The organism is Pseudomonas sp. UBT, from assembly GCF_050915955.1.
GTDB classification, from domain to species: domain Bacteria; phylum Pseudomonadota; class Gammaproteobacteria; order Pseudomonadales; family Pseudomonadaceae; genus Aquipseudomonas; species Aquipseudomonas antarctica_A.
On record NZ_CP168079.1, the window covers coordinates 2,175,112 to 2,285,949 of the forward strand.

109 protein-coding genes (2 of these 109 cut by a window edge) are annotated in these 110,838 nt (G+C 60.4%); 62 read left to right on the forward strand and 47 right to left on the reverse strand.

Annotated elements, in window-relative coordinates; genetic code table 11:
- Positions 1–918: the 3' portion of a glycine cleavage system aminomethyltransferase GcvT gene (gene gcvT, locus ACDZ94_RS09915; RefSeq protein WP_432751394.1), read on the forward strand. The gene continues 165 nt to the left of window position 1, outside the view; 918 of the gene's 1,083 nt are visible here — the last part of the coding sequence; the start codon falls outside the window, past its left edge; the stop codon is at positions 916–918.
- Positions 919–970: 52 nt separating this feature from the next.
- Entirely contained in the window at positions 971–1,354 is a 384-nt protein-coding gene (gene gcvH / locus ACDZ94_RS09920) for a glycine cleavage system protein GcvH (protein ID WP_432751395.1), read from the forward strand.
- A 145-nt stretch (positions 1,355–1,499) separates the two neighbouring features.
- On the opposite strand, the gene ACDZ94_RS09925 is transcribed toward gcvH, so the two are convergent.
- From ACDZ94_RS09925 to ACDZ94_RS09950, 6 genes are all read right to left on the reverse strand, one after another.
- Positions 1,500–2,642 carry a DegT/DnrJ/EryC1/StrS family aminotransferase gene (locus ACDZ94_RS09925; RefSeq protein WP_064454632.1) on the reverse strand — a complete coding sequence of 381 codons (1,143 nt, stop codon included), beginning with the start codon at positions 2,640–2,642 and terminating at the stop codon, positions 1,500–1,502.
- Between the two features lie 162 nt (positions 2,643–2,804).
- On the reverse strand, positions 2,805–3,119 hold the full coding sequence (locus tag ACDZ94_RS09930; protein ID WP_064454631.1) for a DUF2388 domain-containing protein: 315 nt from the start codon (positions 3,117–3,119) through the stop codon (positions 2,805–2,807).
- Positions 3,120–3,188: 69 nt separating this feature from the next.
- Entirely contained in the window at positions 3,189–3,635 is a 447-nt protein-coding gene (locus ACDZ94_RS09935) for an NfeD family protein (protein WP_064454630.1), read from the reverse strand.
- A 10-nt stretch (positions 3,636–3,645) separates the two neighbouring features.
- Positions 3,646–4,566 carry an SPFH domain-containing protein gene (locus tag ACDZ94_RS09940; RefSeq protein WP_053258568.1) on the reverse strand — a complete coding sequence of 307 codons (921 nt, stop codon included), beginning with the start codon at positions 4,564–4,566 and terminating at the stop codon, positions 3,646–3,648.
- A gap of 77 nt (positions 4,567–4,643) precedes the next feature.
- Entirely contained in the window at positions 4,644–6,335 is a 1,692-nt protein-coding gene (locus tag ACDZ94_RS09945) for a GspE/PulE family protein (protein WP_432751396.1), read from the reverse strand.
- A gap of 83 nt (positions 6,336–6,418) precedes the next feature.
- Entirely contained in the window at positions 6,419–6,757 is a 339-nt protein-coding gene (locus ACDZ94_RS09950; protein WP_221295868.1) for a hypothetical protein, read from the reverse strand.
- 127 nt (positions 6,758–6,884) lie between these two features.
- On the opposite strand from ACDZ94_RS09950, the gene ACDZ94_RS09955 reads away from it, so the two are divergent.
- Positions 6,885–7,355, forward strand: a complete 471-nt coding sequence (locus ACDZ94_RS09955) for an Lrp/AsnC family transcriptional regulator (RefSeq protein ID WP_003195279.1) — start codon at positions 6,885–6,887, stop codon at positions 7,353–7,355.
- 90 nt (positions 7,356–7,445) lie between these two features.
- Here the strand turns inward: ACDZ94_RS09955 and ACDZ94_RS09960 are convergent, their stop codons facing one another.
- Entirely contained in the window at positions 7,446–8,813 is a 1,368-nt protein-coding gene (locus ACDZ94_RS09960; protein ID WP_064454627.1) for an inorganic triphosphatase, read from the reverse strand.
- Between the two features lie 158 nt (positions 8,814–8,971).
- Here ACDZ94_RS09960 and argE point away from each other — a divergent pair, with 158 nt between their 5' ends.
- Complete coding sequence (argE, locus tag ACDZ94_RS09965) at positions 8,972–10,120, forward strand: acetylornithine deacetylase (protein WP_064454626.1); 1,149 nt, start codon at positions 8,972–8,974, stop codon at positions 10,118–10,120.
- A 133-nt stretch (positions 10,121–10,253) separates the two neighbouring features.
- A complete protein-coding gene (argA, locus tag ACDZ94_RS09970; RefSeq protein WP_064454625.1) occupies positions 10,254–11,552 on the forward strand; it encodes an amino-acid N-acetyltransferase in 1,299 nt (432 codons plus the stop codon).
- 131 nt (positions 11,553–11,683) lie between these two features.
- Here the strand turns inward: argA and tauA are convergent, their stop codons facing one another.
- Positions 11,684–12,670, reverse strand: coding sequence for a taurine ABC transporter substrate-binding protein (gene tauA / locus ACDZ94_RS09975; RefSeq protein ID WP_432751397.1), 987 nt, complete (start codon positions 12,668–12,670; stop codon positions 11,684–11,686).
- A gap of 370 nt (positions 12,671–13,040) precedes the next feature.
- On the opposite strand from tauA, the gene ACDZ94_RS09980 reads away from it, so the two are divergent.
- The 8 genes from ACDZ94_RS09980 to ACDZ94_RS10015 all read left to right on the forward strand — a co-directional run bounded on the left by ACDZ94_RS09980 (position 13,041) and on the right by ACDZ94_RS10015 (position 20,288).
- A complete protein-coding gene (locus ACDZ94_RS09980; RefSeq protein WP_064454623.1) occupies positions 13,041–14,384 on the forward strand; it encodes an OprD family porin in 1,344 nt (447 codons plus the stop codon).
- 274 nt (positions 14,385–14,658) lie between these two features.
- Positions 14,659–15,297 (forward strand): peroxiredoxin, encoded by a 639-nt coding sequence (locus tag ACDZ94_RS09985; protein ID WP_064454622.1) that lies wholly within the window; start codon positions 14,659–14,661, stop codon positions 15,295–15,297.
- A 315-nt stretch (positions 15,298–15,612) separates the two neighbouring features.
- Positions 15,613–16,206 (forward strand): NADPH-dependent FMN reductase, encoded by a 594-nt coding sequence (gene ssuE, locus ACDZ94_RS09990; RefSeq protein ID WP_053258559.1) that lies wholly within the window; start codon positions 15,613–15,615, stop codon positions 16,204–16,206.
- A gap of 94 nt (positions 16,207–16,300) precedes the next feature.
- The gene (locus ACDZ94_RS09995; protein WP_064454621.1) at positions 16,301–17,269 is read left to right on the forward strand and encodes a sulfonate ABC transporter substrate-binding protein; all 969 of its coding nucleotides are present in this window, start codon (positions 16,301–16,303) and stop codon (positions 17,267–17,269) included.
- A 25-nt stretch (positions 17,270–17,294) separates the two neighbouring features.
- A complete protein-coding gene (gene ssuD, locus ACDZ94_RS10000) occupies positions 17,295–18,443 on the forward strand; it encodes an FMNH2-dependent alkanesulfonate monooxygenase (RefSeq protein ID WP_064454620.1) in 1,149 nt (382 codons plus the stop codon).
- A 9-nt stretch (positions 18,444–18,452) separates the two neighbouring features.
- Complete coding sequence (ssuC, locus tag ACDZ94_RS10005; RefSeq protein WP_432751398.1) at positions 18,453–19,241, forward strand: aliphatic sulfonate ABC transporter permease SsuC; 789 nt, start codon at positions 18,453–18,455, stop codon at positions 19,239–19,241.
- Positions 19,238–20,044 (forward strand): aliphatic sulfonates ABC transporter ATP-binding protein, encoded by an 807-nt coding sequence (gene ssuB / locus ACDZ94_RS10010; protein WP_064454618.1) that lies wholly within the window; start codon positions 19,238–19,240, stop codon positions 20,042–20,044. The genes ssuC and ssuB overlap by 4 nt, the downstream gene beginning before the upstream one ends.
- Before the next feature lie 28 nt (positions 20,045–20,072).
- Entirely contained in the window at positions 20,073–20,288 is a 216-nt protein-coding gene (locus ACDZ94_RS10015) for a TOBE domain-containing protein (RefSeq protein WP_003213899.1), read from the forward strand.
- 126 nt (positions 20,289–20,414) lie between these two features.
- Here the strand turns inward: ACDZ94_RS10015 and ACDZ94_RS10020 are convergent, their stop codons facing one another.
- Together ACDZ94_RS10020 and ACDZ94_RS10025 are read right to left on the reverse strand one after the other, a co-directional pair.
- The gene (locus tag ACDZ94_RS10020) at positions 20,415–21,056 is read right to left on the reverse strand and encodes a TetR/AcrR family transcriptional regulator (RefSeq protein ID WP_221295864.1); all 642 of its coding nucleotides are present in this window, start codon (positions 21,054–21,056) and stop codon (positions 20,415–20,417) included.
- 229 nt (positions 21,057–21,285) lie between these two features.
- Positions 21,286–22,662 carry a glutamine synthetase family protein gene (locus ACDZ94_RS10025; RefSeq protein ID WP_003213894.1) on the reverse strand — a complete coding sequence of 459 codons (1,377 nt, stop codon included), beginning with the start codon at positions 22,660–22,662 and terminating at the stop codon, positions 21,286–21,288.
- A gap of 278 nt (positions 22,663–22,940) precedes the next feature.
- Here ACDZ94_RS10025 and ACDZ94_RS10030 point away from each other — a divergent pair, with 278 nt between their 5' ends.
- The 8 genes from ACDZ94_RS10030 (at position 22,941) to ACDZ94_RS10065 (ending at position 32,099) form a co-directional block, all read left to right on the forward strand.
- Complete coding sequence (locus ACDZ94_RS10030; protein ID WP_064454616.1) at positions 22,941–23,720, forward strand: gamma-glutamyl-gamma-aminobutyrate hydrolase family protein; 780 nt, start codon at positions 22,941–22,943, stop codon at positions 23,718–23,720.
- A 39-nt stretch (positions 23,721–23,759) separates the two neighbouring features.
- Complete coding sequence (locus ACDZ94_RS10035; RefSeq protein WP_064454615.1) at positions 23,760–25,118, forward strand: glutamine synthetase family protein; 1,359 nt, start codon at positions 23,760–23,762, stop codon at positions 25,116–25,118.
- A gap of 58 nt (positions 25,119–25,176) precedes the next feature.
- Positions 25,177–26,541 carry an aspartate aminotransferase family protein gene (locus ACDZ94_RS10040; RefSeq protein WP_064454614.1) on the forward strand — a complete coding sequence of 455 codons (1,365 nt, stop codon included), beginning with the start codon at positions 25,177–25,179 and terminating at the stop codon, positions 26,539–26,541.
- Positions 26,542–26,749: 208 nt separating this feature from the next.
- Positions 26,750–27,844 (forward strand): polyamine ABC transporter substrate-binding protein, encoded by a 1,095-nt coding sequence (locus tag ACDZ94_RS10045; RefSeq protein WP_432751494.1) that lies wholly within the window; start codon positions 26,750–26,752, stop codon positions 27,842–27,844.
- Between the two features lie 147 nt (positions 27,845–27,991).
- The gene (locus ACDZ94_RS10050; protein WP_064454613.1) at positions 27,992–29,086 is read left to right on the forward strand and encodes a polyamine ABC transporter substrate-binding protein; all 1,095 of its coding nucleotides are present in this window, start codon (positions 27,992–27,994) and stop codon (positions 29,084–29,086) included.
- Positions 29,087–29,158: 72 nt separating this feature from the next.
- On the forward strand, positions 29,159–30,301 hold the full coding sequence (locus ACDZ94_RS10055; RefSeq protein ID WP_003195240.1) for an ABC transporter ATP-binding protein: 1,143 nt from the start codon (positions 29,159–29,161) through the stop codon (positions 30,299–30,301).
- On the forward strand, positions 30,298–31,218 hold the full coding sequence (locus ACDZ94_RS10060; protein ID WP_064454612.1) for an ABC transporter permease subunit: 921 nt from the start codon (positions 30,298–30,300) through the stop codon (positions 31,216–31,218). The genes ACDZ94_RS10055 and ACDZ94_RS10060 overlap by 4 nt, the downstream gene beginning before the upstream one ends.
- Positions 31,215–32,099, forward strand: a complete 885-nt coding sequence (locus ACDZ94_RS10065) for an ABC transporter permease subunit (RefSeq protein WP_003176774.1) — start codon at positions 31,215–31,217, stop codon at positions 32,097–32,099. Before ACDZ94_RS10060 ends, ACDZ94_RS10065 begins: the two co-directional genes overlap by 4 nt.
- 140 nt (positions 32,100–32,239) lie before the next feature.
- Here the strand turns inward: ACDZ94_RS10065 and ACDZ94_RS10070 are convergent, their stop codons facing one another.
- Positions 32,240–32,881, reverse strand: a complete 642-nt coding sequence (locus ACDZ94_RS10070; protein WP_064454611.1) for an HD domain-containing protein — start codon at positions 32,879–32,881, stop codon at positions 32,240–32,242.
- Positions 32,882–33,140: 259 nt separating this feature from the next.
- On the opposite strand from ACDZ94_RS10070, the gene ACDZ94_RS10075 reads away from it, so the two are divergent.
- Complete coding sequence (locus ACDZ94_RS10075) at positions 33,141–34,106, forward strand: GlxA family transcriptional regulator (protein WP_432751399.1); 966 nt, start codon at positions 33,141–33,143, stop codon at positions 34,104–34,106.
- Here ACDZ94_RS10075 and ACDZ94_RS10080 read toward each other — a convergent pair.
- A complete protein-coding gene (locus tag ACDZ94_RS10080) occupies positions 34,084–34,437 on the reverse strand; it encodes a carboxymuconolactone decarboxylase family protein (RefSeq protein ID WP_034110071.1) in 354 nt (117 codons plus the stop codon). The genes ACDZ94_RS10075 and ACDZ94_RS10080 overlap by 23 nt on opposite strands.
- Positions 34,438–34,536: 99 nt before the next feature.
- Here ACDZ94_RS10080 and ACDZ94_RS10085 point away from each other — a divergent pair, with 99 nt between their 5' ends.
- Entirely contained in the window at positions 34,537–35,439 is a 903-nt protein-coding gene (locus ACDZ94_RS10085) for an AraC family transcriptional regulator (protein WP_259763335.1), read from the forward strand.
- Positions 35,440–35,569: 130 nt separating this feature from the next.
- On the opposite strand, the gene ACDZ94_RS10090 is transcribed toward ACDZ94_RS10085, so the two are convergent.
- Positions 35,570–37,927 carry a penicillin acylase family protein gene (locus ACDZ94_RS10090; protein ID WP_407016354.1) on the reverse strand — a complete coding sequence of 786 codons (2,358 nt, stop codon included), beginning with the start codon at positions 37,925–37,927 and terminating at the stop codon, positions 35,570–35,572.
- 170 nt (positions 37,928–38,097) lie between these two features.
- Between ACDZ94_RS10090 and ACDZ94_RS10095 the strand changes: the two genes are divergently transcribed.
- A complete protein-coding gene (locus ACDZ94_RS10095) occupies positions 38,098–39,204 on the forward strand; it encodes a GNAT family N-acetyltransferase (protein WP_262666514.1) in 1,107 nt (368 codons plus the stop codon).
- Positions 39,201–40,079, forward strand: coding sequence for a hypothetical protein (locus ACDZ94_RS10100; RefSeq protein WP_432751400.1), 879 nt, complete (start codon positions 39,201–39,203; stop codon positions 40,077–40,079). Before ACDZ94_RS10095 ends, ACDZ94_RS10100 begins: the two co-directional genes overlap by 4 nt.
- Here ACDZ94_RS10100 and ACDZ94_RS10105 read toward each other — a convergent pair.
- The 4 genes from ACDZ94_RS10105 to ACDZ94_RS10120 all read right to left on the reverse strand — a co-directional run bounded on the left by ACDZ94_RS10105 (position 40,057) and on the right by ACDZ94_RS10120 (position 42,709).
- A complete protein-coding gene (locus ACDZ94_RS10105; RefSeq protein WP_432751401.1) occupies positions 40,057–41,274 on the reverse strand; it encodes a DegT/DnrJ/EryC1/StrS family aminotransferase in 1,218 nt (405 codons plus the stop codon). The two genes, ACDZ94_RS10100 and ACDZ94_RS10105, sit on opposite strands and share 23 nt — an antisense overlap.
- Positions 41,271–41,684: a DMT family transporter gene (locus tag ACDZ94_RS10110; RefSeq protein ID WP_064454605.1), complete on the reverse strand. Its 414-nt coding sequence runs from the start codon at positions 41,682–41,684 to the stop codon at positions 41,271–41,273. Before ACDZ94_RS10110 ends, ACDZ94_RS10105 begins: the two co-directional genes overlap by 4 nt.
- Positions 41,684–42,040, reverse strand: a complete 357-nt coding sequence (locus ACDZ94_RS10115) for an EamA family transporter (RefSeq protein WP_064454604.1) — start codon at positions 42,038–42,040, stop codon at positions 41,684–41,686. Before ACDZ94_RS10115 ends, ACDZ94_RS10110 begins: the two co-directional genes overlap by 1 nt.
- Positions 42,041–42,130: 90 nt before the next feature.
- Positions 42,131–42,709, reverse strand: a complete 579-nt coding sequence (locus tag ACDZ94_RS10120) for a DUF6436 domain-containing protein (protein ID WP_432751402.1) — start codon at positions 42,707–42,709, stop codon at positions 42,131–42,133.
- Positions 42,710–42,808: 99 nt separating this feature from the next.
- On the opposite strand from ACDZ94_RS10120, the gene ACDZ94_RS10125 reads away from it, so the two are divergent.
- Positions 42,809–43,750: an alpha/beta hydrolase gene (locus tag ACDZ94_RS10125; RefSeq protein WP_432751403.1), complete on the forward strand. Its 942-nt coding sequence runs from the start codon at positions 42,809–42,811 to the stop codon at positions 43,748–43,750.
- A gap of 16 nt (positions 43,751–43,766) precedes the next feature.
- Here ACDZ94_RS10125 and ACDZ94_RS10130 read toward each other — a convergent pair whose 3' ends face one another.
- Positions 43,767–44,519, reverse strand: a complete 753-nt coding sequence (locus ACDZ94_RS10130; protein WP_432751404.1) for a DUF2059 domain-containing protein — start codon at positions 44,517–44,519, stop codon at positions 43,767–43,769.
- A gap of 131 nt (positions 44,520–44,650) precedes the next feature.
- On the opposite strand from ACDZ94_RS10130, the gene ACDZ94_RS10135 reads away from it, so the two are divergent.
- Together ACDZ94_RS10135 and ACDZ94_RS10140 are read left to right on the forward strand one after the other, a co-directional pair.
- Positions 44,651–45,283, forward strand: a complete 633-nt coding sequence (locus ACDZ94_RS10135) for a 2OG-Fe(II) oxygenase (RefSeq protein ID WP_064454600.1) — start codon at positions 44,651–44,653, stop codon at positions 45,281–45,283.
- Positions 45,284–45,285: 2 nt separating this feature from the next.
- Entirely contained in the window at positions 45,286–45,789 is a 504-nt protein-coding gene (locus tag ACDZ94_RS10140; RefSeq protein ID WP_432751405.1) for a DUF523 domain-containing protein, read from the forward strand.
- Positions 45,790–45,838: 49 nt separating this feature from the next.
- Here the strand turns inward: ACDZ94_RS10140 and ACDZ94_RS10145 are convergent, their stop codons facing one another.
- The gene (locus ACDZ94_RS10145; RefSeq protein ID WP_064454598.1) at positions 45,839–46,324 is read right to left on the reverse strand and encodes a transporter substrate-binding domain-containing protein; all 486 of its coding nucleotides are present in this window, start codon (positions 46,322–46,324) and stop codon (positions 45,839–45,841) included.
- Positions 46,325–46,458: 134 nt separating this feature from the next.
- On the opposite strand from ACDZ94_RS10145, the gene ACDZ94_RS10150 reads away from it, so the two are divergent.
- On the forward strand, positions 46,459–46,899 hold the full coding sequence (locus ACDZ94_RS10150; RefSeq protein WP_017139512.1) for a DUF4399 domain-containing protein: 441 nt from the start codon (positions 46,459–46,461) through the stop codon (positions 46,897–46,899).
- A gap of 64 nt (positions 46,900–46,963) precedes the next feature.
- On the opposite strand, the gene serA is transcribed toward ACDZ94_RS10150, so the two are convergent.
- On the reverse strand, positions 46,964–48,193 hold the full coding sequence (gene serA / locus ACDZ94_RS10155) for a phosphoglycerate dehydrogenase (protein ID WP_010167810.1): 1,230 nt from the start codon (positions 48,191–48,193) through the stop codon (positions 46,964–46,966).
- 225 nt (positions 48,194–48,418) lie between these two features.
- On the opposite strand from serA, the gene ACDZ94_RS10160 reads away from it, so the two are divergent.
- The 4 genes from ACDZ94_RS10160 to ACDZ94_RS10175 all read left to right on the forward strand — a co-directional run bounded on the left by ACDZ94_RS10160 (position 48,419) and on the right by ACDZ94_RS10175 (position 52,705).
- A complete protein-coding gene (locus ACDZ94_RS10160; RefSeq protein WP_064454597.1) occupies positions 48,419–49,813 on the forward strand; it encodes an FAD-binding oxidoreductase in 1,395 nt (464 codons plus the stop codon).
- A 22-nt stretch (positions 49,814–49,835) separates the two neighbouring features.
- The gene (locus ACDZ94_RS10165) at positions 49,836–50,501 is read left to right on the forward strand and encodes a fumarylacetoacetate hydrolase family protein (protein WP_064454596.1); all 666 of its coding nucleotides are present in this window, start codon (positions 49,836–49,838) and stop codon (positions 50,499–50,501) included.
- Positions 50,502–50,752: 251 nt separating this feature from the next.
- Complete coding sequence (locus ACDZ94_RS10170; RefSeq protein ID WP_432751406.1) at positions 50,753–51,676, forward strand: SdiA-regulated domain-containing protein; 924 nt, start codon at positions 50,753–50,755, stop codon at positions 51,674–51,676.
- 120 nt (positions 51,677–51,796) lie between these two features.
- Positions 51,797–52,705, forward strand: a complete 909-nt coding sequence (locus ACDZ94_RS10175) for an SdiA-regulated domain-containing protein (protein WP_432751407.1) — start codon at positions 51,797–51,799, stop codon at positions 52,703–52,705.
- A 317-nt stretch (positions 52,706–53,022) separates the two neighbouring features.
- Here ACDZ94_RS10175 and rpiA read toward each other — a convergent pair whose 3' ends face one another.
- The gene (rpiA, locus tag ACDZ94_RS10180; protein ID WP_064454593.1) at positions 53,023–53,694 is read right to left on the reverse strand and encodes a ribose-5-phosphate isomerase RpiA; all 672 of its coding nucleotides are present in this window, start codon (positions 53,692–53,694) and stop codon (positions 53,023–53,025) included.
- Between the two features lie 137 nt (positions 53,695–53,831).
- Between rpiA and ilvA the strand changes: the two genes are divergently transcribed.
- Genes ilvA through ACDZ94_RS10200 form a run of 4 tightly spaced genes read left to right on the forward strand, consistent with a single transcriptional unit; the run spans position 53,832 to position 57,524 of the window.
- Positions 53,832–55,346, forward strand: coding sequence for a threonine ammonia-lyase, biosynthetic (ilvA, locus tag ACDZ94_RS10185; RefSeq protein WP_053258525.1), 1,515 nt, complete (start codon positions 53,832–53,834; stop codon positions 55,344–55,346).
- A gap of 40 nt (positions 55,347–55,386) precedes the next feature.
- A complete protein-coding gene (locus ACDZ94_RS10190; RefSeq protein ID WP_064454592.1) occupies positions 55,387–55,800 on the forward strand; it encodes a DUF2269 family protein in 414 nt (137 codons plus the stop codon).
- Positions 55,801–55,809: 9 nt separating this feature from the next.
- The gene (locus tag ACDZ94_RS10195; RefSeq protein WP_064454591.1) at positions 55,810–57,060 is read left to right on the forward strand and encodes an SDR family oxidoreductase; all 1,251 of its coding nucleotides are present in this window, start codon (positions 55,810–55,812) and stop codon (positions 57,058–57,060) included.
- Positions 57,057–57,524 (forward strand): DUF2269 family protein, encoded by a 468-nt coding sequence (locus ACDZ94_RS10200; RefSeq protein WP_432751408.1) that lies wholly within the window; start codon positions 57,057–57,059, stop codon positions 57,522–57,524. Before ACDZ94_RS10195 ends, ACDZ94_RS10200 begins: the two co-directional genes overlap by 4 nt.
- A gap of 114 nt (positions 57,525–57,638) precedes the next feature.
- Here ACDZ94_RS10200 and ACDZ94_RS10205 read toward each other — a convergent pair whose 3' ends face one another.
- A complete protein-coding gene (locus tag ACDZ94_RS10205) occupies positions 57,639–58,295 on the reverse strand; it encodes an HAD family hydrolase (protein ID WP_064454589.1) in 657 nt (218 codons plus the stop codon).
- A 143-nt stretch (positions 58,296–58,438) separates the two neighbouring features.
- On the opposite strand from ACDZ94_RS10205, the gene ACDZ94_RS10210 reads away from it, so the two are divergent.
- Positions 58,439–58,918, forward strand: a complete 480-nt coding sequence (locus ACDZ94_RS10210) for an RNA pyrophosphohydrolase (protein ID WP_003176750.1) — start codon at positions 58,439–58,441, stop codon at positions 58,916–58,918.
- A 22-nt stretch (positions 58,919–58,940) separates the two neighbouring features.
- A complete protein-coding gene (ptsP, locus tag ACDZ94_RS10215) occupies positions 58,941–61,220 on the forward strand; it encodes a phosphoenolpyruvate--protein phosphotransferase (RefSeq protein ID WP_064454588.1) in 2,280 nt (759 codons plus the stop codon).
- A gap of 100 nt (positions 61,221–61,320) precedes the next feature.
- Here the strand turns inward: ptsP and ACDZ94_RS10220 are convergent, their stop codons facing one another.
- Positions 61,321–62,067 carry an NRDE family protein gene (locus ACDZ94_RS10220; RefSeq protein ID WP_432751409.1) on the reverse strand — a complete coding sequence of 249 codons (747 nt, stop codon included), beginning with the start codon at positions 62,065–62,067 and terminating at the stop codon, positions 61,321–61,323.
- Positions 62,068–62,279: 212 nt separating this feature from the next.
- Between ACDZ94_RS10220 and lgt the strand changes: the two genes are divergently transcribed.
- Positions 62,280–63,092: a prolipoprotein diacylglyceryl transferase gene (gene lgt, locus ACDZ94_RS10225; protein ID WP_064454586.1), complete on the forward strand. Its 813-nt coding sequence runs from the start codon at positions 62,280–62,282 to the stop codon at positions 63,090–63,092.
- Positions 63,093–63,157: 65 nt separating this feature from the next.
- Positions 63,158–63,991 carry a thymidylate synthase gene (locus tag ACDZ94_RS10230; protein ID WP_053258517.1) on the forward strand — a complete coding sequence of 278 codons (834 nt, stop codon included), beginning with the start codon at positions 63,158–63,160 and terminating at the stop codon, positions 63,989–63,991.
- Positions 63,992–64,126: 135 nt separating this feature from the next.
- On the opposite strand, the gene cadR is transcribed toward ACDZ94_RS10230, so the two are convergent.
- Positions 64,127–64,576: a Cd(II)/Pb(II)-responsive transcriptional regulator gene (gene cadR / locus ACDZ94_RS10235; RefSeq protein ID WP_064454585.1), complete on the reverse strand. Its 450-nt coding sequence runs from the start codon at positions 64,574–64,576 to the stop codon at positions 64,127–64,129.
- 85 nt (positions 64,577–64,661) lie between these two features.
- Here cadR and ACDZ94_RS10240 point away from each other — a divergent pair, with 85 nt between their 5' ends.
- From ACDZ94_RS10240 to ACDZ94_RS10270, 7 genes are all read left to right on the forward strand, one after another.
- Positions 64,662–66,950 (forward strand): heavy metal translocating P-type ATPase, encoded by a 2,289-nt coding sequence (locus ACDZ94_RS10240; RefSeq protein WP_432751410.1) that lies wholly within the window; start codon positions 64,662–64,664, stop codon positions 66,948–66,950.
- A 16-nt stretch (positions 66,951–66,966) separates the two neighbouring features.
- A complete protein-coding gene (locus ACDZ94_RS10245; RefSeq protein ID WP_064454583.1) occupies positions 66,967–67,830 on the forward strand; it encodes a LysR family transcriptional regulator in 864 nt (287 codons plus the stop codon).
- Positions 67,831–68,078: 248 nt separating this feature from the next.
- Complete coding sequence (locus ACDZ94_RS10250) at positions 68,079–69,143, forward strand: putative 2-aminoethylphosphonate ABC transporter ATP-binding protein (RefSeq protein ID WP_064454582.1); 1,065 nt, start codon at positions 68,079–68,081, stop codon at positions 69,141–69,143.
- Position 69,144: 1 nt separating this feature from the next.
- On the forward strand, positions 69,145–70,869 hold the full coding sequence (locus ACDZ94_RS10255; protein WP_432751411.1) for a putative 2-aminoethylphosphonate ABC transporter permease subunit: 1,725 nt from the start codon (positions 69,145–69,147) through the stop codon (positions 70,867–70,869).
- A 19-nt stretch (positions 70,870–70,888) separates the two neighbouring features.
- Positions 70,889–71,914: a putative 2-aminoethylphosphonate ABC transporter substrate-binding protein gene (locus ACDZ94_RS10260; protein ID WP_064454580.1), complete on the forward strand. Its 1,026-nt coding sequence runs from the start codon at positions 70,889–70,891 to the stop codon at positions 71,912–71,914.
- A gap of 118 nt (positions 71,915–72,032) precedes the next feature.
- Positions 72,033–73,166, forward strand: a complete 1,134-nt coding sequence (locus ACDZ94_RS10265) for a TIGR03364 family FAD-dependent oxidoreductase (protein WP_432751412.1) — start codon at positions 72,033–72,035, stop codon at positions 73,164–73,166.
- Positions 73,166–73,720: a phosphonate degradation HD-domain oxygenase gene (locus ACDZ94_RS10270; RefSeq protein ID WP_432751495.1), complete on the forward strand. Its 555-nt coding sequence runs from the start codon at positions 73,166–73,168 to the stop codon at positions 73,718–73,720. Before ACDZ94_RS10265 ends, ACDZ94_RS10270 begins: the two co-directional genes overlap by 1 nt.
- Here the strand turns inward: ACDZ94_RS10270 and ACDZ94_RS10275 are convergent.
- Both ACDZ94_RS10275 and ACDZ94_RS10280 read right to left on the reverse strand, forming a co-directional pair.
- Positions 73,717–75,084 carry a DUF3482 domain-containing protein gene (locus ACDZ94_RS10275; protein ID WP_432751413.1) on the reverse strand — a complete coding sequence of 456 codons (1,368 nt, stop codon included), beginning with the start codon at positions 75,082–75,084 and terminating at the stop codon, positions 73,717–73,719. The two genes, ACDZ94_RS10270 and ACDZ94_RS10275, sit on opposite strands and share 4 nt — an antisense overlap.
- Entirely contained in the window at positions 75,077–76,456 is a 1,380-nt protein-coding gene (locus ACDZ94_RS10280; protein WP_432751414.1) for a DUF2868 domain-containing protein, read from the reverse strand. The genes ACDZ94_RS10275 and ACDZ94_RS10280 overlap by 8 nt, the downstream gene beginning before the upstream one ends.
- Before the next feature lie 97 nt (positions 76,457–76,553).
- Between ACDZ94_RS10280 and ACDZ94_RS10285 the strand changes: the two genes are divergently transcribed.
- Positions 76,554–77,072 carry a dihydrofolate reductase gene (locus ACDZ94_RS10285; RefSeq protein WP_432751415.1) on the forward strand — a complete coding sequence of 173 codons (519 nt, stop codon included), beginning with the start codon at positions 76,554–76,556 and terminating at the stop codon, positions 77,070–77,072.
- Between the two features lie 75 nt (positions 77,073–77,147).
- On the opposite strand, the gene ACDZ94_RS10290 is transcribed toward ACDZ94_RS10285, so the two are convergent.
- Positions 77,148–78,536, reverse strand: coding sequence for an L-cystine transporter (locus ACDZ94_RS10290; RefSeq protein WP_432751416.1), 1,389 nt, complete (start codon positions 78,534–78,536; stop codon positions 77,148–77,150).
- 241 nt (positions 78,537–78,777) lie between these two features.
- Here ACDZ94_RS10290 and ACDZ94_RS10295 point away from each other — a divergent pair, with 241 nt between their 5' ends.
- Positions 78,778–79,836 carry a hypothetical protein gene (locus ACDZ94_RS10295; protein WP_064454574.1) on the forward strand — a complete coding sequence of 353 codons (1,059 nt, stop codon included), beginning with the start codon at positions 78,778–78,780 and terminating at the stop codon, positions 79,834–79,836.
- Between the two features lie 394 nt (positions 79,837–80,230).
- On the opposite strand, the gene ilvD is transcribed toward ACDZ94_RS10295, so the two are convergent.
- The 3 genes from ilvD to ACDZ94_RS10310 form a co-directional block, all read right to left on the reverse strand.
- Positions 80,231–82,072 carry a dihydroxy-acid dehydratase gene (gene ilvD / locus ACDZ94_RS10300; RefSeq protein ID WP_064454573.1) on the reverse strand — a complete coding sequence of 614 codons (1,842 nt, stop codon included), beginning with the start codon at positions 82,070–82,072 and terminating at the stop codon, positions 80,231–80,233.
- 250 nt (positions 82,073–82,322) lie between these two features.
- Positions 82,323–83,522, reverse strand: coding sequence for an MFS transporter (locus ACDZ94_RS10305; RefSeq protein ID WP_407016343.1), 1,200 nt, complete (start codon positions 83,520–83,522; stop codon positions 82,323–82,325).
- A gap of 242 nt (positions 83,523–83,764) precedes the next feature.
- The gene (locus ACDZ94_RS10310) at positions 83,765–84,961 is read right to left on the reverse strand and encodes a class I SAM-dependent rRNA methyltransferase (RefSeq protein ID WP_003213799.1); all 1,197 of its coding nucleotides are present in this window, start codon (positions 84,959–84,961) and stop codon (positions 83,765–83,767) included.
- A gap of 296 nt (positions 84,962–85,257) precedes the next feature.
- Here ACDZ94_RS10310 and ACDZ94_RS10315 point away from each other — a divergent pair, with 296 nt between their 5' ends.
- Positions 85,258–86,070, forward strand: coding sequence for an HDOD domain-containing protein (locus ACDZ94_RS10315; protein ID WP_208604480.1), 813 nt, complete (start codon positions 85,258–85,260; stop codon positions 86,068–86,070).
- 21 nt (positions 86,071–86,091) lie between these two features.
- Entirely contained in the window at positions 86,092–86,904 is an 813-nt protein-coding gene (mutM, locus tag ACDZ94_RS10320) for a bifunctional DNA-formamidopyrimidine glycosylase/DNA-(apurinic or apyrimidinic site) lyase (protein WP_064454569.1), read from the forward strand.
- Between the two features lie 122 nt (positions 86,905–87,026).
- On the opposite strand, the gene ACDZ94_RS10325 is transcribed toward mutM, so the two are convergent.
- The 5 genes from ACDZ94_RS10325 to ACDZ94_RS10345 form a co-directional block, all read right to left on the reverse strand.
- Positions 87,027–87,278: a YfhL family 4Fe-4S dicluster ferredoxin gene (locus tag ACDZ94_RS10325; RefSeq protein ID WP_003195146.1), complete on the reverse strand. Its 252-nt coding sequence runs from the start codon at positions 87,276–87,278 to the stop codon at positions 87,027–87,029.
- Between the two features lie 171 nt (positions 87,279–87,449).
- The gene (coaD, locus tag ACDZ94_RS10330; RefSeq protein ID WP_003176711.1) at positions 87,450–87,929 is read right to left on the reverse strand and encodes a pantetheine-phosphate adenylyltransferase; all 480 of its coding nucleotides are present in this window, start codon (positions 87,927–87,929) and stop codon (positions 87,450–87,452) included.
- 114 nt (positions 87,930–88,043) lie between these two features.
- Positions 88,044–89,639, reverse strand: a complete 1,596-nt coding sequence (locus ACDZ94_RS10335) for a GMC family oxidoreductase N-terminal domain-containing protein (RefSeq protein ID WP_432751417.1) — start codon at positions 89,637–89,639, stop codon at positions 88,044–88,046.
- Positions 89,640–89,801: 162 nt separating this feature from the next.
- On the reverse strand, positions 89,802–90,347 hold the full coding sequence (locus ACDZ94_RS10340) for a hypothetical protein (RefSeq protein ID WP_053258498.1): 546 nt from the start codon (positions 90,345–90,347) through the stop codon (positions 89,802–89,804).
- 27 nt (positions 90,348–90,374) lie between these two features.
- Positions 90,375–91,802: a coniferyl aldehyde dehydrogenase gene (locus ACDZ94_RS10345; RefSeq protein ID WP_432751418.1), complete on the reverse strand. Its 1,428-nt coding sequence runs from the start codon at positions 91,800–91,802 to the stop codon at positions 90,375–90,377.
- A 146-nt stretch (positions 91,803–91,948) separates the two neighbouring features.
- On the opposite strand from ACDZ94_RS10345, the gene ACDZ94_RS10350 reads away from it, so the two are divergent.
- Positions 91,949–92,620, forward strand: coding sequence for a TetR/AcrR family transcriptional regulator (locus ACDZ94_RS10350; RefSeq protein WP_064454566.1), 672 nt, complete (start codon positions 91,949–91,951; stop codon positions 92,618–92,620).
- A 32-nt stretch (positions 92,621–92,652) separates the two neighbouring features.
- Positions 92,653–93,507 (forward strand): sulfurtransferase, encoded by an 855-nt coding sequence (locus ACDZ94_RS10355; RefSeq protein ID WP_064454565.1) that lies wholly within the window; start codon positions 92,653–92,655, stop codon positions 93,505–93,507.
- A 115-nt stretch (positions 93,508–93,622) separates the two neighbouring features.
- Here the strand turns inward: ACDZ94_RS10355 and ACDZ94_RS10360 are convergent, their stop codons facing one another.
- The 4 genes from ACDZ94_RS10360 to ACDZ94_RS10375 are packed head-to-tail and all read right to left on the reverse strand — an operon-like array spanning position 93,623 to position 98,137.
- Positions 93,623–94,621, reverse strand: coding sequence for a hydrolase (locus tag ACDZ94_RS10360; protein WP_259763339.1), 999 nt, complete (start codon positions 94,619–94,621; stop codon positions 93,623–93,625).
- A gap of 60 nt (positions 94,622–94,681) precedes the next feature.
- On the reverse strand, positions 94,682–95,299 hold the full coding sequence (gene rsmD, locus ACDZ94_RS10365) for a 16S rRNA (guanine(966)-N(2))-methyltransferase RsmD (RefSeq protein WP_064454563.1): 618 nt from the start codon (positions 95,297–95,299) through the stop codon (positions 94,682–94,684).
- A complete protein-coding gene (locus ACDZ94_RS10370; protein ID WP_064454562.1) occupies positions 95,299–96,789 on the reverse strand; it encodes a M16 family metallopeptidase in 1,491 nt (496 codons plus the stop codon). Before ACDZ94_RS10370 ends, rsmD begins: the two co-directional genes overlap by 1 nt.
- On the reverse strand, positions 96,782–98,137 hold the full coding sequence (locus tag ACDZ94_RS10375) for a M16 family metallopeptidase (RefSeq protein ID WP_128591872.1): 1,356 nt from the start codon (positions 98,135–98,137) through the stop codon (positions 96,782–96,784). Before ACDZ94_RS10375 ends, ACDZ94_RS10370 begins: the two co-directional genes overlap by 8 nt.
- Positions 98,138–98,475: 338 nt before the next feature.
- On the opposite strand from ACDZ94_RS10375, the gene ftsY reads away from it, so the two are divergent.
- The 4 genes from ftsY (at position 98,476) to rpoH (ending at position 102,571) form a co-directional block, all read left to right on the forward strand.
- Positions 98,476–99,900: a signal recognition particle-docking protein FtsY gene (gene ftsY, locus ACDZ94_RS10380; RefSeq protein WP_407016338.1), complete on the forward strand. Its 1,425-nt coding sequence runs from the start codon at positions 98,476–98,478 to the stop codon at positions 99,898–99,900.
- The gene (ftsE, locus tag ACDZ94_RS10385; protein ID WP_003213784.1) at positions 99,897–100,568 is read left to right on the forward strand and encodes a cell division ATP-binding protein FtsE; all 672 of its coding nucleotides are present in this window, start codon (positions 99,897–99,899) and stop codon (positions 100,566–100,568) included. The genes ftsY and ftsE overlap by 4 nt, the downstream gene beginning before the upstream one ends.
- On the forward strand, positions 100,565–101,587 hold the full coding sequence (ftsX, locus tag ACDZ94_RS10390) for a permease-like cell division protein FtsX (protein WP_407016337.1): 1,023 nt from the start codon (positions 100,565–100,567) through the stop codon (positions 101,585–101,587). Before ftsE ends, ftsX begins: the two co-directional genes overlap by 4 nt.
- Positions 101,588–101,716: 129 nt before the next feature.
- A complete protein-coding gene (rpoH, locus tag ACDZ94_RS10395) occupies positions 101,717–102,571 on the forward strand; it encodes an RNA polymerase sigma factor RpoH (protein WP_003176698.1) in 855 nt (284 codons plus the stop codon).
- A 192-nt stretch (positions 102,572–102,763) separates the two neighbouring features.
- Here the strand turns inward: rpoH and mtgA are convergent, their stop codons facing one another.
- Positions 102,764–103,486, reverse strand: coding sequence for a monofunctional biosynthetic peptidoglycan transglycosylase (gene mtgA, locus ACDZ94_RS10400; RefSeq protein ID WP_432751419.1), 723 nt, complete (start codon positions 103,484–103,486; stop codon positions 102,764–102,766).
- Positions 103,487–103,560: 74 nt separating this feature from the next.
- On the opposite strand from mtgA, the gene ACDZ94_RS10405 reads away from it, so the two are divergent.
- The 4 genes from ACDZ94_RS10405 (at position 103,561) to trmB (ending at position 105,810) form a co-directional block, all read left to right on the forward strand.
- Positions 103,561–103,935, forward strand: coding sequence for a DUF423 domain-containing protein (locus ACDZ94_RS10405; protein ID WP_064454557.1), 375 nt, complete (start codon positions 103,561–103,563; stop codon positions 103,933–103,935).
- A 79-nt stretch (positions 103,936–104,014) separates the two neighbouring features.
- Positions 104,015–104,215 (forward strand): sulfur carrier protein ThiS, encoded by a 201-nt coding sequence (gene thiS, locus ACDZ94_RS10410; RefSeq protein ID WP_053258809.1) that lies wholly within the window; start codon positions 104,015–104,017, stop codon positions 104,213–104,215.
- 65 nt (positions 104,216–104,280) lie between these two features.
- Entirely contained in the window at positions 104,281–105,075 is a 795-nt protein-coding gene (locus ACDZ94_RS10415; RefSeq protein WP_064454556.1) for a thiazole synthase, read from the forward strand.
- Between the two features lie 9 nt (positions 105,076–105,084).
- Positions 105,085–105,810 (forward strand): tRNA (guanosine(46)-N7)-methyltransferase TrmB, encoded by a 726-nt coding sequence (gene trmB, locus ACDZ94_RS10420; RefSeq protein WP_064454555.1) that lies wholly within the window; start codon positions 105,085–105,087, stop codon positions 105,808–105,810.
- A gap of 145 nt (positions 105,811–105,955) precedes the next feature.
- Here the strand turns inward: trmB and ACDZ94_RS10425 are convergent, their stop codons facing one another.
- The 7 genes from ACDZ94_RS10425 to ACDZ94_RS10455 all read right to left on the reverse strand — a co-directional run.
- The gene (locus ACDZ94_RS10425; RefSeq protein WP_064454554.1) at positions 105,956–106,279 is read right to left on the reverse strand and encodes a DUF3392 domain-containing protein; all 324 of its coding nucleotides are present in this window, start codon (positions 106,277–106,279) and stop codon (positions 105,956–105,958) included.
- A 17-nt stretch (positions 106,280–106,296) separates the two neighbouring features.
- Positions 106,297–107,499: a radical SAM family heme chaperone HemW gene (gene hemW, locus ACDZ94_RS10430; RefSeq protein ID WP_432751420.1), complete on the reverse strand. Its 1,203-nt coding sequence runs from the start codon at positions 107,497–107,499 to the stop codon at positions 106,297–106,299.
- A complete protein-coding gene (gene rdgB / locus ACDZ94_RS10435; protein WP_064454552.1) occupies positions 107,496–108,092 on the reverse strand; it encodes an RdgB/HAM1 family non-canonical purine NTP pyrophosphatase in 597 nt (198 codons plus the stop codon). The genes hemW and rdgB overlap by 4 nt, the downstream gene beginning before the upstream one ends.
- Entirely contained in the window at positions 108,089–108,523 is a 435-nt protein-coding gene (locus tag ACDZ94_RS10440; RefSeq protein ID WP_064454551.1) for a DUF4426 domain-containing protein, read from the reverse strand. The genes rdgB and ACDZ94_RS10440 overlap by 4 nt, the downstream gene beginning before the upstream one ends.
- A gap of 21 nt (positions 108,524–108,544) precedes the next feature.
- Complete coding sequence (metW, locus tag ACDZ94_RS10445; RefSeq protein ID WP_003213768.1) at positions 108,545–109,165, reverse strand: methionine biosynthesis protein MetW; 621 nt, start codon at positions 109,163–109,165, stop codon at positions 108,545–108,547.
- Between the two features lie 7 nt (positions 109,166–109,172).
- The gene (gene metX / locus ACDZ94_RS10450; RefSeq protein ID WP_432751421.1) at positions 109,173–110,312 is read right to left on the reverse strand and encodes a homoserine O-succinyltransferase MetX; all 1,140 of its coding nucleotides are present in this window, start codon (positions 110,310–110,312) and stop codon (positions 109,173–109,175) included.
- A 191-nt stretch (positions 110,313–110,503) separates the two neighbouring features.
- Positions 110,504–110,838 carry the 3' portion of a YggT family protein gene (locus ACDZ94_RS10455; protein WP_053258481.1) on the reverse strand. 253 nt of this gene lie beyond the right edge of the window, so the window shows 335 of its 588 coding nt (coding positions 254–588); its start codon lies off the right edge, out of view — the gene reads right to left on this strand; the stop codon is at positions 110,504–110,506.

Below are 110,838 nucleotides of genomic sequence, written 5' to 3' on the forward strand. Positions count from 1 at the left end.
GATGTCGCAGGCCTTCAGGCCAAGGAATGGCTCCAGCACCTGCTGGCCAATGATGTCGATCGTTTGCATGGCTGCGGCCGTGCGCTTTACAGCGCCATGCTCAATGAGCAGGGCGGCGTGGTGGACGACATGATCGTCTACCGCACCGAGACGGGCTACCGGCTGGTGGTCAACGCCGCCACCCGTGACCAGGATATGGCCTGGATGCAGGCACAGTTGGGCAACTACTCGGTGCAACTGCATGAGCGGTCCGAGTTGGCGATGCTTGCCATTCAAGGGCCGCATGCCCGGCAGAAAATCGCCGAGTTGGTCACCCAGTCTCGCGGCACGCTGATCCATCAGCTTAAGCCGTTTGAAGGCCAGGTCGACGGCGATTGGTTTATCGCCCGCACGGGTTATACCGGTGAAGATGGCCTGGAAATTGTCCTGCCTGCCGCCCAGGCACCGGGTTTTTTCAACGATCTGGTCGGTGCCGGTATTTCACCCATTGGCCTTGGCGCCCGCGATACCCTGCGCCTGGAAGCCGGCATGAATCTGTATGGCCAGGATATTCACCAGGATGTTTCGCCCCTGGCGGCCAATATGGCCTGGAGTATTGCCTGGGAGCCTGCCGATCGCCAATTCATCGGCCGTGCCGCCCTCGAGGCGGAAAAGGCAGGCGGAGTGCGATTCAAATTGGTCGGGCTGGTGCTGGAGGAGCGTGGGGTTTTACGTGCTCACCAAGTGGTTCGTATCGCCAATGTTGGCGAAGGAGAGATCACCAGTGGTAGTTTCTCTCCTACGCTGAGCAAATCCATTGCGCTGGCGCGTGTGCCGACGGCCACTGCCGATCGGGCCGAAGTGGAAATCCGCGGTAAGTGGTACCCGGTTCGAGTGGTCAAACCGACCTTCGTGCGCCATGGCAAAACCTTGATCTAACTATTTCCGGCAGGCCAAAGGCCGCTGACATTTCATCTTGAGGACACAGACTATGAGCGATATCCCTGCCGACCTGCGTTTTGCCGAAAGTCACGAATGGGCCCGTCTGGAAGCTGACGGCACTGTGACCGTCGGGATCTCCGACCATGCCCAGGAAGCGTTGGGTGATGTGGTGTTCGTTGAGCTGACCGAAGTCGGCAGCGTGTTTGAGGCGACTCAGCAGGCGGGTGTGGTTGAATCGGTGAAAGCCGCTTCGGATATCTACTCGCCGATTGCTGGCGAAGTGATCGCGGTGAACGATGCCTTGAGCGGCGAGCCTGAGCTGTTGAACTCCGACCCGTACAGCGCCTGGATCTTCAAACTCAAGCCAAGCAACCCGGCTGATCTGGAAAAACTGCTGGATGCCGCCGGCTACAAAGCCGCCATCGGCGAGTAAACGCGAGCAGTTTGAACAGCACAAATCAATGTGGGAGCTGGCTTGCCTGCGATGCAGACGCCTCGGTGTAGCGGTTACACCGTGGTGATGCCATCGCAGGCAAGCCAGCTCCCACAGTTGATTGCGGATAGCTGGCAGTTTGTTTTCAGCTCGCTTTCAGTACCGCTTTAACCGCAGCGACCGACCGCTCCACGTCCGCTTCTGTCATCGCCGTGAACATCGGCAACGACACGATCAAACGCCCAACACGCTCCGACACCGGGAACATGCCTTCCTTGAACCCCTGCGCCCGATAAAGGCTCAGCAGGTGGATCGGCGGGTAGTGATAGCCAATGCCGACGCCGTGGGCCTGCATTTGCTCCATGAAGGTCGCGCGCGCGGGCAGGCCATCCTGACGCTCCGGCAGTACCAGCTGGAACAGGTGCCAGTTGCTGTTTTCGAAATCCGCCGGCGGAAGTTGCGCGCCGTACGTCTCTTCAAAGTCACTGCCGAAGCACTTGAAGTAGTGCCGTGCCAGGTTCTGGCGATGGGCAGTGATCTTCTCGATATGGGCAAACTGCCCCAGGCCGATGGCTGCGGCAATGTCGGTCATGTTGAACTTGCCGCCCAACACATCTACGTCCAGGCCGTCGAAGCCGGTACGGGTAACGCCCTGCAGGCGATATTTTTCTGCCAGGCGCGCTTCCTCGGCGTTGTTCAACACCAGGCAACCCCCTTCGGAAGACGTGATGTTCTTGTTCGCCTGGAAGCTGAACGACACGAAGTCGCCCGTAGCGCCGATACGCTTGCCATTCCAGCTGGAACCCAACGCCTGGGCGGCGTCTTCAACGATACGCAGGTTGTACTTGTTGGCCAGTGCATACAGCATCGGCATATCCAGGGGCAGGCCCGCCAGGTACACCGGGATGATCGCCTTGGTACGTGGGGTGATCGCTGCTTCCACCTGGGCCAGGTCGATATTGCGGGTGACCGGGTCGATATCGGCAAATACCGGCGTGGCGCCCACTTCCAGAATGACGTTGGCGGTGGCGACCCAGGAGATCGGAGTGGTGATGACTTCATCCCCAGGGCCGATCCCGGCGATGCGCAGGGCAATCTCCATGGTGCAGGTGCCGGAGTTGAAGGTGCGTACCGGACGGCCGCCAAAGTATTCCGACAGTTGTGCTTCGAACGCCTGCACTTTTGGCCCGCTGGTGATCCAGCCTGAGCGCAGTACGTCGCCGACCGCCGAGATGGTGGCTTCATCAATGGTAGGTTTGGAAAACGGCAGAAAGGGCTGTTGGCTCATAACGACGAAGGCATCCGTTTCAGATAGGCGATAAGTAATAGACGTATCAGTACCGCATAGTTGCACGGTTCGACTGAATATAGCCTGTCATGCGTGAATGAATCGTCATGTTACGGACAAAAAAATGCCGCTTGGGAAAGCGGCATTCTTTATAGGGCGCTGTTACTCGGTCACAGCGTTTTTCGCGAGGATAGCGTTGGCCAAATCCATATCGGTGGCCTTGAGGCCAGGGTTGTCAGCGCGCACTTTTTGCATGGCGGCTTCCAGGTACGGGCCGCGGATGCCGCCGTCGCTGGCAACAAAGCTGCCTGCGTCGTCTTGGGCGGCGACCACCAGCTTGTGGTCCTTGAAGGTCAGGTACGTCGAGCCGGTAGTGGCGCCCGATGAGATGACGTTGCGCCAGAAACTGTCGGCCATGGCTGAACCGACAGGAAGGGAAAGCACAGCGAGGGTTGCGACAGCATATTTGAGACGCATGATGGGTGACTCCGACTGGGTTATCTGAACAGTTTGATTGTAGTTAGCCCAACCGAGTTCCATCACTGACTAAACAGTTTCGACCTGTAAAACCACGCCTTCCTGACCAATGACACGTACTTGAGCGCCTACGGGGCTGTCCGGACCAGTCACTATCCACACGCCATCGCCGACTTTTATCTTGCCCCGGCCATCGACGATCGCCTGATGCACCAAAAATGTGCGACCGATCAACTCCGAGCCGCGCATGTTCAGCCCCGGCTGGTCGCTGACCTTGGCGCTGCTGCGCTGGCGTTTCCACCAATACACGGCTGTCAGGATCGACAAAACAGCGAATAGCAGCAGCTGCCACTCCAGCCCAAGCGGTGGGACCAGAAACTTGATCACGCCTACGGCAGCGGCGGCAATCCCCATCCACAGCAGGTAGCCACCGGCGCCGAATACTTCAAGAATCAACAGCACTGTACCCAGTGCCAACCAATCCCAGAACGACAGATGCTGCAGGAAATCCCACATGGCGACTGCCTCAGCCTTTCTTGTTGTCGAAGGTTGCCTTGACGATTTCGCCGATGCCACCGACTGCGCCAATCACCTGGCTGGCTTCCAACGGCATCAGGATGACTTTGCTGTTGTTGGCCGAAGCCAGCTTGCCCAAGGCATCAATGTATTTTTGCGCAACGAAGTAGTTAACCGCCTGCACGTTCCCCGAAGCGATTGCCTCGGAAACCACTTGTGTGGCGCGGGCTTCGGCTTCGGCCTGACGCTCGCGGGCTTCGGACTCCAGGAAAGCCGCCTGACGGCTACCCTCGGCCTCAAGGATCTGCGCCTGCTTCTTGCCTTCGGCAGTCAGGATCGCCGATGCGCGCAGGCCTTCGGCCTCCAGAATCTGCGCACGCTTGATCCGCTCGGCTTTCATCTGGCCGGACATGGCGGCCATCAGGTCGGCAGGCGGGCTGATGTCCTTGATCTCGATCCGGGTAATCTTGATGCCCCACGGTGCCGTGGCTTCATCCACGGTACGCAGCAGTTTCTCGTTGATGCCGTCACGCTGGCTCAACATCGCATCCAGTTCCATGGAGCCGAGCACGGTGCGGATATTGGTTTGCAGCAAGTTACGGATAGCATGCTCGAGGTTGTTGACCTCGTAGGCGGCCTGGGCCGTGTTGACCACCTGGAAGAAGCACACGGCGTCGATCTGCACGGTGGCGTTATCGGCGGTGATGACTTCCTGAGGCGGGATATCCAGCACGCTTTCCATCACGTTCATCTTGCGACCAATACGGTCCATGATCGGAATGATGATGTTGAGGCCGGGTTTGAGGGTGTTGGTGTAGCGACCGAAGCGCTCGACGGTCCATTGGTAGCCCTGGGGCACCACTTTAAAACCCATGAACAGGATGGCTACGGCCAAACCCACGAATAGAAGCAGTACGGTTCCGATCTGCATAGCGATTCCCTATCTGATGGTGTCAGTGAAACGATGTGCGACCGAGTGTAACGGTCTGGTCACGGATAAGAACGGTTTCACGGCGCAACAACCCAATCATTTGTATCTGAATCCCCAGGCGTTACCCGCAATACTTCTGCCAGGGTTGTCAGCCCTGCGTTCACTTTATCGATACCGGCCATTCGCAGGCTGCGCATGCCTTGCCCGAGTGATGCACGGCGTAGAGCCTGCACATCGGCGCCGGGGGTGATCAGCGCCTTGAGCGTCTCGTCCATCACCATGATTTCGTAGAGCCCGGCTCGGCCTCGATAACCGCTGTCACGACACTCCCCGCAGCCGGTAGCTTCGTGGACAGGTTCCTGCGTATTCACCGCGCGTTTACAGTGAGGGCACAAAAGCCTTACCAAACGCTGTGCCATCACCCCTATCAGCGTAGCTTTGATCAAATAATGAGCAATACCCAGTTCCTGCAAACGACTGACGGCGCTGGGAGCATCGTTGGTGTGGAGGGTCGATAGCACCAGATGCCCGGTCAGTGCGGCCTGGATCGCCATCTCTGCCGTTTCCTGGTCGCGAATCTCACCGATCATGATGATGTCCGGGTCTTGGCGCAGCAGTGCGCGGATACCGCTGGCGAAGGTCAGGTCGATGTTGTGTTGCACTTGCATCTGGTTGAAGGCGGGCTCAATCATTTCGATCGGATCTTCCACCGTGCACAGGTTGACCTCGCGGGTCGCCAGTTGCTTGAGCGTGGTGTAGAGGGTACTGGTCTTGCCAGAGCCGGTAGGCCCGGTAACCAGGATGATGCCGTTGGCCTGACGGGTCATGGCGTGCCAACGTTGTTGGTCCTCGACGGATAAACCCAACTGGTCAAAAGCCTTGATCAGCACCTGTGGGTCGAAAATACGCATCACCAGTTTTTCGCCAAACGCGGTCGGCAGGGTTGAAAGGCGCAGTTCCACCTCGACGCCCTCCGGGCTTTTGGTCTTGACCCGGCCGTCCTGGGGTTTGCGCTTCTGCGCGACATTCATCCGGCCCAGGCTTTTCAGGCGGCTGACCACCGCCATCGTGACCTGAGGCGGAAATTGATACACGTCGTGCAACAGCCCGTCGATGCGAAAGCGCACCCGGCCCTGGTCGCGACAAGGTTCGATATGGATATCGCTGGCCCGTTGGCCGAAGGCGTACTGCAACAGCCAGTCGACGATATTGACGATATGCGCGTCATTGGCATCTGGCTCCTGCTCGCTGGCGCCGAGGTTGAGCAGTTCGAAATTGCCGGCCACCGCCACCTTTTGATCAGCGCCGCTGACGGACTGGGCCAGCCGGTAGAACTCGCCAATGCAGCGTTGAATGTCCTTGGGGTTGGCGACCACGCGCTTGATCGAGCGTTTCAGCACCTGCGCCAGCCCAGCTTCCCATCCGCTGACATGGGGCTGGGCGCTGGCGACGGTGACGGTTTGCGCATCCACGGCCACCGCAAGGATCGCGTGGCGCTGCGCGAAGGCGTGGGACATCAAGGGCACTACCGTCGCCACGTCGATCTTGAGCGGGTCTATGCGCAAATAAGGCTGCCCGACATGCTGGGCCAGCCATTGGGTCAGTGTTTCCAGGCAAAGCCCTTCAGCTGCGATGCATTCAAGAGGGTGCAGTGAGGAAGGCGTCGTCGATAACCTGTGCGCCACATCCGCCGTAATCAGCTGTTGCTCGACCAACGCGGGCAGCAATTGATGCAGTTCCAATCGGTGATCGTGCAAGGCAGCGGGCATGGACATTTCCTGGGCAGTGTCGGGCGTAATTCCAGGCTAGCCAGTCTCTGAACATCCACACTCCCAGTGTGTATTGCAGGCTTTTACAGACTGGCTGCCGTCACCGCCTGAGGCCGCAGGGAGTCGGCCCGCCACACTTCCAGCGAGCACACGCTGATCAGGTTTCTAATCTTTTCACCGATCACCTGGGCGCGATGCCAGCTCAAACCGTCCATCACGATGTCAATGCTCAGCAGGTCGTCTTCCCGGTTCACATTGACCTGGTGCGGCGTCAGGAACTGCAATGCGAAGTAGTTGAGCACCCGGCACAGCACATCCGGTTCGGCCTCGGCGACGATCTGATAATGCGCCTGGCAATGGGCGCTGTTGACGGCCCACGCATCGACGCGGGCAGAGGGCGGTGTGGTTTCGACGACGTGCATGCTGACTCTCCAGATTCGACTGGAGAAATTTTTACATTCGCTACGGGAGATTTCTTATCTAAGATGGAGCTGATTTGCGATTTATTGAATAAATAAATTCGAGATAAGCGTCATAACAGGTATTTCTATGCACAGTGAGTTGGACGCCTACGACCGCCGTATCCTGGCCCTGTTGCAAGAGGACGCTTCACTGTCCAGCGCGCAGATCGCCGAGCAGGTGGGCCTGTCGCAGTCGCCGTGCTGGCGGCGTATTCAACGGCTCAAGGAAGAAGGCGTGATTCGCGGGCAGGTGACGCTGCTCGACCGCAAGAAGATCGGTCTCAACACGCAGATTTTTGCCGAGGTAAAACTCAACGCCCACGGCCGATCCAACTTCACAGAGTTCACCGAAGCGATTCGTGGGTTTCCGGAAGTGTTGGAGTGTTACGTGCTGATGGGGGCGGTGGATTTTCTGCTGCGCATCGTCACCTCTGACATCGAGGCGTACGAGCGGTTTTTCTTCGAGAAGCTGTCGATGGTGCCGGGGATTCAGGAGGTCAACTCGATCGTGGCTTTATCCGAGATCAAGTCCACTACCAGCCTGCCTGTATTGCGCTGACAGGGCCTGCCTCATCGCGGGCAAGCCCGCTCCCACAGGGACTTATGTACACAGTCCAATGTGGGAGCGGGCTTGCCCGCGATTGCGGTATTACAGGCGCAGCAACGTTTTCCAGGCACGGTTCTGATACACCGCAATTGCCTGATGCATGCGCGCATCCAGCGATTCGTCGGTGATCAACTGGTTAGCCAGTTGCGCCAGCTTGTTCAGCTCGCCGTACAAACGGTCCAGTTCCGGGATGTCTACCACCTGGCGCGCGTGGTGCAGCCAGGCCTGGATGCGCTCGATGCGCGGCAGTTGCTCGGCCAGGTCTTCCGGTTGTTGCTGGTAGCGCGGCAGTTGCAGGGCGACGGCATCGTCAGCCAGCAGGCGCGGTAGCCAGTTGGTGATTTGCGCGGCGCCCTGACGGTTGCCACGCACGTTGCGGTCGGTGGTCCAGGTGCGGGCCAGCAGCCAGCGCGAGGTGTTCAGCGAGAACAAGCCCCAGCGCACGTCTTCCAGCTCTTCAGCGAATTGTTCCGGCGCGGCTTTGCGAATGTCTTCGTCGTCATCACCGGCCTGGACCAGTGGGCGCCAGTCTTCCAGCAACGCATCCAGCGAGCTGCGCAGCTCACTGGTGGATTGACGCGGAGCGGCCTGGCCGAGGCTGCCGATCAGGGCGCGCAGTTCGCCGAGGTTGTCGACCCAGTCCTGCAGCAGGCGCCAGTGGCCATTGAAACGGTATTGTTCGGCCAGGCGCTGGCTGCTGCCCAGCAGGTGCCACATGATGGCGGCGAAGGCGTCGTCCAACGGCATTTCGGCGTGGATCTGCGGCGCTGGCAGGCTCAGCGAGTAGCTGTTGGCGTCGTACAAGCGGTAGCCACGCTCGGCTTTGCTGATATCGCAGGGCATCAGCGCCAGGGTGGCGGCCAGCTCGGCGGCGAGTTCCAGCAGGGCAGCCGGTTCACCTTCGCGCAGTTCCAGTTCCAGCTCGCAGATTTCTTCTTTCTGCTTGCCCACGACCACGTGGCCCAGGTCCAGGGCGGCTTCGATGACCACCTTGGCCTTGCCACGGCCCCAGGCGATTTCAGCGCGCTCACGCACGAAATCGGTGGTGAAGATCGGCTTGAGGGTCTTTTTGTCCAGCTCGGCCAGTTGCTCGGGCCAGCACTCGCCGTCGAGTTTCTTCACGTCGAGCTTGGCCTTGGGCAGGTCCCAGTTGAACTCGTTGCGTTCCGACAAGCCAGCGACGCTCTGGCCACGGGTCTTGAGGGTCTGGATGATTTCGTCACCGTCCTTGCGCAGGCGCAGGGCGACTTTGGCCTGGGCCAGGTCGCGCTCGGGGGTGTCGAAATACTGGTTCATCAACTCACGGCGTTCCCAGCCACTTTTGTTGCGTTTTTTCAGTAGCGGGTGCTCACGCAGCGCGGCGAGTGTTTCGCGGCTGACGCGGAGCTTGATTTCGGTTTCTTTCTGCATGGCCGGAAAATCCAGGATCGGGAGCGCAGCCGGGGAAAAGTGTGGCTGCCAAGGTCGTGCAGTGTACAGGACTGAGCCCGGCAACGCGCCGCAACGGTTTATTGTGTCGTGCAGATGGTTCTATAGTGGGGCTCATCCGGGAAGTTGAGAGGCCGCGCATGCCGTTACCGTCCATGAAAGAGCAATTCGCCGCGTTGATTGCCGCGCCGTCTGTCAGTTGCACCCAAGCGTCTCTCGACCAGACCAACCGCCCGGTGATCGACCTGCTCGCCAGTTGGCTCGGCGACCTGGGTTTCGCCATCGATATCCAGCAAGTCAGCCCCGGCAAGTTCAACCTGCTGGCCAGTTTCGGCAGCGGTCCTGGCGGCCTGGTGCTGGCTGGTCATAGTGATACCGTTCCCTACGACGCTGCGTTGTGGAAGACCGACCCGCTCAAACTGACGGAAGTTGATGGCCGCTGGGTAGGATTGGGCAGCTGCGACATGAAGGGCTTTTTCGCACTGGCCATTGAAGCGGTGTTGCCATTGCTGGATCAGCCGTTCAAGCAACCGTTGTTGATCCTCGCCACCTGCGACGAAGAAAGCTCCATGTCCGGCGCCCGTGCGCTCGCCGAGGCCGGGCGCCCGTTGGGCCGCGCGGCGGTGATCGGTGAGCCGACGGGCCTCAAGCCCATCCGCCTGCATAAAGGCGTGATGATGGAGCGCATCGACATCCTCGGCCGTAGCGGCCATTCGTCGGACCCAAGTCTGGGCCACAGCGCCCTCGAGGCCATGCACGACGCCATTGGCGAACTGCGTGGCCTGCGCCTGGCCTGGCAGCGTGAGTACCGCAACCCGCAATTCAGCGTACCGCAACCGACCATGAACTTCGGTTGCATCCACGGCGGCGACAATCCCAACCGCATTTGCGGTCAATGTTCCCTCGAGTTCGACCTGCGGCCCTTGCCGGGCATGGACCCGCAAGTGCTGCGCGACGCCATCCGGCAGAAGCTCGAACCCTTGGCCGAGCGCCACAAAGTCAAGATCGACTACGCGCCGCTCTTCCCCGAAGTGCCGCCGTTCGAGCAGGCAGAAGACGCCGAGCTGGTGCGGGTTGCGGAACGATTGACGGGGCATCGTGCCGAAGCAGTAGCGTTCGGCACCGAAGCGCCTTATCTTCAGCGCCTTGGTTGTGAAACCCTGGTGCTTGGCCCTGGTGATATTGCGTGTGCCCACCAGCCGGGCGAGTACCTCGAAATGTCACGCTTGACGCCTACAGTGCGTCTATTGCGGGAACTGATCGAACATTACTGCCTTAAACCTGCATAAATTAACCCCTGCCCATTCGTACATAAGGAGAGCGAGCGTGTCGCCAAGCCTGTTCCGACGATAACCATCAGCCCGCTGTGCGCTTTCACGATTCATCCTTTTTTGGCTGCTTTTTATTACAGGCCCAGGTGTTATGCCCGAATACGTCAATTGGCTTCGTCACGCTTCGCCTTACATCAACGCCCACCGCGACTGCACCTTTGTGGTCATGCTGCCCGGCGATGGTGTGGAACATCCGAACTTCGGCAATATCGTCCACGACCTGGTGCTGCTTCACAGCCTCGGCGTGCGGCTGGTGCTGGTCCACGGTTCGCGCCCACAAATCGAAACGCGCCTTGAGGCGCGTGGCCTGACGCCGGCTTACCACGAAGGCTTGCGCATCACCGATGCCGCGACGCTGGAGTGTGTGATCGACGCGGTCGGCCACCTGCGTATTGCTATCGAGGCGCGCCTGTCCATGGACATGGCCTCGTCGCCGATGCAAGGCTCGCGCCTGCGGGTGGCCAGCGGCAACCTGGTTACCGCGCGGCCGATCGGTGTGCTGGAAGGCGTGGATTACCACCACACTGGCGAAGTGCGCCGGGTCGACCGCAAGGGCATCAACCGTCTGTTGGACGAGCGCTCCATCGTGCTGCTGTCGCCGTTGGGTTACTCGCCCACCGGGGAAATCTTCAACCTGGCCTGCGAAGACGTCGCCACCCGCGCCGCCATCGACCTGGGCGCCGACAAGCTGCTGCTGTTTGGCGCCGACCTGGGCCTGATCGACGAACAGGGTCGCCTGGTCCGTGAGTTGCGCCCGCAGCAAGTACCGGCGCACCTGCAACGCCTGGGCAACAACTATCAGGCTGAACTGCTGGACGCCGCCGCCGAAGCCTGCCGTGGCGGGGTAGGGCGCAGCCATATCGTGAGCTACGCCGAAGACGGCGCGCTGCTCACCGAGCTGTTTACCCGGGACGGCGGCGGTACGCTGGTGGCCCAGGAGCAATTTGAACTGGTACGCGAAGCGGCGATTGAAGATGTCGGTGGTTTGCTCGACCTGATCAGCCCGCTGGAAGAGCAGGGCATCCTGGTACGGCGTTCGCGCGAAGTGCTGGAGCGTGAGATCGAGCAGTTCAGTGTGGTCGAGCGCGAAGGCATGATCATCGCCTGTGCGGCGCTGTATCAAATCGCAGACTCGGATGCCGGTGAGTTGGCATGCCTGGCGGTGAACCCGGAATACCGCCATGGCGCGCGCGGTGATGTGTTGCTGGAGCGAATCGAGACCCGAGCCCGAGCGCAGGGTTTGAAGACGCTGTTTGTCCTCACCACGCGTACCGCCCACTGGTTCCGTGAGCGTGGGTTTGTACCGAGCAGTGTGGATCGCCTGCCTTCGGCGCGGGCCTCGCTCTACAACTATCAGCGTAATTCGAAGATTTTCGAGAAGGCCCTCTAAACCCGATCTTCCTGCCTGATAAAGAGCTGGCTCATGGGGGAGCTGGCTTGCCTGCGATAGCATCACCTCGGTTTATCTGAACTACCGAGTCGCCAGCATCGCCGGCAAGCCAGCTCCCACATTTGATCGCCTTACGGGTTGACGAATTTGTCGGTCACGAATGCCGAATAGTCCGGCAACACCGCTTCAACCTTCCCCTGTTCCTTCAAAAACTTCGCCGTCTCTCCAATCGCCTTCGCCGTGCCCCCTTTAAGCAGGGCATCGGTTTGCTGCGCCTGCGCATCCGGGAAAGTGGTGCCGGCCAACAGCTCAGGAATATCGGTGGCATTAGAACCTGTCAATTTGGCGATTTTCTGCACCGGTTCAGAGTCCACCGTCCAGCCGTCTTTATGGGCGGCATAGTCAGCGAAAGAGTCCAGCGTGACCTTGGCAAACTTGGCCACTACGTCAGGATGTTTTTCCGCGAAATCCTTGCGTGCCACCCACACTTCGAACGTCGGCGCTCCCCACTGGCCCACTTGGGCCGCATCTGTCAGGGTTTTTCCGGTCTTGCGGATCTCGCCCAGGGCCGGTGACCACACGAAGGCGCCGTCGATATCACCACGTTTCCACGCGGCGGCAATTTCCGCAGGCTGCAGGTTCACCACTTTGACTTTCCGGGTGTCCAGGCCCCAATGCTTCAGCGCGCCGAGCAGGCTGTAATGAGAGGTTGAGACGAAGGGGGTGGCGATGGTTTTGCCGACCAGATCCGCTGGTTTGTTGATGCCGCTGCCATTACGCACCACCAACGCTTCAGAAGCATTGATCTGCGCCGATACCATAAAGGCTACGATCGGTAGATTGCGTGCAGCCGCCGCTGCTAGAGGGCTGGAACCCAGGTTACCGATTTGTACATCGCCGGATGCGATAGCCGTGACGACTTCCGGCCCACTGTTGAATCGGCGCCACGCAATCTTCTCGCCAATGGCCTTTTCATAGAGGCCATCGGCCTGTGGGACTTTGCTGGGGTCGATGCCGGTTTGATAGCCGATGGTTAAATCGGCCGCTTGGACACCAAAAGAAATTATTAGTGACACAAAAACTGTAACAAATTGACGGGAGGATGTGCCTTTGGCCATGATGGCGTCGCCTTTTTGATCGTGGGTGACGTATGCAACAGTACGGCAACACTAATCGATCTAAAAAAAGGCTAGTAAATACCATTTAGGAATTAGCTTATGGAGCAGGTGGTCTATGCTGACCGGCTTGCTGCATGGAAAGTCTTATTCCTGAATCGTATGAAAAAGAATGAAACAATTCTTTTTGGGTGTATGAAAAACTCATTACCCTGCAGGGACCAAATCAACTGCGGTTAGACGAAGGTAGTAGACATACAAAGTTACGATTGACTTGGTAGTCACTATCTGGCGCTAATCGCGCATCTGTGGATCTAGGGCGTCAGACCCGAGACCTAAGAAATACAAAAATTAGAAATGAGAGGAGCGGTACATGAAGAAGTCAACATTGGCGTTGGCCGTGGCTGTCGCTGCGATTGCCCAACAGGCAAACTCCGCCGGTTTCATCGAAGACAGCAAGGCCACTCTGGGTCTGCGTAACTTTTACATCAACACTGACAACCGCGATGGCGCTCCTACTGCGAGCAGCCGTAGCAAGAACGCTGAATGGGGCCAAGGCTTCGACCTGCGTTTCATCTCGGGTTTTACCCAAGGTACCGTTCAGTTTGGTGTTGACGCTATCGGCCTGTACGGCATGCGTCTGGACTCCAGCCGCGATAACCACGGCAACTACAGCGGCACCGCTTCGGGCGGCACTGTGTTCCCAAGCGACGGCAACAAAGCCGTCAGCGATTTCGCCAGTCTGGGCGTGACCGGTAAGGTCAAGATCTCCCAGACCGTAGCGAAAATTGGCACCCTGCAGCCAAACAACCCGGTGATCAAGACCAACGATGGTCGCCTGTTGCCTCAGACCTTCCAGGGCGGCGAGATCGTTTCTAACGAAATCAAAGACTTGACCCTGACTGCTGGTCAGATCGAGTCGGCCAAGGGCCGTAACTCGAGCAACAACGAAAACCTGTCGATTGCTGGCGCTAACAAAAGCTCCAACTACGACACCGGCAAATTCAGCAACAAGTTCTACTACGCTGGTGCTGACTACAAAATCACCAAGGATCTGACCGCTTCGTACTACTTCGGCGAGCTGAAAGATTTTTACTCCCAGAACTTCCTGGGCTTGGTACACAACTGGGCAATCGGCCCAGGCGTGCTGAAAAGTGACCTGCGTTACTACCGCAGCCGCGACAACGGCGCAAATGGCAACACTGCCGGCTACTACACCTCGGGTTACTACACCGACGGTGCCAAGCCTGTTACCGCTGGCAAGGTTGACAACGACCTCTACAGCTACCTGGGTCTGTACTCGATTAATGGCCACACCTTTGGTGGCGGTTATCAGTACACCAATGGCGACAGTGACTTCCCTTGGCTGAACCAAGGCGACGGTTCGTCGAACAGCACCACGACCGACATGCAAATCCAGAAGTTCGCCCGTGCCGGCGAGCGCACCTGGCAAGCTCGTTACGCGTATGACTTCGCCAAAATCGGCGTGCCTGGCCTGACCGCTGGTATTGTTTACCTCAAAGGTACCAATATCCAGACCACCGCTGGCGACAAGTCTGAGTGGGAACGCGATATCACCCTGGCTTACGTTGTTCCACAAGGCCCGCTGAAAAACCTCGGCGTGGCTTGGAAGAACGCAATGTGGCGTACCGACGTTGCTACCCGCGATCAAGACGAAAACCGTCTGATCGTCAGCTACTCGATCCCGCTGTTGTAAGCGTGTAAAACCTTGCCCGGCGCAATGCCGGGCAGGGTATTTTACTGTTCAAGTCGGGCTCAACCCCCGCAAGCCCTTCCTGAATCCCCTCTCTTTACAGCGTCTCAAGGCCTTCTCGAACCTTGAAACGGATTTTGATCCTTGCCCGTTGCCAAGTCCAATGAACAGATTTTTAATATTCTTTTATCGTCTAGATAAAGCTATATTTATTCTTTTTAAATAATCTGTAACCCATGCACAGTAGGCTCCATAAGCACTCACCAGGAGCTACACCATGAGCCTAAGATTGGGCGACATCGCCCCCGACTTCGAACAGGATTCCAGCGCCGGCAAGATTCGTTTCCATGAGTGGCTGGGCGATAGCTGGGGCGTGCTGTTTTCTCATCCGGCGGACTTCACTCCGGTGTGCACCACCGAGTTGGGCTTCACCGCCAAGCTCAAGGACGAATTCGCCAAGCGCGGCGTCAAGGCTATCGCGCTGTCGGTAGACCCGGTGGACTCGCACCACAAGTGGATTGAAGACATCAACGAAACCCAGAACACGGTCGTTAACTTCCCGATCCTGGCGGATGCCGATCGCAAGGTGTCGGACCTGTACGACCTGATCCACCCGAACGCCAGTGACACCCTCACCGTGCGCTCCTTGTTCGTGATCGACCCGAACAAGAAGGTTCGCCTGACGATTACCTACCCGGCCAGCACTGGCCGCAACTTCCACGAAATCCTGCGGGTTATCGACTCGCTGCAGCTGACCGACAGCCACAAGGTCGCCACGCCCGCCAACTGGCAGGACGGCGATGAAGTGGTGATCGTGCCGTCGCTCAAGGACGAGGAAGAGATCAAGCAACGCTTTCCGAAAGGTTATCGCGCGGTGAAGCCGTATCTGCGGCTTACCCCACAGCCGAATCGCTGAGGCTGAAACCGCTATCGCGGGCAAGCCCGCTCCCACAGGGGAATGCGGTCAACTGTGGGAGCCGGGCTTGCCCGCGATAGCAGACTTCAAATGGACACAGGTTTCAAGTTGTAGACCGTCTCACACAGCAGGGGTTTTCAGGCCGTTTCGACGGCCTTTTTTTTCGTCTGAAGATTTATAAATCCCATATATTTTTAGGGAATAAACAAATGAAAAAATAAGATTTATAGATATATAAATCAGCTGATATGGTCTGTCCCATCTTGGCGCCACCGCACACAGCGAACCGCCGACACTTGCTCAAGGAATACCTGCATGTTGGTCGTAACACTTGGAGGCAGTCCCAGCCAGCGTTCCCGCTCCGGGGTCTTGCTGGAAAAAACCCGTCAGTGGCTGCAAGACAAAGGCGTGGAAGTCGTGAGTTATCAGATACGGGACTTCCCGGCCGAAGACTTGCTGCACGCCCGCTTCGACAGCCCCAAAGTTATCGATCTGTTGCAGCAAGTCGCCAACGCCGATGGCCTGGTCATCGCCACGCCGGTATACAAGGCCTCGTTCTCGGGTGCGCTGAAAACCGTGCTCGATCTGCTGCCTGAGCGCGCCCTGGCTCACAAGATCGTCTTACCGATGGCCACCGGCGGCAGCATCGCCCACATGCTGGCGGTGGACTACGCCTTGAAGCCGGTGTTGTCGGCCCTCAAAGCCCAGGAGTTGCTCCACGGCATCTTTGCCGAAGACAGCCAGATCGCCTACGGCGAAGGCAGTGCCCAGGCGCAACTGGTGCCGGTGCTTGAACAGCGTTTGCACGAGGCCCTGGAGACGCTCTATAGCGCCATGGCCCGTCGCCCAAAACCCCTTGATCCCAATGTGTTGAATGACCGTTTATTGAGTGCTCGCTGGAGCATTTAAGTCTTACCGGATTGTGTAGTACTCACCTTACTCAGCCGCCAACGGCCAAGCAGGTGCAGCCAACCCCCTAATCGCATTTTTTGGAGAGAGCGCCATGCGCACTGTCATCTTGCGTCGTGGTCTGGTCGCACTGTTTGCTGCGGCTGTGTCCTTCGGCGCCATGGTTCAAGCCCACGCCGCCGAAACCCTGCGGATCGGTTATCAGAAGTACGGCACCCTGGTGTTGCTCAAGGCCAAAGGCACCCTGGAAAAACGCCTGGCCGCCCAGGGCGTGCAGGTGCAGTGGACGGAATTCCCCGGTGGCCCGCAACTGCTCGAAGGCCTGAACGTCGGTTCCATCGACTTCGGCGTCACCGGCGAAACGCCGCCGGTCTTCGCCCAGGCCGCCGGCGCCGATCTGCTTTATGTCGCCTACGAACCGCCAGCACCGACCAGTGAAGCGATCCTGGTGCCCAAAGACTCGACGATCAAGTCCGTGGCCGAGCTCAAGGGCAAGAAAATCGTGCTCAACAAAGGCTCTAACGTGCACTACCTGCTGGTACGCGCCCTGGAGGATGCCGGCCTGAAATACACCGACGTGCACACCGTGTTCCTGCCGCCCGCCGATGCCCGCGCCGCGTTCGAGCGAGGCAGCGTCGACGCCTGGGTGATCTGGGACCCGTACCAGGCCGCCGCCGAGAAACAACTGCAAGCGCGCACCCTGCGTGACGGCACCGGCATCGCCGACAACCACCAGTTCTACCTGGCCACCAAACCGTACGCCACACAGCACCCGGATGTGATCAAGGCGCTGGTGGAAGAAGTGCGTGCGGTAGGCGAGTGGTCCAAAGCCAACCCGCAGGAAGTCACGGAACAAGTCGCACCGCTGCTCGGCCTGCCCGCTGACATCACCCTGACCTCGGTGAAACGCCAAGGCTACGGCGCGTTGTTCCTGACCCCGGAAGTGGTCGCCGCCCAGCAGAAAATCGCCGACAGCTTCTACCAGCTCAAATTGATCCCCAAACCCTTGAGCATCAAGGACGTGATCTGGACGCCACCCGCCGCCGTTGCCAAAGCGCCGTAATTCGACTTCTTCAGGAGACAACTCCATGAGCCTCAATATTTTCTGGTTCCTGCCTACCCACGGCGACGGCCATTACCTGGGTACCGCCGAAGGCGCTCGCGCCGTTGACCATGGTTACCTGCAACAAGTGGCACAGGCGGCCGACCGCCTGGGTTTCGGCGGGGTGTTGATCCCGACCGGCCGCTCCTGCGAAGACTCGTGGCTGGTGGCCGCCTCGCTGATCCCGGTGACCCAGCGTCTGAAATTCCTTGTCGCCCTGCGCCCCGGGATCATTTCCCCGACGGTGGCTGCGCGTCAGGCGGCGACCCTGGACCGCCTGTCCGGTGGCCGTGCGCTGTTTAACCTGGTGACCGGTGGTGATCCGGAAGAGCTGGCCGGCGACGGTTTGTTCCTCAGCCACGAAGAGCGCTATCAGGCCTCCGTGGAATTCACCCGCATCTGGCGACGCGTGCTGGAAGGTGAAACCGTGGATTACGACGGTGAACACATCAGCGTCAAAGGCGCCAAATTGCTCTACCCGCCGATCCAGCAGCCGCGTCCGCCGCTGTACTTCGGCGGCTCCTCCGAAGCCGCCCAGGACCTGGCCGCTGAACAAGTGGAAATGGTGCTGACCTGGGGTGAGCCTCCGGCCGCTGTCGCTGAAAAAATCGAACAGGTGCGGGCCAAGGCCGCGAAACTTGGGCGCACGGTGCGCTTCGGTATTCGCCTGCATGTGATCGTGCGTGAAACCAACGATGAGGCGTGGAAAGCTGCGGACAAACTGATCTCCCACTTGGACGACGAGACCATCGCCCGTGCCCAGGCCTCCCTCGCGCGCTTCGATTCCGTCGGCCAGCAACGCATGGCGGCCTTACACGGCGGTAACCGTGACAACCTCGAAGTCAGCCCCAACCTGTGGGCCGGTGTCGGCCTGGTACGCGGTGGTGCGGGCACTGCGCTGGTGGGTGATGGCCCAACCGTTGCGGCACGTGTCAATGAATACGCTGCGCTGGGCATCGATACCTTCATCTTCTCCGGTTATCCACACCTGGAAGAGTCGTACCGCGTGGCTGAACTGTTGTTCCCGCACCTGGACATCGAACGTCCCGAGTTGCCGAAAAGCGCCGGTTACGTCAGCCCGTTCGGCGAGATGGTCGCCAACGACATCCTTCCCAAAGCTGCGTCGCAGAGCTGAGGCGCCGTCATGAACGTTGAAAAAATAAGCCATCGCGTCGCGCCCTGGGTGCTGCCGATCTTGTTGCTGGCGGTGTGGCAGTTGTCGGTGTCGGCGGGTTGGTTGTCGACACGCATTCTGCCGGCGCCGAGTGCGGTGATCGAAGCCGGGGTTAACCTGGTGCGCAGCGGCGAAATCTGGACGCACCTGGCCATCAGCGGCTGGCGTGCCGGCCTGGGCTTTGTGATCGGTGGCAGCATCGGCCTGGCCCTGGGCTTTATCACCGGCCTGTCGAAATGGGGCGAACGCCTGTTGGACAGCTCGGTGCAGATGATCCGCAACGTGCCACACCTGGCGCTGATTCCGCTGGTGATCCTGTGGTTCGGCATTGACGAGACCGCGAAGATTTTCCTGGTCGCCCTCGGCACGCTGTTCCCGATCTACCTGAACACGTATCACGGCATTCGCAACGTCGACCCGGCGCTGGTGGAAATGGCGCGCAGCTACGGCTTGTCCGGCTTCAGCCTGTTCCGTCAGGTGATCCTGCCGGGCGCATTGCCTTCGATTCTGGTCGGCGTGCGTTTTGCGCTGGGCTTTATGTGGTTGACGCTGATCGTGGCGGAAACCATCTCGGCCAGCTCCGGCATTGGTTACCTGGCGATGAACGCCCGTGAATTCCTGCAAACCGACGTGGTGGTATTGGCCATCGTCATGTACGCCATCCTCGGCAAGCTCGCCGACCTGGCTGCTCGCGGCCTGGAACGTGTGTGGCTGCGCTGGCATCCGGCTTACCAAGTGAATAAAGGAGGTGCGGCATGACCGCTCAACAACCTCCACGCCTGCTCAAGGGTATCCCGCTGGCGGTGCGCAAATTGCGCAAGGCCTTTGGTGCACGGGAAGTGCTCAAGGACATCGACCTGCACATCCCCGCTGGGCAGTTTGTGGCCGTGGTCGGTCGCAGTGGCTGCGGCAAAAGTACCTTGCTGCGCCTGCTGGCCGGGCTGGACAAAGCCAGCGGCGGCGAACTGTTGGCCGGCTCCGCACCGCTGAGCGAAGCGATTGAGGACACGCGGTTGATGTTCCAAGAAGCGCGCCTGCTGCCGTGGAAAAAGATCATCGACAACGTGGGGCTGGGTCTCAAAGGTAACTGGCGCCCCAAAGCGCTGGATGCGCTGGAGGCGGTCGGCCTGGCCGAGCGTGCGAATGAGTGGCCGGCGGCGTTGTCCGGTGGCCAGAAGCAGCGGGTGGCCTTGGCGCGTGCGCTGATTCACCAACCGCGCCTGCTGTTGCTGGATGAGCCTTTGGGGGCGCTGGACGCCCTGACGCGCATCGAGATGCAGCAACTGATCGAAAACCTGTGGCAGAAGCACGGCTTCACCGTGTTGCTGGTGACCCACGATGTCAGCGAGGCCGTGGCGATTGCCGACCGGGTAATCCTGATCGAAGACGGTGAAGTCGGCCTCGACCTGATTGTCGATCTGCCGCGACCCCGTGCCCGTGGGTCGCATCGCCTGGCAGCGCTGGAAGCCGAAGTGCTTAACCGTGTGCTGTCGCTGCCCGGCACGCCGCCGGAACCCGAACCTGTTTCACCGCTGCCGACGCAATTGCGTTGGGCGCAATAACTCACTTGTCCCTCGAAGGAAGAACACCATGACTATTAAAGCCATCAACGTGCGTAACCAGTTCAAAGGCACTATCAAGGAAATCGTAGAAGGCGACGTGCTGTCGGAAATCGACGTGCAGACGGCGTCCGGTATCGTGACGTCTGTCATCACCACCCGCTCGGTCAAAGAGCTGGAGTTGGTGATTGGCAGCGAAGTGATTGCCTTCGTTAAGTCCACCGAGGTGTCGATCGCCAAGTTGTGATCGGGATTTGCGGTGCTTTTAAGGCCGCTTTCGCGAGCAAGCCCGCTCCCACATTTGACTGTATTCACAGAGCAAAATGTGGGAGCGGGCTTGCCCGCGATGGCGCCTGCCCAGGCAATGCATCAATCAGCCAGTCACCGCCCGCTTTGGCAAGTACGCCGGCAAATAAAGCCCCACATACGCATCAAAAACCCGCATCCCTTCTTCCGCCATGCGCGGCGTAATCTGCCCATGCTGATGCACCGAGCGCGCATAGACGCGGTCGCTCAGTTCCAGCGCCAAGGCGAACACATCCACATCCTCAGGCAGCGTCGGCACTTCGAAGTGGCGGTTGAACACGGCCAGCATCAAATCCCCCAACTCCAGATCATGCTGGCGGTCGGCCTGGGTCACTTCGGTGAGCCCATGCTGAGCCAGGATCAACTGGCGCGCGGCGGCGTCGTGCTCGTAGACCGTGAGCATGCGCTGTTCGACGATGCAGGACAGATCGCGCCAGTGCTTGAGTGCAGCATGCTCGATAGGCGCCTGGATGGCTGCGCGGAATGCCGCATGCACATCGGCGGTCAACGCTTCCAGTAGCGCCGGCACGCTGGCGAAAAAGTGATACACCGACGACGGTGGAATCTGTGCCCGTTCCGCCACGCTGTAGATCGACAAACTGGCCACGCCTTCGGTCGCCAGCAACGTGCGGGCGGCATCAAGGATCGCATCGATCCTGGCCTGGCTGCGGGCGCGGGGTTTGCGAGGGGCGGCAGGGCGGGTGGTCATGGAAGTCTCCTACAAGGCAGCGGGCATTGTATGAGCAGGAACCGGTGTTGTCTGCCAAGGCGCCATCGGGAGCAAGCCCCTCCCACAGTTGACTGAGTTCCAACCTTGAAATGCAGTCAAGTGTGGGAGCGGGCTTGCTCCCGATGAGGCCGACTCGGTCAACCGGAAGAAACCCATAAAAAAACGCCACAGACCAAAGGCCGGAGGCGTTTTTCAGTACAACCACTGCTTACACGGTATGCAGGTACCAGTTGTACTCAAGGTCGGAGATGGAGTGTTCGAACTCTTCCAGCTCACTTTCCTTACAGGCGACGAAGATATCGATGTATTTAGGATCGATGTACTTGGCCATCACCTCGCTGTCGTCCAACTCGCGCAGGGCATCGCGCAGGTTGTTCGGCAGGCTCTGTTCGTTCTGCTCGTAGCTGTTGCCTTCCACTGGAGCGCCAGGCTCGATCTTGTTGGTCAGACCGTGGTGCACGCCTGCCAGGACCGAAGCCATCAGCAGGTAAGGGTTGGCGTCGGCGCCGGCCACGCGGTGTTCGATACGTACGGCATCCGAGGAGCCCGTGGGTACGCGAATCGCCACAGTGCGGTTGTCCAGGCCCCAGCACGGCGAGTTCGGCACGTAGAACTGTGCGCCGAAACGACGGTAGGAGTTGACGTTGGGGCACAGGAACGCCATTTGGGCGGGTAGGGTCTCGAGCACACCGCCGATCGCGTGACGCAATGCGGCGTTCTGCTCGGGATCCTCGCTGGCAAAGATGTTCTTGCCGTCCTTGTCCAGGATCGAAATGTGTACGTGCAAACCATTGCCTGCCTGGCCTGGGTAAGGCTTGGCCATGAAGGTGGTGTCCATCTCATGGTCGTAGGCGATGTTCTTGATCAGGCGCTTGAGCAGTACGGCGTAATCGCAAGCCTTGATCGGGTCGGCCACGTGGTGCAGGTTCACTTCGAACTGCGCCGGGGCACTTTCCTTGACGATGGCGTCAGCCGGGATGCCTTGCTCTTTGGCACCTTCCAGGATGTCCTGGAGGCAGTCGACGTATTCGTCGAGGTCGTCGATCAGGTAGACCTGTGTCGAGTGCGGGCGTTTGCCGGAGATCGGCGAGCGGGGCGGTTGTGGGCGGCCGTTCACGTTCTCCTGGTCGATCAGGTAGAACTCAAGCTCGAAGGCAGCGCAGATGGTCAGACCGAGGTCGTCAAACTTGCTGACAACTTGGCGGAGCACTTCGCGAGGATCGGCGAAGAAAGGTTCACCTTCAAGTTCGTGCATGGTCATCAGCAGTTGCGCGGTTGGGCGCTTTTGCCACGGCTCATTGCACAGGGTGTCAGGGATCGGATAACAGATTCGGTCAGCATCACCGATATCCAGACCCAGGCCAGTGCTTTCCACTGTCGAGCCATTGATATCCAGGGCAAATAAAGAGGCAGGCAGGTTAATGCCCTTCTCGTAAACCTTGTGGAGGCTGGTGCGTTCGATGCGCTTGCCGCGCACCACACCATTCATATCCGCAATTAGAAGGTCTACGTACAGAACCTCAGGATGATCCTTAAGGAACGCGTTCGCTTCGTTAAGCTGAACGGCACGCGGGGGTACCGACATGATGCAACACCTTTGTTGTTAAAAATATCAATCATTGATCTTTTCTGGTTTCAGTCAACCCGAACGGCTTGCCGAAGTCAAGCGAGGCCTTTTTTGCCCTAAAAAAGCGCCTTGAGGCCTTTTTTGGGGCTTTTTGGGGCGCTTTTTTGGGTTTGAAGGCCTTGGGACTAGCAGGCTTGAGCGGGCCGTGTTGTATTTTTTACGGGGGTGTTGTGTAAAAAAATGAACAAGGCTAAGCTCGATTCAAACCCATAACAGCAATAATACCGGGGTGCTTCATGTCTCGCCTGCCGTTAATCGGCGTCACCGCCTGCTCCAAACAGGTCGGTCTGCATGCTTATCACATCAGTGGCGACAAATACGTCCGTGCAGTGGCCATCGCTGCTAAGGGCTTGCCATTGATCATTCCATCCTTGGGCGATTTGCTCGACCCGGCCAATATTCTTGACGGTCTGGATGGCATTCTATTTACCGGCTCCCCCTCCAATATCGAACCCTTTCTCTACGACGGTCCGGCCAGCGCGCCCGGGACTGCTCATGATTCTGCACGGGACCAGACCACGCTGCCGTTGCTGCGTGCCGCGATTGCAGCAGGCGTGCCGGTGCTGGGCATCTGCCGTGGGTTCCAGGAAATGAACGTGGCGTTGGGTGGCAGCCTGCACCAGAAGGTTCATGAAGTGCCGGGCATGATGGATCACCGCGAAGACGACACCCAGCCGCTGGAGATTCAGTACGGCCCGGCGCACGCCGTGGCGATTGCCCCGCATGGCGTCCTGGCAAGCCTGGGGTTGCCGCAGACCATTCAGGTCAACTCGATTCACGGCCAGGGCGTTGATCGCCTGGCGCCGGGGCTGCAGGTCGAAGCCACTGCGCCGGATGGGTTGATCGAAGCTTTTTCTTACACCGCGGGCAAGGCTTTTGCTTTAGGAGTGCAATGGCACCCCGAATGGCAGGTAAGCTCTAACCCGCACTATCTCGCGATCTTCCAGGCCTTTGGCTCGGCCTGTCGAACGCGGGCGATGCAACGCGACGCGGATGCTGCGTCAAACAACGCCTGACCTTTAATGGATGTCAGGAAACACAGCCCAGAGGCATTTATGAGTAACAACCTCGACCAGCTCACCGATTGGTTGAAAGACCACAAGATCACAGAAGTCGAATGCATGATTGGCGACCTCACCGGCATCACCCGGGGCAAGATCTCGCCGACCAACAAGTTCATCGCCGAAAAAGGCATGCGCCTGCCCGAGAGCGTTCTGTTGCAGACCGTGACCGGCGACTATGTCGAAGACGACATCTATTACGAATTGCTCGACCCGGCCGACATCGACATGATCTGCCGTCCCGACCAGAACGCCGTATTCCTGGTGCCCTGGGCCATCGAGCCTACCGCCCAGGTGATTCACGACACCTACGACAAGCAAGGCAACCCGATCGAGCTGTCGCCGCGCAATGTGCTCAAGAAAGTCCTCCAGCTCTACGCCAACCGAGGCTGGCAGCCGATCGTGGCGCCGGAAATGGAGTTCTACCTGACCAAACGCTGCGAAGACCCGGACTTCCCGCTGCAACCGCCGATCGGCCGTTCCGGGCGCCCGGAGACCGGTCGCCAGTCCTTCTCTATAGAAGCGGCCAACGAGTTCGACCCGTTGTTCGAAGACGTCTACGACTGGTGTGAACTCCAGGAGCTTGACCTCGACACCCTGATCCACGAGGACGGCACCGCGCAGATGGAAATCAACTTCCGTCATGGCGATGCGCTGTCCCTGGCCGACCAGATCCTGGTGTTCAAGCGCACCATGCGTGAGGCCGCGCTCAAGCACAACGTGGCCGCCACCTTCATGGCCAAGCCCATGACCGGCGAGCCCGGCAGCGCGATGCACTTGCACCAGAGCATCATCGACATCGCCACCGGCAAGAACGTCTTCTCTAATGAAGACGGGACCATGAGCCAGCTGTTCCTCAATCACATTGGCGGCCTGCAGAAATTCATCCCTGAATTGCTGCCGCTGTTTGCGCCGAACGTGAACTCGTTCCGCCGCTTCCTGCCCGACACCTCGGCGCCGGTGAACGTGGAGTGGGGCGAAGAAAACCGCACCGTCGGCCTGCGCGTACCGGATGCCGGCCCGCAGAACCGTCGCGTGGAAAACCGCCTGCCGGGCGCCGACGCCAATCCGTACCTGGCGATTGCCGCCAGCCTGCTGTGCGGCTACATCGGTATGGTCGAAGGCCATAACCCGAGCGCGCCGGTGGTGGGCCGAGGTTACGAGCGCCGCAACCTGCGCCTGCCGTTGACCATCGAAGACGCCCTGGAGCGTATGGAAAACAGCAAGACCATCGAAAAATATTTGGGTCAAAAATTCATCACAGGCTACGTCGCGGTCAAGCGGGCCGAGCATGAAAACTTCAAGCGCGTAATCAGTTCGTGGGAGCGGGAATTCCTGCTCTTCGCCGTCTGATGCGTCGGGCGCGCCTTGGGATTGGCGCGCCCACACCTGAAAAGTCTAGGAGATTGGTATGTCCAGCAACAACCCGCAAACCCGTGAATGGCAAGCCTTGAGCAATGATCACCACCTGGCGCCGTTCAGCGACTTCAAGCAGTTGAAAGTGAAAGGCCCACGGATTATCACCAAAGCCCACGGCGTTTACCTGTGGGACAGCGAAGGCAACAAGATCCTCGACGGCATGGCCGGCCTGTGGTGCGTGGCGATCGGTTACGGTCGCGACGAACTGGCTGACGCCGCCGCCAAGCAGATGAAAGAGCTGCCGTACTACAACCTGTTCTTCCAGACCGCTCACCCACCGGTGCTGGAACTGGCCAAGGTGATTTCCGAGATCGCACCGGCCGGCATGAACCACGTGTTCTTCACCGGCTCAGGCTCGGAAGGCAACGACACCATGTTGCGCATGGTCCGCCACTACTGGGCGATCAAGGGCCAGCCGAACAAGAAGATCATCATCAGCCGCAAGAATGGCTATCACGGCTCCACCGTGGCCGGCGCCAGCCTGGGCGGCATGACGTACATGCATGAACAGGGCGACTTGCCGATCCCGGGCATCACCCACATTGCTCAGCCGTACTGGTATGGCGAAGGCGGCGACATGAGCCCGGAAGAGTTCGGGGTATGGGCCGCCAACCAGCTGGAAGAGAAGATCCTGGAACTGGGCGTGGACAACGTCGGCGCCTTTATTGCCGAGCCGATCCAGGGTGCCGGTGGCGTGATCGTGCCGCCAGAGACCTACTGGCCGCGCATCAAGGAAATCCTCGCCAAGTACGACATCCTGTTCGTCGCCGATGAAGTGATCTGCGGTTTCGGCCGTACCGGTGAATGGTTCGGCAGCGACTTCTACGGCCTCAAGCCACACATGATGACCATCGCCAAGGGCCTGACCTCGGGTTACATCCCTATGGGTGGCCTGATCGTGCACGACGACGTGGTTGCCGTGCTCAATGAAGGCGGTGATTTCAACCACGGCTTCACCTATTCCGGTCACCCGGTAGCGGCAGCGGTAGCCCTGGAAAACATCCGGATTCTGCGCGATGAAAAAATCGTTAACCGTGTGCACGAAGAAACGGCACCGTATTTGCAGAAACGTCTGAGGGAACTGGCTGATCACCCGTTGGTGGGTGAAGTTCGCGGTGTCGGCATGCTCGGGGCGATTGAGTTGGTGCAGGACAAGGCCACGCGAAAACGTTACGAAGGCCGTGGTGTGGGCATGATCTGCCGCACGTTCTGCTTTGAGAATGGCCTGATCATGCGCGCCGTGGGCGACACCATGATCATTTCGCCTCCGCTGGTGATCAGCAAGGCGGAAATCGACGAGCTGGTGACCAAGGCTCGCCAGTGCCTGGACCTGACTTTGGCGGCATTGCAAGGCTAAGTGCTAGGCTCAGTGCGCTGCGGCTTCGGGCGCTGCGTCTGGGCAGTTACAAAAACGCAGTAATAAAGGGGGCTTTGGTTGAAAGCCGGCCCCTGAACTTGCCAGACTGTCGCCGTGTTTTGTTGCCCTTTGGAAGGGTCGTGAGACGACTAAAGAACGTGGCCCAAAAAAGAAAAAATTGGAGCATCACCAAATGAAGGCATTAGGTTTGAAGAACGCTGGCAAGACCCTCCTCGCGTTGTCCCTGATGGGCGCAATGGCGGGCGCGGCCCAGGCAGACGATAAAGTGCTGCACGTCTACAACTGGTCCGACTACATTGCACCGGACACCATCGCCAACTTTGAAAAAGAGTCGGGCATTAAAGTGGTGTACGACGTTTTTGACAGCAACGAGACCCTGGAAGCCAAGTTGCTGGCAGGCAAGTCCGGTTACGACATCGTCGTTCCGTCGAACAACTTCCTCGCCAAGCAGATCAAGGCCGGTGTCTATCAGGAGCTGGACAAGTCCAAGCTGTCCAACTACGCCAACCTGAACAAATCCCTGCTTAAAGCCGTGTCGGTCAGCGACCCGGACAACAAGCACGCTTTCCCGTACATGTGGGGCTCGATCGGCATCGGTTACAACCCGGAGAAGGTCAAGGCTGCGCTGGGCGTGGACAAGATCGACTCGTGGGCCGTGCTGTTCGAGCCGGAAAACATCGCCAAGCTGAAAAGCTGCGGCGTGAGCTTCCTCGACTCGCCAACCGAAATGCTGCCGGTGGCGCTGCATTACCTGGGCCTGCCGACCGACACCCAGAAAAAAGCTGACCTCAAGCAAGCCGAGGACCTGTTCCTCAAGCTGCGCCCATCGATCGGCTATTTCCACTCGTCCAAGTACATCTCGGACCTGGCCAACGGCAACATCTGCGTGGCCGTGGGCTACTCCGGGGACATCCAGCAAGCCAAGTCCCGCGCGGCTGAAGCCGGTGGCAAGGTCAAGGTTGCCTACGACATTCCGAAAGAAGGCGCCGGTAGCTTCTATGACATGGTCGCCATCCCTAAAGATGCCGAAAACGTCGATGCTGCCTACAAGTTCATGAACTACCTGCTCAAGCCGGAAGTCATGGCCGCTATCACCAACAGCGTCCGCTTCCCGAACGGTAACGAGAAAGCCACCGCACTGGTCGACAAAGACATCACCAGCGACCCGGGCATTTACCCGCCAGCGGATGTGCAGGCCAAGCTCTACGCCATTGCTGACTTGCCGGCTGCGACTCAGCGTGAAATGACGCGCAGCTGGACCAAAATCAAATCGGGCAAATAAGCCTTTGAACCGTGGGGGCGGCGAACCGCCGCTCCCACAAATTAAATGACAGAAAGCTTTGCCGGATCGGTTTATCGAGGGTAAGTTGCGCGCCGGTTTTGTTGCCGGGCAACAACTTCGGGCCCAACTATTTAAGAGGACCTCCACTTGCCAATTTCTTTATTTCGCAAAGCCTTGCTGGTGGGTGCAGGTATCACGCTGGCTGTCAGCGTGCAGGCCGCGCCGACGGTGCATATTTATAACTGGTCGGACTACATCGGCGCCGACACCCTGGCCAACTTTGAAAAGGCCAGCGGCATCAAGCCGGTGTATGACGTGTTTGATTCCAACGAAACCCTGGAAGGCAAGTTGCTCGCCGGGCGTACCGGTTATGACGTGGTCGTGCCGTCCAACCACTTCCTCGGCAAGCAAATCAAAGCCGGGGCGTTTCAGAAGCTCGACAAGTCGTTGCTGACTAACTATTCCAATCTGGACCCGGCGCTGCTCAAGCGCCTGGAAAAGAACGACCCGGGTAACCAATACGCCGTGCCGTATCTGTGGGGCACCAACGGCATTGGTTACAACGTCGAAAAAGTCAAAGAAGTGCTGGGCGTCGACCATATCGATTCCTGGGCCGTGCTGTTCGAGCCGGAAAACATGAAGAAGCTGGCCACTTGCGGGGTCTCGTTCATGGACTCGGCGGATGAAATGCTGCCGGCGGTGCTCAACTACATGGGCCTGAACCCTAACAGTACCAACCCTGAAGACTACAAGAAGGCCGAAGAGAAGCTGCTCAAAGTGCGGCCCTACGTGACCTATTTCCATTCTTCCAAATACATCTCTGACCTGGCCAACGGCAACATCTGCGTGGCGGCAGGTTTCTCCGGTGATGTGTTCCAGGCCAAGGCTCGCGCAAGCGAGGCAGGCAAAGGCGTGAACATCGCCTACGCGATTCCGAAAGAAGGCGGCAACCTCTGGTTTGACGTGCTGGCGATCCCCAAGGATGCGACCAACGTCAAAGAGGCTCACGCCTTCATCAACTATTTACTGCAACCTGAGGTGATCGCTCAGGTCAGTGATTACGTCGGTTACGCCAACCCTAACCCCGGGGCGGACAAACTGATGAAGCAATCGATACGCACTGACGCAGCGGTTTACCCACCGCAGGCGGTTCTCGACCGGACGTTCGTCAACTTCGAGCTACCCCCGAAAGTGCAGCGTTTAATGACCCGTAGCTGGACCAAGGTCAAAACGGGCAAGTAAGGCTTAAAGCTCAAACTATCCAAGGTTTCGCCCGTATTGGGCGAACCTCAAATTTTGTTGGGAGTTTCGTAAATGGCAGTTGCCTCCGGCGCCTATAAGAAAGCCCTCGAGGGCGACCAGACACCGAAAAAGGTGCTGGTCAAAATCGACCGGGTCACGAAGAAGTTCGACGAGACGATCGCCGTGGACGATGTGTCCCTGGAAATCAAGAAAGGCGAGATCTTCGCCTTGCTCGGCGGATCGGGTTCGGGCAAATCCACCTTGCTGCGCATGCTCGCAGGCTTCGAGCGCCCAACGGAAGGTCGCATTTACCTCGATGGTGTGGACATCACCGATATGCCGCCCTACGAGCGGCCGATCAACATGATGTTCCAGTCCTACGCCTTGTTCCCGCACATGACCGTGGCGCAGAACATTGCGTTCGGCCTGCAACAGGACAAGATCCCCAAGGCTGAAGTCGACGCCCGCGTGGCCGAGATGCTCAAGCTGGTGCAGATGAGCCAGTACGCCAAGCGCAAGCCGCACCAGTTGTCCGGTGGCCAGCGTCAGCGTGTGGCCTTGGCGCGTTCCCTGGCCAAGCGCCCGAAACTGCTGCTGCTCGACGAGCCGATGGGCGCACTCGACAAGAAGCTGCGTTCGCAGATGCAACTGGAACTGGTAGAGATCATCGAGCGCGTGGGCGTGACCTGCGTGATGGTGACCCACGACCAGGAAGAAGCCATGACCATGGCCGAGCGCATCGCGATCATGCACCTGGGCTGGATCGCCCAGATCGGCAGCCCGATCGACATCTACGAAACGCCTACCAGCCGTCTGGTGTGCGAGTTCATCGGCAACGTGAACATTTTCGACACCCAGGTGGTGGATGACGCGGAAGGCCACGCGGTGCTCAAGTGCCCGGACCTGGACCGTGACATCTACGTGGGCTATGGCATCGCCACCTCGGTGGAAGACAAGTCGGTGACCTACGCCATCCGCCCGGAAAAGCTGTTGGTTACCACCGAAATGCCGACCTGCGAGCACAACTGGTCCAGCGGCAAGGTGCATGACATCGCCTACCTGGGCGGCCACTCGGTGTTCTACGTGGAACTGCCGAGCGGCAAGCTGGTGCAGTCCTTCGTCGCCAATGCCGAACGCCGTGGCCAGCGCCCAACCTGGGGTGACCAGGTGTACGTGTGGTGGGAAGACGACAGCGGCGTGGTACTTCGCTCATGAACATGAAGAAGTTCAAACGCCAGCTGCAACGAATAACACCCGGTGGCCGGCATGTGGTCATCGGGATCCCTTTCCTCTGGCTGTTCCTGTTTTTCGCACTGCCGTTCTTCATCGTCTTGAAGATCAGCTTTGCCGAAGCCGACGTGGCGATCCCGCCTTACACCGAGATCTACACCTTCGTTGAGCAAAAGCTGCAATTGGTGCTCAACCTGGGCAACTACGCGATGCTCGGCGACGACGAGTTGTACATCGCCGCGTACCTGGGCTCGCTGAAGATGGCGTTTTTCAGCACGATTCTGTGCCTGTTGATCGGCTACCCGATGGCCTATGCCATTGCCAGCGCGCGTAAAGAAATGCAGACCGTGCTGGTGCTGCTGATCATGATGCCGACCTGGACCGCGATCCTGATCCGCGTGTATGCGTGGATGGGCATCCTCAGCAACAACGGGTTGCTCAATAGCTTCCTGATGTCCATCGGCTTGATCAACGAGCCGCTGCAGATCCTCAACACCAACATCGCGGTGTACATCGGCGTGGTCTATTCGTACCTGCCGTTCATGATCCTGCCGCTGTACGCCAACCTGGTCAAACACGACCAGAGCCTGTTGGAAGCCGCGTCCGACCTGGGCTCGAGCACCTTCAACAGCTTCTGGAAAATCACTGTGCCGCTGTCCAAGAACGGCATCATCGCCGGCTGCATGCTGGTGTTCATTCCGGTAGTGGGCGAGTTTGTGATCCCGGAACTGCTCGGCGGTCCGGAAACCCTGATGATCGGTAAAGTGTTGTGGCAAGAATTCTTCAACAACCGTGACTGGCCTGTGGCCTCTGCCCTGGCGGTGGTGATGCTGGCGATCCTGATCGTGCCGATCATCCTGTTCAACCGCAGCCAAGCCAAAGAGATGGAGGGCAAGATATGAAGCGCGTCAGTTTCTCAAGCTTCATGCTGGTGGCGGGGTTGTTGTTCATCTACCTGCCGATGCTGATCCTGGTGATCTACTCGTTCAACGAATCCAAACTGGTGACGGTGTGGGGCGGTTGGTCGATCAAGTGGTACGTGGGCCTGCTGGACAACACCCAGTTGATGGGCTCGGTGGCGCGCTCCCTGGAAATCGCCTGCTACACGGCGGTGGCTGCGGTGGCGCTGGGTACGCTGGCAGCTTTCGTGCTGACGCGCATCAGCCAGTTCAAGGGCCGCACGCTGTTCGGCGGCCTGGTGACGGCGCCGTTGGTGATGCCCGAAGTGATCACCGGTCTGTCGCTGTTGCTGCTGTTCGTGGCCATGGCGCAGATGATCGGCTGGCCCCAGGAACGTGGCATCGTCACCATCTGGATCGCCCACACCACGTTCTGTGCCGCGTATGTGGCAGTGGTGGTGTCGGCGCGCTTGCGTGAGCTGGACCTGTCGATTGAAGAAGCGGCAATGGACCTGGGCGCGCGGCCGTGGAAGGTGTTCTTCCTGATCACTATCCCGATGATCGCGCCGTCGTTGGCGGCGGGCGGCATGATGTCGTTCGCGCTGTCCCTGGATGACCTGGTACTTGCCAGCTTCGTGTCGGGCCCGGGTTCAACCACCTTGCCGATGGAAGTGTTCTCGGCGGTACGTCTTGGGGTTAAACCCGAGATCAACGCCGTGGCCAGCCTGATTCTGCTGGCGGTGTCGCTGGTGACCTTCCTGGTGTGGTTCTTCAGCCGCCGTGCGGAAGAGCATCGCAAGAAAGCTATCCAGCAAGCGATTGAAGAAGCCGCGGCGGATGGCTGGCAGCAGCCGGACAAGCGCCGGGCGCCTGCACCGGTCTAACTGCCGGAGTGGGTTAAAAATGTGGGAGCTGGCTTGCCTGCGATGGCGGTGTGTCAGTCGACAGATAAGTCGATTGACATGGCCTCATCGCAGGCAAGCCAGCTCCCACAGTCGTTTTGCAGTGTTTGTAAAATTGGGTTTCAGGCAGCCCACGGCGACTTGCGAATCACCTCCACAAAATTCATCGGCTTGAACCCCGGCTCCTGATCCACCAGCACGTCGGTCTTCACGTTGCCAAACGTGGTCTGCGGGCGATGGCGCAAGCCGTCGGCAAACGCGCAGATGATGCACTCCTTGAATCCTTCACCGCGTGGGTGTGCATGCACCACGGCTTCGCGCTGCTCGTGGGTAAACGCGGCGTAGTCCATGCCCAGCACGTCCATCTCGACACCAGCAGTTACCAGCGCCACGGTCGGGCGCAGATGCTGCGGCACGCCCGGCGTGGTGTGCAGGGCGATGGACAGCCACACTTGCTCGATGTCGTCATCGCTCAGGCCGTAAGGCTTGAGGAAGTCGGCGGCGGCGTTGGCGCCGTCCACTTCGAAACGCTCGTTGTCGCTGCGGTGGCCTTGCACCAGGCCCAGATCATGGAACATTGCGCCGACGTAAAGCAGCTCCGGGTTGTAGGCCAGTTGCTTGCGATCACCGCTCAAGGCACCGAACAGGAACACCCGGCGGGAGTGGTGGTAGAGCAGGTCGGACTCGACGTCGCGGATGTATTCGGTGGTGGCCTTGGCCAGGGCGCTGTCCGGGATCTGGATGCCGGCGATGGGGGTGCTCATGGTCGTTCTCCTCAACAAAGCGCCGGGGGTGGCGCCGATGAGTCCAGTCTGGTCGCGCGCCCGCGACGGGGCCATCGCAGCGAGGGTGCGATCCCGGCCAATGTGCCGCCACATCGTGCCATGGATGTACTCGGGCAAATGTGGGAGCTGGCTTGCCTGCGATAGCATCACCTCGGTATACCTGATACACCGCAGTGTCTGCATCGCAGGCAAGCCAGCTCCCACAGGGTTTCGTGTTCGCCAGATATAAGGTTTCGCCATGCATAGAACCATCGCCATCCTGATCTTCCCCGGCGTCCAGTCACTGGACGTGACCGGCCCCATGGATGTGTTCTGCGAGGCCAACCGTTTTCTACCGACCGAAGACCACTACCAGCTTGAAGTGATCGGCCTGGGCCACGGCACGATGGCCGCCTCCAACGGTTTGTCGTTGCAGGCCCACCGGCATTACAGCGAAGCCTTGAGCGCCTACGATCTGTTGCTGGTCGCCGGAGGCCCGCAATTGCCCTTCGAAGATTTCGGTGCCCCGTTTGATGATTGGCTGCGCGGTGCAACCGAAAGAGCCCAACGCTTCGGTTCGATCTGCAACGGCGCTTTCATGCTGGCGCGCGCCGGCTTACTCGATGGAAAAACCGTCACCACCCATTGGAACGATGCCGCTGATCTGGCGCGTCTGTGCCCCTCGGCCCAGGTAGACGCCGACCGCCTCTACGTGCAGGACGGCAACCTCTACACCTCGGCCGGGGTGACGGCAGGTATCGATTTGTCGCTGTACCTCCTGGCCCAGGACCATGGCCCGGAAGTGGCGTTGAGCGTGGCCAAGCGCCTGGTGGTATTCACCCAGCGTTCGGGCGGGCAGTCACAGTTCAGCCCGTTCCTCACACCTCATGCGCAGTCCACCTCGGCGGTGGCGTTGGTGCAGTTGTATGTGCTGGCGAATTTGACCGGGGATTTGACCATTGCCGACCTGGCCAAGGCGGCCAATATGAGCGCGCGCAATTTCTCCCGCGTATTTGCCCGTGAAGCACGCATAACCCCGGCGGAGTTTGTCGAGCGGGCGCGGGTGGATGCGGCGCGGGTGATGCTCGAAAGCAGCCCTGCGCCGCTCAAGACCGTGGCCTATCAATGCGGGTTTCGCGATGCCCAGCACATGCGCAGTGTCTTCAACCGCCGGCTGGGCGTAACGCCGCAACAATTCAGGCTCAACTTTGCGGCACCGGTTTGAGTGTGTCGTAGGCTTCCAGGGCGCGCAGTGAGTAGATATATGCCGCGCCCGCGTTCAGGGAAATTGCGGTGGCCAGGGTCGCGGCCACTTCTTCGCGGGTCGCGCCGGCTTTGATCGCCGCATCCGCATGCACGCCGATGCAGCCGTCACAGCGCGTGGTGATGGCCACGGCGATGGAAATCAGCTCACGGGTCTTGGCGTCGAGCACGTTGTTTTCCTCGGCAGCCTCGCCCAACGCCATGTACGCTTTGACCATCTTCGGGTTGCTCTTGCCCAGCGCGCCAAAGGCTTTCTTTACGGTAGGCAGCAAGTCGGACCAGTTATTGAACATTGCGGTAACTCCTGAACAGGTTGGGTGTGAAGCCAGTCTGTGCTGTTCGGGGTTGGGGGCATTGTTCAATCCGCTCATCTTTTTGACCGATGTTCGCAAATGAATTCGATCGACACCCTTATCACGCTGGCCAACCTGCGCGGCAGCCTGGATTTGCGTTGCCAGTTCCAGGGCGACTGGGCGCTGGATCACGCGCCGGAGAATTTGGGCGTGGCGCCGTATCACATTGTGCTCAGCGGCACCTGCCGCGCCGAGTTGACGGGCGGGCAGCACGTAACGCTGGGGGAGGGCGATATCCTGCTGATGCCCGGTGGCGCCACCCATTTGTTGCGCAGTCCAGGTTCACGCATTCAGCCGATGCCTCCGACGGTGATTGAGGGCGGTTTACTTCCGGTCCATCGCCTGGGTGGCGAACGGGTGGACTTGGACATGCTCTGCGGCAGCTTTCACTACAACCGGCAGTCGTTGTTGTTTGCCGCGTTGCCGGAGTATCTGGTGGTGTCCAGTCGGCAGTGGCAGGGCGATGGGCAATTGGCTGCGTTGATTGCTTTGTTGCGCAGCGAAGCGGATGGGCAGCAACTGGGCGCCCGCTCGTTTATCGATGCACTGTCGTCGGCCTTGTTCACCCTGATCCTGCGCACCTGGCTGACCCTTCAGGCGCCGGTGGCCGGCACCTTCGCCTTGCTCGCCGACAAACGCCTGAGCAAGGCCTGGCAGGCGATGCTGGCCGAGCCCGGCCATGAGTGGACCATCGACAGCCTGGCCTTGGTTGCGACGATGTCGCGAGCGACCTTCATGCGTGCCTTTGTGAAGGTGGCGGGTGTATCCCCGTGGGTGCTGCTGACCCAGTTGCGTATGGAGTTGGCGTTCAATCTGCTGCGCCAGTCACGCCTGAGCCTGATGGATATCGCCGCCCAGGTGGGTTACCAGTCGCAGGCTGCGTTCAGCAAGAAGTTCAAGGAAACCTACGGCGAGGCGCCGGGGCGGATGCGGGCTCGTTAGTCGCTACAACACAAAGCAAATGTGGGAGCGGGCTTGCTCGCGAATGCGGTGTGCCAGTCGATACATCTGGTGACTGATACTCCGCATTCGCGAGCAAGCCCGCTCCCACATTGACCGCATTCTTCCAGCACTATTTTCTCGCAGGCAACAGCTTCAGCGTGCCACGGGTATTCGCCGTCACTTCTTCATCACTGAAATGCGCCTGCTCGTACCCACCCTCGATATAGGTTTCCGCCTGGTCGCCATAGTGCCGGTCAAACGGCACACCGCTTTGCCCTACCGGGTTGATGGTCAAAGCGTGGGCCGGGTCGGCGAAGTCGATCAATCGACGGGTCGATGGGCCATAAGTGACCGGCCAGGGCGCGGGGCCGATCATCGCCGACTGGTTGTTTGGCACTTCGTGGGTGCCGGGCGCCGGGAACGGGCCCACGTTGAAGACCTTGTCCAGTGGCTTCTGCATGCCTAACGGGTGGCCGTGGGTCAGGGTGTGGGCCTTGCCCCACTGCCATTGCGTCGGGTCATCGCCGAAGGTGGCTTTGAGGTGAGCCAGGCTGTTGTCCCAGGCGAGCTTGACGGTGTCGGCGCGCTTGCCGTTCCACCAGGGCGAGTCCGGCGAGGCGGCCAGGCGTGGCAGCGCGGCGTCGATCACCCGAGTACCGAGCAGGGTTTTAAACAGGGCGTCGCCCAGTTTTGGGTGGAAGGCCGCGTCGGTGAGGTTAAACAGGAACTGATTGAAGAGTGTGGCGCTGGTGGAGTCCAGCGGATAGTCGCCTTTCCAGGCGGCCAATTGTTCTACCAGTTTCAACTGCGCCGGGTCCTTGACCACGTCACGCAGCACCGGCAACAGCGGTGCCAGCAAGCGTGGGCCGTAGGCGGTGGTCGTGCCCAGTTGCAAGGCTTGGCTGTTGTTCACGTCCCACTTCACGCTTTTGTCGCTCAACTGCGTGTTCAATTGCTGGCCACGGTCGGCCAGGTTGTAGTAACCGGGGATTTCCATGCCGGTGGGTGAGGCCGGCTGGGCATTGGCCGACACCACGTAACCCCGCGCCGGGTTTTCTTCCTGGGGGTTGGCGCTGAAAGGGTAGAAACCCAGCTTGTCGGCCTGGGCGGTGCTGCCGTCGAGAATGAACGCCGGGTTGACCCCGGCCGGGCGGATCGGCAATTGCGCCGCCGCCCACCAGCCGATATCACCCTTGGCATTTGCCCATACGATATTCAGGCCCGGTGCAGAAACCTTGGCCGCCGCGGCGCGCACCTTGGCCAGGGTATCGGCGCGGTTGAGCTGGTAGAAACCTTCGAGGATCGGATTCTCGGTATCGAGGAATGCCCACCACATGGCAATCGGCGTGTTGCCGGCATTCTCGCCGAGTACATCATTGATGATCGGGCCGTGGGGCGACTGGCGCAGAGTGAGGGTCACCGGTGCCTGGCCCTTCACCGCGATCTGTTGCTCGCTGCTGGTCATGTTGACCCATTGGCCGTGGTACCAGACCTGGTTGGGGTTGTCGGGGTTGACCTTTTCGGCGATCAGGTCGAGGTCATCGTTCTGGAACATGGTCAGGCTCCAGCCGAAATCCAGGTTGTGCCCCAGGAACGCCACCGGCACCAGCGCGTTGTGATAGCCGTAGAGCTCAAAGCCCGGTGCAGAGAGCTGCGCTTCGTACCACACCGACGGTACCGAGAAACGGATATGCGGGTCGCCCGCCAGCAAGGGCTTGCCGCTCTTGGTGCGGCTGCCGCTGATAGCCCAGGCGTTGCTGCCTTCGAACTGAGGCAAGCCATTCTCGGCCAAGGCCCTGTCGCTCAAGGAGGCAAGCGCGCCGAGCGTCTGCCAATCACTGGCGGCCAGGTTAAGCGCGCCTTTGGGCTGCCAGTCGAGGTCGAAGACTTTCAGGTAGTCGCCGCCCAATTGGTCGCGTATGTAAGTCAGCAGCGGCTCGGTACGAAACGCGGCGGCAAAGCTGTAGGCCATGTACCCGGCGACGCTGATGGTGTCCTCAGCGGTAAACCGCCGCTTGGGGATGCCCAGCACGTCAAACTCCACTGGGCTGGCGTGGCTGTCCTGAAATTGGTTGATCCCGTCCAGGTAGGCTTGCAAGGCCTTCCAGGCCGGCGAATCGTGGTCCATGTGTTCCACGTAACTCAAGGCGCGTTCGCGAATGCGCAGGCTGCGGAACAGCTTGTCGGTCTCGAGCATCTTCGGGCCCAGTATCTCGGCCAGTTCGCCACGGGCCAGGCGCCGCATGATCTCCATCTGGAACAGCCGGTCCTGTGCATGCACATAGCCGAGGGCGCGGTACAGGTCGGTCTCGTTCTCGGCGCGCAGGTGCGGCACGCCCCGGTCGTCATAGCGCACGGTGACCGCGCCTTGCAGGTTGGCGAGTGTTTCGGTGCCCTGGCGGGTGGGTTGCTTGCTGTAGACATACCAGCCGGCGCCGGCCATGAGGGCGGCAATCAGGATAGCGAGCACGGTCAGGCTGCGTTTCATGGACGGTCCTTGAGTCATTCACCTTGAAGGTCAACGGAGTCTAATAGGTTTGGCGAGGGCTGAGGGAAATGCTGATATCGCGCACGATGCGCCGCTGTGACAGCCGAGGTTCAAGTGTTGAGCACCCTGAATACGCTACTATTGCGCCCGTCATCTTTGAGCTTCTTTCCATGACTTGCGCCCCGCAACCCATTCCAGACTCCAGCCGCTCCGAGGTTGCCTATGCGTGCTGCCTGGAAGCGCAGTCGCTGATCAGCCGCTTTTTGCAGCACCCGCCAGTGGGCTTCGATGCTCGTCTGTCCGACCAGGGCCTGCCGTATTTCTTTACGCCCTTCGACCTGTTGACCACCGCCGACGATGCATTCGAAAAGCGTGTTCGCAGCTGGCCCGGGTATCGTTTCTGGAATGCCTGGCTGCGTGTCGACAGTTGTTTTGTGGGGACCACGGTCAGTGAATATTCACCACTGCCCCAAGACGTGTCGCCTCAGGACCTCGCGCAGTGGTTGCAAGAGGCGTGCGCGCCACAGCGCAAGCTCACCATCGTCAAAGACGTGCCGTGCGACTCTCCGCTGCTCAGCGAGGCGGATAACCGCTACGCGCAAGCCTTGATCGATGAGTGCACCCGGCGCGGTTTCATCAGCCTCGAGGGGCAGGCGCTGGCCTACGTGCCGATCAACTTTGCCACGGTTGATGAGTACCTGGCGCGCTTGTCCCACAGCCGTCGCCGCAATATCCGACGCAAACTGCGCAGCCGTGAGGCGTTGCGGGTGGAAGTCCTGGACACCGGTGATGCGCGCTTCAACGATGACGCCTGGCTCACGCAGTTGTACGGGTTGTACAAGGCGGTGTACGACCAGAGCGAGATCCATTTTGACCTGCTCACCCCTGAATTTTTCAGCAGCCTTCTGCGGGACGCCGGCAGTAACGGGCGCGTGTTCTGCTATTGGCACTGCGACGAGCTGATCGGCTACAACCTGTGCTACGTGGAGGGCGACAAGCTGCTCGACAAGTACATCGGCCTTAGCTACCCGCTGGCGCTGGAGTTCAACCTGTATTTCGTCAGTTGGTTTGTGAACCTTGAGTATGCGCTGGCCAATGGGCTGAAATTTTATGTGGCGGGTTGGACCGACCCGCAGGTCAAGGCCAGCCTGGGCGCCGACTTTACCTTTACCCGCCATCTGGTCTGGGTGCGTAACCCGCTGTTGCGCAAGCTGGGCAACCGGTTCCGTCATCACTTTGAAAGTGATACCCAATGGCATCAGGAGCACACCTCATGAGCCAGGCCCGACCGCCGCTGATTCTCGATTTCGACAGTGCCGTCAGTGACATTCCCGGCGCGATTACGTTGCCGTTGCAGGCCTGGCAGGAAAAAATCCGTTTCGGCTGCCGCTGGGCACAATTCAAAGAGCTGGAAACCGCCCTGCACGCACAAATGCCCAGCGATTACGGCTGTGTATTTACCGGCAGCGGTGATTATCACCACCTCAGCCAGCTGTTGTTGAATCGCCTGCCGACGCAGCAGAAGTTTCAGCTGATCATCTGCGACAACCATCCCGATAACATGCGCTACCCGTTCGGTATCCATTGCGGCTCCTGGGTCTACTGGGCCAGCCGCTTACCGCAGGTCGAGCATGTGCATATGTTGGGCATCGGTTCGCAGGATATTGGCCTGGGCCACGCGTGGGAGAATCACTGGTCGCCGCTGCTCAAGCGCAAGTTGACCTACTGGAACGTCAACGTCGACACGCGCTGGATGAACTGGATCGGCGCCGGGCGCAGTAATCGTGCCTTCAGCAATGCAGATGCGCTGATGCGCGCGTTCCTGGCACAGTTTGACCGTTCACTGCCGGTGTACCTGTCCATCGATAAAGATGTGCTGAGCCCGGAAGTGGTGAACACCAACTGGGATCAGGGCGAATTCCTGGAGCAGCATCTGAACGACCTGATCAGTGCCTGCCAGGGCCAGATCATTGGCGCGGACATCACTGGCGATGTGTCGGCCTACCACTATGAAAGCAAGTTCAAACGTTGGTTGAGTGCGTCCGATGGCCAGGAAGAACTGCCTGAGGCACAGGTGCAGATCTGGCAACAGCAGCAGAACGAGCTGAACAGCCGCCTGGTGGCGCGTATCAACGAAGGCTGGCGACGATAGCCTTGAGTTGCTTGAGTATCTGTTCGAAGTGTTCGTCCGTCAGCCAATGGCTGTTACTGATCGACAGTGTGCGGGTCGCGAACGCCTGGGCTTGGCTGATATCGCCGCCAGGCTGCAGCAGCGGGGCCACGTCGGGGTAGTCCGGCAATGTGTGGATAAACAGGCGGGTCACGCCCAGCCCCGAGGTCCACAACTGCGCCATCGCCGCATCCCGGGCCTGTGCAGACGGCATCATCACCATCAGAAAGGGCCAGGTGCCTTGTTGGCCTGGTCTGTCCATAACGACCGAGACGCCGGGCAAGGCATTCAAGCGAGCTGCACGGCGCAATGCCCGGGCGCGGCCTTGCTGCAAGTAATCGGGCAGGCGAGCCAGTGCGGCGGCGCCGACCTTCTGGCGATAGCCGCCCAGGCGGTGCAACGGGATGTCATTCACCGAAAAGTCGTCGCCCACGGCACTCACTTCATCGCCCTGTTCCAGCGCTTTGCGCAACGGCTTGCCATACACGTAGTGCAAGCCGCGCGGTTGGTAAAGCAGCGCGTAACCCCACAACTCGGCGCTGCGTTGCAGCTCCCAGCGCAGGCTGAAAGGCAGGTCCTGTGCGCATTGGCGGTGCAGCGCCTGATGCAACACCGGGTCGCGGCTGAACAGCACGCCGCCTTCGGCCGTCGTCAGGCCTTTGCCCAGTGCCATGCTGAAAAATCCCACATCACCTTTGAGCCCGACGCTGCGGCCGTCGTCGAGTGCGCCCATGGCTTGGGCCGCGTCTTCGATGACCACAGCGCCGACAGCATCGGCAATACGCTTGGCGGTATCGACGTCCGCGACGCGCCCGGCCAGATGGGTCACCACCACGGCCAGCGTGCTGTCGTCACACAGGTCTTTCAGTTGCTGTTCGTCCAGGTCAATGCTGCCCGGCTGCAAATCGCAGGGTACGACGCGCAACGGCGGGCAGTAATGGGCGGCCAACGCCACCAGCGGGCAGGTGTAGGCCGGCACGATCAGCCGGGTGCGGCCGGGCATGCGTTGCTGCAAGACCCGCAGGGCGATGATCAGGGCGGCGGTGCCGGAGCAGGGCAGCGCCGGCAGTGGAATCGAGAACTGGCGGGCCAGAGACTGGGCCAAGTCGCCCGAAAGGTTCAGCAAATCCCGCCAGCTTAAGGGCAGGCCAGCGGTGGGCGGGATTTCCCTGGTCATGATGCCAGTGGCTGCGAAGGTTCGGCCTCGACAGTTTTGCTCTCTTTGTCTTCACTGCGTGCGAGACAGAGAATGCCTGCGATGATCAATGCGCCGCCGATGATTTTTGGCCAGGTCAGGGTGTCATCGAATAACCAGACAGAGATCAGCGTCACGCTGATCAACTCCAAATGGGACGCCGCAAACGCGGGCCCCACCGGTGCGTACTTAAGCAACGTCATCCAGGTGAAGAACGCGCCGATGTAGCCCACGAAGGCGCCGTAGATCCACGGTGCGCCAAACACGCGCACCAACCAGGCGGTATCCATCGTCAGTGGTTCGGCATGCACCGAGGCGAATTTGAAACTGACCTGCGCCAACGTGTCAAAAATGATCAGCGCCAGAAAGCCCAGGATATAGAACCGTTTCATTATTCAAACCCCACAACGGTCACGCCACAGGCGATCAGCATGATGCCGATCAACCGCCATTTGGTCAGGCTTTCCTTGAACAGGAAACGCCCGGCAATCATGATTACCACAATATTGATCGAGCCTAGCATCACGCCGACCGACAACGGCACCAGCGTGAGAAACGCCAGCCACAACACGAATTCGAAGACGTAGCAGATCACGCCAAGCCAGATCCAGGGGCGCTTGAGCATGTGCTTCCAGTGGGCCATGCCGTCATGCTCGGCGCTGGCAGAGGCGGCGGCTTTGAAAGCCAACTGGCCGGACGTATCCACGATAACGTTGAGCATCCAGAGGATGATGGTTAGCTGGCTCATGTGTTCCTATGCTTACAATCTCACCGAAAACGTACGATACAGCAGCCTGCCGCTCGGGTGATTGGAGTTTACCGGTCGAACAGCCTCCGTTCAGTTTGATGCCTTGCTCCACTCGCAATAGCAGCCTACCGCCAGAGTATGGGTCGCATCGACTTCGCGCCCGGCCTCAAGGGCTTTCAAAATCGGCTCGATAAAGCTATTGCTGGAATTACACGTCAGCCCTTCGCTGTACGGTCCGAAATACGCGAGCTTGCCAGTGCGATCCCAAATCCCGACAGCCGGGGTGGCGGGCACCTGATCGGCGCCGGCCAGGCTATTGAGGGTTTTCATCTTGCGCAGGTTGTCGGGCAGTTGGCCGTGGCTGCCGGCTTTTTGCAGGGCATAGAACTCGACGCCTTGGGGCGCGTATTGCTCGATGAGCTCGCCCAGGTGTTGCTGGTTGCCGACGTTGCACGGGCAGGCCGGGTCCCAGAAGTGCACCAGGCGAATCGGGCCTGGGCCTGCGAGATCGGCGGGCAGGCGCAGGGCGTCGCCGGAGAACACGGCCGTGTGTTCGCTGAACGCGCGCAGGTAGCGGCCCTGGAACCAGTCATACGCCGCCCACAGCACGCCGGTGCAGATGATCAGGATCAGGCTGGCGAACAGGGCGGAACGGTAGGGCTGTCGCATTCAGAACTATCCTCGAAGGTCGCGTAGCTTGCCATGCTTGCCCTGACAGATGAATATCGCTGCTCGATATTCATCTTCACCGTCAGTCTGGAACCCTTTATGCCTGTCAGTTTTGACCCCGATCATCTGCGCGAAAGCTTGCGACCACTCGTGGATGCGCAACCGCTCAGCGCCGAGGCGCGGGTCTACCAGCGTTTCTATGGGCTGGATTTATCTGCGCGCAAAGTGCCGGCGTTGAGCCGTCTAGGGCGTTTCGAAGTGGATGGCTTTGAGGTGGTTGCCCAGGTGTGGTGGCCGCCACAGCCTGTGGCGACGATGTTTATGTTCCACGGCTTCTACGACCATATGGGCCTGTACCGCAACGCGGTGGATTGGGCCCTGGACCAAGGGTTTGTGGTGATTGCCTGCGACCTGCCGGGGCATGGCCTGTCCAGCGGCGCACGTGCCAGCATCGATGATTTTTCGGTGTATCAGGACGTGGTGCAGGCTTTGTTCGCCCAGGCCAAGGCGCTGCAACTGCCGCAACCCTGGCACCTGTTCGGGCAAAGCACCGGCGGTGCGGTGGTGGTGGACCATTTGCTCAATCACGGCGCCGACAGCCCTGCCCAGGGCAAGACATTTCTGTTGTCGCCTTTGGTGCGGCCGCGTGCGTGGGGTTGGTCGCAGGTCAGTTATTACCTGCTGCGGCCGTTCGTCAAAGGCATTGCGCGGCGGTTCAGCGAGAACACCAACGACCCCAAATTCAAGCCGTTCCTGGAAGCTGACCCCCTGCAGCCACGCCAACTGCCTACCGCCTGGGTGGGTGCGCTGGCGCGTTGGATCAAACGTATCGAAGCCGCACCGCGCAGCCCACGGCGGCCGGTGATCGTGCAGGGCGAGGAAGACATGACGGTGGATTGGCAGCACAACCTGCAGGTGCTGCGCAGCAAGTTCGATCGGCCCGAAGTGCTGATGCTGCCGCGGGGCAGGCATCACTTGGCGAATGAGATTCCCGAGATTCGCCAGGAATACTTCCGGTATTTGACGGACCATCTGAAGTAACACGGACCCACATTGGTTACTGCGCCAGGCTGGAAGTGCTTTGACCAACGGCAAGACCCGCGCGAATGGCTGCAAGAGCTGCCTTGTAATACGCCCTACCTTGCTGCGACTCCGCAAACGTGGCGAATTCTTCCAGCTCCGGGTCGGACAAATCCCGATAGACGTACAGCAGCGTGTTATTCAGGTCGTTGCCGATCTGTTGCATTAAACGCTCGCGCTGACCATTGAGCATGCCCTGGGCCTGGCCGCCACCCAGCAGGCCAGGAATCATCTGGCTCAAGCTGTCGGCGGCAACCCCGGCAATCGCCAGGCTGACTTCCGCCCCCGCTTCACGGGCGGGCAGGGCCTGGGCCAGATGCCCGATGATCAGGCTGCGGGTGGCGTCGGCCTCGATGTGTGGCAGGCCTTGCGCATTTTTTGCCAACTGGTCGCGGCGGGTGGCGAGCAACTCGGCGGCGACAATCTTGCGGCCCAGCGGCGATTGGAAAAACGCCAGGGCAGGTTTCGGGTCCGCCAGGTTTTTGCGCAGTTGCGCTTCGGCACGCTGGTCCATGGCCTGGGCCGCAAAACGTGTGTTGCTGTTGTCCACCAACGCCTGGTACACCGCCGGTGGCAGGCTGTTGCGGTAGCGCTGTTGGGCTGCACTGAGGGCGTCATTGAAATGCGCACGTTGATCGGCCCAGCCGGCGACCTTGTATAACTGGTCATGGCCGTCTGCCCAAGCGGGCAAAACGCAGAACATCAGCATGGAAAAAAACAAACGACGCATAGGGACTCCTGTCAGTCGGCCACTATTGTCCGTGTCGGGCGTAGGATTTGTCGAGAAATCCTATCAGTCACCTGACTAAAGTGTGTTCAGACGCTCGGCGGCTCTGTCGGATTTACAGGCGTATGGATACTATGCGCGCCATGCAAATACCCCTCGATCATCCCCTGCTGCAACGCATCGTCGACGACCTGGCCGAAAAAGGTTGGTCGCAGCAGAACGGCTTCCTGCCCCAGGCTCTGACCCTGGAACTGGCGGCTGAGTGCCGTAAACGTGCGGCCGAGGGTGAATTGGCCCCCGCAGCGGTAGGGCGCGGCCCGGCCCAGGAAATTCGCGAGGGGATTCGCGGTGACCATATCCAGTGGCTGGAAGAGGGTGATGCCGCCGTCTGCGAGACTTACATGGGCTTGATGGACAGTCTGCGCCAGGCGATGAATCGTGGTCTGTTCCTGGGCCTGGAGGATTTCGAAAGCCACTTCGCGATGTATCCGCCGGGTGCGTTTTACCTCAAGCATGTGGACCGTTTTCGCGACGACGACCGGCGTATGGTCTCGGCGGTGGTTTACTTGAATGACGCTTGGCTGCCTGAGCAGGGTGGCCAGTTGCGCATGTACCTCAAGGACGGCGTGGAATACGATGTGGTGCCCACCGGCGGCAGCCTGGTGGTGTTCCTGTCCGGCGATGTGCCCCATGAAGTCCTGCCCGCTACGCGTGAACGCTTGTCCCTGACCGGCTGGTTTCGCCGGCGGGGTAACGAGCCGTTTTAAGTATGGAAAAGATTCTGATCAGCCGCTGCCTGCTCGGGCACAAGGTGCGTTACGACGGTGGTGCCAGCGGCCCGTTCGATCAATTGGCGGCCTGGCAGGCGCAAGGGCGCGTGGTTGCGATCTGCCCGGAAGTCTCGGGCGGTTTGCCTACGCCTCGGCCCTCTGCCGAGATCCCGGGCGGGCAGGGTGTCGATGTGTGGGAAGGCCGCGCTCAGGTGCTGACCGCTGCGGGAGAGGACTTCAGCGCCGCCTTTCTCGATGGCGCCCGCCAGGCCTTGGCGTTGGTGCAACGCCATGACATCCGCGTTGCCGTTCTCAAGGCCAATAGCCCGTCTTGCGGCAACCTGCTGACCTATGACGGCACCTTCACCGGCGTGAAGGTCAGCGGCGAAGGCGTGACGGCGGCATTGCTCAAACGCCATGGGGTGCTGGTGTTCAGTGAGCTTGAGCTGGCCGAAGCGGCAGCTGCCCTGTGCGATAGCGATGGCTCAGCACCTGATGTGTGACTGACACACCGCTATCGCAGGCAAGCCAGCTCCCACATTGACCGAGTATTTATTCGCCTTTTGTGTTGCCCTCAAACCACTTCTGCGTCAGCGCCTTCAAGCGGCCATCGGCCTTCACGTGCTGCAACGCCTTGTCCAGGCTGGTCTTGAATGCCGGGTTGCCCTTCTGGAAGGGAATCGCCAGTTCCGGCTTTTCACGATAAGGCTCACTGAAATCGAACCGATCACGCAGCTCGGCAGTCATAGCGATATGATTGATGGCCACGTCGTACTTGCCGGTTTCAACGCCTGACAGCAGGTCGGTGTCATCGGTGGTGATAAACGAGGGACGCACGTCCATTTCCTTCGCCAGTTGCTCACCGAGTTCCACTTCAAAACCGGTGAGCTTGTCGCCGTCCTTGAAGTTGAATGGCGGTGTGTTGGCCTCCACGGCGATGCGCAGTTCGCCGCGATCAAACACATCATCAATCAGTTCGGCGTGAGCCAAAGGGCTCAGAAGGGGCAGCAAAAGTACAAGGCCAGGCGAAAAGCGCATGGTCGCTCCTAAAGAATTCGTCTGTGCGAGGCGCCTTTCAGCATCGCTTTGCTAAGGTGTTGAGTGCCTTGGACAGCAATTTGTCGCGAAGTTGTGATAACCCAACAGATTTCCTGGAAAAACTGGAGAAGCGAATGAAAGCTCTATTGTCCCGTGCAACCCTGGCTAGCCTCTTGCTGGGTGCTTCGATGCTGGCGACCGCCGCTGACGGTATTCCGCGCAGTGCTCCACCCGAAGGCGCCAAAGTCTTTATCGTGTCGCCTAAAGATGGCGCCACCGTCGATAAAACCTTCACCGTCAAATTCGGCATGGAAGGCCTGAAGCTGGCCCCGGCCACCAGCCAGGACCCGGGCACCGGCCACCACCACCTGCTGATCGACCAAAAAGAGCTGCCGGACGCCAGCGTGCCGATCCCGGCTACCGACACCGTGATCCACTACGGCAAGGCCCAGACTGAAACCGAGCTGACGCTCACACCGGGCAAGCACACGCTGCAACTCGTCGCCGGCGACAAACTGCACATGCAGTTCAACCCGACTGTAGCCTCGAAAGTCATCACGGTTAACGTCAAGTAAGATTTGTTCAGATGTAAAAAAGGGAGCCCCGAGGGGCTCCCTTTTTTGTGCTGCGGTTGAAACCTTAGAACAACACGCGGCTACGAATCGTGCCGTTGATGTGTTGCAGCTTCTCTTGCGCCAGGTCCGAGTACTCGGCGTCTACGTCGATTACCACGTAGCCGACTTTCTCGTTGGTCTGCAGGAACTGACCGGAAATGTTGATGCCGTTTTCCGCGAAGACCTTGTTGATCTCCATCATCACGCCAGGGATGTTTTGGTGGATGTGCAGCAAACGGTGCTTGCCAGGGTGAGCCGGCAGGGCCACTTCCGGGAAGTTGACCGAGGACACCGACGTACCGTTGTCGCTGTACTTGACCAGTTTCTCCGACACTTCCAGGCCGATGTTGGCTTGGGCTTCAGCGGTGGAGCCGCCGATGTGCGGGGTCAGGATCACGTTGTCCAGGCCACGCAGCGGGCTTTCGAAGATGTCGTCGTTGGAGCGTGGCTCCACCGGGAACACGTCGATAGCGGCGCCGATCAGGTGCTTGTCCTTGATCGCGTCAGCCAGGGCGTCCAGCTCGACCACGGTGCCGCGTGCAGCGTTGATCAGGATGCCGCCTTTCTTGATCGCGCGGATTTCCTTCTCGCCGATCATCCACTGGGTCTCAGCGGTTTCCGGAACGTGCAGGGTGACGATGTCGGACATGCCCAGCAGCTCGGTCAGGCTCGACACCTGAGTGGCGTTGCCCAGCGGCAGTTTGGTCAGGGTGTCGTAGAAGAACACCTGCATGCCCAGGCCTTCGGCCAGCACCGACAACTGCGTGCCGATCGAGCCGTAACCGACGATACCCAGCTTCTTGCCACGGATTTCGAAGGAGTTGGCCGCGCTCTTGATCCAGCCGCCACGGTGGCAGGAAGCGTTCTTCTCAGGGATGCCGCGCAACAGCAGGATAGCCTCGGCCAGCACCAGCTCCGCAACGGAACGGGTGTTGGAGTACGGTGCGTTGAACACCGCGATGCCGCGCTCGCGCGCTGCGTTGAGGTCGACCTGGTTGGTGCCGATGCAGAAACAGCCGACAGCCACCAACTTCTTGGCGTGGTCGAAGATCTCTTCGGTCAGCTGAGTGCGGGAGCGAATGCCGATAAAGTGCGCGTCGGCGATCTTTTCCTTTAACTGGGCTTCCGGCAGAGAACTGGTGATGTACTCAATGCTGGAGTACCCAGCGGCTTTCAGTACGTCGACAGCCGATGGGTGGACGCCTTCCAGAAGAAGGAACTTGATCTTGCTCTTATCGAGAGAAGTCTTGCTCATCTGCGTAAACCTGTATCCCGGAGAAAAATGGCAGGGAATCGAGCAGTTAGTGCCCTGAACCAGTGCACAAGAGCTGACCCGGACGGCAGGAAAGCCGTCACCGCAGAACGCCCTTGGGCTCTGTCCTGCGGGGGCGGTATGCTAGCATACGCACCCCGCTAAACACCTATTCCTGCGACGTGAAGCGTTCTCAGGATGACCATGAATTGTTCGAGAGTTCTGTCGATGACCCATCCTGCCCTGATTGATGAGCTAAAGACCCTGGTTGAGCCCGGCAAAGTGCTGACCGATGCAGACTCCCTGGAGGCTTACGGCAAGGATTGGACCAAGCACTTCGCCCCGGCTCCGGTCGCCATCGTCTTCCCGAAGACCACCGAACAGGTGCAGGCCATCGTCCGTTGGGCCAATGAACGCAAGGTGGCACTGGTGCCGTCCGGCGGTCGTACTGGCTTGTCGGCCGCCGCCGTTGCCGCCAATGGCGAGGTGGTGGTGTCGTTCGACTACATGAACCAGATCCTCGACGTGAACCTCACCGACCGCACCGCCAGGTGCCAGCCGGGCGTGGTCACCAAGCAATTGCAGAACGTCGCCGAAGAAAAAGGCCTGTACTACCCGGTGGACTTCGCGTCGTCCGGTTCGAGCCAGATTGGCGGCAATATCGGCACCAATGCCGGCGGGATCAAAGTGATTCGCTACGGCATGACTCGCAACTGGGTCGCCGGCATGAAAGTCGTCACCGGCAAAGGTGACGTACTGGAGCTGAACCGTGACCTGATCAAGAACGCCACCGGTTACGACATGCGCCAGCTGTTTATCGGTGCCGAAGGTACGTTGGGTTTTGTGGTGGAAGCCACCATGCGCCTGGACCGTGCGCCGAAAAACCTCACCGCTATGGTGCTCGGCACCACTGACTTCGACTCGATCATGCCAGTGCTGCACGCGTTCCAGAGCAAACTGGACCTGACCGCCTTCGAGTTCTTCTCCGACAAGGCGCTGGCCAAAGTCATGGGCCGTGGCGATGTACCGGCGCCGTTCGAAACCGAGTGCCCGTTCTACGCGCTGCTGGAATTTGAAGCCACCACCGAAGAGGTCGCCAACCACGCCCTGGAAACCTTCGAGCACTGCGTCGAGCAGGGCTGGGTGCTGGACGGCGTGATGAGCCAGAGCGAAACCCAGCTGCACAACCTGTGGAAACTGCGCGAGTACATCTCCGAGACCATTTCCCACTGGACGCCGTACAAGAACGACATCTCGGTGACCGTCTCCAAGGTCCCGGCGTTCTTGAAGGAAATTGACGCGATCGTCGGCGAACATTACCCGGACTTCGAAATTGTCTGGTTCGGCCACATTGGCGACGGCAACCTGCACCTGAACATCCTCAAGCCGGAAAACCTGAGCAAAGACGAGTTCTTCGCCAAGTGCGCCACGGTGAACAAGTGGGTGTTCGAGACCGTCGAGAAGTACAACGGCTCGATCTCCGCCGAACACGGCGTGGGCATGACCAAGCGCGATTACCTGACCTACAGCCGCTCGCCGGTTGAAATCGAATACATGAAGGCAGTGAAAGCGGTGTTCGACCCTAACGGGATCATGAACCCTGGCAAGATCTTCGCTGTTTAACCGCCCCTGAAGGAGTCGTTTCATGAGCTACCAGCACAAGTACGTCGACGGCACCAACATCCACTTTCCCCTGGGTAAAGTGGTGTGCATCGGGCGTAACTACGCCGAACATGCCAAGGAACTGGACAACCCGGTACCGACCGAGCCCTTGCTGTTCATCAAGCCGGGCAGTTGTGTGGTAGCACTGGAAGGCGGTTTCGCCATCCCGACCGAGCGCGGTTCGGTGCACTACGAAGCGGAAATCGCGGTACTGATCGGCAAACCCTTGTCGACCAAGCCAAGCCGTGAAGAAGTGCTGGACGCCATCTCCGGCTTCGCCCCGGCACTGGATTTGACTCTGCGCGACAAGCAGGCCGAGCTGAAAGCCAAGGGCCTGCCGTGGGAAATCGCCAAGTCGTTTGACGGCGCCGCGGTGATTGCACCGTTTGTGGTGAGCAGCACCTTTGCGGACGTGACCGACATCGGCATTCGCCTGACCATCAACGGCGAAGTGCGCCAGGACGGCAACAGCTCGCAGATGCTCAACCCGATCATCCCGATGATCCAGCACATGGCCGGCTGCTTCTCGCTGCAGGCGGGTGACGTGATTCTCACCGGCACTCCGGCCGGTGTTGGCCCGTTAAATGTGGGCGATGAGCTGGTGTTGGAGCTGGCGGGCGTGAGCCGCTTTGAAAGCAGCGTTCGCTAAGAACCAGGCCAAACGCGGTCAAAAATGTGGGAGCGGGCTTGCTCGCGAATGCGGTGTACCAGTCAAAACATTCGGTGACTGACACTCCGCATTCGCGAGCAAGCCCGCTCCCACATTTGATTGCGTACATCAGCAGAATCGGAGGGTTTTGCATTTTTTTCACACACCATCCGGATAATCCCCTGCCTCGTGCGCGCGGGCCCGTTGATCCTGTGCTATCACCTAAAGCTGACTTTCTGGAAAAGCGCTCAATGGCCGTGCTCCTGCCTTCCGTTAAATCCAAACCCCGTTCCCGTTTTGCCCTGCGCTGGTATTCCTGGCTATTTCTGGCCGGGGTGATTGTGTATGGCGTTGTCTGGGCGATGCATTGGGATGATCGCGGCGTGCTGTGGGTGGCGGAGCGCTTTGAAACGCCGGCTGAACGACAAGCGAGCGTGTGGCTGCCGGACTACCGTGCGGTTATCGACGCCAAATTGCTGCCCGGTATGGAGAAGGACGAGGCTTCGGACGTTTCCTATAACCCGCAGACCAAAACCCTGTTTTCCGTCATGGGCAAAAACCCGTTCCTCGTTGAGCTGAGCCTGCAAGGCGATGTGCTGCGCAAAATGCCGCTCAACGGCTGGAACAACCCGGAAGGTGTGACAGTCATGGAGAACGGCCTGATGGCCATTGTCGATGAACGCATGCACACCCTGACCGTGGTCAACGTTGACGCCAGCACCCAGCAACTGAATTTCGCCGACTTCAAGACTTACGACCTGGGCCCGTCCAAGGATCAGAACAAAGCCTTTGAAGGCGTGACCTGGGACAAGCGTAACCAGCAAGTCGTACTCGGCGAAGAGCGCCCGCCGGCGCTGTTCACCTGGAAAAGCGATGGCAGCACCCTGACCGGCGACAAGCAAAAGATCGCCAGCACCGCGCTGGACATGCGCAACATCTCGGCTCTGGCCGTCGACCCGCGCACCGGGCACTTGCTGGTGTTGTCGGCCGACTCCCACCTGCTGCTGGAGTTGGATGAGAAGGGCGAGCAAGTCAGCTTCATCACCCTGCTTGGCGGCTTCAACGGCCTCAAGCACACCATTCCCCGGGCGGAAGGCGTGACCATGGACGAGAACGGCACGCTGTATATGGTCAGTGAGCCGAACTTGTTCTATCGCTTCGAAAAGCAAAAATAACCGACGATTGCGTCGGTTACTGCTCTATAAGCGGCATTCACCAGACACCCGGCAGCGTTTAAGTTTAAATTCAGAAGGGCGTGATATTTATTCGCCACTTTTTGTCTTTGAGCTTGCCTGATGCGTCGACTTGCCCGCCCCAAACCTGCGTTTTTTATCGTGATGCTGCTCACCCTGGTTGCCGCCGGGGTGGTCGCACAGCACTTTCGCTTGTTTGAGCGTGGCTGGTTCAATTTCCAGGCATGGCGCCAACCTGCCGACGAGCGCTCCATTGGCCTGGGTGATTACCGCGTCAGCCTGCAAGCCAAAGTTATCGACGGTCTCGACGATAACGTCTCGGCCCTCACCTATGACCCGGTGCGCAAAAGCCTGTTTACGGTCACCAATAAAAACGCCGAGCTGGTCGAGCTGTCCCTGGACGGCAAGATCCTGCGGCGGATTCCTCTGCTGGGGTTTGGCGATGCGGAGGCGGTGGAGTTCATCAGCGATAACATCTATGTCATCAGCGATGAGAGCCAGCAGCGACTGATCAAGGTGCATGTGAATGACGACACCCAATTTCTCGACGCCGCCGATGCGGAGCAGATGACGCTGGGTGTGCACATCGGTGGTAACAACGGCTTCGAGGGCCTGGCGTACGACTCGGTGGGCAAGCGTCTGTTTGTGGCCAAGGAGCGCGACCCGATGCTGATCTATGAGATCCACGGGTTTCCCCATTTCAAACCGGAAAAAACCTACTCGGTGCACGTGATCAACAACCCCAAGCGCGATGCCGGGCTGTTTGTGCGCGACCTGTCGAGCTTGCAATACGACGAGCGCAGCGGCCATCTGCTGGCGCTGTCGGATGAATCGTTCCTGGTGCTGGAACTGGGTATTGATGGTCGCCCGTTGAGCAGTCTTTCTCTGCTCAACGGCCGCCATGGCCTTGAAAAGCGTGTGCCTCAGGCCGAAGGGATCGCCATGGATGACGAGGGCTCGCTGTATGTGGTCAGCGAGCCGAACCTGTTCTACGTGTTCAAAAAGCCCTGATCAAAAATCCATTTCACGCACAGCGAATGGTCGGCATAGACGCCCAGCTGCGGGATGATCGCCAATTGGCCGCCGACTAGTGCGCGGCAAAGCTTTTGTCCACTGAGCCCCGTTTGGCGGGAGATGGCGTGGCATGGCGCACGATGTCGGAGGGGGATGCTGCGAAAAGGAGCGTTTTTGTTACATCGATCTTTTAATCGATGGGATCAACTGTGGGAGCTGGCTTGCCTGCGATAGCCTCGCCTCGGTTCTAATGATACACCGAGGCGTTTGCACCGCAGGCAAGCCAGCTCCCACAGGAAGCACAGCCGTGAGTGTCAGGCCTTGAGGGTTTTCACACCTTCAGGAGTACCCAGCAGCAGCACATCAGCCGGGCGCGCCGCGAACAAACCGTTGGTGACCACGCCGACGATCGCATTGATCTGGGATTCCAGCTCCACCGGGTTGGTGATCTGCATGTTGTACACGTCGATGATGATGTTGCCGTTGTCGGTCAACACGCCTTCGCGGTACACCGGGTCGCCGCCCAGTTTCACCAGCTCACGGGCGACGTGGCTGCGGGCCATCGGGATGACTTCCACCGGCAGCGGGAACGCGCCGAGTACCGGCACCAGCTTGCTGGCGTCGGCGATGCAGATAAAGGTCTTGGCCACGGCCGCGACGATCTTCTCGCGGGTCAGGGCTGCGCCGCCGCCTTTGATCAGGTTCAGGTGTTCGTCGCTTTCATCGGCGCCGTCCACGTAGAACTCCAGGTCGCTCACGGTGTTGAGCTCGTACACTGGAATGCCATGGCCCTTGAGGCGCGCGGCGGTGGCTTCGGAGCTGGCCACGGCGCCGTCGAACGCGCCCTTGTGCTGGGCCAGCGCATCGATAAAGCAGTTGGCGGTGGAGCCGGTGCCGACACCGACGATGCTTTTGTCGTCGAGTTTAGGAAGGATTAAATCGACGGCGGCCTGGGCCACTGCCTGTTTGAGTTGATCCTGGGTCATGCGGGCTCCGGAACGGGCGGGGAGTTATCGAGGGCGGCGAGTATAACCCAACAAAACCTCGGGATTCGTGTGGTCGCCCGGCCAAAAGCCGGGTTAGACTCCTTGGCCCTGCCCAACCCGCTCAGTGATGCCTGCCGATGCTTGAACAGTACGTCAAAAAGATCCTCACCTCGCGCGTTTACGACGTTGCCGTAGAAACCCCATTGCAGACCGCTCGCCAGCTCTCCGAGCGGCTGGGCAACAAGGTCTGGCTCAAGCGTGAAGACTTGCAGCCGGTGTTCTCGTTCAAGATTCGCGGCGCCTACAACAAGCTGACCCAACTGAGCGCCGAAGAACGCGCGCGCGGTGTGGTCACGGCTTCTGCGGGCAACCACGCCCAGGGCCTGGCCCTGGCGGCCAAGGTGCTGGGGGTCAAGGCCACCATCGTGATGCCCAAGACCACGCCGGAGATCAAGGTCGAAGGCGTGCGCTCGCGTGGCGGCAAAGTGGTGCTGCACGGTGATTCCTTCCCGGAAGCCCTGGCCTACTCGCTGAAACTGGTCGACGAAAAAGGCTACGTTTACATTCACCCTTACGATGATCCACACACCATTGCCGGGCAGGGCACCGTGGCGATGGAAATCCTGCGCCAGCACCCGGGGCCTCTGGACGCGATTTTTGTGCCGGTGGGCGGCGGCGGGCTGATCGCCGGTATCGCGGCGTACGTGAAATACCTGCGCCCGGAGATCAAGATCATCGGCGTCGAGCCGGACGACTCCAACTGCCTGCAAGCCGCCATGGCCGCGGGCGAGCGCGTGATCTTGCCGACCGTCGGCATTTTTGCCGATGGCGTGGCGGTGGCGCAGATCGGCCAGCACACGTTCGACATCTGCAAAGACTATGTGGATGAAGTGATTACCGTCAGCACCGATGAAATCTGTGCGGCGATCAAGGATATCTACGACGACACCCGCTCCATCACTGAGCCGGCGGGTGCATTGGGTGTGGCGGGGATCAAGAAGTACGTGGAGACCCGTGGCGTGACCGGGCAAACCCTGGTGGCCATCGACTCCGGCGCCAACGTCAACTTCGACCGCCTGCGTCACGTAGCCGAGCGCGCCGAGCTGGGTGAAGGCCGCGAAGCCATCATCGCCGTGACCATCCCCGAGAAGCCAGGCAGCTTCAAGGCGTTCTGCGAAGCGGTGGGCAAGCGCCAGATCACCGAATTCAATTACCGCTACCACTCCGGGCGTGAGGCGCACATCTTCGTCGGCGTGCAGACGCACCCCGAAAACGACCCGCGCAGCGCGTTGATCGCCAGCCTGACCAGCCAGGGCTTCCCGGTGCTGGACCTGACCGAGAACGAACTGGCCAAGTTGCACATCCGCCATATGGTCGGCGGCCACGCGGCTAAAGTCAGCGATGAACTGGTGTTTCGTTTCGAATTCCCGGAGCGCCCGGGCGCGCTGTTCAACTTTCTTAACAAATTGGGTGGGCGCTGGAACATCTCGATGTTCCACTATCGCAACCACGGCGCGGCCGACGGCCGTGTGGTCGCAGGCCTGCAAGTACCGGCAGACGAGCGTCACCTGGTGCCGGCCGCGTTGGCACAAATCGGCTACCCGTATTGGGATGAAAGCGAAAACCCGGCTTACCAGCTGTTCCTCGGTTGAGCGACTACGCTGACTGAGCGGCCTATAAGGAATCGAGACCATGGAAACGCTGACCACCCTCAAGGTTATCCACATCACCGCCACCGTGTTGCTGCTGCTCAGCGGCCTCGGCCTGGCGGTACTGGCCTGGCGTAAACGCAGCGCCGGCCCGGCCGTTACCGTGCAACGCCCTTGGGTGTTCGTGTGGTTGTTGATGGGGATAAGCCTTGTCAGCATGCCGTTTACCGGCTGGTGGCTGGTGCACTTGATCGGCTGGCCGCTGGGACAAACCTGGATTCTGGGTTCCAGCATCCTCTACACCGTGGCAGCGCTGGCCTGGTTCTGGCTGGTGGCACGGCTTAATCGCCTGCGCAAAGGCGAAGGCGGCAACCTGAATTTCACCCTGGTGCTGGCGGTAGTCAGCCTGGTGGGGTTTGTGGCAATTGCCGGTTTGATGGGCGCCAAACCGGTTTAAAGGATCTTCATGAACGTTCTTTTGGTCGGCGCCACAGGGTTTGTAGGCGGCCACCTGTTGCGTGCCTTGCAGCAAGCGGGGCACCGCGTGATCGCGACGTGTCGCGAGCCTCGCAGTCAGAATGGGCCGGGGGTAGAGTGGCGGTCGCTGGATTTGAGCCGGTTGGCGATCGACCCCGAGTGCTTTGTTTTTCCTGAATCTGTTGATTTATTGATCAATGCGGCGGGCCTGCTGAGCGTGGATGCAGCGCAGTTGAGCCGTGTCCAGGATCAGGGCGCCCGCGTGCTGTTTGATCTGGCGGCCCGGCGCGGTGTGCGGGTGTTGCAGATTTCTGCCCTGGGGGCCTCGGCGCACTCCGATGTGCCGTTCCTGGCCAGCAAAGGCTCGGCGGATGATTATCTGCTAAGCCTGGGCAAAACGAGTGTCGTGCTGCGGCCTTCATTGGTGGTGGGCGCAGGCGGCGCCAGCAGTGCGTGGTTGGCCGGGCTTTCGCCTTGGCCGTTGATTCCGTTGCTGGACCTCAACGCCCACCTGCAACCCGTGCACATCGATGACGTGGTCGGTGCGGTGCTGGCGCTGCTGCGGCAGTGGCCGGCCGAATCAATGGTGCTCCCGTTGGTGGGCCCTGAGCCGATGCGGCTGTCCGAAGTCGTTGACCACTTGCGTGCCGCCCAGGGCTGGGGCGCGGGCCGATACGTGCAAGTGCCGTTGCTGGGTTTGGGCGGTTGGCTGGGAGACCGCCTGGGTTGGCGGGCGTTGAATCGACAAAGTATCGCGCTGGCGCAACAGGACAATGTGGCCGACCCCGAGGTGCTGGCCTCGGTGTGCGGCTATACAGCCGCGCCGCTGGCCTCGCGGCTGCGGGATTGGCCGACGGCAACAGTGAGTAGTCAACGCACTGTCCGCCCGCTGATGCTGGCGGTGATGGTGCTGATCTGGCTGGGCACCGCAATGGTCTGCCTTGGCCCGGGTTATGACTGGGGCCTGCGCATCCTGGCCGAGGCGGGCGTGCAAGGCGCTTGGGCGACGTTGGCCGTGATCGCCGGGGCCGTGTGTGATGGCCTGTTGGGCTTGGGGTTACTGGTCACGCGTTGGCGCAGGCAGACACTGATCCTGCAATTGTTGTTGATGGCCGGGTATACCGTGGTTATCAGCATAATCCTGCCCCATTACTGGTTTGATCCCTACGCGGCCGTCGCCAAAAACCTGGTACTCATGGTGGCTACTCTTTGGCTTCTTTGGACTGAACCCCGGCGATGAGCGCTTACCTGCTGCTGAAAACCCTGCATATCCTGTCGTCGACCATTCTGTTCGGGTTGGGCGCAGGCTCGGCTTACTACGCCTTGCGCGCCTGGCGCAGCGGCAAGGTTGAAGTGATCGCCGTGACCTTCAAGCACCTGGTGTTCGCCGACTGGGCGTTTACCGCGACCACGGCGGCGCTCCAGCCCTTGAGCGGGGTCGGCTTGATGCATTTGGCGGGCTGGTCGATGCAGCAGAGCTGGCTGCAATGGACCGTCGGCCTGTATTGCCTGGCGGGGATTTGCTGGCTGCCGGTGGTGTGGTTGCAGATTCGTGTGCATAAGATGGCGGAGCAGGCGTTGCGCGACGGCACGGCGATGCCGCTCAAGGCGACAACCTATATGCGTTGGTGGTTTGGCCTGGGCTGGCCGGCGTTTCTGGCATTTGTGGCGATTTTCTATTTGATGGTGGCTAAGCCGATGTAAGGCTTGGGACCGAGTCGACTTCATTCGCGAGCAAGCCTGCGCCCACATTCGAGCCGGTTCCTTCAGAGGGAGCGCGGTCAAAATGTGGGAGCGGGCTTGCTCGCGAAGGCGTTATCAGCCGCGCAGGCTAATCACCGGCCAGCCACGCTTCTGGGCCTCAGCCCGAAGATTCGGGTCCGGGTCCACCGCCACCGGGTGGGTCACCTGCTCCAGCAACGGCAAGTCATTCATCGAATCGCTGTAGAAGTAGCTGTCTTGCAGGCTATGCCCGGTTTCTTCCAGCCAACGATTCAAGCGCGTCACCTTGCCCTCGCGAAAGCACGGCACATCGGTGCTGCGCCCGGTGTAGCGGCCATTTTCCATCTCACACTCGGTGGCGATCAGGGTTTCAACCCCCAGGCGCGCGGCAATCGGTGCGGTGACGAAGCGGTTGGTCGCGGTGATGATCACCAGCTTGTCGCCGGCGGCACGGTGCTTGGCCAGCAGTTCCACGGCCTGCGGCAGCATGATCGGCTCGATGCAGTCACGCATATAGTCGTTGTGCCATTCGTCCAGCTGGGCCATCTCGGTGCGGCCGAGGATTTCCAGGCAGAAGTTAAGGTAAGCGGCGTTATCCAGCTTGCCGGCCAGGTAATCCTGGTAAAACTCATCGTTGCGCGCCTTGTAGGCCACCGCGTCGAGAATTCCGCGTTCGCAGAGGTAATCGCCCCAGGCGTGATCGCTGTCACCGCCCAGAAGCGTGTTGTCCAAGTCGAATAAAGCCAGGCGCATTGCAGTTACTCGCTGAAAAGTCTGTAAAAAGGCGTCCAGAATACGGTCTTTTCACAAGAGTGCACATAAGGTAAGAAGCCTCGTTGCCGCTGGATCAACCTTTGTGGAACAATGCGGCGACATGCGTTTGCGAGGTTGTTGCCGTGATCGACCCCGATGGTTTCCGTCCTAATGTCGGGATTATTCTTACGAATGATGCCGGACAGGTGCTATGGGCTCGCCGAATCAACCAAGATGCCTGGCAGTTTCCTCAAGGCGGAATCAACCCCGACGAAACCCCTGAAGACGCCTTGTACCGTGAGTTGAATGAAGAAGTCGGCCTTGAGCGCGAAGATGTGCAAATTCTGGCCTGTACTCGCGGCTGGTTGCGCTATCGTTTGCCGCAACGCCTGGTGCGTACGCACAGCCAACCGCTGTGCATCGGCCAGAAGCAGAAATGGTTTCTCCTGCGCCTGATCTCCAACGAGCAGCGGGTGCGGATGGATTTGACCGGTAAACCGGAGTTCGATGGCTGGCGCTGGGTCAGCTATTGGTACCCGTTGGGCCAGGTGGTGACATTCAAGCGCGAGGTTTATCGTCGCGCTCTCAAAGAGCTTGCCCCGCGCCTTTTAGCGCGCGACTGACGACGGAGTTCGACCCCGAGCCATGCTCAATACGCTGCGCAAGATCGTCCAGGAAGTTAACTCCGCCAAGGATCTCAAGGCGGCGTTGGGGATTATTGTGTTGCGCGTCAAGGAAGCCATGGGCAGCCAGGTCTGCTCGGTTTACCTGCTGGACCCCGAGACCAACCGTTTTGTGCTGATGGCTACGGAGGGCTTGAACAAGCGCTCCATCGGCAAAGTCAGCATGGCGCCCAATGAAGGTCTGGTGGGCCTGGTGGGGACGCGTGAAGAACCCCTCAACCTCGAAAACGCGGCCGATCACCCGCGTTACCGCTACTTTGCCGAAACCGGTGAAGAGCGTTACGCCTCGTTCCTCGGCGCACCGATCATTCACCACCGCCGCGTTGTCGGCGTGTTGGTCATTCAGCAAAAAGAACGCCGCCAGTTCGACGAAGGTGAAGAAGCCTTCCTCGTGACCATGAGTGCGCAGTTGGCCGGGGTTATCGCCCATGCCGAAGCCACCGGCTCGATTCGCGGCCTGGGTCGCCAGGGCAAGGGCATCCAGGAAGCCAAGTTCGTCGGCGTACCGGGTTCTCCGGGCGCTGCCGTCGGCACGGCGGTGGTCATGCTGCCACCGGCCGACCTCGATGTGGTGCCGGACAAGACCGTCAACGACATTGACGCTGAAATCAAACTGTTCAAGACCGCCCTGGAAGGCGTGCGCGCGGATATGCGCAACCTGTCGACCAAGCTGGCCACGCAACTGCGCCCCGAAGAGCGCGCGCTGTTCGACGTGTACCAGATGATGCTCGACGACGCGTCGCTGGGTAATGAAGTCAAAACCGTGATCAAGACCGGCCAGTGGGCCCAGGGCGCGTTGCGCCAGGTGGTCACCGATCACGTCAACCGTTTCGAACTGATGGACGACGCCTACCTGCGCGAGCGGGCCTCGGATGTGCGTGACCTGGGTCGCCGTCTGCTGGCCTACCTGCAGGAAGACCGCACCACCAACCTGGTCTACCCCGACAACACCATTTTGATCAGTGAAGAACTGACCGCCACGATGCTCGGCGAAGTGCCGGAAGGCAAACTGGTGGGCCTGGTCTCGGTATTGGGTTCGGGTAACTCCCACGTCGCGATCCTGGCTCGGGCCATGGGCATCCCGACGGTGATGGGCCTGGTGGACCTGCCGTATTCCAAGGTCGACGGCATCGACATGATCGTCGATGGGCATCGCGGTGAAGTCTTTACCAACCCCAGCGAGCTGTTGCGCAAGCAATACGCCGAAGTGGTGGAAGAAGAGAAACAGCTGGCGCTGGGCCTCGATTCGCTGCGCGAGCTGCCGTGCGTGACCCTCGACGGCCACCGCGTGCCGTTGCTGGTAAACACCGGCCTGCTCGCCGATGTGGCCCGCGCACAACAACGTGGCGCCGAAGGGGTCGGGCTGTACCGCACCGAAGTGCCGTTCATGATCAACCAGCGTTTCCCGAGTGAAAAGGAGCAGCTCGCGATCTATCGCGAGCAACTGTCCGCCTTCCACCCGTTACCGGTGACGATGCGCAGCCTGGACATCGGCGGCGATAAGTCACTGTCCTATTTCCCGATCAAGGAAGACAACCCCTTCCTTGGCTGGCGCGGCATTCGTGTAACCCTTGATCACCCTGAAATTTTCCTCGTCCAGACCCGCGCCATGCTCAAGGCCAGCGAAGGCCTGAACAACCTGCGCATTCTGTTGCCGATGATCTCCGGCACCCATGAGCTGGAAGAAGCACTGCACCTGATCCACCGTGCCTGGGGCGAAGTACGCGACGAAGGCGCCGACGTACCGATGCCGCCGATTGGCGTGATGATCGAAATCCCGGCGGCGGTGTACCAGGCTAAAGAACTGGCGCGGCAAGTGGACTTCCTCTCGGTCGGTTCCAACGACCTGACCCAATACCTGCTGGCCGTGGACCGCAACAACCCACGGGTGGCCGACCTCTACGACTACCTGCACCCGGCGGTACTGCAAGCCTTGCAGCACGTGGTGCGCGACGCCCATGCCGAAGGCAAGCCGGTGAGCATTTGCGGTGAAATGGCCGGCGACCCGGCGGCAGCGGTGCTGCTGATGGCGATGGGCTTTGACAGCCTGTCGATGAACGCCACCAACTTGCCGAAGGTGAAGTGGTTGCTGCGCCAGGTAAACCTGAGCATGGCCAAGGAGTTGCTGGCTGAGTTGATGACCATCGACAACCCGCAAGTTATCCACAGCTCGCTTCAACTGGCGCTGAAGAATTTGGGGCTGACGCGGATGATCAACCCGGCCTCGGCAAAAACGCTCTAAATCGAGGTACGGCCATCGCAGGCAAGCCCGGCTCCCACAGAAGAATGCATTGCAACTGTGGGAGCTGGCTTGCCTGCGATGGCGTCAGCGCCAAGCGCCATCAAACATTGAGTTCTACCTCGCCAAGCCGGCCACCATGTGGCCCGAAACTGCGCTCCACCATCCGCCGCGTGCCGTCGGCATTCACAATCAACGCCGTACTTGCCCGCGTCCCATAACTGGGGCTGGCGATAAACACGCTCGACAACAAACTCTCCGTCGCCAACCCCACGCCGGTATCCGGCAAGTCGGCAAACGGCGCGGTCTGCGGGTCGCTCAATATCCCCAGCAAGGCTTGCGGGTCGGGGTTCTCCAGCAACTCACTCAGCGCCGCCTTGGCCTTGATCAACTTCGGCCACGGCGTATCCAGCCCGGCATTGGATAAGCCATAAACCCCCGCCTTCAACTGCGTCGGTTCGGTCTCATTGGCGTTGTAATGCCACAGCTCATCGCGTGTGCCCACCAATAGATTAAAACCGGCATATTCAATCGAACGGCCGTTAACGTCGGCCAAATACTGATCAATGGTCAGCGAACCGCTTAAAAAACGTGCCACCAACTCTCCGCGCGACGTACGCGCCGGTGGCTGGTGCGGATCGCGGATATTGGTCAGGGCGGCAAAACGCCCGTCGGCGTTGACCCCAAGCCAAGTGCCACCCGCTTCCTGGTCGCGGCCGGCATAGATGTCAGGCGCATCGGGCCATTGGCCCAGCGGCAGACTGGGCCGGGCGTAGAATTCATCGCGGTTGGCCGCGACGATCAGCGGCAGGGCGTGGCCCGGCCGCCAGGCGAAAACGATCAGGCACATAAGGCGTTTCCTTTGTGTTTTGCCCACTCTACCCACACAAGGGCGGGCGTTCCATCGTATCGAAGTTGGGTCGCACGCCTTCCATCCGTTAACATGCCAGGCTGTTCCGTGTGTGCGAACTTCTTAATTTGAAATTGCGGCTATAACGCAGGCTTAATCGCACACCGGCATGGTCCGGTGCGCCATGACTAATGATTTAACGAGGAGTCGCAATGCTGCCTTACCCGCAGATCGACCCGGTGGCCTTGGCCATCGGTCCGCTGAAAATCCACTGGTACGGGTTGATGTACCTGATCGGCATCGGCGGTGCTTGGCTGCTGGCTTCCCGGCGCCTGAACCGTTTCGACCCCACCTGGACCAAGGAGAAACTCTCCGACATGGTGTTCTGGATGTCGATGGGGGTGATTGTCGGCGGACGCCTCGGGTATGTGCTGTTCTACGATCTGCCGGCCTACATCGCCAACCCGACGCTGATTTTCGAAGTGTGGAAGGGCGGCATGGCATTCCACGGCGGCTTTGTCGGCGTAATGATCGCTGCCTGGTGGTTCGGTCGTCGCAACGGCAAGTCATTCTTCCAGCTGATGGACTTCGTCGCGCCGTTCGTGCCGATTGGCCTGGGTGCCGGGCGTATCGGTAACTTCATCAACGCCGAGTTGTGGGGCAAGCCGAGCGACGTGCCGTGGGCCATGGTGTTCCCGCCGTTCAGCGACCCGGCGCAATTGCCGCGCCACCCGTCGCAGCTCTACCAGTTCGCCCTGGAAGGTGTGGCACTGTTCCTCATTCTGTACATCTTCTCGCGCAAGCCACGTCCAACCATGGCCGTGTCGGGGATGTTCGCGTTGTTCTACGGGATCTTCCGTTTCATCGTCGAGTTCGTGCGCGTGCCGGATGCACAACTGGGCTACCTGGCGTGGGGCTGGCTGACCATGGGCCAGATCCTCAGCTTGCCGATGATCCTGGCTGGCCTGGGCCTGCTGTGGTGGGCTTACAACCGTCCGCAGCCTATCAAGAACGCCACGCTTTAAATTCGAATGCCGAGGCTCTTCCGTGAAGGATGAGCCTCCTCGGCTTCAACGATACGGGTAATAACATGAAGCAATATCTCGAACTACTGAACGACGTCGTGACCAATGGATTGACCAAGGGCGATCGCACCGGCACCGGCACCAAAGCCGTATTTGCCCGTCAGTATCGGCATAACTTGGCCGACGGCTTCCCGCTGCTGACCACCAAGAAGCTTCATTTCAAAAGTATCGCCAACGAGTTGATCTGGATGTTGAGCGGCAACACCAACATCAAATGGCTCAACGAAAATGGCGTGAAAATCTGGGACGAGTGGGCCACCGAAGACGGCGACCTGGGCCCGGTGTACGGCGAGCAGTGGACCGCCTGGCCGACCAAGGACGGCGGCAAGATCAACCAGATCGACTACATGGTTCACACCCTCAAAACCAACCCCAACAGCCGCCGCATCCTGTTTCATGGCTGGAACGTCGAGTACCTGCCCGACGAAACCAAGAGCCCGCAGGAAAACGCGCGCAACGGCAAGCAAGCCTTGCCGCCGTGCCACCTGCTGTACCAGGCGTTCGTGCATGACGGTCATCTGTCGATGCAGTTGTATATCCGCAGCTCCGACGTCTTCCTCGGCCTGCCGTACAACACGGCCGCGTTGGCCTTGCTGACCCACATGCTGGCCCAGCAATGCGACTTGATCCCTCACGAGATCATTGTCACCACCGGCGACACCCATGCTTACAGCAACCACATGGAACAGATCCGCACCCAGCTGGCACGTACGCCGAAAAAGCTGCCGGAACTGGTAATCAAGCGCAAACCTGCGTCGATCTATGACTACAAGTTTGAAGACTTTGAAATTGTTGGCTACGACGCCGACCCGAGCATCAAGGCCGACGTGGCTATCTGATTACTGTCTCGGTCAACAAAATGTGGGAGCTGGCTTGCCTGCGATGACATCACTGCGGTGTAACTGACACACCGAGGTGCATGCATCGCAGGCAAGCCAGCTCCCACATTTGTATTGGGTTTCACCCCTCAGGTATCAGTGCCCGTGGCTCCTGCCCACGTGCGAAGGCTCAGCCTCGCTGGCCGCCACACTCCCGCTGACTTCCAGCCGCTGCAAAATCCCGCACTGATCCAGATCCGGCCCACCGCCGCAGCGCTGGCGCAGGTCCAGCAATTGCACCTGCAATGCGAGCAGCCCATCGATCCGTGCCTTTACGTGGTGGATATGCTCGTCAATCAACGCATTCACGCTTTCGCACTGGTCCCGTGGGCTGTCGCGTAGCCCCAGCAGGCTGCGGATTTCCTCGAGCGTCATGTCCAGGCTGCGGCAATTGCGGATAAAGATCAGCCGTTCGGTGTGCGCCTGGGTGTACACGCGGTAATTGGCGTCGGTGCGCGCCGGCGGCGGCAGCAGGCCTTCTTTCTCGTAATACCGGATGGTTTCCACCTGACAGTCGGTCAGTTTGGCCAATTCGCCGATCTTCATCGCAGCAATCTCCAAATGGGTGCTTGACCCTATAGTGGCTACAGGGTCTTTACTTGGCAACAGGCACCTTTACGGACGCGACGAAATGAGCGACTCCATCCACACCCCCAAAAAGCATGATCACTCGCATGGTCATGATCATAAGCACGATCATGACCACGATCACGGCGCCAAACTGACGCCCGTCAAAAAGCACGACCACGCCAGCCATGGCGACTCCTGCTGTGCAAGCAAGGCCGCGCCTGCCGTGGTCACGCTGAGCGAAGCGCCGACCGCCGGCTCGCGCCTGAGCACCTTTCGCATCGAAGCCATGGACTGCCCTACCGAGCAGACGCTGATCCAGAACAAACTGGGCAAGCTCGCCGGTGTGCAGCAGCTGGAATTCAACCTGATCAACCGCATTCTCGGCGTCACCCATGACTTGCCGAGCACGGCGCCGATCGTCGACGCCATCAAGTCCCTCGGTATGCAAGCCGATCCTATTGAAGAAGGCACCCTGGCCGCTGCGCCGCCGGCCAAGAAACACTGGTGGCCGCTTGCAGTCTCCGGTGTCGGCGCGTTGGGTGCCGAGGTGCTGCATTTCACCGGTGTCGCACCGACCTGGGTGATTGCTTTGGTGGCGTTGGTGTCGATCCTCAGCGGCGGCCTCACCACCTACAAAAAGGGCTGGATCGCGCTTAAAAACCTTAACTTGAACATCAACGCGCTGATGAGCATCGCGGTGACGGGCGCGATCCTGATCGGTCAGTGGCCTGAAGCGGCGATGGTGATGTTCCTGTTTACGGTGGCCGAGTTGATCGAAGCCAAGTCCCTGGACCGTGCGCGCAATGCCATCAGCGGCTTGATGCAGATGACCCCGGAACAGGGCACGGTGCAACAGGCTGACGGCTCATGGTTGGAACAAGAGGTCAAAAGCATCGATCTTGGCGCCATCGTACGAGTAAAGCCCGGCGAGCGCATTGGCCTGGATGGCGAAGTCACCGCCGGCCAATCCACCATCGACCAGGCACCGATCACCGGTGAAAGCCTGCCGATTGAAAAGACTGTGGGCGATAAAGTCTTCGCCGGCACCATCAACCAAGCCGGTTCCCTTGAGTACAAGGTCACCGCGGCGGCGAACAATTCCACCCTGGCGCGCATCATTCACGCCGTCGAGCAAGCCCAAGGCGCGCGGGCACCGACCCAGCGTTTTGTCGACAGCTTCGCCAAGGTCTACACCCCGGCAGTGTTCCTGTTTGCCTTGGGCGTGGCGGTGATTCCACCGCTGTTCATGGCTGGCGTGTGGTTCGACTGGATCTACCGCGCGCTGGTCCTGCTGGTGGTTGCCTGCCCTTGCGCCTTGGTGATCTCCACCCCGGTGACCATCGTCAGCGGCCTGGCGGCGGCGGCGCGCAAAGGCATCCTGATCAAGGGTGGCGTGTACCTGGAAGGCGGTTACAAGCTCGATTACCTGGCCCTCGACAAGACCGGCACCATCACCCACGGTAAACCGGTGCAAACCGACTATTTGCCGCTGTTCCCCAATGTCGCAGACAGCGCGCCGGCGCTGGCGGCCAGCTTGGCCGGGCGTTCCGACCACCCGGTGTCGCTGGCGATTGCCAACGCAGCGGTGGATAAAAACCTGCCGAGCCACGTTGTGGATAACTTTGAGGCCCTGGCCGGTCGCGGTGTGCGCGGCGACATCAACGGCGAAACCTACCACCTGGGCAACCACCGCCTGGTGGAAGACTTGGGCCTGTGCTCGCCTGAGCTGGAAGAAAAGCTCTTCGCCTTGGAAAAACAAGGCAAGTCGGTGGTGCTGTTGCTCGACAAATCCGGCCCGCTGGCGCTGTTCGCCGTGGCCGACACCGTCAAAGACAGCAGCCGCGAAGCCATCCAGCAGTTGCACGAACTGGGCATCAAGACCTTGATGCTCACCGGCGACAACACCCATACCGCCCAGGCGATTGCGGCTCAGGTCGGCATCGACCAGGCCCAGGGCGACCTGTTGCCCACCGACAAACTGCAAGCCATCGAAACCCTCTACGGCCAGGGCCGCCGGGTGGGCATGGTCGGTGACGGGATCAACGACGCCCCGGCCCTGGCGCGCGCCGAGATCGGTTTTGCCATGGCCGCAGCCGGCACCGACACCGCGATTGAAACCGCTGACGTGGCGCTGATGGACGATGATTTGCGCAAGATCCCGGCTTTCATTCGGCTCTCCAGGCAAACGTCGAGTATCCTCAAGCAGAACATCGCCCTGGCGTTGGTGATCAAGGCGATCTTCCTCGCGGTCACTTTCCTCGGCATGGCCACCATGTGGATGGCGGTGTTCGCCGACATGGGCGTGAGCCTGCTGGTGGTGTTCAATGGCCTGCGCCTGTTGCGCAAATAGACGATGAGAGGGTGGCGTGCTGAGTGCCGAGTTGAAGGCGTTTTTTATGGTCGCCCGCCTGGGCAGCATTACCCAGGCGGCGAAAAAACTCGGCCTGAGCCAGCCCACCGTCACCACCCAGATTCGTAACCTGGAAAGCCAATACGGCGTTGAGCTGTTCTACCGAGGCGGCCGCCGCCTCACCGTCAGCGATGAAGGTGCGCGGCTGCTGCCAATGGTCAAGACGCTGTTGCAGCAGGAAGCCGATATCGAGTTTTTCCTGCGCAACAGCGGCCAGGTCCAGGGTGCCTTGAGGATTGCCGCGACGGCGCCGTATTACATTCTCGACCTGGTCAAAGCCTTTCGTGAGCGCCTGCCCCACGTGGAGGTGTCGGTGGAAATCGGCAACTCCCAGCAGGTGCTCGAAGCGTTGGATGATTACCGCGTCGATGTCGCCGCATCCTCGCAACTGCTGGAAGACCCTCGTCTGATCCGTCGCGTACTCGGCACCGATCCTTTGGTGCTGGCGGTGCATCGCAATCACCCTCTGGCCACCCTCGATCATGTACCGCTCAGTGCGTTGGCCGGGCACACGCTGTTGATGCGTGAGGCGGGTTCCACCACGCGCAGGTTGACCGAAGAAATGTTACAAGGCGCGGGTGTGAGTTACGGACCACTGCTGGAAATCGGCAGCCGTGAGTCGATTCGCGAGGCCGTGCTGCGCAACATCGGTATCAGTATCATCGCCCGCCAGGAAGTGCCCCATGACCCACAGTTGCGCGTGCTGACCATCGAGAACGCGCCGCAGATTCCTGAGTATTTGTACTGCCTCAAGGAAAGAAAAGGGGCTCGCCTGCCTGCTGCGTTTCTCGGGTTGGCGCAGGAAATGTCGCCGCTCTGAAATAGGTTTGGTGGCCTTCGAATCGCCATCGCAGGCAAGCCAGCTCCCACCTTCGACCGAGTTCCAACATGAGAATGCGGTCAAAATGTGGGAGCGGGCTTGCCCGCGATGGCGTCCTCCCAGACAACTCATTCCTCAAGTCCTACACAAATCCACCAATACCACTATCACTCCCTTTTGCCTTCCTGCCACATCAAGGACGCATTGTCTCCCTAGCATGGCCTTCATCAGTTTGATGAGGTGCCTCCATGAACACAGCCCTGACCAACCCCGGTGCGCCGATGAAGGTGCGCGGTATCCAGAAACGCTTCGGCGCCTTTACTGCGCTGGATAATGTGTCGCTGGACGTCGCGGCCGGTGAGCTGGTGTGCCTGCTGGGCCCGTCCGGTTGCGGCAAAACCACTTTGCTGCGTTGCATCGCCGGTCTGGAACGCCAGGACAGCGGCGAGCTTTACCTTGGCCAACGGGATGTTTCCTTGCTGCCACCTCAGGCGCGGGATTACGGGATATTGTTCCAGTCCTACGCGTTGTTTCCCAACCTGACCGTCGAAGCGAATATCGGCTACGGCCTCACCGGCAGCGGCCGCGATGAAGTGCGCAAGCGTGTCGGCCAGATGCTCGAGCTGGTTGGCCTGCTGGGCAGCGAAAAGAAATACCCCGGCCAACTCTCTGGCGGCCAACAACAACGCGTCGCCCTGGCCCGTGCCCTGGCGCCAGCACCCTCCTTGCTGCTGTTGGACGAACCGATGTCCGCGCTCGACGCCCGTGTCCGCGAGCACTTGTGCACCGAGTTGCGCCAACTGCAACGGCGCCTGGGGATCACCACCCTGATGGTCACCCATAACCAGGACGAAGCCATGTTGATGGCCGACCGCATCGCCGTGATGAACAACGGCAAGGTCGAGCAATACGCCACGCCCCAGGAAATCTACGACCGACCGGCCACACCGTTCGTGGCGGAGTTCGTCGGCCAGGGCAACTGGCTGCCGTTCAGTCGCAACAGCGACAGTCATGCCCAGGTCGGCGGTATGAACATGCGCCTGGACGATAACGCCAGCAAGGCCAAGTCCGGCCGCTTGTTCTGTCGCCCGGAAGCCATCAGCGTGAACCCGCCGGTGCATGAAGAAAACCTGTTCCCGGCGAAGGTCCGCGAGATCACCTTTCTTGGTAATCGCTGCCGCATGAGCTTTGAACTGGAACAATTACCTGGCCATCCGCTGCTGGCCGAACTGGCCCCCGAAGCCATGCCGCGCCTCGGCGTCCAGGACATCTGGGTGGCCTTGCCGCCACGCAGCCTGCAGGTGTTTGCCTGAGATGGCCGCTGATATGACGCTGCCGATACCCGACAACCTGGCTCGTCAGGTTTCCCGCGCCGAACTGGGCGACCGCATTTTTGTGCTCGGCGGCAAAGTGCTCTGGTTGTGCCTGTTGGGCGTGGCGGTACTGATGCCATTACTGGCGATCTTCTGGCGTGGCTTCAGCAGTGAAGCCGGGCAGGGCGGTGGGTGGGTCGCGGCGCGCGAGCTGGTCACCAGTGACAACTTCCACTGGCTGCTGGGCAATAGCTTGAAGGTTTCCCTCAGCGTGGCGGCCATCGTCGTACCGTTGGCCTACCTGTTTGCTTACGCATTGCAGCGCACGCTGATCCCCGGCAAGGCCATCTGGCGTGGCATATCACTGCTGCCGCTGATGGCGCCGTCCATGCTGCCGGGGATTGCGCTGGTGTATCTGTTCGGCAACCAGGGCATATTGCGCGGGCTGCTTTCGGAGAATATCTACGGTTTCTGGGGCATTGTTCTCGGCGAAGTGATCTACACCTTCCCACACGCTTTGATGATTCTGCTGTCGGCACTCTCGCTGGCAGATGCGCGTTTGTTCGACGCGGCGTCGAGTATGGGCGCAAGTCCTGCCCGGGCGTTTCGCAGCATCACCTGGCCGGCCACGCGCCAGGCCGTATTCGCTGCGTTTTGCCTGGTATTCACCCTGACCATCACCGACTTCGGCGTGCCCGTGGTGGTCGGCGGCGATTATCAGGTGCTGGCGCTGGAGGCCTACAAAGCGGTGGTCGGCCAGCAGCAGTTCGGTCGCGGTGCGTTGATCGGCATGGTGTTGCTGCTGCCGGCGCTGTTCAGCTTTGGGGTCGACGCCTGGTTGCGCCGTCGGCATGGCGACTCCATGAGTGGCCGTGCCCAGGTGTTCCAACCAGCGCCATCGCCGCAGCGCGATGGGTGCTACCTGGCCATTGTGCTGCTGATCTGCGCCGTGTTGCTGCTGGTGTTCGGCATGGCGGTGTATTCCTCACTGGTGAAGTTCTGGCCGTACAACCTGTCGCTGTCGCTCAACCACTACCAATTCGAAGACACGGCCGGTGGCGGTTGGCTGGCCTATCGCAACAGCCTGACCATGGCCCTTTGCACGGCGCTGATCGGTAGCGTGTTGATCTTCACCGGCGCCTACCTGATGGAAAAGACCAAGGGCCAGAAAGGCCTGAACCTGGCGCTGCGCATGCTCAGCTTTGTGCCGATGGCCGTGCCGGGCCTGGTGCTCGGCCTGGGCTACGTGTTCTTTTTCAACCTCAACGGCAACCCGCTGCATGTGTTCTACGGAACCATGACCCTGCTGGTGGTGTGCACCATTGCGCACTATTTGACCACTGCGCAGATGACCGCGACCACGGCGCTGCGTCAGCTGGACAGTGAGTTCGAAGCCGCCGCGCTGTCGCTCAAGGCGCCGCTGTACCGCCACTATTTGCGCGTCACCGTACCGATCTGCCTGCCGGCGTTGCTGGACATCGTGCGCTACCTGTTTGTGTCGGCGATGACCACCGTGTCCGCCGCGATCTTCCTCTACAGCCCCGACACCCTTCTTGCCGCCGTCGCCGTGTTGAACATGGACGATGCCGGCAACGTAGGCGGCGCCGCGGCCATGTCCACCCTGATCCTGTTCACCTCAGGCAGCGTCTCGCTGCTGCTGGCGTGGGCTTCACGTGGCGCGTTGCGCCGTTCCCAAGCCTGGCGCCAGACCGCGCCCGGCCAATAATCCCTGAAGGAGGTGTTCCATGTTCAAGCCCCTGGCTCTGGCCGCTGCTCTACTCAGCGCATTCAGCCTGAATGCCTTTGCCGCCAAAACCGAGTTGACGGTGTACACGGCCCTCGAAGCCGAGCAGTTGAAGACCTATAAACAGGCTTTCGAAAAGGCCAACCCGGACGTCGAGATCAAATGGGTACGCGACTCCACCGGCATCATCACCGCCAAGCTGCTGGCCGAGAAAGATCGCCCGCAAGCCGACGTGGTGTGGGGCCTGGCCGCGTCGAGCCTGGCGATCCTCGACCAGCAAGGCATGCTGGCTAACTACGCGCCCAAGGACTTGGACAAGATCGGTAAGCACTACCGCGACGCCGCCAACCCACCGGCCTGGGTCGGCATGGACGTGTGGGCTGCGACCATCTGCTTCAACACTGTCGAAGCCGAGAAGCAAGGCCTGACCAAGCCGGTGAGCTGGCAAGACCTGACCAAGCCTGAGTACAAGGGCAAGATCGTGATGCCGAACCCGGCGTCGTCCGGCACCGGCTTCCTGGACGTGAGTGCCTGGCTGCAGACCTTTGGCGAGAAACAGGGCTGGCAGTACATGGACGACCTGCACCAGAACATCGGCCAGTACGTTCACTCCGGGTCCAAGCCGTGCAAGCTGGCGGCTTCCGGTGAATTCCCGATTGGCATTTCCTTCGAATACCCGGCCGTCCAACTGAAACGCCAGGGCGCGCCGCTGGACATCATCCTGCCCAAGGAAGGCCTGGGCTGGGACATTGAAGCGACGGCCGTGATCAAGGGCACCGCTCACGCCGAGGCGGCTAAAAAGCTCGCTGACTTCTCCGCCAGCACGGCGGCGATGGACCTGTACAAAGACAACTTCGCTGTCCTCGCCCAGCCTGGTATCGCCAAGCCGCAGACCGAATTGCCCGCTGACTACGAGCAACGCCTGATCAAGAACGACTTCGCCTGGGCCTCTAAAAACCGCGACAGCATCCTGACCGAATGGCGCAAGCGCTATGACGGCAAGTCGGAGAAGGTGGCGGGTCAGTAAGGTTTTCGTTAGGGCTGATGGCCCTGTCGCAGGCAAGCCAACTCCCACAGTTGGAATGCATTCCAATGTGGGAGCTGGCTTGCCTGCGATAGCGGTCCCAAATTCAGGACTTCACTCTATGACACAACACAGCGATCTGCTGATCATCGGCGCCGGCATCCTCGGCCTGTCCCACGCTTATGCGGCCGCCAGGCGCGGGCTCAAGGTCAAGGTGTTCGAGCGCAGCGCTACGCCGTTGGGCGCTTCGGTGCGTAACTTCGGCCAGGCGCTGGTCACCGGCCAACCACCGGGGCCGATGCTCGACCTGGCCCGTGAAAGTCGCGATATCTGGGCGCAATGGGCACAAGTGGCGGGTGTGCAGCTCAAGCGCAACGGCTCGTACCTGTTTGCCCGCACCGAAGCCGAAGAGCATCTGTTGGAAGCATTCCGCGCCGGTCGCGCCCAGGAACACGGCTACAACGTCGAGCTGCTGCAAGGCGCGGCGATGAAGGATCTATATGGCGGTCAGTTCCGTCATCACCGCGCAGCGCTGCATGGTAAAGACGATCAGCAGCTGTATTCCCGCGAGGCGATTCCGGCACTGATCAACTACCTGAGCCAGCATTTGAGCGTGGAGTTTCATTTCTCCACCCTGGTGCGCGACGTTGAGCCCGGCCACGTGCACACCACGGCCGGCAGCTTTCGTGGCGAGCAGGTCATTGTGTGTTCCGGCCATGACTACCAAACCTTGCTGGCGGAACCGATCGCCGAACTCAACCCGAGTATCTGCCGCCTGCAAATGCTGCGTGCCCGGCCTGCGGCCAACCTCAACCTGCAACACGCGTTGCTCACAGGCTTGAGTTGCGTGCATTACGGCGCCTTCGCCGACCTGCCCGAAGCCGCGCCGGTGCACGCGCAAATCCTGCGTGAAGCACCACACTTGCATGAACACGGCATTCATCTGCTGATCAGCCCGACGCCCCATGGCGAGCTGATTATCGGCGACTCCCATGACTACGGCAGCGATGCGTCGCCGTTCAACGCCGAGCAGGTCGATGGCTGGCTGATCGAGTTTGCCGAGCAGACGCTGGGCTGCAAGGTGCAAGTAGTGGAGCGCTGGCAAGGTGTTTACGGCTCACGCGGGCCCGCCCCGTTTTCATTCCTGCGTGCGGCACCCGGCGTGAGCGCGGCACTGATGCACACCGGCGTGGGCATGAGCGTGGGGCCGGCGATGGCCGAGCGAAATATCACAACCCTGTGGGGGGCGGCATGATGACCCCGGAACAGGCGATTACCGAAGTCTTTGGCGTGTACGAGCAGCACGGCACGGCGGATTACATCGGCGAACCGGTGTCGCAGCTCGAACATATGTCCCAAACCGCGCAACAGGCGATGGCCGAAGGGTTTGATGATGAAGTGGTGCTGGCGGCGTTTTTCCACGATATCGGGCACCTGTGCAGCCAGGGTGGCGAAAACATGGGCGGTTATGGGGTGGTCAGTCATGAGCGGCTGGGCGCGGATTACTTGCGCCGCGCAGGCTTCAGTGAGCGCCTGGTCAAACTGGTGGAATACCACGTGCAAGCCAAGCGCTATCTGACCTTCAGCCAGCCGGGCTATTACGCCCGCTTGAGCGAAGCCAGTCGCCGCACGTTGGGGTACCAGGGCGGCATGATGAGCGCCGAAGAGGCCCTGGCGTTTGAACAAGACCCGCTCTGCTCCGTGAGTTTGCGCATGCGTCACTGGGATGAGCAGGCCAAGCAAATATCCATACCGGTACTTGATCTGGAAGTGCTCAAGGCCAAAGCTCGGCAACTGCTCGCGGCTTAGGTTTCATCCAGACGCTGGGCCAGGGCTTCGACGTGTTCCTGGCGCTCTGCCTGGCTCAGCCTGGGGCGAAGGTTCAGGGATGACCATTGCGGATGAGCGCGGGCCTTGTGCAGCGCGTCCGGTAACTTGCCTTCGCGCCAGGTTTTGTCCTGGGGCGTATCGACCTTGATGCTGTGCATGGCCGCGTGACCGCGCAGGTTCAGGGCCTTGAGCAACTGGCGTTGGCGCAAGGCCAAAAGGCGCAGCACGCTGTCGTCGACGGTCAGTTCGCGTTGGCCCTTAATCTTGCCCAGCAGGCGGCTGCCATAGCCGCGTGCGGTTTGCAGGGCACCACCGGCAATCGCACCGGCCAGGGCGGCGGCGCCAAGCGTCAAGCCTCCGACCAGCAGGTCCACACCCGCCCCGGCAGCCGCACCTGCGGCGATTCCGCCACCGACGCGCACGCCGAGTTGCTTGAGGGTTTCCGGGTTGAACAGGTCATCGCCCCAGCGGCCGTCCAGCAACGGCAAGTCGCTGGCGGCGGCATCTTGTGGGCGGAAACCAAACAGTTTGAGCAGCGCTTCCACGCATTTTTGTTCGCGTTGGCGTACCGCTTTGCGCAGGTCACTGATGGCTTGCTGTTCATCGGCAGTGACCACGCTGCGTCGGCACGCGGCGCAGTCAATCAACAGCTCGGCGATCAGCCGTGCGGCGCTTTGCTGGCGGGCCTGGCGTTGGGCTTGCTGGTCCTGGATCAGCCGTTCCAACTGCCCCCGCGACTTCTCCAGGAGCAGGGCCAGGCTTTCATAAAGACGACGCTCGCCATCTTCCGGTGGCGCCACACTGTCGAAACGCACCAGCGCGTGCAGGCCAAGTCGGGCCAGGGCTTCGCGCCAGTCCGGCTCGCGGTGGTCGCTGCTGCTGACGAAGTTGAGCACCGGCAGCAACGGCTTGCCGCAACTGGCCAGCACTTGCAGCTCGTCGCGGTACTTGGCCAGCACCGGCTCGCGGGCGTCGATCACATACAGGCCGGCGTCCGAGGCCAGCAGTTGGCGCAGCACTTTGGCTTCCTGTTCGAAACGCTGGCGCGCTTCGCTGCCTTCCAGGAAACGCGCCAGGCGGGCCGGGCCGTCAAGGCGTTCGCCGGGGCGATCCAGGCGTTCCAGATAGTCGAGCAGGGCGATGGCGTCTTCCAGGCCGGGCGTGTCGTATAGCTCCAGCAAGGCCTCGCCATCCACCGATAACCGTGCGCCTTCGACATGCCGCGTGGTGCTGGGCCGATGGGAGACTTCGCCAAAGCCGACATCGCGGGTCAACGTACGCAGCAGTGAGGTCTTGCCGACATTGGTGTGGCCGACCACGGCGAGTTTCAGCGGTTTAGTCATGACCGGTCTCCAGCCAGTTCAGCGGCGCGCAATCGGCGAAGGGCAGCTCCAGTTGTTGCAGCGCTGCGTGCCAATCGCCCAGGCGCTCGGCGTCCAGTGCCTGGCCGGGCGGAGCTTGCAGCAGCCACACACGGGTGGCGGCGGCGCTGCGTGCCAGCTCGGCGATCAGCGCCAGGCTGCCACGGTCGGGCGAGCGCCGTGGGTCGCAAGCGATGGCCAGGCGCGCGGGCGGGAAACGGGTGAGTTGTTCCAGCAGTTTGTTGCGCGATTCGCGGCTGTCGAGGATGCCGGCGTTTTTCACGCTGGCCGGCAGTTTGGGCGGCCAGGGGTGCTGATCGTCGAGTTCGATGGCGACCAGCAGCGCGCCGTCGCTCTCCAGTTCACTGACGCCTCCTGTGACGTGGTGCAGCTGTTCGGGCGCGGCGTCGTTGACGCCCAGTCGTTCACTGCTGGGCATCAGGCGTTCGCGCAGTTGACTGTAGCCGGGCAGGTTGAGGTCCAGGCGCAAGGCGGCGCGCCCGCGTTTCCAGCGCCACAGGCAGAGTAACGCGAGGATCAATCTGGGCAGCAGGCCGTAAACCAGCAACACCCCGACCAGCCAGGCGGCCCAGGCTTGGCGAGCGCTTTCGATGTTCAGGGCGGAATCGCCGCTGGCGCGGATCATCTCGACCGTCGGCACATTGAAGCCCAACAGCGCGGGAAGGCTGCCCAGGGCTTGGGTCACGGCGACAAAAGTGTCTGCGCCGAGGATGGTGGTTTCCCACACAAAACCATAGCGTCGGGTGGCGAGCAGTGTCAGCAAAATCACCATGGCGCTGAGCAATGCCAGCAACCACAGGCTGTTGACCAGCATGCCGACCGCCCAGCGATTGAGTTTCTGGCGCTGTAACAACAGCAGCAACGCCGGCGCCAGTTGCGCGGCCTTGGCATCACGCGCGAGTTTTTCGCTGAGCCACAACCACAGGCGGCCGAGGCTGGCGCTGTGTTCGCCGGCAAACAGCAGGCCCAGGGCCCAACTGATTAACAGGATCAGATTCAAGCCGAGCAGGCTGCCCAGGGCCCAGAACACATTCACCGGCGTCACACCATTGCCCAATGCAGCAAACGCCAGACCGGCGCCACTGATCACCGCGACCACCGCCAGCAGCACCAGCGCCAAACGGGCGCCTTGCAGCCAGCGGGTGAGGGCGGCGATCAAACCATCGCGCTCGGCCAAATGCAGGGCGCGCTGTTGGATGCGTGTCGGCAGGTCGCCGCCGGCCGCGCGGGCCAGGCGGTTGGCTTCCAGGTCCTCGAGCGGGCCGGCGTGTTCTTCACGCAAGCGCACGGTTTCCGTCAGCCAGAGTCTGTGCAAGGGGTTCAGTGCAGTCACGCGCCGTCCTGTTGTGTTCGTGAGCCTGGAGCATAACCGCTCCGGGGCTGTTTAGTGCACGCTGCGCGTGGCTGGGGGCTCTGGTATTCTCGTCGCCATGAAAAAAACTCTCCCTTTAAGCCTGATCGCAGCCCTCGGTGAAAACCGTGTGATCGGCGTCGACAACAGCATGCCCTGGCATTTGCCGGGGGATTTCAAATACTTCAAGGCCACCACGCTTGGCAAGCCGATCATCATGGGGCGCAAGACCTGGGATTCGCTGGGCCGACCGTTGCCGGGGCGCTTGAACATCGTGGTCAGCCGTCAGACCGACTTGGTGCTCGAAGGTGCGGAAGTTTTTCCGTCTCTCGACGCGGCGGTTGAGCGGGCCGAGGCCTGGGCGCTGGCGCAGGGCGTGGACGAGCTGATGCTGATCGGCGGTGCGCAGCTGTATGCGCAGGGGCTGGAACAGGCAGATCGCTTGTATCTGACCCGGGTTGCGCTGAGCCCGGAAGGGGATGCGTGGTTTCCCGAGTTTGATAAGCAGCAGTGGAAGCTGGTTTCAAACCTGGAGAATCCAGCTGAAGGGGAAAAGCCGGCGTATAACTTCGAAGTCTGGGAGAGGGGCAGCTGTTAGCTTTAAGCCACAAGCCACAAGCTGAAGTTTAAGCGAAGTGCTCTTTCTTGCAGCTTGCAGCTTGCAGCTTGCAACTCAGCTAGCTAGCTGCACATGCTCATCGGCATTCAACAGCGCTTTATCCGTCTGCTTCATGACCTGGCTGGTAATCGCGCCCGCCGTCATCGAGCCGTTTACGTTCAAGGCCGTGCGGCCCATGTCGATCAGCGGCTCCACGGAAATCAGCAGCGCCACCAGTGACACCGGCAAGCCCATCGCCGGCAGCACGATCAGCGCGGCAAATGTCGCACCGCCACCCACGCCGGCCACACCGGCCGAACTCAAGGTCACAATCGCCACCAGGGTCGCGATCCACAGCGGGTCCAGCGGGTTGATGCCGACGGTTGGCGCAACCATCACGGCCAACATCGCCGGGTAGAGGCCCGCGCAACCGTTCTGGCCGATGGTGGCGCCAAACGAGGCGGCAAAACCGGCGATGGATTGTGGAATGCCGAGGCGGCGCGTCTGCGCTTCAATGCTCAGCGGAATGGCCGCTGCACTGGAGCGGCTGGTGAACGCAAAGGTCAGCACTGGCCACACTTTACGGAAGAACCGCAGCGGGTTGATCCCGGCCAGGGACAGCAGCAGGCCGTGCACCACAAACATCAGGCCCAGCGCCAGGTACGACACCACCACAAAACTGCCGAGCTTGATAATGTCTTGCAGGTTGGAACCGGCGACCACTTTGGTCATCAGCGCCAGCACGCCGTACGGCGTCAGCTTCATCACCAGGCGCACCAGGCGCATCACCCAGGCTTGCAGGGTGTCGATGGCGTTGATTACTTTCTGGCCTTTTTCCACGTCATCCTTGAGCAGTTGCAGCGCGGCAACCCCCAGGAATGCAGCGAAAATCACCACACTGATGATCGACGTCGGCTTGGCGCGCGCCAGGTCGGCGAACGGGTTCGCCGGCACGAACGACAGCAGCAATTGCGGGATATTCAGGTCGGCGACCTTGCCGGCGTAATCGCTCTGGATCACTTGCAGGCGCGCCATTTCCTGGGTGCCGGCCACCAGGCCTTCGGCGGTGAGGCCGAACAGGTTGGTCAGGCCGATGCCGATCAGCGCCGCAATCGCCGTGGTGAACAGCAGCGTGCCGATGGTCAGGAAGCTGATCTTGCCCAGGGACGAGGCATTATGCAGACGTGCCACTGCGCTGAGGATCGAAGCGAATACCAGCGGGATCACGATCATTTGCAGCAGTTGCACATAACCATTACCGACCAGGTCGAACCAGCCGATGGAGGCTTTGAGCACCGGGTTACCGTCGCCATAAATGGTGTGCAATACCGTACCGAACACCACGCCGAGGGCCAGGGCGAACAGGACCTTCTTGGCGAGGCTCCAGTTCGTGTGGCGAGTTTGTGCCAGGCCCAGCAACAGGGCCACGAACACCAGTAAGTTGAGAATCAGGGGCAGATTCATTGAAGCTCCGTTGAGAAGGCAGCCAATCGCGTGAGCCTGCGATTGCGAACCGGAAATGCTAACAGCTTGAAATATATTGATTTAATACCGATATGGAATGTGGACTGTCGTTTTTGGAATAAGCGTTTGACGTTCAGGTGTATGCCTTTGGCGCAATCACGACGCAAGCGGTCGCGCTCGGGCGATAACTGTCACACAGATTTGTTAGCGTCGATGTCTTTCACTCAGGGAGAAAACGCTTATGAAGCTCGCGCCAACACTACTTGCCGCCGCCTTCTGCTTCGGCCTCGCCGGCCAGGCATTTGCCGCCACCGAGTTGAAGCACTGGCCGGCGCCCGCCGCCGAGCAACTGAACAAGATGATCGCCGCCAACGCCAACAAGGGTAACTTCGCGGTGTTCGACATGGACAACACCAGCTACCGCTATGACCTTGAAGAGTCCTTGCTGCCGTACCTGGAAAACAAGGGCCTGATCACCCGCGACACCATGGACCCGTCCCTGAAGCTGATCCCGTTCAAGGACACCGCTGAACACAAGGAAAGCCTGTTCAGCTACTACTACCGCCTTTGTGAAGTCGACGACATGGTCTGCTACCCGTGGGTGGCGCAGATCTTCTCCGGCTTCACCCTTAAGGAACTCAAAGGCTACGTCGATGAGATGATGGCTTCCGGCAAGCCAGTCCCGGTCACGTACTACGACGGTGACGTGGTCAAGAACATGGACGTGCAGCCACCAAAAGTCTTCACCGGCCAGGCTGAGCTCTACAACAAGCTGATGGAAAATGGCATTGAGGTCTACGTGATGACCGCCGCGTCCGAGGAACTGGTGCGCATGGTCGCTGCCGATCCGAAGTACGGCTACAACGTCAAACCCGAGAACGTCATCGGCGTGAGCACCCTGCTCAAGGACCGCAAGACTGGCGAGCTGACCACCGCACGCAAACAGATCGCTGCCGGCAAATATGACGAGAAGGCCAACCTTGGCCTGGAACTGACCCCCTACCTGTGGACGCCGGCGACCTGGATGGCCGGCAAACACGCAGCCATCCTGACCTACATCGACGAGTGGAAAAAGCCGGTGATTGTCGGCGGTGACACGCCGACCAGCGACGGCTACATGCTGTTTCACGATGTGGACGTGGCCAAAGGCGGCATTCACCTGTGGGTCAACCGCAAAGACAAGTACATGACCCAACTCAACGGCATGATGGCCAAGCACGCAGCGGCCCAGGCCAAGGAAGGGCTGCCGGTGACGGCCGACAAGAACTGGGTGATCGTCAAGCCTGACGAGATTCAGTAAGACCGAGGCGCCTGCTTCGCGAGCAAGCCCGCTCCCACACTTGACCGAGTTCCAGCATAGGAGTGCGGTCGACCACACTTGACCGAGTTCCAGCACAGGAATGCGGTCGACCACACTTGACCGAGTTCCAGCATAGGAGTGCGGTCGACCACACTTGACCGAGTTCCAGCATAGGAGTGCGGTCGACCACACTTGATCGGGTTCCAGCATTGGAATGCGGTCGAATGTGGGAGCGGGCTTGCTCGCGAAGGCGGTGTGTCAGGCCATACATGAGCCGGCTGGCCCACCGCTTTCGCAGGCAAGCCAGCTCCCACAGTTGATTTTCAGTGTTCTGGAGGTTTTCTGCAGGCAAAAAAATGCCCCGCACTTGGCGGGGCATTTTTATGGGCGAGGCTTACAGGCCGTCGAGCATCGCCTTGTTACGTACCGCACCCTTGTCGGCACTGGTAGCCAGCAGGGCATAAGCCTTCAACGCGGTCGTCACTTTACGTGGACGCTTCTCGACCGGTTTCCAGCCTTTCTTGTCCTGTTCGACCCGGCGTGCAGCCAGTTCTTCATCGCTGATCAACAGGTTGATCGAGCGGTTCGGAATGTCGATCAGCACTTTGTCGCCATCCTGCACCAGGCCAATCGCGCCACCGGCAGCGGCTTCTGGAGAAGCGTGGCCGATGGACAGGCCCGAGGTGCCGCCGGAGAAACGGCCGTCGGTCAGCAGGGCGCAGGCTTTGCCGAGGCCTTTGGATTTGAGGTACGACGTCGGGTAGAGCATCTCTTGCATGCCCGGGCCGCCTTTCGGGCCCTCGTAACGGATGATGACGATGTCACCTTCTTTGACTTCGTCGGCGAGGATGCCGCGTACCGAGCTGTCCTGGCTTTCGTAGATCTTGGCGCGGCCTTCGAACACGTGGATCGACTCGTCCACGCCAGCGGTTTTGACTACGCAGCCGTCGAGGGCGATGTTGCCGTATAGCACGGCCAGGCCGCCTTCTTGCGAGTAGGCGTGCTCGACACTGCGGATGCAGCCGTTTTCACGGTCGTCGTCGAGGGTGTCCCAACGGGTCGACTGGCTGAACGCGGTTTGCGTCGGGATGCCCGCCGGGCCGGCCTTGAAGAAGTGATGCACGGCTTCGTCGGTGGTCTGGGTGATGTCCCATTTGGCGATGCCTTCGGCCAGGGATTTGCTGTGCACGGTCGGCAGGTCGGTGTGCAGCAGGCCGCCGCGGGCCAGGGAGCCCAGGATCGAGAAGATCCCGCCGGCGCGGTGCACGTCTTCCATGTGGTACTTCTGGATGTTCGGCGCGACTTTGCACAGTTGCGGCACGTGGCGGGACAGACGGTCGATGTCGCGCAGGTCGAAATCGATCTCGGCTTCCTGAGCGGCGGCCAGCAAGTGCAGGATGGTGTTGGTGGAACCGCCCATGGCGATGTCCAGGGTCATGGCGTTTTCGAACGCCTTGAAGTTGGCGATGTTGCGTGGCAACACCGACTCATCGTTCTCGGTGTAGTAACGCTTGCACAGCTCGACGATGGTGCGGCCGGCTTGCAGGAACAATTGCTCGCGGTCGCTGTGGGTGGCCAGGGTAGAGCCGTTACCCGGCAACGCCAGGCCCAAGGCTTCTACCAGGCAGTTCATCGAGTTGGCGGTGAACATGCCGGAGCACGAACCGCAGGTCGGGCAGGCGCTGCGCTCGTATTCCGCGACCTTCTCGTCAGAAGCGCTGGAATCGGCGGCGATGACCATGGCATCGACCAGGTCGAGGCCGTGGGAGGCGAGCTTGGTCTTGCCGGCTTCCATCGGGCCGCCGGACACGAAAATCACCGGGATATTCAGGCGCAGGGAGGCCATCAGCATGCCGGGGGTGATCTTGTCGCAGTTGGAGATGCAGACGATGGCGTCGGCGCAGTGGGCGTTGACCATGTACTCCACGGAGTCGGCGATGATCTCGCGGCTCGGCAGCGAATACAGCATGCCGTCATGGCCCATGGCGATGCCGTCATCCACGGCGATGGTGTTGAATTCTTTGGCTACACCGCCGGCGCGTTCGATCTCGCGGGCGACCAACTGGCCCAGGTCCTTGAGGTGGACATGGCCGGGTACGAATTGGGTGAACGAGTTGGCGATCGCGATGATCGGCTTTTTGAAGTCGTCATCTTTCATCCCCGTGGCACGCCACAGTGCGCGCGCGCCGGCCATGTTGCGGCCGTGGGTAGATGTTTTCGAGCGGTAATCAGGCATTGGAGCACTCCGGGCGGCTAATCAAGTACTAAAGGGGAGTGAGCTTCTATTGACGTCTGGAACACTCAGAAAATGGCCGCGTGTCCAAAAGTTGCCACTCGCGTCGCGGGATCGCCGCGTGCTTGGGCCTCGAGCTCATAAACCCGCCGGGGGATGACTGGCGATGAATAACGTCGATTCTACACCGCTGGCGGCGGGAGGGAATGGCCGTAAGCGTGGAGATAGCGCTTACGGGACGTGTGGCGGGGCATTAGCGCCCGACCCGCGCATTCGTCAACCAACCCCACAGGCTGAAAAGGATGAAGCTGACAGCAATGGTCATCAGCAAATGCGTGCCGGTTTGCGCAAGAGCGGCGCTGCTGACGGCGGCGCTGAGGAACATGATGCTGTTGCCTGCGGATGCGGCTGTGCCTGCACTGCTGGAGAACAGCAACATCGCCGCAGAAATCGCGGCAGGCCGAACCAGGGTGACGGCCAGGGCGCTGATCAGCATCGGAATCAGCAGGGTGATGGTGGTGATCGCCTCAACGCTGACGATCAGTGTCAACAGCACGCCAGCGACAAGCAGCAACCCGAGGCCGAGGTTGATTTGCCGGGGCAGCGGGATGCGCTTTTGCAAATACGACGCCGCGACGCCGCCGAGCAGATAGGCCACGCCGTACACCATCAGCACCAGGGCGTACTGGTATTCCGACAGTTTCAGTGCATCCATGAAAATCAGCGGCGTCACGCTGATCAGCGCGAAATAACAGGCAAACACCAGCGCGGCGATCCACCAGTAACGCAGGAAGTCCCGATTGCTTGCGACGGCTTTCAGCGTGCCGATGATCGAAACCGGGGCACGGTGGGGGCTGGCGGATTTGGACGGCAGGATGCAGAACGCATGGATCAACATGCCCAGCGCCATCAGCGCGAATCCGTAGAAGCTGCCTTGCCAGTCGAATGTGGTTTGCAGCCAGGAGCCTATCAGGGGTGACAGCGCGACAAACGAACCACTCAGGGTCATGTAATAGAGGCGTACCCGGGCTCGATCCTGTTCCTCGAACAGGTCTTCCACCAGGGCGTGGCCCAGCACGAAGAAGCCACAGCCCATCGCCTGTACGGAGCGAAACAGCAGGAAGGTCAGGTAGTCCGCGGCCAGCGCGCAGCCAATCGCGCCCAGGATCGACAGCGTGATGCAGCCGAGCAGGACTTCCTTGCGACCCCATTTATCCGACAGCGGGCCCGCGACCAATTGGGAGATGGAAAAGACCAGGGTGAACAGGCTGATGGAGAGTGCGATGTCCGCCGTAGGCATGTCGAACCGGGTAGCCAGCGCGGGGAATGAGGGCAGGAGAATATTGATCGGAAAGAAGCTGATCAGTGAAATGCAGGTGATGAGGATGAAGCGGGACAGTTGTTGGCGTTTTACGTCGCCACTGAGTGGGGGCGAGCAGGTGAACTCAGACATTGTTTTTGTTTTCCGGAGTAAAACCAGAAACCAATACTAGTCTGCGACATGTGGAATTCAATCAAAAACCTTGTGGGAAGCCATATGGACTTGTGTGGCCTGCGGCAATGTTTCTGACACAGCACAAAAAAATGTGGGAGCTGGCTTGCCTGCGATAACGGAGTGTCAGTCAACAGATTCATTGACGGGTCCACCGTAATCGCGGGCAAGCCCGCTCCCACATTTTGATCTGCGCTTATTGCTTAGCTGTTAGGCAGCAACCGGCAGGTAATGCTCTTGATGTAGCGCGTCTCGGCAATCGCCGGATGCACCGGGTGATCCGGGCCCTGGCCGCCGCGTTCGAGCATCTGGATATTGCGGTCCAGGTGGCGGGCGCTGGTCAGCAGGATGTTTTGCAGGTCGTCTTCCGGCAGGTGCATCGAGCAGGATGCGCTGACCAGGATGCCGTCCTTGCTGAGCAGGCGCATGGCTTGCTCGTTCAGGCGACGGTAGGCGCCTTCGCCGTTTTTCATGTCTTTTTTGCGTTTGATGAAGGCCGGTGGGTCGGCGACGATCACGTCGAAGCGTTCTTCGCTGGCTTTCAGCTCTTTGAGGGCTTCGAAGACGTCGCCTTCAATGCAGGTCATTTTCTCGGCGACGCCGTTCAGCGCGGCGTTGCGCTCAACACCGTCGAGGGCGAAAGCGGAGGCGTCGACGCAGAACACTTCACTGGCGCCGAAGGCTGCAGCTTGCACGCCCCAGCCGCCGATGTAGCTGTACAGGTCCAGCACGCGTTTGCCTTTGGCATACGGGGCCAGGCGCGCGCGGTTCATACGGTGGTCGTAGAACCAGCCGGTCTTCTGGCCCTGGATGACCGGGGCTTCGAACTTCACGCCGTTTTCTTCCAGCGCTACCCACTCCGGCACCAGGCCGAACACGGTTTCAACGTAGCGGTTGAGGCCTTCAGCGTCGCGCGCGGCGGAGTCGTTCTTGAACAGGATGCCGCTCGGCTTGAGCACTTGGGTGAGCGCAGCGATCACGTCTTCTTTGTGGGCTTCCATGGTCGCCGACGCGATCTGCACCACCAGGATGTCGCCGAAACGGTCGACTACCAGGCCTGGCAACAGGTCGGAATCGCCGTAGACCAGGCGGTAGAACGGCTTGTCGAACAGGCGATCACGCAGCGACAGGGCGACGTTGATGCGGTGCACCAGCAGCGACTTGTCCAGGGGCAACTTGATGTCGCGCGACAGCAGGCGTGCGCAGATCAGGTTGTTCGGGCTCATGGCCACGATGCCCAGGGTCTTGCCGCCGGCCGCTTCCAGGATAGCCTGGTCGCCTGCCTGGAAGCCATGAAGAGGTGTGGCGGCCACGTCGATTTCGTTGCTGTAGACCCACAGGTGGCCGTTGCGCAAACGACGATCGGCGTTGGCTTTGAGACGCAGGCTTGGCAGGGACATGACGTCGCTCCGGAAAAAAGAGCGGGAGTATACCGTGTTGTGTATGAATTCGCGGCGCCGCCGGACATGTGGGAGCGGGCTTGCTCGCGAAAGCGGTGGATCAGCCACTGTATTCGGTGACTGACACCGCGCTTTCGCGAGCAAGCCCGCTCCCACATTTGATCCGGTTTCAGTTCGGCATTTGGGTGTCGGTCAAGTCTTCATAAGGGTTAGAATCCCCGCCTAGCCCAGAGTGTGTACTTATGTCCCAAGAGCTTTCCGCCGAGCAGATCCAACAGGCCCTGCAAGGCATCAGCGTGCCGCCTCAACCGCAAATCATGGTGGATTTGCAGATGGAGCAGTACATGCCCGACCCGGACCTGGAAGTGATCGCGCGGTTGATCTCCCAAGACCCAGGCTTGTCCGGTGCGCTGCTGAAGATCGTCAACTCGCCCTATTACGGCCTGAGCAACAAGATCGCCTCGATCCAGCGCGCAGTGAACCTGCTGGGCAGCCGCTCGATCATCAACCTGATCAATGCGCAGTCGATCAAGGGCGAGATGAGCGACGACACCATCGTCACCCTCAACCGCTTCTGGGACACTGCCCAGGATGTGGCCATGACGTGCCTGACCCTGGCCAAACGCACCGGTTCGCAAACCGTAGACGAGGCCTATGCCTTGGGCCTGTTTCACGATTGCGGTGTGCCATTGATGCTCAAGCGTTTTCCCAACTACATGACGGTGCTGGAAGAGGCCTACGCCAACGCCGGCCCCGACTGCCGGGTGGTCGACACCGAGAACAACGCGTTCAACACCAACCATGCAGTCGTCGGTTATTACACCGCCAAGTCCTGGCGCCTGCCGGAGCATGTGACCGACGCCATCGCCAACCACCACAATGCCCTGGCGATTTTCAGCGATGAGTCGTCGCGCACTCCGCAACTGAAAAACCTGCTGGCGATCCTGAAAATGGCCGAGCATATCTGCTCGTCTTACCGTGTGCTGGGCAGCCAGTCGGTAGACCATGAGTGGAATGCTATCGGCCACCTGGTGCTGGATTACGTGGGCCTGTCGGACTACGACTTTGAAAGCATGAAGTTGTCGATCCGCGAGCTGGGCGCGCACTGACCCTTTTTTCAAGAGGTACACATGCCCGAGTTACCAGAAGTCGAAACCACCCGGCGCGGAATTGCGCCCCACCTGGAAGGCCAGCGGGTCAGTCGCGTGGTGGTGCGTGAGCGGCGCCTGCGCTGGCCAATCCCGGAAGACCTTGATGTGCGTCTCTCAGGGCAGCGCATCGTATTGGTGGAGCGGCGGGCCAAGTACCTGTTGATCAATGCCGAAGTGGGCACCTTGATCAGCCACTTGGGCATGTCGGGCAACCTGCGCATGGTGGAAGTCGGTTCGCCGGCACTCAAACATGAGCATGTGGACATCGAACTCGAATCCGGCCTGGCCCTGCGTTACACCGACCCCAGGCGTTTCGGCGCGATGCTCTGGAGCCACGACCCGCACAACCACGAGTTGCTGATGCGCCTGGGGCCCGAGCCGTTGACCGACCTGTTTGATGGCGAGCGCCTGTTCCAGCTGTCCCGTGGGCGTTCGATGGCGGTGAAGCCGTTCATCATGGACAACGCAGTGGTGGTGGGGGTGGGCAATATTTATGCGACGGAAGCGTTGTTTGCGGCGGGGATTGACCCGCGTCGGGCCGCGGGCGGTATCTCACGCGGGCGCTATTTGAAGCTGGCGATTGAGATAAAGCGCGTGCTGGCGGCCGCCATTGAACGGGGCGGTACCACGCTGCGCGACTTTATTGGGGGTGACGGGCAGCCGGGGTATTTCCAGCAGGAACTGTTTGTCTACGGCCGGGGAGGCGAGGCGTGCAAGGTCTGCGGGACGGAGTTGCGCAATGTGGTGTTGGGGCAGCGGGCGAGTGTGTTTTGCCCTAAGTGCCAGAGCTGACTCTGTGTGATGGCTGATGCCGCCTTCGCGAGCAAGCCCGCTCCCACACTTGAATGTATTCACACGTCTAAATGTGGGAGCTGGCTTGCCTGCGATGAGGCCCTGATGGGCGCCACAAAGGCTTAGGCCTTACCGGTAATCTTCCGGTACTTCTCCATCAACTGCTCTTCAGTCTCCGGATGGGCTTCATCCAGCGGAATGCAATCCACCGGGCACACTTGCTGGCACTGAGGCTCGTCGTAGTGGCCGACACACTGGGTGCACAGGTTGGGGTCGATCACGTAGATCTCTTCGCCCTGGGAAATCGCAGCGTTCGGGCACTCGGGTTCGCAGACGTCGCAGTTGATGCAATCGTCGGTGATGATCAGGGACATGGAAACTCCTGCCAGGGCTGTCAGCCAGGGCATCTGAAAACGAATGCGCGCAATTGTGCCGCATTGGCGCCCACAGTGCGAGCGCACATGACCTGTGGCTTATGTGCTTGTGGGGGTGAGCTGGCTTATTGTGGCAAGCCCGCTCGCCACAACAAGCCCACGCCTCAGAAATTACTTCTTGAAACGCAGGGTCAGCGCATCTGCCACGGCCGGGTGCACGAACTTGGTGATATCCCCGCCCAAAGCAGCGATTTCACGGACCAATGTGGAGGAAATGAACGAATAACGCTCCGACGGCGTGAGGAACAGGCTTTCCACGTCGGGCGCCAGTTGACGGTTCATGTTGGCCAGCTGGAATTCGTATTCGAAGTCCGACACTGCACGCAGGCCACGCAGGAACACATTGGCGTTCTGCTCTTTGGCGAAGTGCGCCAGCAGCGTCGAAAAGCCCACCACTTCCACGTTAGGCAAGTGCTTGGTGACCTCGCGTGCCAATTCCACGCGCTGTTCCAGGGGAAACAGCGGGTTTTTCTTGGGGCTGGCGGCGACCGCGATGATCACATGGTCGAACAAGCGAGAGGCGCGTTCGACCAGATCGCCATGGCCTTTGGTAATCGGGTCGAAGGTACCTGGGTACAACACTCGGTTCATCGCGTCGTCCTGGCGGAGTCCGTTGGGGAACCGGATGGTATCGCAGCCGTCCCGGTCGGCCAAGTCAACTTATGCAGAAGAAAGCACTATAGACAGCACGAATACCGTGTTTTTTCATGCCGTTTTCAGACGTTCGGCCAATGCTGTCGCCAGTTGCGCCGTCAATCCGTACACCGACAATTGCGGGTTAGCCCCAATGCTGGTGGGGAATAAAGAGCCGTCGTGGATCGACAGGTTGCGCAATTGGTGATGCCGGCCGAGGCTGTCGGCCACCGCGTTTTTCGGGTCTTCACCCATGGCGCAACCGCCCATTACGTGGGCGCTGCCCAGTGTCGTACGGTGCAATTCCAGGCTCAGGCCGTCAATCAGGCTGCGCGCCTCGGCCAAGGTGTTCACGTAGCGTGCATCGTGGTGCAACGGCTTGACCGACTTGGCGCCCGCCGCGAACTGAATCTCGGCCATGGTATGGAACGCCCGGCGCAGGCCGTCCCAGGCGTAATCCGACACCTGATAATCGAGCACCGGCGTGCCGTCACTGCGCAATTCCACGGTGCCGCCCGGGCTGTCGGGATGAAAGCCGTCACGCAGCAGCGCGAGCATAGCGTGGGTATGGGGCAGTTGGCTCATGTCCAAGGCGTTCTGCGTGCCGTAGCCGCCGAACAGGGTGCTGGCCAAGCCCGGATGTAAGGGCGGAGCCTCCAGCTTGTAGGACATTTTGCCGGTAGTGCCGTCCTGCCATTGGAAGTGGTCGGAATAGATCGACTGCGGCGCACCGTAGAACGGGTTGATGACCTCGTCGAACAGCCCGGCGGAGAAGTTCACCAAGTGCAGAAAAGTGCGCTTGCCCAGCCGCGAATGCGGGTCGGGTGCGTCCGAACGCATCAGCAGTGCCGGGCTGTTGATGCCACCGCCGGACAGGACGTAATGCTTGGCCTTGACCGTGATCTTGCGCCCGGTGGGGGCCACGCAGCGTTCATCCATGGCGACGCATTCCAGGCTGCTGATCGTGTCGCCGCTGTAGTTGAGGTGTTCGGCGCGGGCCAGGTAGAGCAGCTCACCGCCTTTTTCCAGGGTGGACGGAATGGTGGTGACCAGCATCGACTGCTTGGCGTTGACCGGGCAGCCCATGCCGCAATACCCCAGGTTGAAGCAGCCGCGCACGTTGCGCGGAATCACGTGCCAGCTGTAACCGAGTTTTTCGCAGCCTTTGCGAATCACATCGTTGTTGGCATTCGGTGGTATGGCCCACGGCGCGATACCCAGGCGCTGCTCCATCTTCTCGAACCACGGCGCCATCTCGGCGCTGCTGTGGCCTTTTACCGCGTATTCGCTGGCCCAGTGGGCGAGGGTGGCATCGGGCGTGCGAAAGCTCGACGTCCAGTTGATCAGCGTGGTGCCGCCCACGGCCCGGCCCTGCAGGATGGTGATCGCGCCGTCTTTGCTCATGCGGCCGATGCCTTCCTGGTACAGGCTGGCGTAGGCCTCGTCTTCCAGCAGTTTGAAATCGCTGCTGGTTTTGAGCGGGCCTTCTTCGATCAGCAACACCTTGTAGCCGGCTGCGCTGAGGATCTCGGCGGTAGTGCCGCCACCGGCGCCGCTGCCGATAATCGCCACATCGGCTTCCAGGGTCAGGTCGTTGCCTAAGGCGGCGCCATTGTGGGTTTTCCAGCCACGGGCCAGGCCGTCGCGGAACAGATCGGGTACGGGCATATGAAGTGCACTCTTGTTTTTATGAGTTAAACGCTACGAAGTTGCGGTCAAGGTGGGCGCTGGCTTGCTCGCGAATACGGTGTATCAGTTAAGAATTTATTGACTGACCCACCGCTTTCGCGAGCAAGCGCGCTCCCACATTTTCTGATCGGGTTATCAGGGCTAGATCTTCGGCGGGCCGGGGTAGCCGCAATGGGCCCAGGATTGCGGGCGGAAGTACCACGCCATGATCACCAGCTTGAGCAGTGAACCCTGGCCCATGCGCAGCAGGTTGAGGTAGCTGTTTTCCCAGCGGTGCAGGAAGTTGCGAATCTGCTCGCTGCTGGCGTTTTCCCAACTGCCCCAGATCCCGGTCAACGGGCCGCGGGTGATACCCATACCCAGTACGTCGAACAGTTGCTGGGTGAGCTTGAACATCTCCGGCGATAAGTGCTGCAGGCTGTAGTCGAGTTTTTTCAGGGTGTCTTCGATCCCGGCGACTACGTCCTGGGCGCTGGCGGCGCCTTCGAGCAGCACCGGGATGACCGCGCGCAGGAACGGCAAATCACTGCTGCGCAGCATGGCAAAGCCGCTGGCCGGGGTGCTGCTGGAGCAGCCACTGAGGCTGGCGCCGAGCCCGGCGGTGGCCAGGAACGCGCTGGCGCACAGGCCGATTTTCAAGACGCCGCGCCGCGACAGCGCGGGTGAATCAGTCAGGCTAGGGTTCATTGTTATTGTTATCCCGAGGGTGTGTTATCAACGGATAAACAGCTTCTGAATCAATTTCTGGATCGACTTGCCGTAGGGCGGGTAGATCAACTTCGCCGCGTTCAGGCGCTGCTTGACCAGCACACCCTTGGCCTTGCTGAACGTGAGGAACCCTTCATGACCGTGGTAGTGGCCCATACCCGACGGGCCGATGCCGCCAAAAGGCATGTCGTCCTGAGCCACGTGCAGCAGGGTGTCATTCAGGCACACGCCGCCGGAGTGGGTCTCGTGGAGCACGCGGTTCTGCTCGCCCTTGTTGTAGCCGAAGTAATACAGGGCCAACGGGCGAGGGCGCTGGTTGATGTAGGCAAACGCCTGGTCGATGCCGCGATAAGGCACGATCGGCAGCACCGGACCGAAGATTTCGTCCTGCATCACGGTCATGTCATCGCTGACATTCAGCAACAGGCTATGGGCCATGCGCCGAGCCTGGCCTTGCTCGTAAAGTGGAATCAGGGTGGCGCCTTTGTCGGTGGCGTCTTTGATGTAGGCATTGAGCCGGGCCTGTTGCCGCTCGTTAATGATGGCGGTGTAGTCCGGGTTGTCGGCCAGGGTTGGATAAAACCCACGGACTGCCTTGGAGTAAGCCTCGACAAAGCTCTCCACTCGGTCTTCCGGCACCAGCACATAGTCCGGCGCCACACAGGTTTGTCCGGCGTTCAGGCATTTGCCGAAGGCGATGCGCTCGGCGGCGTCCTTGAGTGGCACGTCGGCGGAAACAATGGCGGGCGACTTGCCGCCCAACTCCAGCGTGACCGGCGTGAGGTGCTCGGCCGCCGCGCGCATTACGTGCTTGCCGATGCTGGTGGCGCCGGTGAATAACAAGTGATCGAAGCGCAGTTTGGAAAACGCCATACCCACTTCGGCCTCGCCCAGCACCACGCACACCAGGTCCTCGGGGAATATTTTCGCCAACAGTGTCTTGAGCAGCGCGCCCGTGGCGGGTGTGGACTCGCTGAGTTTGAGCATCACCCGGTTACCCGCCGACAAAGCGCCGACCAGCGGGCCAATGGCCAAATACAGTGGGTAGTTCCAGGGCACGATTACCCCGACCACACCGAGCGGCTGGTAGATGACTTTGGCTGACGCTGGTTGGAAGGCAATGCCCACAGCGCGACGGGAAGGTTTCATCCAGCCTTTGAGGTGTTGGCTGGCGTAGTGAATGCCATGCAGGCTCGGCATCAGTTCGGCGAACAGGGTTTCGTCGGCGCTACGGTGGCTGAAGTCCTGGCTGATCGCGTCGATCAGCGCCTGGCGCTCGTCGCTGAGCAAGTCGCGCAACGCCTTGAGCCATTGCTGGCGTTGCTCGGCGGGCGGCATCGGGTTGGCCGCATAGGCGAGACGTTGGGCGTCGAACAAGCCCTGGAGTTGATCCAGCGCCTGGGCGTCTTGCAGGTAGGCAACGTTGGCAGACATGGCGCAGTTTCCGATTGTCATTGGAATGCATCATTTATTAGAGTCATTGCTCTAAAATGTCAAATAACATTGCAGCAACATGCGGATTTATCCTGAGCAGGATAGGCCGTAAGATGCTTCATCACGTGTTCAGAAGCTGATCCCCTATGGCACCACGAGTAAAGACCAGCGAGCGCATTGTGCAAACCAGCCTGGAGCTTTTTAACCAGCAGGGTGAACGCAGTGTCAGCACCAACCATATCGCCGCCCATATGGAAATTTCCCCGGGCAACCTGTACTACCACTTCCCCAATAAGCAGGCGATCATCGCCGTGCTGTTTCGTGAATACGAAGCCCTGGTAGACAGTTTTCTGCGCCCGCCCCAAGGCCGCGCCGTTACCGTCGAAGACAAACGCTTCTACCTGCAGGCCGTGCTGGCCGGCATGTGGCGCTACCGTTTCCTGCACCGTGACCTTGAACACCTGCTGGAAAGCGACCCGGAACTTGCCACCGGCTACCGGCGGTTTTCCCAGCGCTGCCTGATCCAGGGCAACGCCATCTATCAGGGATTTGTCGATGCTGGCATCCTCAATATGGACCCCGTGCAAACCGAAGCGCTGACCCTTAATGCCTGGATCATCCTCACCTCCTGGGTGCGCTTTCTGTGCACCACCAATGAAAACTCCGCTCACTTGAGCGCCGAAGCGATCAAGCGCGGTGTGTACCAGGTGCTGGTGCTGGAGGCGGGGTTTGTCACCGCCGAGGCGAAAGAAGCAGTGGATGCCTTGTTCAAAGAGTTTTACGTGCCGTTGAATCAGGCACTGGAAGAAGTGAAGTAGGGCCTTTCCCAATCTATTCACAGGAGTCCGTCATGCCGCTTGCCCAACTGATCAGCCCCCAGCAATTGGCCGAGCGCCAACAGCGCGGCGGGCTGGTGATACTGGATTGCCGCTTTGCCCTGGAAGACCCGGACTACGGGCTTTGCAGCTACGCCGAAGGGCATATCGAAGGCGCGCAATATGCCGATCTCGAACGCCATCTCAGCGGGCCGGTGACCAAAGGCGTGACTGGTCGTCATCCGTTACCGGCTGCAGATACGTTGGTTGTGCAACTGCGAGCCTGGGGCATCAACGCCGACACCGACATCGTGCTGTATGACGACGGCCCCGGCGCCTATGCCGCCCGCGCCTGGTGGCTGCTGGCCTGGCTGGGCAAGCGTGATGGCGTGTTTATTCTGGACGGTGGCCTCAAGGCCTGGCATGCGGCAGGTTTCCCGCTGAGCCTGGATGCACCGGTGGTTGAGCCGGGAACATTCGCCGGTACGCCGGATAATCACCTGCTATTGGACGCGGAGCATCTGCAAAAGCGCCTGGGCGAACCGGGCATGACCTTGATCGACGCCCGCGCCCAAGCGCGTTTTCGTGGCGACGTGGAGCCGATCGACCCGATCGCCGGGCACATTCCCGGCGCGCAATGTGTGGCATTCAACGAAAACCTGGGCAGTGATGGCCGTTTCCTGCCGGCTGAGCAGCTCAAGCAGCGCTTCGCCGCGCAGTTGCAAGGGCGTTCGCCGGATGAACTGGTGGCGTATTGTGGTTCGGGTGTGACGGCGTGCCACAACCTGTTCGCCCTGAGTTTGGCGGGTTATCCGTTGGGCAAGTTGTATGCAGGGTCGTGGAGTGAGTGGATTACTGATCCGGCGCGGAAGATTGCGACTGGCGACTAAATATCCAGTTTGAAAGCCCGATTAAGTGTGGGAGCTGGCTCGCCTGCGATTGCGGTGTGTCAGTCAGTAATCGGCCAGATGACACGGCCTTATCGCAGGCAAGCCAGCTCCCACATTATTTACCGTGTTTCTCCAGCAACCATTGGGGAATGCGGCGCTCCAGGTAGTAGCTGGGGCGCTTCAGCGAACCGTCGACAAACCCCACATGCCCACCCTTGGCCAGCAACTCGAACTCGGTGCAATCCGACAGTTCGCTGGCTTCAGGCAAGCTGTGTGCGAACACGAAGGGGTCGTCGGCAGCCTGGATGATCAGGGTCGGGGTACGGATTTCGCCCAAGTAGTAACGGCTCGACGCGCGGCGGTAATAGTCCTCTGCACTGAGGAACCCGTGCAGCGGCGCAGTCACCCGGCCGTCGAAGTCCCAGAACGTGCGCATCTTCTCCAGGGAGCCAAGCGCTTCCAGGGTTTTCAGCCCGTCAGCCCGGCCATCCTGTAGAAACCGGCTCTGCTTGAGACGGATATACGCCAGCATCTCGCGCATGAAATGCTTTTGATAAACCCGCGAAAAGCCCAACCCTATGCGATCTGCACATTGATCCAGCCGAAACGGCACCGACACCGCTGCCGCGCCTTGCAGCCCGGAGGCTTCGCCGGTTTCTCCCAGGTGCTTGAGCAGCACATTGCCCCCCAGCGAATAACCCACTGCGTACAGCGGAGCCAACGGCCGCTTGGTGCGCAGATGGGCAATCGCGGCCGCCAGGTCTTCGCTGGCACCCGAGTGATAGCTGCGCGCCAAGAGGTTGGGTTCACCCGAGCACCCACGCCAGTTCAAGGCTGCGCTGGCCCAGCCTTGGGTGGCGAGGGCTTTTTGCAGGCCAGCCACGTAGGGCGAATTGGACGAGCCCGTCAGCCCATGCAACACCAGCACTAATGGCGCTTGCGCGTCATGGGGGCCATGCCAGTCGAGGTCGAGAAAGTCGCCGTCGTCCAGCCATAGGCGCTCGCGCTGGCGTTCGATATGGGTGGTAGGGCGCCACAATGGGCCCCAAAGCGTTTGCAGGTGTGGGTTGCCAAGGCCGAAGGCGGGTTTGAACAGGTCGACGGAAGGGGTCATGGATATCTCTGTAGCGAGCGAGCTTGTTGTGGCGAGCGGGGCAAGCCCGCTCGCCATAAATCAGGCGGCGCTTTCCACCAAGCGGTGCCACAACGCGTAATACACTCGACCGGATTTCTGTTCCCGGTGCAGGCGCCAGGCGCCCGGCAGGCCGAGGGTAGACGGTGCAGTCTCGCTCTCAGTGTAGACCCACGCGTCCGGTGCCAGCCATTGGCGCTCTTCCAGCAACGCACACACGGTCGGCAGCAGGTTCTGGTTGAACGGCGGGTCGAGGAACACCACGTCGTACTCGGTGGCCGGCTGGGTTTCCAGGTAGCGCAGCGCGTCGGCGGTCTGAACCTGGCCGGTGGTGCAGCGCAGGGTGCCCAGGTGTTCCTTGAGGCTGGAGACAGCCACATTGCTGGCATCCAGCGCCTGGCCCTGGGCCGCGCCACGGGACAGTGCTTCGAGGAACAGCGCGCCGCTGCCGGCAAACGGGTCCAGTACCTTGGCCCCGCCGATGTACGGCGCGAGCCAGTTGAACAGGGTTTCACGTACGCGATCCGGCGTTGGGCGCAGGCCGACGACGTCGGGGAAGCTCAGCTTGCGGCTGCCCCATTCGCCACCAATGATGCGCAGTTGGCCCACACCGTTATGGACGTTGTGGACGGGTTTTTTTGGGCGAGATGAACTGGCCATTAATGCTCCGGAACCCCGAGCGGCTGCTCGGCAGGTTTATCAGTGGGGGGCGGTAGTGGCTTTTGCGCAATCGTCGGGCCGGCGGTCACGATGACCATCTTGTCGGCGCTCAAGTGTTTATTCATGGCAGCCTTGACCTGTTCTACGGTCAGGGCCTGTGATTGTTTCATGAAATCTTCCAGATAGCTCAGCGGCAGGTTGTAGAAACCCATGGCGCCCAGCTGCCCGACGATATCGGCGTTGCTCGCGGTGGACAGCGGGAAGCTGCCGGCCAGCTCGCGCTTGGCGTCATCCAGTTCTTTCTGCGTCGGGCCGGTCTTGAGGTAGTCGGCCAGCACGTCTTCAACCAGGCGCAAGGTGCCGCCGCTCATTTCGGCGCGGGTCTGCAGGTTGATCATGAACGGGCCGCGCACCTGCATCGGCGAGAAACCGGAGTACACGCCGTAGGTCAGGCCGCGCTTTTCGCGCACTTCGCTCATCAGACGGGTGCCGAAGCCACCGCCGCCGAGGATCTGGTTGCCCAGGGACAAGGCGGCGTAATCCGGGTCGGCGCGGTCGATGCCCAGTTGTGCGAACAACAGGTGCGTCTGCTTGGACGGGAACTCGATATGGCTCAGGCCAGCCTTCGGCTCGGTTGGCTGGGCGATCTTCGCCAGGGCCGGGCCTTTAGGCAGTGATGCGGAGACCTTGGCGGTCATGGCTTCGGCCTCGGCGCGGGTCAGGTCGCCGACCACGGCAATGACCGCGTTGCCCGCCGCGTAAGCCTTGGCGTGGAACGCCTGTAACTGCGCGAGGGTAATTTTCGGGATGCTATCGGGCGTGCCTTCGCTCGGGTGCGCGTAAGGGTGGTCGCCGTACACGCGCTTGAACAGTTCAAGGCTGGCCAGCTTGGCAGGGTTTTGCTTCTGGTACTCAAAACCGGCGAGGATCTGGTTCTTGATCCGGGCCAGGGAATCGGCCGGGAAGGTCGGCTTGCCGATCACGTCGTCAAACAGTGCCAGGGCCGCATCGCGCTTGTCGCTGTCGCTCAGGCTGCGCAGGGACACCAGCGCCATGTCGCGGTAGGCGCCATTGCCGAAGTCGGCGCCCAGGCCTTCAAAACCGCTGGCAATCTGGCTGACATCCTTGCCCGGCACGCCTTCGTTAAGCATGGCGTTGGTCAGCAGTGCCACACCGGGACTGTTGCCATCCTGGCTGCTGCCGGCGGCGAACAGGATGCGCATGTCGAACATCGGCAGTTCATGCGCTTCGACGAACAGCACCTTGGCGCCCTCGGCGGTGGTCCAGGTTTGCACGTCAAGCTTGCGGTTGGTCGGCGCCTTGCCATCCAGTTCCGCGAGGGATTGCAGTTTGTTGGCCGATTGAGCCTTGTCCAATGCCTGGCTGGCTACGGACTCGCTCGGGCGCAGGAAGTACACGGCACTGGCTGCAATCAGTGTGACGACGACCAGGCCAGGAAAGATCAGCCGGCTGCTTTTGCGATCACTCATGAGCGGTCTCCTCAGGCAAAACATGGGCGACGCTCAAACGCTCGCGGGTGAAATAGGTACGTGCGGCCTTCTGGATATCTTCCGGCGTCACGCTTTGCAGGTCGGCCAGTTCGGTGTCCATGAGCTTCCAGGACAGGCCGACGGTTTCCAGGGAGCCGATGGCCGTGGCCTGGCTGGTAATGGAATCACGTTGGTAAACCACGCCGGCAATCACCTGAGCGCGGATACGCTCCAGCTCTTCAGCGGTCGGCGGTTTGGCTTTCAATTCGTCCAGCAGGCGCCACAGGCCGGCTTCGGCTTGGGCAATGGTCTTTTTCTTCTGCTGGTTCGGAGTGGCCGTCAGGGTGAACAGGCTGTCGCCACGGGTGTAGGCGTCGTAGCTGGTGGAGGCGGCGGACACCAGCTCTTCACCGCGCTCCAATTGCTCCGAGATACGCGCGCTGTAGCCGCCATCCAGCAGGGCCGAGAGCAGGCGCAGGGCTTGTACCGAGCGTTTGTCTTCGGCGGTGGCCAGGCCCGGTACGTTGAAACCGAGGATTACGCTCGGCAACTGGGTCTGCACGTGCATGGTCAGCAAGCGCTCGCCGGGTTCGGCGAGCTCCAGCGGGATCTTGGCGGGTGGCACATCACGTTTGGGGATCGGGCCGAAGTAGCGCTGGGCCAGGTTTTTCACCTCGTCCGGGGTCACGTCGCCGACCACCACCAGCGTGGCGTTGTTCGGCACGTACCAGGACTGGTACCAGTGGCGCAGTTCTTCGACTTTCATGCGTTCAAGGTCGGCCATCCAGCCGATGGTCGGCGTGTGATAGCCGCTGGCCGGGTAGGCCATGGCCTTGAAGCGCTCGTAGGCCTTGGACATTGGGTTGTCGTCGGTGCGCAGGCGGCGCTCTTCCTTGATGACCTCGATCTCGCGGCTGAACTCATCGGCCGGCAGGCGCAGGCTGGCCATGCGGTCGGCTTCCAGTTCGAAGGCGACGCCCAGGCGATCACGGGCCAGTACCTGGTAGTAGGCGGTGTAGTCGTCGCTGGTGAAGGCGTTTTCTTCGGCGCCCAGGTCGCGCAGGATCAACGAGGCTTCGCCTGGCCCGACCTTGGCACTGCCCTTGAACATCATGTGTTCCAGGGCGTGGGACAAACCGGTCTGGCCCGGTGTTTCATAGCTCGAACCCACCTTGTACCAGACCTGGGAAACCACCACCGGTGCACGATGATCTTCGCGCACGACCACTTTAAGGCCGTTATCCAGGGTGAATTCATGGGTGGGTTGTGGGTCGGCAGCCAAGGCTGAAAGGGGCAGACAAACTGTGCCGAGCAGCAGGCCAGCGGCGCGGCGGGCTAGAGCATTCATTCGTTTTTAAACCTGTTGGGTTGCCCGCTTGGTCTTAGCGTCGGCGGGCGAGGAGGTGCTAGGATACTGATCCGATTTGGACACGGCCACTGCGGCGGTCATCTTGTCCCGGATCCAGTCGTAGGAATGTTGGAGTAGATGGTGGGTTTCCCCGACGATCTTCCACTTTTCGCCGATTTTATCGCTTCAGTCCTTTATTGAAACGATTTGTTGAGGCCTTTATTTACGCCTTACAAAATGTTGCGCATGAACAAGCGAGCGTTAAAGCAGTCTGTTCTGCATCGAATTTATTTACCGAGGCGCCCTGGCGCATCGCTACTTTGAGATAGCCGTCCTCCATGTTTGGTTCCAACGACGACAAGAAGAGCCCAGCTGCGGCTGGCGAGAAAAAAGGCCTGTTCGGATGGCTGCGCAAAAAGCCGCAGGAAACCGTCGTCGAACAGTCGCAGGTTCAACCTGAGCCTATCCCAGAGCCTGTACTGGAAGCCGAACCGGTCGCTGAAACCCCGGCGCCGATCGTGTTGCCGATGGCTGAGCCGGTATTGCAGCCAGTGGAACAGGTTGAGCCAGAGCCAGAGCACAAACCGTGGCTGGAACTGCCGGTGGCCGAAGAGCCCGTGGCCTTGGTCGAAGATGTGCAGGCTGAGCACGTGACGCCGCCGATTCCAGTCGTGGTTGAGCCGGTAGCGGTTGTGGTCGAAGCGCCGCCAGCCATCGAAGCATCTGCGCCGGTAGTTGTAGAGCCAACACCGGCCCCCGTGGTTGTTGCCGCGCCTGCCGTTATCGAGCCGCCGGTCGCACCAGAGCCGGTCGTCGTTCCCGCCGAAACCAGCAAGACCGGCTTCTTCGCCCGTCTCAAGCAAGGCCTGAGCAAGACCAGCGCCAGCATCGGCGAAGGTATGGCCAGCCTGTTCCTGGGCAAGAAGGTCATTGATGATGAACTGCTGGAAGACATCGAAACTCGCCTGCTGACTGCCGACGTGGGCGTCGAAGCCACTGCGGTGATCATCCAGAGCCTGACCCAGAAGGTCGCGCGCAAGCAGTTGACCGACGCCGATGCGCTTTACAAATCCCTGCAGGCCGAGCTGGCTGCGATGCTCAAACCCGTCGAAGCCCCGCTGGTGATCACGCCGAACAAACCGTTCGTGATCCTGGTGGTCGGCGTCAACGGCGCCGGCAAAACCACCACCATCGGCAAGCTGGCCAAGAAACTGCAGTTGGAAGGCAAGAAAGTCATGCTTGCCGCCGGTGACACTTTCCGTGCCGCCGCCGTGGAGCAGCTTCAAGTCTGGGGGGAGCGCAACAAGATTCCGGTGATCGCCCAGCACACCGGCGCCGACTCCGCCTCGGTGATCTTCGATGCCGTGCAAGCCGCCAAGGCCCGTAACATCGATGTGTTGATCGCCGATACCGCCGGTCGCCTGCACACCAAAGACAACTTGATGGAAGAGCTGAAGAAAGTGCGCCGCGTGATCAGCAAGCTCGACGCCGAAGCACCGCACGAAGTGTTGCTGGTGCTCGACGCCGGCACCGGCCAGAACGCCATCAGCCAGGCCAAACAATTCAACCAGACGGTGCAACTGACCGGCCTGGCATTGACTAAGCTCGACGGCACGGCCAAGGGCGGCGTGATCTTCGCCCTGGCCAAACAGTTCGGGTTGCCGATTCGTTATATCGGCGTCGGTGAAGGCATCGACGACCTGCGCACCTTTGAAGCCGAACCCTTTGTACAGGCACTTTTCGCCGAGCGGGAGCGTTCATGATTCGATTCGAACAGGTCGGTAAACGCTACGCCAACGGGCATGTGGGCTTGCATGAGCTGAGCTTTCGAGTGCGTCGCGGCGAGTTTTTGTTTGTGACCGGCCACTCGGGTGCCGGCAAAAGTACATTGTTGCGCCTGTTGCTGGCGATGGAGCGCCCTACCACCGGCAAGTTGCTGCTGGCGGGTCAGGACCTGGCCACCATCAGCAATGCGCAGATTCCTTTCCTGCGCCGTCAGATTGGCGTCGTGTTCCAGAACCATCAGTTGCTGTTTGATCGTACGGTGTTCAATAACATTGCCTTGCCGTTGCAGATCCTCGGGCTGTCCAAGGCTGAGATCGTCAAACGTGTGGATTCGGCGCTGGAGCGTGTGGCGCTGTCGGACAAGACCGACCTGTACCCGGGCGACCTGTCCACCGGCCAGCAGCAACGCGTCGGTATCGCCCGCGCCATTGTTCACCGCCCGGCCTTGCTGCTGGCGGACGAACCCACCGGTAACCTCGACCCGCGTCTGGCGGCCGAGATCATGGGCGTGTTCGAAGACATCAACCGATTGGGCACCAGCGTGCTGATCGCCAGCCACGACCTGGCCCTGATCGCCCGTATGCGCCACCGCATGCTGACCCTGCAACGTGGCCGCCTGATCGGTGACGGGGAGGCCGGCGTATGAGTGCGACACGCAGCCCTAAAGTTTCCGAGCGCGTGGCGCCCAAAGCCGCCGACCCGCAACCGCAGAAGAAAAAACGCGACGATGACGATGGCCCGGATTTCGGTACGCTGCTGCGCGCCTGGATCGAAAGCCATCGCGCCAGCCTGCTCGACAGCCTGCGCCGCCTGGGCAAACAGCCGATTGGCAGCTTTTTCACCTGCCTGGTGATGGCTGTGGCCCTGAGCCTGCCGATGGGGTTGTCGCTGCTGCTTAATAATGTCGAGCGCCTGGGTGGGTCCTGGCAGCGCGCGGCGCAGATTTCTCTGTACTTGAACCTCGACGCCAACACCAAAGACGGCGAGAGTTTGCGTGATGACATCAAGAACCTGCCGGGTGTCGCAGATGCCGAGTACATCAGCCGCGACCAGGCCCTTGAGGAGTTCCAGCAGCAATCCGGCCTGGGCGAGGCGCTCAAGGAGCTGCCGCAGAACCCGCTGCCGGGCGTGGTGCTGGTAACGCCGAATGAAGTCGACAAGCCGGCCCTTGAAGCCCTGCGACAAAAACTCGCAGAGATGCCCAAGGTGCAACAGGCTCAACTTGATCTAGTCTGGGTAGAGCGCCTGGCCGCGATCCTCAAGCTGGGCGACCGCTTTGTGTTTGGCCTGACGGTGCTGTTGGTGTCTGCATTACTTTTGGTGATAGGTAATACCATTCGTCTTCATATTGAAAACCGTCGCACCGAGATAGAAGTGATTAAACTGGTCGGCGGCACGGACAGCTATGTGCGTCGTCCATTTCTGTACATGGGCGCGCTTTATGGCTTTGGTGCGGGGATTTTGTCCTGGGGTGTGCTGGCGTTTGGCCTTGATTGGCTGAACGACGCGGTAGTCGGGCTTGCCGGTTTGTACGGCAGCGATTTCGCCTTGGCTGGCGTGCCGGTCGCCGATGGGCTGTCACTCTTGCTTGGCGCGGTATTGTTGGGGTATATCGGTGCCTGGATTGCGGTCGCTCGTCATTTACGTGAGCTGGCGCCGAAGTAGTTAATGTCAGATTAATGTGGTTTCGTTTGTATTGACCGTATTGGTGGTTTAGGGAACTTGTCCTACGGTTCCCGGTCAATTTTCGCAGTGCTGAACTGCACGAGTTATGTGAGTCGGAGGTTTTTTCGTATGACCACTTCTTTGCAACCTGCTTATGCTTTGGTCCCGGGTGCGAACCTGGAGGCCTATGTGCACACGGTCAACAGCATTCCATTGCTGACACCGGAGCAGGAGCGTGAACTGGCCGAGAGTCTCTACTATGAGCAGGATTTGGGGGCGGCTCGGCAGATGGTGCTCGCCCACCTGCGTTTTGTCGTACATATCGCCCGTAGCTATAGCGGCTACGGCCTGGCCCAGGCTGACCTGATCCAGGAAGGCAACGTCGGCCTGATGAAGGCTGTAAAGCGCTTCAATCCTGAGATGGGTGTACGCCTGGTGTCGTTTGCTGTGCACTGGATCAAGGCTGAAATTCACGAGTTCATCCTGCGCAACTGGCGCATTGTGAAAGTCGCGACCACCAAGGCCCAGCGCAAACTGTTCTTCAACCTGCGCAGCCAGAAGAAACGCCTGGCATGGCTGAACAATGAAGAAGTCCACCGCGTGGCCGAAAGCCTTGGTGTGGAACCGCGTGAAGTGCGCGAGATGGAAAGCCGCCTGACCGGCCATGACATGGCCTTCGACCCCGCCGCTGAAGCGGATGATGACAGCGCTTTCCAATCGCCGGCCAACTACCTGGAAGACCACCGGTACGACCCGGCGCGTCAACTGGAAGACGCCGACTGGAGCGACAACTCCAACCACAACCTGCACGAAGCGCTGGAAGTGTTGGACGACCGCAGCCGTGACATCCTCTACCAGCGTTGGCTGGCAGAAGAAAAAGCCACGCTGCACGACTTGGCACAGAAGTACAACGTGTCGGCCGAGCGAATTCGTCAGCTTGAGAAAAGCGCGATGAACAAGCTGAAGTTGTCGATCGCCGCCTAAAACGTAGCGATAAGTCAAAAAAATGCCCCGATCGAAAGATTGGGGCATTTTTGTTTGGGCCCGAAAATCTGATATCCAGTGCGGTTCTCTGTGGGAGCTGGCTTGCCTGCGATGAGGCCCTTTCACCAGCACCTCTGCAAGCTGCCACACCGCTATCGCAGGCAAGCCAGCTCCCACGGGGGTTGTGTTGTGTCAGTCGGACCACGGGGCCTTTCGGGAATTATTCAGCTCCACCAGGTAACCATCCCCACCCAACTGGCTCATCTGCTGGCGAATCCACGCCGCGCGCCGCGCCACATAGGCCGTCGGATGGCTGGCGCTCCAAACCCGTGGGTTGGGCAGCACTGCCGCCAGGTAGCTGGCCTGCTGTCGGGAAAGCGCCTTGGCGCTCACACCAAAATGGTGCCGCGCCGCAGCCTCTGCGCCAAACACGCCTTCATCCCATTCCACGCTGTTGAGGTACACCTCAAGAATCCGCTGCTTGGGCCATAACACCTCGATCAATCCGGTAAACCAGGCCTCCAGGCCTTTGCGCAAATAACTGCGGCCGGTCCACAGAAAGAGGTTTTTCGACACCTGCTGGCTCAAGGTGCTGGCGCCGCGAATCGAACCGCCGCGCTCGTTGTGCAGCAACGCGGCTTGAATCGCGCCAAAGTCAAAACCCCAATGCTGGGGAAAACGCTGATCTTCACCGGCCATCACCGCCACCTTCAGGTCATCGGAGATCTCATCCCACGACACCCACGTGCGTTGCAGGTCAATCGGCTCGCCGTCGACCCAGGATTCGACCTTGCGCTCCACCATCAGCGCCGTGAACGGCGGCGGGACGACGCGCAACAGCAGCACCAGCAGCGCACTGCCGATGGCAAACCATTTCACGACTTTGAGAAAGCGTTTGAAGAGGAGACGCAGCATAGAGATGGCTTGGCCGAACCCGTTGAGGGGGCCATTATACAGACACCGCCCTTTGAGTCTGACTGGAGTTCCTCATGCTGCGTAGCTTTCTGATGCTGGCTGCCTTTTTCGGCTTCACCGGCGTCGCCCTCGGTGCCTTTGCTGCCCACGGCCTGAAAAACCGCCTGAGCGCCGAATACCTGGCGATCTTCCAAACTGGCGTGACCTACCAGCTGGTGCATGCCCTCGCGTTGTTCGGCGTCGCGCTGCTGGCGGCGCATATTCCTGGCCGACTGGTCAGCTGGGCGGGTATTTCCTTTACCGTCGGTATCCTGCTGTTCTCCGGCAGCTTGTATGCGCTGACCCTGACCGGCATCAGCAAGCTGGGGATCATCACGCCATTTGGCGGGCTGGCATTCCTGCTGGGCTGGTTCTTTCTGGGGCTGACGGCGTGGCGCTTGCAGCTTTGACCGCTTGACGCTTGCAGCTGACCTTAAGGTCCCAATCGCGCTAGAATGCTGGCCCCTAAAAACGATGGCGGCCCGTGGCATGCGCATTCAGTTGAACGGCGAATCCTTTGAACTGCCCGACGGTGAAACCGTTGCGGCCCTGCTGACCCGTCTGGACTTGACCGGGCGTCGCGTCGCAGTGGAGCTTAACCTGGATATCGTCCCGCGTAGCCAGCACGCCGACACGGCGCTCACCGAAGGCGACCAAGTCGAAGTGGTTCACGCCATCGGCGGCGGTTAGCCGTTCGGCGCTCAACGGCGCCACCCCGAATTCTGCAGAACCTCACCCCATTTCGAGGATTTCCCATGAGCATCGTTCGTAGCGACAAGCCCTTCGTCCTGGCCGGTCGTACCTACCAGTCCCGTCTGCTGGTCGGCACTGGCAAGTACCGCGACATGGAAGAAACCCGCCTGGCCATCGAAGCCTCGGGTGCAGAGATCGTCACCTTTGCCGTGCGCCGCACTAACCTGGGCCAGATCGAAGGCGAGCCGAACCTGCTCCAGGTGCTGTCGCCGGAACGCTACACCTTCTTGCCCAACACAGCAGGTTGCTACGACGCTATCGAGGCTGTGCGCACTTGCCGCCTGGCCCGTGAGCTGCTCGACGGCCACAACCTGGTGAAGCTGGAAGTATTGGCCGACCAGAAGACCCTGTTCCCCAACGTAATCGAAACCCTCAAGGCCGCCGAAACGCTGGTCAAGGAAGGCTTCGACGTCATGGTCTACACCAGTGATGACCCGATTATTGCCCGTCAATTGGCGGAAATCGGCTGCATAGCGGTGATGCCGCTGGCCGGTCTGATCGGTTCCGGGCTGGGCATCTGCAATCCGTACAACCTGCAGATCATCCTCGAAGAAGCCAAAATCCCTGTGCTGGTGGACGCGGGCGTGGGCACTGCCTCCGACGCCACCATCGCCATGGAACTGGGCTGCGATGCAGTGCTGATGAACTCGGCCATCGCCCATGCCCAGCAGCCGATCATGATGGCTGAAGCCATGCAACACGCAATCGTTGCAGGTCGCCTGGCCTATCTCGCCGGGCGCATGCCGAAAAAACTTTACGCCAGCGCCTCCTCGCCGCTGGATGGTCTGATCAAGTAAGAGCCATTGATGACTGAATCAAACGAAACGCCGAACACCGTGGAAGAAGGCGACGAGTCCAAGCACCGCCGCATCAAGAGTTTTGTGATGCGCGCCGGTCGCATGACCGAAGGCCAGCAAAAGGGCCTGGAGCAAGGTACACCGCTGTTCGTATTGCCACTGGCTGACGCGCCGGTGGACTACGACCAGGTGTTCGGCCGTTCGGCCCCGCGCTCCCTGGAAATCGGCTTCGGCATGGGCCACTCCCTGCTGGAAATGGCGGCTGCCGCGCCGGAACAGGACTTCATCGGTGTCGAAGTACACCGCCCGGGTGTCGGCGCGCTGCTTAACGGCGTGCTGACCCAAGGCCTGACCAACTTGCGGGTCTACGACTGCGACGCGATCGAAGTGCTCAACCGCTGCATCGCCGACAACAGCCTCGACCGCCTGATGCTGTTTTTCCCGGACCCGTGGCACAAGTCCCGCCACCACAAGCGCCGCATCGTCCAGGCTTCGTTTGCCGAACTGGTGCGCAGCAAGCTGAAAGTGGGCGGCATCCTGCACATGGCCACCGACTGGGAACCGTATGCGGAATACATGCTGGAAGTGATGGGCGTAGCGCCTGGCTATCGCAACCTGGCCGAAGACGGCAAATGCGTGCCACGCCCGGCCGAGCGCCCGATCACCAAGTTCGAACGCCGCGGCGAGCGGTTGGGGCACGGCGTTTGGGATTTGAAGTTCGAGAAAATCGACTGACAAGTCATTAGTTTGGAATGCAGTCAAAAATGTGGGAGGGGGCTTGCTCCCGATAGCGGTGGATCAGTCCTCTTGATGTCGACTGACACTCAGCTATCGGGAGCAAGCCCCCTCCCACAGGTGTATCTGTGTGTTGGGTTTGGGGTCAGCGGCGGTCTGCCACAACGCCAATCAACACCAGCACCACCACCAACACCGGCGCCAGGCTGTAGTTATTGAACTGGCTCAGCCCGCGCACTATCCAGGGTGTGGCGTAGATCAACGCCGCGCCGCTGCCGATCATGCACACCAGCGCCATCAACGGTACGCGCAGCGCGCCGGCAATGCTGCCCAAGCGGCCTTCGATCCAGCCTTTGATATCAGCGCCAAACAGCACCAGCAAGCAGCCGACAAGAGCCAGGGCGATTTCCGACAGGTTGCTGCGGCTCCAGCGGGATACGGTGGCGAGCAGGTCGAGTACCAAATCCATTCGATTTCCTTAGAGCGTCAGCTCAAAAACTTCTGCAACAGGTCATTGAGAAAGAGTTGCCCGCGGTCGGTCGCCGCCAGGCGTGACGGTTCGACCTGCATTAAGCCACTTTGTTCTGCCTCACGGCGGCCTTCGTCGAGGCTGGCCAAGTCGAGGCCGGTGCGCTCGGCGTAGAGCCTGGCGTCGACGCCTTCGGTCAGCCGCAACGCGTTCATCAGGAATTCGAACGGCAGTTCTTCATTGGTCAGTTCTTTCGCGCCAGCCTGGAAGCTTTTGGCCGGGTTGAGATAGTCCTTGGGCGCTCGGGTCTTCCACGTGCGCACGATGCGCCCGTCTGGATGGCTGAGCTTGCCGTGGGCGCCCGCGCCGATGCCGATAAAGTCGCCGAAGCTCCAGTAGTTCAGGTTATGCCGCGCCGGGCGACCCGGTTGGGCATAGGCCGACACCTCATATTGCGCGTAACCGTGTTCGGCCAGCAGCGCCTGGCCAGCTTCCTGAATGTCCCACAGCATGTCGTCTTCCGGCAGCACGGGCGGCTGGTTCCAGAAGACGGTGTTGGGTTCCAGGGTCAGCTGGTACCAGGACAGGTGGGTCGGCTTGAGGGCGATGGCTTGGCGCAAGTCGCTCAGGGCATCGTCCAGAGACTGATTGGGCAGGCCGTGCATCAGGTCCAGGTTGAAGTTATCAAACCCGGCCTGGCGCGCCATGCCGGCGGCGCGTACGGCTTCATCGCCGTTGTGGATACGGCCCAGGGCTTCGAGCTTTTCCTGCTGAAAGCTCTGGATGCCGATGGACAGGCGATTGATCCCGAGCTTGCGGTACGCCACGAACTTCTCTTGCTCGAAGGTCCCGGGGTTGGCTTCCAGCGTGATTTCGATATCGCCGGCAAAAGGAATGCGGGCTTCCACGCCCTTGAGCAGGCGACCCAGTGCCGCGGCGCTGAACAGGCTAGGCGTACCGCCGCCGAAGAAGATCGAGCTCAGTTCACGGCCGTAAACCGCATGCAGGTCCTGATCAAGGTCGGCCAGCAGCGCGTCCACATACTCTTCTTCCGGCAGCACGTTGCTGGCCGTGTGGGAGTTGAAGTCGCAATAAGGGCATTTGCGCACGCACCACGGAATGTGGATGTACAGCGCCAGGGGCGGCAGGTGGGGCAGGGCCGCCCGAGGTGTTTGCGCGCCGCCGTGGATCAGCGGCTGCGCAGAGGTGTTTTGGGTCATTTCAGGCTCAGGCGTTGGCGCAGCAAATCCATTGCGCGGGCGCGGTGGCTGATCTGGTTCTTGTCGGCCGGGCTCAGTTCGGCGCTGGAGACATTACGCTCCGGCACCCAGAACAGAGGGTCATAGCCAAACCCATGCTCGCCGCTGGCCGCATGCAGGATGCGCCCGTGCCACAGGCCTTCGCACAGGATCGGCAGCGGGTCATCGGCGTGCCGCACCAGCGCCAGCACGCAGACGAACTGCGCACCACGCATCGCGTCCGGCACGTCCTTGAGGGCGTCCAGCAGCTTCGCGTTGTTGGCCGCATCGCCCTTGCCGTCGGCATAACGCGCCGAGTAGATGCCAGGGGCGCCGCCGAGGTAATCCACCGCCAGGCCCGAGTCATCGGCCAAGGCCGGCAGCCCGGAGATACGCGCGGCATTGCGTGCCTTGAGGATTGCGTTCTCGACAAACGACAGGCCGGTTTCTTCCGGCTCGACCTGGCTGAACTCGCCAATCGAGCGCAGTTGCACGGACTCACCGAGCATGGCCTGGAGTTCTTTGAGTTTGCCTGCGTTATGGCTGGCGAGTACGAGTTGGGTAAGGTTCATCATGGGGCCGGGAACAGTTCCTGGTTGAAACTGAAACCGTGAGCCTTGCCGCCGGTTTCAACATTGATGGTGAATATCTTGGTTTCCTGCTGCGGCACCGGGTATTGGGCGATGTAATTGGTGCTGCCGTTCTCGGTGACCTTCTTGAACGTCAGCATCTCGCTTTTGCCGCCGAGGTCTTTGACCGTGCCGGTGACGGTGGCATCGATCGGCGTCACGCCCTTTTGCACGAACACGTTGATCATGCCGACCTTTTTGTCGCGCACCACCTCCAGTTCCTGGGCCTGTTCCGGCTGCAGGAAGGTGGATGTGAAGGTGTTGTAACGCACCGTGATATCACCAAATTCCTTCAGGCGATTGCTGTCGATAGCGTCCGCTGCCATGGCGCTGGTGCCCAGGCAGGCGGTGAGTAGAAAAATAGCCAAACGACTCATGTTCGTCCTCCTTGAAAATGGTTAGACGGCAATTTGATGGTCTGTCAGGCCAGGGCTGCTGACTCGGTAGATACCGATTTCGCCCAACAGATTGGGCCATAGCTTACTCGCCCAGCCGTGGCGGTGTTGTTGATCGACAGCAAGGCGGTTGATCACCTTGGCTTCACGCTCGCCGCACAAGGCTTCGAAGTCTTCGAAGGTGCAGAAGTGGATGTTTGGCGTGTTGTACCACGTGTAGGGCAGGAAGTCCGACACCGGCATGCGGCCCTTGGTGGCCAGGTACCAGCGGCAACGCCAGTGGCCGAAATTGGGGAAAGTGATGATGCACTGGCGACCTACACGCAGCATTTCGTCGAGGATACGGTCCGGGTAGTGCACCGCTTGCAGGGCTTGGGTCATCACTACGATATCGAAGCTGTTGCTGGCAAAGTTGCCCAGGCCCTTGTCCAGGTCCTGCTCGATCACGTTGATGCCCTTGGCCACGCACTGGGCGATGTTGTCCGGGTCGTTTTCCAGGCCATAGCCGGTGACTTGCTTGTTGTCGCGCAGCCAGCTCAGCAGTTCGCCATCGCCGCAGCCAAGGTCGAGCACGCGGCTGCCGGCGGGGATCCAGTCTTGGATGATTTCCAGGTCGGCTCTCATGGCGTTCTCACAGGGCTATTCGGTTCATGTAGTTGCTGAAGGCTTGCAGGTAGCGCGGGATCGGAATCAGGAAGGCATCGTGGCCTTGCGGTGCATCGATCTCCAGGTAGCAGACGTCTTTGCGGGCGGCCATCAAGGCGTCCACCAGCTCTCGGGAGCGGGCCGGCGAGAAACGCCAGTCGGTGGTGAACGACATCACGCAGAACTTGGCCGTGGCGCCCTCGAAGGTTTTCGCCAGGTCGTCGTCATGGTTCGCGGCCGGGTCGAAGTAGTCCAGGGCCTTGGTCATCAGCAGGTAGGTGTTGGCGTCGAAACGCCCCGAGAATTCCTCGCCCTGATAACGCAGGTAGCTCTCCACCTGGAACTCGACGCTGTGGAAGTCGTAGTTGAGCTTCTCGCTCTTGAGCCCACGGCCGAATTTTTCGCCCATGGAGTCATCGGATAGATAAGTGATGTGCCCGACCATCCGCGCCAGCATCAAGCCGCGCTTGGGAATCACGCCCGCTTCCTGGAACGAACCACCGTGGAACTCGGGGTCGGTGAGGATGGCCTGGCGCGCCACTTCGTTGAACGCGATGTTCTGCGCCGACAGTTTTGGTGCCGAGGCGATTGCCAGGCAATGGCGCACGCGATCCGGGTAGGAAATGGTCCACTGCAACGCCTGCATGCCGCCCAGGCTGCCGCCGATCACCGCGGCCCATTGTTTGATGCCCAGCAGGTCAGCGAGGCGGGCCTGGCTGTGTACCCAGTCTTCCACGGTCAGTACCGGGAAATCCGCGCCGAATGGCTTGCCGGTTTCCGGGTTGAGGCTGCTCGGGCCGGTGGAACCGTTGCAGCCGCCAAGGTTGTTCAGGCTGACCACAAAGAACGTGTTGGTGTCGATGGGCTTGCCGGGGCCGATGCAACTGTCCCACCAACCGGGCTTGCGCTCGTCAACACTGTGGAAACCGGCGGCGTGATGATGGCCGGACAGGGCGTGGCAGATCAGCACGGCGTTGCTCGCCGTGGCATTCAACTGGCCGTAGGTTTCGTAGATCAGGTCATAGGCCGGCAGCGAACGGCCACAGGCCAGGGCCTGCGGTTCGCTGAAGTGCGCCACTTGGGGCACGACCAGTCCAACAGAATCGGGGGGGAAGGCAGCTGGCATCGACCCTGCTCTCGTTTAAATGAGGCGTAAGTCTAAAGACCGCTGCACCTAGCGGCAAGCAAAGGCCTGCACCCGTACAAAGATACAAATGTGGGAGGGGGCTTGCTCCCGATGACGGCGTGGCAGTCGACATCTGTTTGACTGATCCACCGCTATCGGGAGCAAGCCCCCTCCCACATTTTTTACAGCACTCAGATCAGGCCAAACAGTTCCTTGGGCATGAACGCGTAGTAGGCCAGGCGCGGGATCACCCAGCTTTGCAGCAGCTGGATCGCGATAAACGCGAAGATCGGCGAGATATCCAGGCCGCCCAGGTTGGGTATCAACCGACGGAACGGTGCCAGCACGGGCTCGGTAATCTGCGCAACCAGCTCAGCACCCGGGCTGCGGCTGCCAGGTGCGACCCATGACAGAATCACGCTGATGATCATCGACCAGAAGATGATCTTCAAAAACAGCGAGAAGATGCCGATCAGGCCCCATGGCAACAGCAACACGGTGAAGGCCTGGTAGCCGTTGAGCATCA

What these genes read in the sequence shown, in the direction of transcription:
- gcvH (WP_432751395.1), top strand. Translation starts at nt 971, where the DNA reads ATGAGCGATATCCCTGCCGACCTGCGTTTTGCCGAAAGTCACGAATGG.
- ACDZ94_RS09925 (WP_064454632.1), bottom strand. Translation starts at nt 2,642, where the DNA reads ATGAGCCAACAGCCCTTTCTGCCGTTTTCCAAACCTACCATTGATGAA.
- ACDZ94_RS09930 (WP_064454631.1), bottom strand. Translation starts at nt 3,119, where the DNA reads ATGCGTCTCAAATATGCTGTCGCAACCCTCGCTGTGCTTTCCCTTCCT.
- ACDZ94_RS09935 (WP_064454630.1), bottom strand. Translation starts at nt 3,635, where the DNA reads ATGTGGGATTTCCTGCAGCATCTGTCGTTCTGGGATTGGTTGGCACTG.
- ACDZ94_RS09940 (WP_053258568.1), bottom strand. Translation starts at nt 4,566, where the DNA reads ATGCAGATCGGAACCGTACTGCTTCTATTCGTGGGTTTGGCCGTAGCC.
- ACDZ94_RS09945 (WP_432751396.1), bottom strand. Translation starts at nt 6,335, where the DNA reads ATGCCCGCTGCCTTGCACGATCACCGATTGGAACTGCATCAATTGCTG.
- ACDZ94_RS09950 (WP_221295868.1), bottom strand. Translation starts at nt 6,757, where the DNA reads ATGCACGTCGTCGAAACCACACCGCCCTCTGCCCGCGTCGATGCGTGG.
- ACDZ94_RS09955 (WP_003195279.1), top strand. Translation starts at nt 6,885, where the DNA reads ATGCACAGTGAGTTGGACGCCTACGACCGCCGTATCCTGGCCCTGTTG.
- ACDZ94_RS09960 (WP_064454627.1), bottom strand. Translation starts at nt 8,813, where the DNA reads ATGCAGAAAGAAACCGAAATCAAGCTCCGCGTCAGCCGCGAAACACTC.
- argE (WP_064454626.1), top strand. Translation starts at nt 8,972, where the DNA reads ATGCCGTTACCGTCCATGAAAGAGCAATTCGCCGCGTTGATTGCCGCG.
- argA (WP_064454625.1), top strand. Translation starts at nt 10,254, where the DNA reads ATGCCCGAATACGTCAATTGGCTTCGTCACGCTTCGCCTTACATCAAC.
- tauA (WP_432751397.1), bottom strand. Translation starts at nt 12,670, where the DNA reads ATGGCCAAAGGCACATCCTCCCGTCAATTTGTTACAGTTTTTGTGTCA.
- ACDZ94_RS09980 (WP_064454623.1), top strand. Translation starts at nt 13,041, where the DNA reads ATGAAGAAGTCAACATTGGCGTTGGCCGTGGCTGTCGCTGCGATTGCC.
- ACDZ94_RS09985 (WP_064454622.1), top strand. Translation starts at nt 14,659, where the DNA reads ATGAGCCTAAGATTGGGCGACATCGCCCCCGACTTCGAACAGGATTCC.
- ssuE (WP_053258559.1), top strand. Translation starts at nt 15,613, where the DNA reads ATGTTGGTCGTAACACTTGGAGGCAGTCCCAGCCAGCGTTCCCGCTCC.
- ACDZ94_RS09995 (WP_064454621.1), top strand. Translation starts at nt 16,301, where the DNA reads ATGCGCACTGTCATCTTGCGTCGTGGTCTGGTCGCACTGTTTGCTGCG.
- ssuD (WP_064454620.1), top strand. Translation starts at nt 17,295, where the DNA reads ATGAGCCTCAATATTTTCTGGTTCCTGCCTACCCACGGCGACGGCCAT.
- ssuC (WP_432751398.1), top strand. Translation starts at nt 18,453, where the DNA reads ATGAACGTTGAAAAAATAAGCCATCGCGTCGCGCCCTGGGTGCTGCCG.
- ssuB (WP_064454618.1), top strand. Translation starts at nt 19,238, where the DNA reads ATGACCGCTCAACAACCTCCACGCCTGCTCAAGGGTATCCCGCTGGCG.
- ACDZ94_RS10015 (WP_003213899.1), top strand. Translation starts at nt 20,073, where the DNA reads ATGACTATTAAAGCCATCAACGTGCGTAACCAGTTCAAAGGCACTATC.
- ACDZ94_RS10020 (WP_221295864.1), bottom strand. Translation starts at nt 21,056, where the DNA reads ATGACCACCCGCCCTGCCGCCCCTCGCAAACCCCGCGCCCGCAGCCAG.
- ACDZ94_RS10025 (WP_003213894.1), bottom strand. Translation starts at nt 22,662, where the DNA reads ATGTCGGTACCCCCGCGTGCCGTTCAGCTTAACGAAGCGAACGCGTTC.
- ACDZ94_RS10030 (WP_064454616.1), top strand. Translation starts at nt 22,941, where the DNA reads ATGTCTCGCCTGCCGTTAATCGGCGTCACCGCCTGCTCCAAACAGGTC.
- ACDZ94_RS10035 (WP_064454615.1), top strand. Translation starts at nt 23,760, where the DNA reads ATGAGTAACAACCTCGACCAGCTCACCGATTGGTTGAAAGACCACAAG.
- ACDZ94_RS10040 (WP_064454614.1), top strand. Translation starts at nt 25,177, where the DNA reads ATGTCCAGCAACAACCCGCAAACCCGTGAATGGCAAGCCTTGAGCAAT.
- ACDZ94_RS10055 (WP_003195240.1), top strand. Translation starts at nt 29,159, where the DNA reads ATGGCAGTTGCCTCCGGCGCCTATAAGAAAGCCCTCGAGGGCGACCAG.
- ACDZ94_RS10060 (WP_064454612.1), top strand. Translation starts at nt 30,298, where the DNA reads ATGAACATGAAGAAGTTCAAACGCCAGCTGCAACGAATAACACCCGGT.
- ACDZ94_RS10065 (WP_003176774.1), top strand. Translation starts at nt 31,215, where the DNA reads ATGAAGCGCGTCAGTTTCTCAAGCTTCATGCTGGTGGCGGGGTTGTTG.
- ACDZ94_RS10070 (WP_064454611.1), bottom strand. Translation starts at nt 32,881, where the DNA reads ATGAGCACCCCCATCGCCGGCATCCAGATCCCGGACAGCGCCCTGGCC.
- ACDZ94_RS10075 (WP_432751399.1), top strand. Translation starts at nt 33,141, where the DNA reads ATGCATAGAACCATCGCCATCCTGATCTTCCCCGGCGTCCAGTCACTG.
- ACDZ94_RS10080 (WP_034110071.1), bottom strand. Translation starts at nt 34,437, where the DNA reads ATGTTCAATAACTGGTCCGACTTGCTGCCTACCGTAAAGAAAGCCTTT.
- ACDZ94_RS10085 (WP_259763335.1), top strand. Translation starts at nt 34,537, where the DNA reads ATGAATTCGATCGACACCCTTATCACGCTGGCCAACCTGCGCGGCAGC.
- ACDZ94_RS10090 (WP_407016354.1), bottom strand. Translation starts at nt 37,927, where the DNA reads ATGAAACGCAGCCTGACCGTGCTCGCTATCCTGATTGCCGCCCTCATG.
- ACDZ94_RS10095 (WP_262666514.1), top strand. Translation starts at nt 38,098, where the DNA reads ATGACTTGCGCCCCGCAACCCATTCCAGACTCCAGCCGCTCCGAGGTT.
- ACDZ94_RS10100 (WP_432751400.1), top strand. Translation starts at nt 39,201, where the DNA reads ATGAGCCAGGCCCGACCGCCGCTGATTCTCGATTTCGACAGTGCCGTC.
- ACDZ94_RS10105 (WP_432751401.1), bottom strand. Translation starts at nt 41,274, where the DNA reads ATGACCAGGGAAATCCCGCCCACCGCTGGCCTGCCCTTAAGCTGGCGG.
- ACDZ94_RS10110 (WP_064454605.1), bottom strand. Translation starts at nt 41,684, where the DNA reads ATGAAACGGTTCTATATCCTGGGCTTTCTGGCGCTGATCATTTTTGAC.
- ACDZ94_RS10115 (WP_064454604.1), bottom strand. Translation starts at nt 42,040, where the DNA reads ATGAGCCAGCTAACCATCATCCTCTGGATGCTCAACGTTATCGTGGAT.
- ACDZ94_RS10120 (WP_432751402.1), bottom strand. Translation starts at nt 42,709, where the DNA reads ATGCGACAGCCCTACCGTTCCGCCCTGTTCGCCAGCCTGATCCTGATC.
- ACDZ94_RS10125 (WP_432751403.1), top strand. Translation starts at nt 42,809, where the DNA reads ATGCCTGTCAGTTTTGACCCCGATCATCTGCGCGAAAGCTTGCGACCA.
- ACDZ94_RS10130 (WP_432751404.1), bottom strand. Translation starts at nt 44,519, where the DNA reads ATGCGTCGTTTGTTTTTTTCCATGCTGATGTTCTGCGTTTTGCCCGCT.
- ACDZ94_RS10135 (WP_064454600.1), top strand. Translation starts at nt 44,651, where the DNA reads ATGCGCGCCATGCAAATACCCCTCGATCATCCCCTGCTGCAACGCATC.
- ACDZ94_RS10140 (WP_432751405.1), top strand. Translation starts at nt 45,286, where the DNA reads ATGGAAAAGATTCTGATCAGCCGCTGCCTGCTCGGGCACAAGGTGCGT.
- ACDZ94_RS10145 (WP_064454598.1), bottom strand. Translation starts at nt 46,324, where the DNA reads ATGCGCTTTTCGCCTGGCCTTGTACTTTTGCTGCCCCTTCTGAGCCCT.
- ACDZ94_RS10150 (WP_017139512.1), top strand. Translation starts at nt 46,459, where the DNA reads ATGAAAGCTCTATTGTCCCGTGCAACCCTGGCTAGCCTCTTGCTGGGT.
- serA (WP_010167810.1), bottom strand. Translation starts at nt 48,193, where the DNA reads ATGAGCAAGACTTCTCTCGATAAGAGCAAGATCAAGTTCCTTCTTCTG.
- ACDZ94_RS10160 (WP_064454597.1), top strand. Translation starts at nt 48,419, where the DNA reads ATGACCCATCCTGCCCTGATTGATGAGCTAAAGACCCTGGTTGAGCCC.
- ACDZ94_RS10165 (WP_064454596.1), top strand. Translation starts at nt 49,836, where the DNA reads ATGAGCTACCAGCACAAGTACGTCGACGGCACCAACATCCACTTTCCC.
- ACDZ94_RS10170 (WP_432751406.1), top strand. Translation starts at nt 50,753, where the DNA reads ATGGCCGTGCTCCTGCCTTCCGTTAAATCCAAACCCCGTTCCCGTTTT.
- ACDZ94_RS10175 (WP_432751407.1), top strand. Translation starts at nt 51,797, where the DNA reads ATGCGTCGACTTGCCCGCCCCAAACCTGCGTTTTTTATCGTGATGCTG.
- rpiA (WP_064454593.1), bottom strand. Translation starts at nt 53,694, where the DNA reads ATGACCCAGGATCAACTCAAACAGGCAGTGGCCCAGGCCGCCGTCGAT.
- ilvA (WP_053258525.1), top strand. Translation starts at nt 53,832, where the DNA reads ATGCTTGAACAGTACGTCAAAAAGATCCTCACCTCGCGCGTTTACGAC.
- ACDZ94_RS10190 (WP_064454592.1), top strand. Translation starts at nt 55,387, where the DNA reads ATGGAAACGCTGACCACCCTCAAGGTTATCCACATCACCGCCACCGTG.
- ACDZ94_RS10195 (WP_064454591.1), top strand. Translation starts at nt 55,810, where the DNA reads ATGAACGTTCTTTTGGTCGGCGCCACAGGGTTTGTAGGCGGCCACCTG.
- ACDZ94_RS10200 (WP_432751408.1), top strand. Translation starts at nt 57,057, where the DNA reads ATGAGCGCTTACCTGCTGCTGAAAACCCTGCATATCCTGTCGTCGACC.
- ACDZ94_RS10205 (WP_064454589.1), bottom strand. Translation starts at nt 58,295, where the DNA reads ATGCGCCTGGCTTTATTCGACTTGGACAACACGCTTCTGGGCGGTGAC.
- ptsP (WP_064454588.1), top strand. Translation starts at nt 58,941, where the DNA reads ATGCTCAATACGCTGCGCAAGATCGTCCAGGAAGTTAACTCCGCCAAG.
- ACDZ94_RS10220 (WP_432751409.1), bottom strand. Translation starts at nt 62,067, where the DNA reads ATGTGCCTGATCGTTTTCGCCTGGCGGCCGGGCCACGCCCTGCCGCTG.
- lgt (WP_064454586.1), top strand. Translation starts at nt 62,280, where the DNA reads ATGCTGCCTTACCCGCAGATCGACCCGGTGGCCTTGGCCATCGGTCCG.
- ACDZ94_RS10230 (WP_053258517.1), top strand. Translation starts at nt 63,158, where the DNA reads ATGAAGCAATATCTCGAACTACTGAACGACGTCGTGACCAATGGATTG.
- cadR (WP_064454585.1), bottom strand. Translation starts at nt 64,576, where the DNA reads ATGAAGATCGGCGAATTGGCCAAACTGACCGACTGTCAGGTGGAAACC.
- ACDZ94_RS10240 (WP_432751410.1), top strand. Translation starts at nt 64,662, where the DNA reads ATGAGCGACTCCATCCACACCCCCAAAAAGCATGATCACTCGCATGGT.
- ACDZ94_RS10250 (WP_064454582.1), top strand. Translation starts at nt 68,079, where the DNA reads ATGAACACAGCCCTGACCAACCCCGGTGCGCCGATGAAGGTGCGCGGT.
- ACDZ94_RS10255 (WP_432751411.1), top strand. Translation starts at nt 69,145, where the DNA reads ATGGCCGCTGATATGACGCTGCCGATACCCGACAACCTGGCTCGTCAG.
- ACDZ94_RS10260 (WP_064454580.1), top strand. Translation starts at nt 70,889, where the DNA reads ATGTTCAAGCCCCTGGCTCTGGCCGCTGCTCTACTCAGCGCATTCAGC.
- ACDZ94_RS10265 (WP_432751412.1), top strand. Translation starts at nt 72,033, where the DNA reads ATGACACAACACAGCGATCTGCTGATCATCGGCGCCGGCATCCTCGGC.
- ACDZ94_RS10270 (WP_432751495.1), top strand. Translation starts at nt 73,166, where the DNA reads ATGACCCCGGAACAGGCGATTACCGAAGTCTTTGGCGTGTACGAGCAG.
- ACDZ94_RS10275 (WP_432751413.1), bottom strand. Translation starts at nt 75,084, where the DNA reads ATGACTAAACCGCTGAAACTCGCCGTGGTCGGCCACACCAATGTCGGC.
- ACDZ94_RS10285 (WP_432751415.1), top strand. Translation starts at nt 76,554, where the DNA reads ATGAAAAAAACTCTCCCTTTAAGCCTGATCGCAGCCCTCGGTGAAAAC.
- ACDZ94_RS10290 (WP_432751416.1), bottom strand. Translation starts at nt 78,536, where the DNA reads ATGAATCTGCCCCTGATTCTCAACTTACTGGTGTTCGTGGCCCTGTTG.
- ACDZ94_RS10295 (WP_064454574.1), top strand. Translation starts at nt 78,778, where the DNA reads ATGAAGCTCGCGCCAACACTACTTGCCGCCGCCTTCTGCTTCGGCCTC.
- ilvD (WP_064454573.1), bottom strand. Translation starts at nt 82,072, where the DNA reads ATGCCTGATTACCGCTCGAAAACATCTACCCACGGCCGCAACATGGCC.
- ACDZ94_RS10305 (WP_407016343.1), bottom strand. Translation starts at nt 83,522, where the DNA reads ATGTCTGAGTTCACCTGCTCGCCCCCACTCAGTGGCGACGTAAAACGC.
- ACDZ94_RS10310 (WP_003213799.1), bottom strand. Translation starts at nt 84,961, where the DNA reads ATGTCCCTGCCAAGCCTGCGTCTCAAAGCCAACGCCGATCGTCGTTTG.
- mutM (WP_064454569.1), top strand. Translation starts at nt 86,092, where the DNA reads ATGCCCGAGTTACCAGAAGTCGAAACCACCCGGCGCGGAATTGCGCCC.
- ACDZ94_RS10325 (WP_003195146.1), bottom strand. Translation starts at nt 87,278, where the DNA reads ATGTCCCTGATCATCACCGACGATTGCATCAACTGCGACGTCTGCGAA.
- coaD (WP_003176711.1), bottom strand. Translation starts at nt 87,929, where the DNA reads ATGAACCGAGTGTTGTACCCAGGTACCTTCGACCCGATTACCAAAGGC.
- ACDZ94_RS10335 (WP_432751417.1), bottom strand. Translation starts at nt 89,639, where the DNA reads ATGCCCGTACCCGATCTGTTCCGCGACGGCCTGGCCCGTGGCTGGAAA.
- ACDZ94_RS10340 (WP_053258498.1), bottom strand. Translation starts at nt 90,347, where the DNA reads ATGAACCCTAGCCTGACTGATTCACCCGCGCTGTCGCGGCGCGGCGTC.
- ACDZ94_RS10345 (WP_432751418.1), bottom strand. Translation starts at nt 91,802, where the DNA reads ATGTCTGCCAACGTTGCCTACCTGCAAGACGCCCAGGCGCTGGATCAA.
- ACDZ94_RS10350 (WP_064454566.1), top strand. Translation starts at nt 91,949, where the DNA reads ATGGCACCACGAGTAAAGACCAGCGAGCGCATTGTGCAAACCAGCCTG.
- ACDZ94_RS10355 (WP_064454565.1), top strand. Translation starts at nt 92,653, where the DNA reads ATGCCGCTTGCCCAACTGATCAGCCCCCAGCAATTGGCCGAGCGCCAA.
- ACDZ94_RS10360 (WP_259763339.1), bottom strand. Translation starts at nt 94,621, where the DNA reads ATGACCCCTTCCGTCGACCTGTTCAAACCCGCCTTCGGCCTTGGCAAC.
- rsmD (WP_064454563.1), bottom strand. Translation starts at nt 95,299, where the DNA reads ATGGCCAGTTCATCTCGCCCAAAAAAACCCGTCCACAACGTCCATAAC.
- ACDZ94_RS10370 (WP_064454562.1), bottom strand. Translation starts at nt 96,789, where the DNA reads ATGAGTGATCGCAAAAGCAGCCGGCTGATCTTTCCTGGCCTGGTCGTC.
- ACDZ94_RS10375 (WP_128591872.1), bottom strand. Translation starts at nt 98,137, where the DNA reads ATGAATGCTCTAGCCCGCCGCGCCGCTGGCCTGCTGCTCGGCACAGTT.
- ftsY (WP_407016338.1), top strand. Translation starts at nt 98,476, where the DNA reads ATGTTTGGTTCCAACGACGACAAGAAGAGCCCAGCTGCGGCTGGCGAG.
- ftsE (WP_003213784.1), top strand. Translation starts at nt 99,897, where the DNA reads ATGATTCGATTCGAACAGGTCGGTAAACGCTACGCCAACGGGCATGTG.
- ftsX (WP_407016337.1), top strand. Translation starts at nt 100,565, where the DNA reads ATGAGTGCGACACGCAGCCCTAAAGTTTCCGAGCGCGTGGCGCCCAAA.
- rpoH (WP_003176698.1), top strand. Translation starts at nt 101,717, where the DNA reads ATGACCACTTCTTTGCAACCTGCTTATGCTTTGGTCCCGGGTGCGAAC.
- mtgA (WP_432751419.1), bottom strand. Translation starts at nt 103,486, where the DNA reads ATGCTGCGTCTCCTCTTCAAACGCTTTCTCAAAGTCGTGAAATGGTTT.
- ACDZ94_RS10405 (WP_064454557.1), top strand. Translation starts at nt 103,561, where the DNA reads ATGCTGCGTAGCTTTCTGATGCTGGCTGCCTTTTTCGGCTTCACCGGC.
- thiS (WP_053258809.1), top strand. Translation starts at nt 104,015, where the DNA reads ATGCGCATTCAGTTGAACGGCGAATCCTTTGAACTGCCCGACGGTGAA.
- ACDZ94_RS10415 (WP_064454556.1), top strand. Translation starts at nt 104,281, where the DNA reads ATGAGCATCGTTCGTAGCGACAAGCCCTTCGTCCTGGCCGGTCGTACC.
- trmB (WP_064454555.1), top strand. Translation starts at nt 105,085, where the DNA reads ATGACTGAATCAAACGAAACGCCGAACACCGTGGAAGAAGGCGACGAG.
- ACDZ94_RS10425 (WP_064454554.1), bottom strand. Translation starts at nt 106,279, where the DNA reads ATGGATTTGGTACTCGACCTGCTCGCCACCGTATCCCGCTGGAGCCGC.
- hemW (WP_432751420.1), bottom strand. Translation starts at nt 107,499, where the DNA reads ATGACCCAAAACACCTCTGCGCAGCCGCTGATCCACGGCGGCGCGCAA.
- rdgB (WP_064454552.1), bottom strand. Translation starts at nt 108,092, where the DNA reads ATGATGAACCTTACCCAACTCGTACTCGCCAGCCATAACGCAGGCAAA.
- ACDZ94_RS10440 (WP_064454551.1), bottom strand. Translation starts at nt 108,523, where the DNA reads ATGAGTCGTTTGGCTATTTTTCTACTCACCGCCTGCCTGGGCACCAGC.
- metW (WP_003213768.1), bottom strand. Translation starts at nt 109,165, where the DNA reads ATGAGAGCCGACCTGGAAATCATCCAAGACTGGATCCCCGCCGGCAGC.
- metX (WP_432751421.1), bottom strand. Translation starts at nt 110,312, where the DNA reads ATGCCAGCTGCCTTCCCCCCCGATTCTGTTGGACTGGTCGTGCCCCAA.